This window comes from Streptomyces solitudinis, from assembly GCF_036323765.1.
Classification (GTDB): Bacteria; Actinomycetota; Actinomycetes; order Streptomycetales; family Streptomycetaceae; genus Streptomyces.
Genome location: NZ_JAZDCW010000001.1, coordinates 682,971 through 797,076, shown reverse-complemented (window position 1 = coordinate 797,076; position 114,106 = coordinate 682,971). Strand labels below are relative to the sequence as shown.

The 114,106-nt window shown below is 75.2% G+C and carries 100 protein-coding genes, 1 tRNA gene, 4 pseudogenes and 1 riboswitch (2 of these 106 only partly in view); of the genes and pseudogenes, 64 read left to right on the top strand and 41 right to left on the bottom strand.

Features of this window, described 5'->3' with window-relative positions; translation table 11 throughout:
• Positions 1–203: pseudogene (locus V1J52_RS03345) on the top strand (ABC transporter ATP-binding protein) (its annotated part extends 1,576 nt beyond the left edge of the window); the annotation flags it as partial.
• A 44-nt stretch (positions 204–247) separates the two neighbouring features.
• Here V1J52_RS03345 and V1J52_RS03340 read toward each other — a convergent pair.
• On the bottom strand, positions 248–1,042 hold the full coding sequence (locus V1J52_RS03340; protein ID WP_330137999.1) for a metal-dependent hydrolase: 795 nt from the start codon (positions 1,040–1,042) through the stop codon (positions 248–250).
• 178 nt (positions 1,043–1,220) lie between these two features.
• Between V1J52_RS03340 and V1J52_RS03335 the strand changes: the two genes are divergently transcribed.
• Together V1J52_RS03335 and V1J52_RS03330 are read left to right on the top strand one after the other, a co-directional pair.
• Positions 1,221–3,734 carry a DEAD/DEAH box helicase gene (locus V1J52_RS03335; protein WP_330137998.1) on the top strand — a complete coding sequence of 838 codons (2,514 nt, stop codon included), beginning with the start codon at positions 1,221–1,223 and terminating at the stop codon, positions 3,732–3,734.
• Between the two features lie 69 nt (positions 3,735–3,803).
• The gene (locus tag V1J52_RS03330) at positions 3,804–4,673 is read left to right on the top strand and encodes an acyl-CoA thioesterase (RefSeq protein WP_330137997.1); all 870 of its coding nucleotides are present in this window, start codon (positions 3,804–3,806) and stop codon (positions 4,671–4,673) included.
• On the opposite strand, the gene V1J52_RS03325 is transcribed toward V1J52_RS03330, so the two are convergent.
• Both V1J52_RS03325 and V1J52_RS03320 read right to left on the bottom strand, forming a co-directional pair.
• On the bottom strand, positions 4,560–5,537 hold the full coding sequence (locus V1J52_RS03325) for a DUF6397 family protein (RefSeq protein WP_330137996.1): 978 nt from the start codon (positions 5,535–5,537) through the stop codon (positions 4,560–4,562). The genes V1J52_RS03330 and V1J52_RS03325 overlap by 114 nt on opposite strands.
• A 149-nt stretch (positions 5,538–5,686) precedes the next feature.
• Positions 5,687–6,079, bottom strand: coding sequence for a roadblock/LC7 domain-containing protein (locus tag V1J52_RS03320; protein ID WP_330137995.1), 393 nt, complete (start codon positions 6,077–6,079; stop codon positions 5,687–5,689).
• 102 nt (positions 6,080–6,181) lie between these two features.
• On the opposite strand from V1J52_RS03320, the gene V1J52_RS03315 reads away from it, so the two are divergent.
• Complete coding sequence (locus tag V1J52_RS03315; protein ID WP_330137994.1) at positions 6,182–6,790, top strand: class I SAM-dependent methyltransferase; 609 nt, start codon at positions 6,182–6,184, stop codon at positions 6,788–6,790.
• A 16-nt stretch (positions 6,791–6,806) separates the two neighbouring features.
• Here V1J52_RS03315 and V1J52_RS03310 read toward each other — a convergent pair whose 3' ends face one another.
• The 3 genes from V1J52_RS03310 to V1J52_RS03300 all read right to left on the bottom strand — a co-directional run bounded on the left by V1J52_RS03310 (position 6,807) and on the right by V1J52_RS03300 (position 8,892).
• Entirely contained in the window at positions 6,807–7,700 is an 894-nt protein-coding gene (locus V1J52_RS03310; protein WP_330138112.1) for an oxygenase MpaB family protein, read from the bottom strand.
• Positions 7,701–7,785: 85 nt separating this feature from the next.
• Positions 7,786–7,968 (bottom strand): tail-anchor membrane protein, encoded by a 183-nt coding sequence (locus tag V1J52_RS03305; protein ID WP_330137993.1) that lies wholly within the window; start codon positions 7,966–7,968, stop codon positions 7,786–7,788.
• A gap of 123 nt (positions 7,969–8,091) precedes the next feature.
• A complete protein-coding gene (locus V1J52_RS03300; protein ID WP_330137992.1) occupies positions 8,092–8,892 on the bottom strand; it encodes an SGNH/GDSL hydrolase family protein in 801 nt (266 codons plus the stop codon).
• Positions 8,893–9,290: 398 nt separating this feature from the next.
• Between V1J52_RS03300 and V1J52_RS03295 the strand changes: the two genes are divergently transcribed.
• Positions 9,291–11,603 carry a glycoside hydrolase family 95 protein gene (locus V1J52_RS03295; RefSeq protein WP_330137991.1) on the top strand — a complete coding sequence of 771 codons (2,313 nt, stop codon included), beginning with the start codon at positions 9,291–9,293 and terminating at the stop codon, positions 11,601–11,603.
• 93 nt (positions 11,604–11,696) lie between these two features.
• A complete protein-coding gene (locus V1J52_RS03290) occupies positions 11,697–11,954 on the top strand; it encodes an SGM_3592 family protein (protein WP_330137990.1) in 258 nt (85 codons plus the stop codon).
• A 69-nt stretch (positions 11,955–12,023) separates the two neighbouring features.
• Here the strand turns inward: V1J52_RS03290 and xylA are convergent, their stop codons facing one another.
• Positions 12,024–13,202: a xylose isomerase gene (xylA, locus tag V1J52_RS03285; protein WP_330137989.1), complete on the bottom strand. Its 1,179-nt coding sequence runs from the start codon at positions 13,200–13,202 to the stop codon at positions 12,024–12,026.
• A gap of 100 nt (positions 13,203–13,302) precedes the next feature.
• On the opposite strand from xylA, the gene xylB reads away from it, so the two are divergent.
• The 6 genes from xylB to V1J52_RS03255 all read left to right on the top strand — a co-directional run bounded on the left by xylB (position 13,303) and on the right by V1J52_RS03255 (position 20,593).
• Positions 13,303–14,739, top strand: coding sequence for a xylulokinase (gene xylB, locus V1J52_RS03280; RefSeq protein ID WP_330137988.1), 1,437 nt, complete (start codon positions 13,303–13,305; stop codon positions 14,737–14,739).
• A 37-nt stretch (positions 14,740–14,776) separates the two neighbouring features.
• Complete coding sequence (locus V1J52_RS03275; protein WP_330137987.1) at positions 14,777–15,994, top strand: ROK family protein; 1,218 nt, start codon at positions 14,777–14,779, stop codon at positions 15,992–15,994.
• Positions 15,995–16,155: 161 nt separating this feature from the next.
• A complete protein-coding gene (locus V1J52_RS03270; RefSeq protein ID WP_330137986.1) occupies positions 16,156–16,791 on the top strand; it encodes a hypothetical protein in 636 nt (211 codons plus the stop codon).
• A gap of 77 nt (positions 16,792–16,868) precedes the next feature.
• A complete protein-coding gene (locus V1J52_RS03265; RefSeq protein ID WP_330137985.1) occupies positions 16,869–17,648 on the top strand; it encodes a bestrophin-like domain in 780 nt (259 codons plus the stop codon).
• A 105-nt stretch (positions 17,649–17,753) separates the two neighbouring features.
• On the top strand, positions 17,754–19,202 hold the full coding sequence (locus tag V1J52_RS03260; RefSeq protein ID WP_330137984.1) for an acyl-CoA synthetase: 1,449 nt from the start codon (positions 17,754–17,756) through the stop codon (positions 19,200–19,202).
• A complete protein-coding gene (locus V1J52_RS03255) occupies positions 19,199–20,593 on the top strand; it encodes a carboxyl transferase domain-containing protein (protein WP_330137983.1) in 1,395 nt (464 codons plus the stop codon). The genes V1J52_RS03260 and V1J52_RS03255 overlap by 4 nt, the downstream gene beginning before the upstream one ends.
• On the opposite strand, the gene V1J52_RS03250 is transcribed toward V1J52_RS03255, so the two are convergent.
• From V1J52_RS03250 to V1J52_RS03225, 6 genes are all read right to left on the bottom strand, one after another.
• Complete coding sequence (locus V1J52_RS03250) at positions 20,506–21,552, bottom strand: MsnO8 family LLM class oxidoreductase (protein WP_330137982.1); 1,047 nt, start codon at positions 21,550–21,552, stop codon at positions 20,506–20,508. The genes V1J52_RS03255 and V1J52_RS03250 overlap by 88 nt on opposite strands.
• Positions 21,553–21,588: 36 nt before the next feature.
• The gene (locus tag V1J52_RS03245) at positions 21,589–22,299 is read right to left on the bottom strand and encodes an ABC transporter ATP-binding protein (protein WP_330137981.1); all 711 of its coding nucleotides are present in this window, start codon (positions 22,297–22,299) and stop codon (positions 21,589–21,591) included.
• Positions 22,292–23,191: an ABC transporter ATP-binding protein gene (locus V1J52_RS03240; protein WP_443075710.1), complete on the bottom strand. Its 900-nt coding sequence runs from the start codon at positions 23,189–23,191 to the stop codon at positions 22,292–22,294. The genes V1J52_RS03245 and V1J52_RS03240 overlap by 8 nt, the downstream gene beginning before the upstream one ends.
• A gap of 44 nt (positions 23,192–23,235) precedes the next feature.
• A complete protein-coding gene (locus V1J52_RS03235) occupies positions 23,236–24,189 on the bottom strand; it encodes an ABC transporter permease (RefSeq protein WP_330137979.1) in 954 nt (317 codons plus the stop codon).
• Positions 24,189–25,157 (bottom strand): ABC transporter permease, encoded by a 969-nt coding sequence (locus tag V1J52_RS03230; RefSeq protein ID WP_330137978.1) that lies wholly within the window; start codon positions 25,155–25,157, stop codon positions 24,189–24,191. The genes V1J52_RS03235 and V1J52_RS03230 overlap by 1 nt, the downstream gene beginning before the upstream one ends.
• Before the next feature lie 80 nt (positions 25,158–25,237).
• Positions 25,238–26,833, bottom strand: a complete 1,596-nt coding sequence (locus V1J52_RS03225) for an ABC transporter substrate-binding protein (RefSeq protein WP_330137977.1) — start codon at positions 26,831–26,833, stop codon at positions 25,238–25,240.
• Between the two features lie 224 nt (positions 26,834–27,057).
• Between V1J52_RS03225 and V1J52_RS03220 the strand changes: the two genes are divergently transcribed.
• Positions 27,058–28,329 (top strand): extracellular solute-binding protein, encoded by a 1,272-nt coding sequence (locus tag V1J52_RS03220; RefSeq protein WP_443075698.1) that lies wholly within the window; start codon positions 27,058–27,060, stop codon positions 28,327–28,329.
• 19 nt (positions 28,330–28,348) lie between these two features.
• Here the strand turns inward: V1J52_RS03220 and V1J52_RS03215 are convergent, their stop codons facing one another.
• Complete coding sequence (locus V1J52_RS03215) at positions 28,349–29,323, bottom strand: acetylxylan esterase (RefSeq protein ID WP_330137976.1); 975 nt, start codon at positions 29,321–29,323, stop codon at positions 28,349–28,351.
• A gap of 98 nt (positions 29,324–29,421) precedes the next feature.
• On the opposite strand from V1J52_RS03215, the gene V1J52_RS03210 reads away from it, so the two are divergent.
• Positions 29,422–30,738, top strand: coding sequence for a hypothetical protein (locus V1J52_RS03210; protein WP_330137975.1), 1,317 nt, complete (start codon positions 29,422–29,424; stop codon positions 30,736–30,738).
• A 41-nt stretch (positions 30,739–30,779) separates the two neighbouring features.
• Here the strand turns inward: V1J52_RS03210 and V1J52_RS03205 are convergent, their stop codons facing one another.
• The 5 genes from V1J52_RS03205 to V1J52_RS03185 all read right to left on the bottom strand — a co-directional run bounded on the left by V1J52_RS03205 (position 30,780) and on the right by V1J52_RS03185 (position 34,703).
• Complete coding sequence (locus tag V1J52_RS03205) at positions 30,780–31,361, bottom strand: hemerythrin domain-containing protein (RefSeq protein WP_330137974.1); 582 nt, start codon at positions 31,359–31,361, stop codon at positions 30,780–30,782.
• Between the two features lie 145 nt (positions 31,362–31,506).
• Positions 31,507–32,184 (bottom strand): methyltransferase domain-containing protein, encoded by a 678-nt coding sequence (locus V1J52_RS03200; RefSeq protein ID WP_330137973.1) that lies wholly within the window; start codon positions 32,182–32,184, stop codon positions 31,507–31,509.
• On the bottom strand, positions 32,181–32,867 hold the full coding sequence (locus tag V1J52_RS03195) for a TIGR04282 family arsenosugar biosynthesis glycosyltransferase (RefSeq protein WP_330137972.1): 687 nt from the start codon (positions 32,865–32,867) through the stop codon (positions 32,181–32,183). The genes V1J52_RS03200 and V1J52_RS03195 overlap by 4 nt, the downstream gene beginning before the upstream one ends.
• A complete protein-coding gene (locus V1J52_RS03190; RefSeq protein ID WP_330137971.1) occupies positions 32,864–33,529 on the bottom strand; it encodes a glycosyltransferase family 2 protein in 666 nt (221 codons plus the stop codon). The genes V1J52_RS03195 and V1J52_RS03190 overlap by 4 nt, the downstream gene beginning before the upstream one ends.
• Before the next feature lie 148 nt (positions 33,530–33,677).
• Complete coding sequence (locus V1J52_RS03185; RefSeq protein ID WP_330137970.1) at positions 33,678–34,703, bottom strand: NAD-dependent epimerase/dehydratase family protein; 1,026 nt, start codon at positions 34,701–34,703, stop codon at positions 33,678–33,680.
• Between the two features lie 166 nt (positions 34,704–34,869).
• Here V1J52_RS03185 and V1J52_RS03180 point away from each other — a divergent pair, with 166 nt between their 5' ends.
• Complete coding sequence (locus tag V1J52_RS03180; protein ID WP_330137969.1) at positions 34,870–36,066, top strand: thiolase family protein; 1,197 nt, start codon at positions 34,870–34,872, stop codon at positions 36,064–36,066.
• A 76-nt stretch (positions 36,067–36,142) separates the two neighbouring features.
• Here the strand turns inward: V1J52_RS03180 and V1J52_RS03175 are convergent, their stop codons facing one another.
• A complete protein-coding gene (locus V1J52_RS03175; protein ID WP_330137968.1) occupies positions 36,143–37,441 on the bottom strand; it encodes an NAD(P)/FAD-dependent oxidoreductase in 1,299 nt (432 codons plus the stop codon).
• 165 nt (positions 37,442–37,606) lie between these two features.
• Between V1J52_RS03175 and V1J52_RS03170 the strand changes: the two genes are divergently transcribed.
• Positions 37,607–37,680 (top strand) — tRNA-Pro (locus V1J52_RS03170).
• Between the two features lie 336 nt (positions 37,681–38,016).
• Here V1J52_RS03170 and V1J52_RS03165 read toward each other — a convergent pair.
• Positions 38,017–38,610: a TetR/AcrR family transcriptional regulator gene (locus V1J52_RS03165; protein ID WP_330137967.1), complete on the bottom strand. Its 594-nt coding sequence runs from the start codon at positions 38,608–38,610 to the stop codon at positions 38,017–38,019.
• A gap of 125 nt (positions 38,611–38,735) precedes the next feature.
• On the opposite strand from V1J52_RS03165, the gene V1J52_RS03160 reads away from it, so the two are divergent.
• Both V1J52_RS03160 and V1J52_RS03155 read left to right on the top strand, forming a co-directional pair.
• Complete coding sequence (locus tag V1J52_RS03160; RefSeq protein ID WP_330138110.1) at positions 38,736–40,166, top strand: amidase; 1,431 nt, start codon at positions 38,736–38,738, stop codon at positions 40,164–40,166.
• Positions 40,167–40,518: 352 nt separating this feature from the next.
• The gene (locus V1J52_RS03155; RefSeq protein ID WP_330137966.1) at positions 40,519–42,018 is read left to right on the top strand and encodes a SulP family inorganic anion transporter; all 1,500 of its coding nucleotides are present in this window, start codon (positions 40,519–40,521) and stop codon (positions 42,016–42,018) included.
• Positions 42,019–42,087: 69 nt separating this feature from the next.
• On the opposite strand, the gene V1J52_RS03150 is transcribed toward V1J52_RS03155, so the two are convergent.
• The gene (locus V1J52_RS03150; RefSeq protein WP_330137965.1) at positions 42,088–43,773 is read right to left on the bottom strand and encodes a ribonuclease J; all 1,686 of its coding nucleotides are present in this window, start codon (positions 43,771–43,773) and stop codon (positions 42,088–42,090) included.
• A 239-nt stretch (positions 43,774–44,012) separates the two neighbouring features.
• A riboswitch (cobalamin riboswitch) is annotated at positions 44,013–44,193 on the top strand.
• A 30-nt stretch (positions 44,194–44,223) separates the two neighbouring features.
• Here V1J52_RS03150 and V1J52_RS03145 point away from each other — a divergent pair.
• The 6 genes from V1J52_RS03145 to V1J52_RS03120 all read left to right on the top strand — a co-directional run bounded on the left by V1J52_RS03145 (position 44,224) and on the right by V1J52_RS03120 (position 49,311).
• Positions 44,224–45,276 carry an ABC transporter substrate-binding protein gene (locus tag V1J52_RS03145; protein WP_443075697.1) on the top strand — a complete coding sequence of 351 codons (1,053 nt, stop codon included), beginning with the start codon at positions 44,224–44,226 and terminating at the stop codon, positions 45,274–45,276.
• Entirely contained in the window at positions 45,273–46,388 is a 1,116-nt protein-coding gene (locus tag V1J52_RS03140) for a FecCD family ABC transporter permease (RefSeq protein ID WP_330137964.1), read from the top strand. Before V1J52_RS03145 ends, V1J52_RS03140 begins: the two co-directional genes overlap by 4 nt.
• Positions 46,385–47,173: an ABC transporter ATP-binding protein gene (locus V1J52_RS03135; protein WP_330137963.1), complete on the top strand. Its 789-nt coding sequence runs from the start codon at positions 46,385–46,387 to the stop codon at positions 47,171–47,173. Before V1J52_RS03140 ends, V1J52_RS03135 begins: the two co-directional genes overlap by 4 nt.
• 100 nt (positions 47,174–47,273) lie before the next feature.
• On the top strand, positions 47,274–47,681 hold the full coding sequence (locus V1J52_RS03130) for a BlaI/MecI/CopY family transcriptional regulator (RefSeq protein ID WP_330137962.1): 408 nt from the start codon (positions 47,274–47,276) through the stop codon (positions 47,679–47,681).
• A gap of 6 nt (positions 47,682–47,687) precedes the next feature.
• Positions 47,688–48,620: a M56 family metallopeptidase gene (locus V1J52_RS03125; protein WP_330137961.1), complete on the top strand. Its 933-nt coding sequence runs from the start codon at positions 47,688–47,690 to the stop codon at positions 48,618–48,620.
• A gap of 262 nt (positions 48,621–48,882) precedes the next feature.
• Positions 48,883–49,311 (top strand): hypothetical protein, encoded by a 429-nt coding sequence (locus V1J52_RS03120; RefSeq protein ID WP_330138122.1) that lies wholly within the window; start codon positions 48,883–48,885, stop codon positions 49,309–49,311.
• Between the two features lie 318 nt (positions 49,312–49,629).
• Here the strand turns inward: V1J52_RS03120 and V1J52_RS03110 are convergent, their stop codons facing one another.
• From V1J52_RS03110 to rpmB, 3 genes and pseudogenes are all read right to left on the bottom strand, one after another.
• Positions 49,630–49,848: a hypothetical protein gene (locus V1J52_RS03110; RefSeq protein WP_330137960.1), complete on the bottom strand. Its 219-nt coding sequence runs from the start codon at positions 49,846–49,848 to the stop codon at positions 49,630–49,632.
• Positions 49,849–50,155: 307 nt separating this feature from the next.
• A pseudogene (locus V1J52_RS03105) lies at positions 50,156–50,380 on the bottom strand (uS14 family ribosomal protein); the annotation flags it as partial.
• On the bottom strand, positions 50,380–50,616 hold the full coding sequence (rpmB, locus tag V1J52_RS03100) for a 50S ribosomal protein L28 (protein WP_330137959.1): 237 nt from the start codon (positions 50,614–50,616) through the stop codon (positions 50,380–50,382). The gene rpmB and the pseudogene V1J52_RS03105, both read right to left, overlap by 1 nt.
• Positions 50,617–50,656: 40 nt before the next feature.
• Here rpmB and V1J52_RS03095 point away from each other — a divergent pair.
• From V1J52_RS03095 to V1J52_RS03085, 3 genes and pseudogenes are all read left to right on the top strand, one after another.
• A pseudogene (locus V1J52_RS03095) lies at positions 50,657–51,880 on the top strand (MFS transporter); the annotation flags it as partial.
• Positions 51,881–51,946: 66 nt separating this feature from the next.
• Complete coding sequence (locus tag V1J52_RS03090) at positions 51,947–52,537, top strand: helix-turn-helix domain-containing protein (RefSeq protein ID WP_443075695.1); 591 nt, start codon at positions 51,947–51,949, stop codon at positions 52,535–52,537.
• A 121-nt stretch (positions 52,538–52,658) separates the two neighbouring features.
• A complete protein-coding gene (locus tag V1J52_RS03085; protein WP_443075694.1) occupies positions 52,659–53,552 on the top strand; it encodes a class I SAM-dependent methyltransferase in 894 nt (297 codons plus the stop codon).
• Between the two features lie 31 nt (positions 53,553–53,583).
• Here V1J52_RS03085 and V1J52_RS03080 read toward each other — a convergent pair whose 3' ends face one another.
• The 4 genes from V1J52_RS03080 to V1J52_RS03065 all read right to left on the bottom strand — a co-directional run bounded on the left by V1J52_RS03080 (position 53,584) and on the right by V1J52_RS03065 (position 58,029).
• Complete coding sequence (locus tag V1J52_RS03080) at positions 53,584–55,338, bottom strand: asparagine synthetase B family protein (RefSeq protein WP_330137957.1); 1,755 nt, start codon at positions 55,336–55,338, stop codon at positions 53,584–53,586.
• Positions 55,339–55,421: 83 nt separating this feature from the next.
• Entirely contained in the window at positions 55,422–55,928 is a 507-nt protein-coding gene (locus V1J52_RS03075; RefSeq protein WP_330137956.1) for a hypothetical protein, read from the bottom strand.
• Positions 55,929–55,942: 14 nt separating this feature from the next.
• Positions 55,943–56,857 (bottom strand): hypothetical protein, encoded by a 915-nt coding sequence (locus V1J52_RS03070; protein ID WP_330137955.1) that lies wholly within the window; start codon positions 56,855–56,857, stop codon positions 55,943–55,945.
• Positions 56,854–58,029 carry a hypothetical protein gene (locus V1J52_RS03065; protein WP_330137954.1) on the bottom strand — a complete coding sequence of 392 codons (1,176 nt, stop codon included), beginning with the start codon at positions 58,027–58,029 and terminating at the stop codon, positions 56,854–56,856. Before V1J52_RS03065 ends, V1J52_RS03070 begins: the two co-directional genes overlap by 4 nt.
• Positions 58,030–58,274: 245 nt before the next feature.
• Here V1J52_RS03065 and V1J52_RS03060 point away from each other — a divergent pair, with 245 nt between their 5' ends.
• Complete coding sequence (locus V1J52_RS03060; protein ID WP_330137953.1) at positions 58,275–59,051, top strand: hypothetical protein; 777 nt, start codon at positions 58,275–58,277, stop codon at positions 59,049–59,051.
• A gap of 49 nt (positions 59,052–59,100) precedes the next feature.
• Complete coding sequence (locus tag V1J52_RS03055; RefSeq protein WP_330137952.1) at positions 59,101–59,862, top strand: class I SAM-dependent methyltransferase; 762 nt, start codon at positions 59,101–59,103, stop codon at positions 59,860–59,862.
• Between the two features lie 417 nt (positions 59,863–60,279).
• On the opposite strand, the gene V1J52_RS03050 is transcribed toward V1J52_RS03055, so the two are convergent.
• Entirely contained in the window at positions 60,280–61,044 is a 765-nt protein-coding gene (locus V1J52_RS03050; protein ID WP_330137951.1) for an SAM-dependent methyltransferase, read from the bottom strand.
• A gap of 276 nt (positions 61,045–61,320) precedes the next feature.
• Positions 61,321–62,919, bottom strand: a complete 1,599-nt coding sequence (locus V1J52_RS03045) for a carboxylesterase/lipase family protein (protein ID WP_330137950.1) — start codon at positions 62,917–62,919, stop codon at positions 61,321–61,323.
• Between the two features lie 658 nt (positions 62,920–63,577).
• Here V1J52_RS03045 and V1J52_RS03040 point away from each other — a divergent pair.
• Together V1J52_RS03040 and V1J52_RS03035 are read left to right on the top strand one after the other, a co-directional pair.
• Positions 63,578–64,324, top strand: coding sequence for a MerR family transcriptional regulator (locus V1J52_RS03040; protein WP_330137949.1), 747 nt, complete (start codon positions 63,578–63,580; stop codon positions 64,322–64,324).
• A gap of 143 nt (positions 64,325–64,467) precedes the next feature.
• Positions 64,468–66,450 (top strand): protein kinase domain-containing protein, encoded by a 1,983-nt coding sequence (locus tag V1J52_RS03035; RefSeq protein ID WP_330137948.1) that lies wholly within the window; start codon positions 64,468–64,470, stop codon positions 66,448–66,450.
• A gap of 63 nt (positions 66,451–66,513) precedes the next feature.
• On the opposite strand, the gene aztA is transcribed toward V1J52_RS03035, so the two are convergent.
• Complete coding sequence (aztA, locus tag V1J52_RS03030) at positions 66,514–67,224, bottom strand: zinc ABC transporter ATP-binding protein AztA (RefSeq protein ID WP_330137947.1); 711 nt, start codon at positions 67,222–67,224, stop codon at positions 66,514–66,516.
• Between the two features lie 58 nt (positions 67,225–67,282).
• Here aztA and aztB point away from each other — a divergent pair, with 58 nt between their 5' ends.
• The 13 genes from aztB (at position 67,283) to V1J52_RS02965 (ending at position 81,150) form a co-directional block, all read left to right on the top strand.
• Positions 67,283–68,206 carry a zinc ABC transporter permease AztB gene (gene aztB, locus V1J52_RS03025; RefSeq protein WP_330137946.1) on the top strand — a complete coding sequence of 308 codons (924 nt, stop codon included), beginning with the start codon at positions 67,283–67,285 and terminating at the stop codon, positions 68,204–68,206.
• Entirely contained in the window at positions 68,203–69,435 is a 1,233-nt protein-coding gene (locus V1J52_RS03020; RefSeq protein ID WP_330137945.1) for a hypothetical protein, read from the top strand. The genes aztB and V1J52_RS03020 overlap by 4 nt, the downstream gene beginning before the upstream one ends.
• Positions 69,432–70,376 (top strand): zinc ABC transporter substrate-binding protein AztC, encoded by a 945-nt coding sequence (gene aztC / locus V1J52_RS03015; protein WP_330137944.1) that lies wholly within the window; start codon positions 69,432–69,434, stop codon positions 70,374–70,376. The genes V1J52_RS03020 and aztC overlap by 4 nt, the downstream gene beginning before the upstream one ends.
• 56 nt (positions 70,377–70,432) lie before the next feature.
• The gene (gene aztD / locus V1J52_RS03010; protein ID WP_330137943.1) at positions 70,433–71,629 is read left to right on the top strand and encodes a zinc metallochaperone AztD; all 1,197 of its coding nucleotides are present in this window, start codon (positions 70,433–70,435) and stop codon (positions 71,627–71,629) included.
• 110 nt (positions 71,630–71,739) lie between these two features.
• The gene (locus V1J52_RS03005; RefSeq protein WP_330137942.1) at positions 71,740–72,492 is read left to right on the top strand and encodes a (Fe-S)-binding protein; all 753 of its coding nucleotides are present in this window, start codon (positions 71,740–71,742) and stop codon (positions 72,490–72,492) included.
• Positions 72,492–73,967, top strand: a complete 1,476-nt coding sequence (locus V1J52_RS03000) for a lactate utilization protein B (RefSeq protein WP_330137941.1) — start codon at positions 72,492–72,494, stop codon at positions 73,965–73,967. The genes V1J52_RS03005 and V1J52_RS03000 overlap by 1 nt, the downstream gene beginning before the upstream one ends.
• Positions 73,964–74,653 (top strand): LutC/YkgG family protein, encoded by a 690-nt coding sequence (locus V1J52_RS02995; RefSeq protein WP_330137940.1) that lies wholly within the window; start codon positions 73,964–73,966, stop codon positions 74,651–74,653. Before V1J52_RS03000 ends, V1J52_RS02995 begins: the two co-directional genes overlap by 4 nt.
• A gap of 116 nt (positions 74,654–74,769) precedes the next feature.
• Entirely contained in the window at positions 74,770–75,267 is a 498-nt protein-coding gene (locus tag V1J52_RS02990; protein ID WP_330137939.1) for a DUF2975 domain-containing protein, read from the top strand.
• Positions 75,267–75,524 carry a helix-turn-helix domain-containing protein gene (locus V1J52_RS02985; RefSeq protein WP_330137938.1) on the top strand — a complete coding sequence of 86 codons (258 nt, stop codon included), beginning with the start codon at positions 75,267–75,269 and terminating at the stop codon, positions 75,522–75,524. Before V1J52_RS02990 ends, V1J52_RS02985 begins: the two co-directional genes overlap by 1 nt.
• Positions 75,525–75,698: 174 nt before the next feature.
• Positions 75,699–76,709, top strand: coding sequence for an alpha/beta fold hydrolase (locus tag V1J52_RS02980; RefSeq protein ID WP_330137937.1), 1,011 nt, complete (start codon positions 75,699–75,701; stop codon positions 76,707–76,709).
• A 134-nt stretch (positions 76,710–76,843) separates the two neighbouring features.
• A complete protein-coding gene (locus V1J52_RS02975; RefSeq protein ID WP_330137936.1) occupies positions 76,844–78,130 on the top strand; it encodes a cation:proton antiporter in 1,287 nt (428 codons plus the stop codon).
• A 121-nt stretch (positions 78,131–78,251) separates the two neighbouring features.
• Complete coding sequence (locus tag V1J52_RS02970) at positions 78,252–78,851, top strand: TetR/AcrR family transcriptional regulator (protein WP_330137935.1); 600 nt, start codon at positions 78,252–78,254, stop codon at positions 78,849–78,851.
• Positions 78,852–78,942: 91 nt separating this feature from the next.
• Complete coding sequence (locus tag V1J52_RS02965) at positions 78,943–81,150, top strand: MMPL family transporter (protein WP_330137934.1); 2,208 nt, start codon at positions 78,943–78,945, stop codon at positions 81,148–81,150.
• A 180-nt stretch (positions 81,151–81,330) separates the two neighbouring features.
• Here the strand turns inward: V1J52_RS02965 and V1J52_RS02960 are convergent, their stop codons facing one another.
• Together V1J52_RS02960 and V1J52_RS02955 are read right to left on the bottom strand one after the other, a co-directional pair.
• Positions 81,331–82,431, bottom strand: coding sequence for an LLM class flavin-dependent oxidoreductase (locus tag V1J52_RS02960; RefSeq protein ID WP_330137933.1), 1,101 nt, complete (start codon positions 82,429–82,431; stop codon positions 81,331–81,333).
• A gap of 136 nt (positions 82,432–82,567) precedes the next feature.
• Positions 82,568–83,686 (bottom strand): DUF5954 family protein, encoded by a 1,119-nt coding sequence (locus V1J52_RS02955; protein WP_330137932.1) that lies wholly within the window; start codon positions 83,684–83,686, stop codon positions 82,568–82,570.
• A 249-nt stretch (positions 83,687–83,935) separates the two neighbouring features.
• Between V1J52_RS02955 and V1J52_RS02950 the strand changes: the two genes are divergently transcribed.
• Entirely contained in the window at positions 83,936–84,574 is a 639-nt protein-coding gene (locus V1J52_RS02950; RefSeq protein WP_330137931.1) for a maleylpyruvate isomerase N-terminal domain-containing protein, read from the top strand.
• A gap of 88 nt (positions 84,575–84,662) precedes the next feature.
• On the opposite strand, the gene V1J52_RS02945 is transcribed toward V1J52_RS02950, so the two are convergent.
• Positions 84,663–86,288: an FAD-dependent oxidoreductase gene (locus V1J52_RS02945; protein ID WP_330137930.1), complete on the bottom strand. Its 1,626-nt coding sequence runs from the start codon at positions 86,286–86,288 to the stop codon at positions 84,663–84,665.
• An 83-nt stretch (positions 86,289–86,371) separates the two neighbouring features.
• Between V1J52_RS02945 and V1J52_RS02940 the strand changes: the two genes are divergently transcribed.
• The 11 genes from V1J52_RS02940 (at position 86,372) to V1J52_RS02890 (ending at position 100,493) form a co-directional block, all read left to right on the top strand.
• On the top strand, positions 86,372–86,962 hold the full coding sequence (locus tag V1J52_RS02940) for a helix-turn-helix domain-containing protein (protein WP_330137929.1): 591 nt from the start codon (positions 86,372–86,374) through the stop codon (positions 86,960–86,962).
• A gap of 628 nt (positions 86,963–87,590) precedes the next feature.
• A complete protein-coding gene (locus tag V1J52_RS02935) occupies positions 87,591–87,758 on the top strand; it encodes a hypothetical protein (protein WP_330137928.1) in 168 nt (55 codons plus the stop codon).
• A 139-nt stretch (positions 87,759–87,897) separates the two neighbouring features.
• On the top strand, positions 87,898–89,460 hold the full coding sequence (locus V1J52_RS02930; protein ID WP_330137927.1) for a radical SAM/SPASM domain-containing protein: 1,563 nt from the start codon (positions 87,898–87,900) through the stop codon (positions 89,458–89,460).
• 35 nt (positions 89,461–89,495) lie between these two features.
• Positions 89,496–91,346 carry a carbamoyltransferase C-terminal domain-containing protein gene (locus tag V1J52_RS02925; protein ID WP_330137926.1) on the top strand — a complete coding sequence of 617 codons (1,851 nt, stop codon included), beginning with the start codon at positions 89,496–89,498 and terminating at the stop codon, positions 91,344–91,346.
• An 88-nt stretch (positions 91,347–91,434) separates the two neighbouring features.
• Positions 91,435–92,322 (top strand): phytanoyl-CoA dioxygenase family protein, encoded by an 888-nt coding sequence (locus tag V1J52_RS02920; protein WP_330137925.1) that lies wholly within the window; start codon positions 91,435–91,437, stop codon positions 92,320–92,322.
• Between the two features lie 47 nt (positions 92,323–92,369).
• On the top strand, positions 92,370–93,692 hold the full coding sequence (locus V1J52_RS02915; protein WP_330137924.1) for an MFS transporter: 1,323 nt from the start codon (positions 92,370–92,372) through the stop codon (positions 93,690–93,692).
• 3 nt (positions 93,693–93,695) lie between these two features.
• Complete coding sequence (locus V1J52_RS02910) at positions 93,696–94,616, top strand: NAD(P)/FAD-dependent oxidoreductase (RefSeq protein WP_330137923.1); 921 nt, start codon at positions 93,696–93,698, stop codon at positions 94,614–94,616.
• 80 nt (positions 94,617–94,696) lie between these two features.
• Positions 94,697–95,614, top strand: coding sequence for an SGNH/GDSL hydrolase family protein (locus V1J52_RS02905; protein WP_330137922.1), 918 nt, complete (start codon positions 94,697–94,699; stop codon positions 95,612–95,614).
• 175 nt (positions 95,615–95,789) lie between these two features.
• A complete protein-coding gene (locus V1J52_RS02900; protein ID WP_330137921.1) occupies positions 95,790–97,631 on the top strand; it encodes a carbamoyltransferase family protein in 1,842 nt (613 codons plus the stop codon).
• Positions 97,609–97,764 (top strand): hypothetical protein, encoded by a 156-nt coding sequence (locus tag V1J52_RS02895; RefSeq protein WP_330137920.1) that lies wholly within the window; start codon positions 97,609–97,611, stop codon positions 97,762–97,764. Before V1J52_RS02900 ends, V1J52_RS02895 begins: the two co-directional genes overlap by 23 nt.
• A 176-nt stretch (positions 97,765–97,940) precedes the next feature.
• A complete protein-coding gene (locus V1J52_RS02890) occupies positions 97,941–100,493 on the top strand; it encodes an ATP-dependent Clp protease ATP-binding subunit (RefSeq protein WP_330137919.1) in 2,553 nt (850 codons plus the stop codon).
• Between the two features lie 67 nt (positions 100,494–100,560).
• Here the strand turns inward: V1J52_RS02890 and V1J52_RS02885 are convergent, their stop codons facing one another.
• Positions 100,561–100,743, bottom strand: a complete 183-nt coding sequence (locus V1J52_RS02885; protein WP_330137918.1) for a hypothetical protein — start codon at positions 100,741–100,743, stop codon at positions 100,561–100,563.
• Between the two features lie 78 nt (positions 100,744–100,821).
• Entirely contained in the window at positions 100,822–101,043 is a 222-nt protein-coding gene (locus V1J52_RS02880) for a DUF5133 domain-containing protein (RefSeq protein ID WP_330137917.1), read from the bottom strand.
• Between the two features lie 196 nt (positions 101,044–101,239).
• Between V1J52_RS02880 and V1J52_RS02875 the strand changes: the two genes are divergently transcribed.
• The gene (locus V1J52_RS02875; protein ID WP_330137916.1) at positions 101,240–102,247 is read left to right on the top strand and encodes a Ppx/GppA family phosphatase; all 1,008 of its coding nucleotides are present in this window, start codon (positions 101,240–101,242) and stop codon (positions 102,245–102,247) included.
• A gap of 10 nt (positions 102,248–102,257) precedes the next feature.
• Here the strand turns inward: V1J52_RS02875 and V1J52_RS02870 are convergent, their stop codons facing one another.
• Positions 102,258–103,364 carry a SagB/ThcOx family dehydrogenase gene (locus V1J52_RS02870; protein WP_330137915.1) on the bottom strand — a complete coding sequence of 369 codons (1,107 nt, stop codon included), beginning with the start codon at positions 103,362–103,364 and terminating at the stop codon, positions 102,258–102,260.
• A gap of 415 nt (positions 103,365–103,779) precedes the next feature.
• Positions 103,780–104,724 carry a MerR family transcriptional regulator gene (locus V1J52_RS02865; protein WP_330137914.1) on the bottom strand — a complete coding sequence of 315 codons (945 nt, stop codon included), beginning with the start codon at positions 104,722–104,724 and terminating at the stop codon, positions 103,780–103,782.
• 158 nt (positions 104,725–104,882) lie between these two features.
• On the opposite strand from V1J52_RS02865, the gene V1J52_RS02860 reads away from it, so the two are divergent.
• The 5 genes from V1J52_RS02860 (at position 104,883) to V1J52_RS02840 (ending at position 110,119) form a co-directional block, all read left to right on the top strand.
• Entirely contained in the window at positions 104,883–105,119 is a 237-nt protein-coding gene (locus V1J52_RS02860; RefSeq protein WP_330137913.1) for a hypothetical protein, read from the top strand.
• Between the two features lie 188 nt (positions 105,120–105,307).
• Positions 105,308–106,609: a polyprenyl synthetase family protein gene (locus tag V1J52_RS02855; protein WP_330137912.1), complete on the top strand. Its 1,302-nt coding sequence runs from the start codon at positions 105,308–105,310 to the stop codon at positions 106,607–106,609.
• On the top strand, positions 106,606–108,144 hold the full coding sequence (gene crtI, locus V1J52_RS02850; protein WP_330137911.1) for a phytoene desaturase family protein: 1,539 nt from the start codon (positions 106,606–106,608) through the stop codon (positions 108,142–108,144). The genes V1J52_RS02855 and crtI overlap by 4 nt, the downstream gene beginning before the upstream one ends.
• Positions 108,141–109,124: a phytoene/squalene synthase family protein gene (locus V1J52_RS02845; protein WP_330137910.1), complete on the top strand. Its 984-nt coding sequence runs from the start codon at positions 108,141–108,143 to the stop codon at positions 109,122–109,124. The genes crtI and V1J52_RS02845 overlap by 4 nt, the downstream gene beginning before the upstream one ends.
• 35 nt (positions 109,125–109,159) lie before the next feature.
• A complete protein-coding gene (locus V1J52_RS02840) occupies positions 109,160–110,119 on the top strand; it encodes a DUF5914 domain-containing protein (RefSeq protein WP_330138107.1) in 960 nt (319 codons plus the stop codon).
• Between the two features lie 14 nt (positions 110,120–110,133).
• Here the strand turns inward: V1J52_RS02840 and V1J52_RS02835 are convergent.
• Positions 110,134–110,559, bottom strand: a pseudogene (locus V1J52_RS02835) (class I SAM-dependent methyltransferase); the annotation flags it as partial.
• 173 nt (positions 110,560–110,732) lie between these two features.
• Between V1J52_RS02835 and V1J52_RS02830 the strand changes: the two are divergent.
• Complete coding sequence (locus tag V1J52_RS02830; protein WP_330137909.1) at positions 110,733–111,923, top strand: lycopene cyclase family protein; 1,191 nt, start codon at positions 110,733–110,735, stop codon at positions 111,921–111,923.
• A gap of 38 nt (positions 111,924–111,961) precedes the next feature.
• Positions 111,962–113,548, top strand: a complete 1,587-nt coding sequence (locus V1J52_RS02825) for an FAD-dependent oxidoreductase (RefSeq protein ID WP_330137908.1) — start codon at positions 111,962–111,964, stop codon at positions 113,546–113,548.
• Between the two features lie 19 nt (positions 113,549–113,567).
• On the opposite strand, the gene V1J52_RS02820 is transcribed toward V1J52_RS02825, so the two are convergent.
• Positions 113,568–114,106, bottom strand: the 3' portion of a protein-coding gene (locus tag V1J52_RS02820; protein WP_330137907.1) for a Dps family protein. 40 nt of this gene lie beyond the right edge of the window; 539 of the gene's 579 nt are visible here — the last part of the coding sequence; its start codon lies off the right edge, out of view; its stop codon occupies positions 113,568–113,570.

Below are 114,106 nucleotides of genomic sequence, written 5' to 3'. Positions count from 1 at the left end.
GCGCCGCACGGCACCTGGAGCGTTCGCTGGCCGGAGTGCTGGACGGCCGGACGGTCATCGCGATCGCCCACCGGCTGCACACGGCCCACGACGCGGACGTGATCGCCGTCGTGGAGGACGGCCGGATCAGTGAACTGGGCAGCCACGCGGAGCTGGTCGCCGCGGGCGGCACCTACGCCGCCCTGTGGGACTCCTGGCACGGCCAGACCCCGTCCGGCGGGCCGCCGGGGCACAGCGCCCCGGCGGCTCAGCCGAAGAACCCCAGCGCGTAGCAGCCGCCGGCGGTCCCCGCCAGTCCGAAGGCGGGCATCAGCACCTTGTGCTCCACCCAGTGCCCGGCCCGGAACCGCATGAACCGGGGGGTGCCCACCGGGTACCACCGCTTGTTGCCGATGGGCACCGGCCACAGCACGGGGCACCCGGAGATCGTGAGGGCGTCGCCGATGGTGTGGACCACGGAGCCGACCACGATCGGCAGGCCGAGCCACAGGTACTCCTGGCCCTCCCCGGCGAACAGCCAGTTCGCGCCGTAGCCCGGCTGGTCCATGATGCCGGCCAGTATCCACGCGCCGGCGGCACCGAGCAGCCAGACGAGCACGTCGCTGGAGACCCGGGCGGCCCGCCACAGCAGCCCCTCGACCGCGAGCACCATGTGCACGAAGAGGATGGCCAGCACGGCCCAGCGTCCGCCGGCCGAGGCCGCGGCCGAGAAGCCCGCGCCGACGAGCACCGCCCAGACCCACGTGTGCGTCAGCGTGCGGTGGCCGCCGCTGCGTTTGCGCTCCCCCGCGCCCCGGGTCGCGTTGAAGACGACCGTGGCCAGCTTGTCGATGAGTATGGCCAGGGACCGCGACAGCGGCCCGAAGGCCCGCGATATCGTGGCCGACTTCTGGTCCAGGTCGGGAGCGAGGGCGGCGCCCGCGCAGATCAGCGTGCCCGCCAGCAGCACCGGCCACGGCATCGGCTCGCCCAGTGCGTAGAAGGCGGCTCCCACGCCGAGCCACGCCGTTGCACCCGACAGTGAGTGCGCCGGTCCCATCATGTCTGTCCCACCCCATCGCTGTGCCGTGCGCGGCCGCCGTGCGGCGCGCCGCCGCCGTGCCGACCCCTGTGCCGTCCGGCGTGCCGGGGCGGTGGTGGCGCGGGACAGCGTAGTGCCCGGTGATCTTGACCCCGCCGCCGGTTCCGTGGATCGGGGTGCGGACAGGCAGTATGGGGGCGTGACCCTTATCGATCAGCTGCCGCAGGACGCCGACCCCGATGCCCTCTTCGACGCCTTCTCCTCGTGGAGCGAGGAGCGGGGCATCACCCTCTACCCCGCCCAGGAGGAGGCGCTGATCGAGGTGGTCTCGGGTGCCAACGTGATCCTGTCCACCCCGACCGGGTCCGGGAAGTCCCTGGTGGCGGCCGGCGCGCACTTCGCCGCGCTGGCGCGGGACGAGGTCACCTTCTACACCGCGCCGATCAAGGCGCTGGTGTCGGAGAAGTTCTTCGACCTGTGCAAGCTGCTCGGCACGGAGAACGTCGGCATGCTCACCGGGGACGCCTCGGTCAACGCGGACGCCCCGGTCATCTGCTGCACCGCGGAGGTGCTGGCCTCGATCGCGCTGCGGGACGGCAGGAACGCGGACGTCGGCCAGGTGGTGATGGACGAGTTCCACTTCTACGCCGAGCCGGACCGGGGCTGGGCGTGGCAGATCCCGCTGCTGGAGCTGCCGCAGGCGCAGTTCGTGCTGATGTCGGCGACGCTCGGCGACGTCTCCCGGTTCGAGGAGGACCTGACCCGCAGGACGGGAAGGGCGACCGCGGTCGTCCGCTCCGCCACGCGCCCGGTGCCGCTCAGCTACGAGTACCGCACCACCGGCCTGACCGAGACGCTGACGGAGCTGCTGGAGACCCGGCAGGCGCCGGTGTACATCGTGCACTTCACCCAGGCGCAGGCCGTCGAGCGGGCCCAGGCCCTGATGAGCATCAACATGTGCACCCGGGCGGAGAAGGACGAGATCGCCGCCGTCATCGGCAACTTCCGCTTCACCACCCGGTTCGGCCGCAACCTCTCGCGCTACGTCCGGCACGGCATCGGCGTGCACCACGCGGGCATGCTGCCCAAGTACCGGCGGCTGGTGGAGCGGCTGGCCCAGGCCGGGCTGCTGAAGGTGATCTGTGGTACCGACACCCTCGGGGTCGGGGTGAACGTGCCCATCCGCACGGTGCTGTTCACCGCGCTGGCCAAGTACGACGGGAACCGGGTCCGCGTGCTGCGGGCCCGCGAGTTCCACCAGATCGCGGGACGCGCGGGCCGGGCGGGCTTCGACACCTCCGGCTTCGTGGTGGCCCAGGCGCCGGAGCACGTCGTCGAGAACGAGAAGGCGCTGGCCAAAGCGGGCGACGATCCCAAGAAGCGGCGCAAGGTGGTGCGCAAGAAGGCTCCGGAGGGTTTCGTGAGCTGGAACCAGAACACCTTCGAGAAGCTCATCGCCTCCGATCCGGAGCCGCTGACCTCCCGTTTCCGGGTGACGCACGCCATGCTGCTGTCGGTGATCGCCCGCCCGGGCGACGCCTTCGCCGCCATGCGGCACCTGCTGGAGGACAACCACGAGGACCGGCGGGCCCAGTTGCGGCACATCCGGCGCACCATCGCCATCTACCGCTCGCTGCTGGACGCCGGCGTGGTGGAGCAGCTCGACGAGCCGGACGCCCAGGGCCGTACCATCCGGCTGACGGTCGACCTGCAGGAGAACTTCGCCCTCAACCAGCCGCTGTCCACCTTCGCCCTGGCCGCGTTCGACCTGCTGGAGCCGGACTCCCCCTCCTACGCGCTGGACATGGTCTCGGTCGTGGAGTCCACGCTGGACGACCCCCGGCAGATCCTCGCGGCGCAGCAGAACAAGGCCAAGGGCGAGGCCGTCGCCGCGATGAAGGCCGAGGGGGTGGAGTACGAGGACCGCATGGAACGGCTGATGGACATCAGCCACCCCAAGCCGCTGGAGGAGCTGCTGCTGCACGCCTACGGGCTCTACCGCTCCTCGCACCCGTGGGTCGGTGACCACCCGGTCTCCCCCAAGTCGGTGATCCGGGACATGTACGAGCGGGCCATGACGTTCGCCGAGTTCACGTCCTTCTACGAGCTGGCCCGCACCGAGGGCATCGTGCTGCGCTACCTGGCCGGCGCCTACAAGGCGCTCCAGCACACCGTGCCGGACGACCTGAAGTCCGAGGACTTCCAGGACATCGTCGAGTGGCTGGGCGAGATGGTGCGGCAGGTGGACTCCAGCCTGCTCGACGAGTGGGAGCAGTTGGCGAACCCGGCCGAGGAGAGCGCCGGGCAGGCGCAGGAACGCGCCGACCACGTCAGGCCCGTCACCGCCAACGCCCGCGCCTTCCGCGTCCTGGTGCGCAACGCGCTGTTCCGCCGGGTGGAACTCGCCGCGCTGGACAAGGTGGAGGAACTGGGCGAGCTGGACGGCGACGAGGGCTGGGACGCGGACGCGTGGGCCGCGGCGCTGGACGCCTACTTCGAGGAGTACGACGAGCTGGGCACCGGCCCGGATGCCCGCGGGCCGAAGCTGCTGCGGATCGAGGAGGTGCCCGAGGACGGCCTGTGGCGCGTCCGGCAGACCTTCGCCGACCCGCGGGGCGACCACGACTGGGGCATCTCGGCGGAGATCGACCTGACCGCGTCCGACGCGGAGGGACGCGCGGTGGTCAAGGTCACCGGCGTGGGCCCGCTGTGACCCGCGCCCCCGCGGGCCGTGCGTCCGTGACAGGCTTCCGGGCGCGACCGTGACGAGGAAGGACCGTTCATGACCCACAGCCCGGCCGAGCGGCTGATCGACCTGCTGGACCTGGAACAGATCGAGGTGAACATCTTCCGCGGTGACAGCCCGCAGGAACACCTGCAACGGGTCTTCGGCGGGCAGGTCGCCGGGCAGGCGCTGGTGGCGGCGGGCCGTACCACCGACGGGACCCGCCCGGTGCACTCGCTGCACGCCTACTTCCTGCGGCCCGGCACGCCCGGGGTGCCGATCGTGTACCAGGTGGAGCGGGTGCGGGACGGGCGGTCGTTCACCACGCGGCGAGTGGTGGCGGTGCAGCGGGGACGGACGATCTTCCATCTGACGGCTTCCTTCCATGCGGCCGAGCCGGGCTTCGAGCACCAGCTCCCGATGCGGGACGTCCCCGGCCCCGAGGCACTGCCGGGACTGGCGGACGAGATCAGGGACCACCTGGGCGGTCTGCCCGAGGCGCTGGAGCGGATGGCCCGCAGGCAGCCCTTCGACATCCGGTACGTGGACCGGCTGCGCTGGACGCCCGCGGACGTCCAGGGAGCGGAGCCGCGCAGCGCGGTGTGGATGCGCGCGGTGGGCCCACTGGGCGACGACCCGCTGGTGCACACCTGCGCGCTCGCCTACGCGAGCGACATGATGCTGCTGGACGCCGTCCGGGTGCCGGTGGAGCCCCTGTGGGGGCCGCGCGGCTACGACATGGCCTCGCTGGACCACGCCATGTGGTTCCACCGTCCCTTCCGCACGGACGAGTGGTTCCTCTACGACCAGGAGTCACCCATCGCGACCGGTGGCCGGGGGCTCGCCCGCGGCCGGATCTACGACCGCGAGGGACGGTTGCTCGTCTCCGTCGTCCAGGAGGGCCTGTTCCGGCCCCGGGAGGACTGACCGCCGCCGGACGGCGGTACTCCGCAGCCCGTCGGCGCCACAGGCGCCCGGCGGGTGCGCGTGCAGCCGGGCCTCGGCCAGGGCGAGCAGCAGGCTGAGCCGGTGCCAGCGCACCTCCTCGGCGCCGCGGGCGGTGAGCACATCCCCGGCCGCCGCCCGCACCGTGGGCGACTCGGACCGGCCGGGGGCCACCTCCGGCCGCAGCGCGGTGAGGACCAGTCGCTCGTGCGGATCGGGCACGGCCGCCTCGAACGCTTCGGGCGGCAGCACGGCCGCGTGGACGGCTGCGGCCGACCACGGGCCGTCCACGTGCCGCAGCAGCTGGATGACGCGGCGGCCCCGCCACAGCCGGGCACGGCAGTCGGCGTCGTCGGCGAGCAGGTCCCGCACGGGACGGGGCAGCGCCCCGTGCAGCAGACCGGGCTGCCGCCGGGCGAGTTCCTCCAGCTCCGCGGCGAGGTACAGCCACACGACACGCCGGTAGCGGTTGACGGAGAAGCGCACCGGGCTGACGCAGCCGGCTCTGGCCAGCTTCGTGAAGCGCGCCCGGCCGACGCCCAGCAGGGCGGCCGCCTCCGTCGCGGTGACCGTCCGCAGCCGGGCCCGGAGCGCGTCGCCGCCGTCCGTGCCGTCGTGCAGCCTCGCCAGTTCGGTGACCGGAACCCGGCGCCGCCCGCCGGCGCGGACCGGCGGCACCGTGCGCACCTCCCCCAGCTCCACGGCCAGCCCGAACTCCCGGGGGGTCAGTCCGAGCCCGCGCCGGGCCCGCTCCTGGGCGACGCTAGACGCCGCCTCCGTACGGCACGGCTGGGCGGCTCCTGCCGCGCCCGTCCGCCGTTCCATCCGCCTGGTGGTCACAGCCATGACACCCTCCCGCTCCGGTCGATCACGTTCGGTGACGACCGTAGAGGTTTCGGGCACCCCCGGCGAAAGCTGTGGAAAATCCAGCACCAGCGCAGGTCAGCTTGGTACCGCACCGGGCGGGCCAGGTCCGGCCCGCCGGAGCGGCCCCCTTACCTGCCGGTACGCGCCGCCACCCCGAGGTGCTCCCCGACACGGCTGACGAGCAGCGTCATCTCGTAGGCGATCTGCCCGATGTCCGCCTGCCCGGTGGCCAGGACGCACAGGCAGCTTCCGTGCCCCGCCGCGGTCACGAAGAGCACCCCCTCGTCGAACTCGATCATCGTCTGGCGCACCGGCCCGGACGCGAAGTGGTGCCCGGCCCCCTTGGCGAGGCTGTGCAGCCCCGAGGCGACGGCGGCGAGCCGGTCGGCGTCCTGCCCGCTGATGTCCGGACTGGCCCCCGTCACCAGCCCGTCGGTGGACAGCACGAGTGCGTGCCGCACGGTGGGCACCCGCTTCGTCAGGTCCCCGAGCAGCCAGTCCAGTTGCGTGTTCAGAGCCATCCCCGTACCCCCTTGGTCCCGGCGTCGACGTGGCAAGCCCTACCCACTCCCGCGCTCCGGCAACACCGCGGGCCCGCCCGGGACATGCGCGATCATGGTGGTATGACACGACACGATCCCGCAGACGTGCGGGCCTTCTTCACCGAGCGGGCCGCGGACTGGGACAGCCGCTTCCCCGACGACGGCCCCGCGTACGCGGCCGCGGTCACCGGCCTGGGGCTGCGGGCGGGCGACCGGGTGCTCGACGCGGGCTGCGGCACGGGCCGCGCCCTGCCCGCTCTGCGCGCGGCCGTCGGGCCGGACGGCGTGGTGCTGGGTGCCGACCTGACACCCGCCATGCTGGAAGAGGCCGTCCGCGCCGGCCGGCACCGCGGCGCCGCGCTGGCCCGCACCGACGTCACCCGCCTCCCCGTGGCGGAGGGCGCCCTGGACGCGGTGTTCGCCGCCGGGCTCGTCTCCCATCTGGCCGACGTGCGCGAGGGGCTGGCGGAACTGGCCAGGGCCACCCGGCCCGGCGGACTGCTGGCCCTGTTCCACCCCATCGGCAGGGCCGCGCTCGCCGCCCGCCAGGGCCGCCAGATCACCGCGGACGACGTGCGGGCCGAGCCGCGCCTGCGCGCGGTGCTGGCCGCGTCGGGGTGGCGGATGACGTCCTACGTCGACGAGGACGCCCGCTACCTGGTGCGGGCCGAGCGCGTCCGCGGGGGCTAGGGGCCCGGCAGGGGTGTCAGGAGTCGGCGGCCGGGGCGTCGTGCGGGACGGGGCAGGTGCGCGGGAAGGTGCCGAGCCCGTCCAGCGCGTAGCCGTCCGGGTAGCCGGGGTAGCTCCTGATCCGGGGGTTGTGCCGGGCGAAGCGCGGGGTGCGGCGCGGCGGCGTGAGGCGTACCGCCCTGGCCCGCAGCCGCAGCGCGCCCCGGACGAGCCGCTGGGTGCCCGCGCCCGCCGCCGGGTAGCGGAACGCGCGCAGCAGCCGGTCGTCCATCAGCGCGATGCTGCCGCGCCGCACCAGGGGGGCGAGCGGGCGCGGGTACCAGGTGGCCATGAGGGCCAGCGTGGCGTCCGCCACGGCACGGCCGCCCGCGTCGTAGCCGTAGTGCTCCGCCTCGTAGGCGTCCATGCAGTGCTCGAACTCCGCGTAGCTCTCCGGAAGGTCGCGGATGCCCATGCGTGCGCCGAGCGTGCGGTAGTAGGCCGTGACGGCGCGGCGTTCGTGGTTGGTGAGCGCGCGCCAGCCGTAGGCGTCCAGCCACCGCGTCGGGGTGACGACGAAGGTGCACAGCACGTAGCGCATCTCGTCGTCGGGGATGGTGTACGCGCGGTGCATCTGGTTGATGCGCCGGACGGCGGTGCGTCCCTGCGCGGAGTCGAAGCCGTGCTCCACGACGGCGTCGAGCAGCAGCGAGGTGTCGTCGTAGCGCTTCTGGGAGCGCTCGGTCAGCTCCGCGGTGCGGGCGAGGAGCGCGCCGATGCCGGGCACGGCGTACGTCCGGAAGAGGGCGAACTCCAGCGCCCGGGTGACGTCCCAGGGGAACTCGTAGGTGACGATCCACCGGTAGATGGTGTGGCAGTCCTTCTCCGGGTCCAGCCGCAGGATGTCCTTCAGCCGGTCGTAGCGCCGCATGACCGCCGCCCTCCGCTCCGCCGTCTCGTCGGCCGCCCACTGCACGGGTCCCGCGGGCGGCCCGTGCGCGCCGGGTGACCGGCCGTCAGCGGCCCAGCTCCTTGCGCGTCACCCGGCGCATCCGGCGCCGCTGGGAGGGGTCCAGCGTCAGGTACGCGGCGACGGGGACGCCGAACACCACCAGCAGCACGGCCCACCACGGCAGCCAGATCAGCAGGAGCAGCCCGGCGGCGGCTCCGCCGACGGCGATCTTCGTTCGCGTGTTCATCGCTCTCTCCTCCTCGGCGTGACGGCCGTGCGTGCGGGGCCGTCCCTGCACCCTAGGACGCAGGGACGGCTCCGCGCGTTGTCCCGCTCGTCACGGCAGGCCGTGCCGTTCGGGCCGGGCCGGTCAGGCCAGGCGTTCCAGCACGGGGTAGTAGCCGCCGGACTGCCCGGCCGCCGTCGGGTGGTAGGAGTCGGTGATGGGCCAGGTGAGGCTGTGCAGCCAGGAGGAGCTGGAGCAGATCTCGTGGCCGGCGAAGGTACCGCGGACGTCGCCGTAGGCGAAGCCGTGGTCGGCGGCGCGCTTGGAGGTGACGGTGTGGAGGTCGTCCGAGGCGGCGTTGATGGCGGCCCGGGAGCGCTCGCTGATGCCGAGGAAGCAGCTTCCGTTGAGCTGGTACATCCGCGGGTAGCCGAGGACGACGACACGGGCGTTGGGGGCCTTGGCGCGGATGGCGTCGTAGGCGGCGTCCAGCCGGGCGGGCAGGGTGTTGTTGATGTAGGTACGGGCCTGGCTGACGCGGGAGACGCAGGCGCTCTCGCCCTGGAGCACGCAGGTGGTCATGGTGTCGGCGAAGCCCGCGTCGTTGCCGCCGATGGAGATGCTGACCAAGGTGGTGCCGGCGTTGAGCGGGCCGAGCTGACCGTTGATCACGTCCTGGGTCCGGGCGCCGGAGCACGCGGTGAAGGCGAAGGAGTCGGGGGAGTTGGCGTTGGCCCACAGCTTGGCGTGGGCCCGGGTGCTGCGCTTGCAGCTGCCGCTGCCGCTGTCGTAGGCGCCGGCGCCGACGCCGGAGGCGTAGGAGTCACCGAGGGCGACGTAGTTCACCGGGGCCTGCTGGGCCTGCGCGGTGGCGCCGCCGAGGCCGGTCAGGGCGATGAGCGCCGCGAGAGTGGCGGAGACGGACGTAAGTCTGGACATTTTCACAGGGCCTCCCGTGGGGGACATGGAGGAACAGCCGTGGCAACTGTCGTAGCAGCGCACACCCCGTCCGAGAAGTGTCCATGCCAAAAATTTCGTCGACTTCCACCTGCGTGAACGACAGAATCCGCTCCGAGTACCTGCGCGGGCAACAGCGATGACGACACATCAGCCTTTAGAGGGACACCCTGTGCGTACCCCTCCTCCGCACCGGTCACGTGCCGGGCGCCGGGCCTCCCCCGGGCCTGCGCGCTTCCCCTCCCCCGGCCTCCGCGCGGACGCTCCGGCGTCCCGGGGCACGGCCGCGGGCGGGCCAACCTTTCGGCGGCGGGCGGCGACTACAGGGATGCGCGCTTCCCCCGGGGGGAACGCGCCCGCACCGCCGACACCCGATGGAGGTTCCCGTGCCGTCCGCACCCCTGGTCCTGTGGTATCCGCGTCCCGCCCGGCAGTGGCTGGAGGCACTGCCCGTCGGCAACGGCAGGCTCGGCGCGATGGTGTTCGGCGGGACGGAGCGCGAACGGCTCCAGCTCAACGAGGACACGCTCTGGGCCGGCGGCCCGCACGACTACGACAACCCGGCGGCGCGGGAGGCGCTGCCCGAGGTGCGGCGGCTGGTCTTCGCCGGTGATCACGAAGGGGCCGAACGGCTCGCGGACGCGGCCCTCATGGGCGTGCCGGTGCGCCAGATGCCGTACCAGACCATCGGCAGCCTCCTGCTGGACCTGCACCAGGAGGGCGAGGTGAGCGACTACCGCAGGGAACTTGACCTGGAGCAGGCCCGCGCCACCGTCTCCTACCGCCGCTCGGGCGTGCTGCACCGGCGTGAGGTGTTCGCCTCCGTGCCGGACCAGGTGATCGCGGTGCGCCTGAGCGCGGAGGCCCCGGGCGCCGTCTCCCTCACCGCCTCCTTCACCTCGCCGCTGGCCCGCACCGCGGCCTCCTCGCCGGACGGCCGTACCCTCGCGCTGGACGGCACGGGGGACACCGTCGACGGCGTCGAGGGCGCGGTGCGCTTCCGCACGCTGGTGCGCGCGGTGGCCGAGGGCGGCACGGTGGAGAGCGCGGAGGGGGTGCTGCGGATCACCGGGGCCGACGCGGTGACGCTGCTGGTCACCGCCCGCACCAGCTACAACGGGTGGCGGGACGCCGACGGGGACGAGCGCGGCCGCGCCGCACGGGACCTGGCCGCGGCCGGGGAACGGCCGGTCTCGTCGCTGCGCGAGCGCCACGTCACCGACTACCGCGCGCTGTTCGACCGCACGAGCCTGGAGCTGCCCGCCACCCCGGCCGCCGGCCGCCCCACCGACGAGCGGGTGGCGCGCTTCGGCGAGGGCGGTGATCCGCACCTGGTCGCCCTCTACTTCCAGTACGGGCGCTACCTGCTCCTGTCCTGCTCCCGCCCCGGCACCCAGCCCGCGAACCTGCAGGGGCTGTGGAACGACCTCACCGACCCGCCGTGGGGCTGCAAGTTCACCATCAACATCAACACGCAGATGAACTACTGGCCGGCCGCGCCCGCGAACCTCCTGGAGTGCTGGGAACCGCTGTTCGCGCTGCTGGAGGAGCTGGCCGAGGCGGGGGCCCGCACGGCGGCCGCCCACTACGGTGCGGGCGGCTGGGTGGCCCACCACAACACCGACGCCTGGCGCGGGACCGCACCCGCGGACGGCGCGTTCTGGGGGCTGTGGCCCACCGGCGGCGCCTGGCTGGCCCTGGCCGTCCACGAGCACCACCGGTTCACCGGGGACACGGCGGCGCTGCGCGAGCGGTTCTGGGTCCTGGCCGGTGCGGCGCGGTTCTTCCTCGACTACCTCGTCACCGATCCGCACACCGGCGCGCTCGTGACCTGCCCCTCGCTGTCGCCGGAGAACGCCCACCACGCGGGACCGGGCGGATCGCTGTGCGCCGGACCCGCGATGGACAGCCAGATCCTGCACGAGCTGTTCACGGCCGTCGCCGAGGCCGCCGCACTGCTCGGCACCGAGCCCGCTCTGCGCCGGGAGGTGCTGGCCGCCAGGGACCGGCTGGCGCCGCCGCGCGTCGGCGCCGGGGGCCGGCTCCAGGAGTGGCAGGCCGACTGGGACGCGCAGGCCCCCGAGCAGGACCACCGGCACGTCTCGCACCTGTACGCGCTGCATCCGGGGCACGGCATCACGGCGGAGGCGACGCCCGGCCTCTTCGCCGCCGCGCGGAAGTCGCTGGAAGCGCGCGGCGACGCGGGGACGGGCTGGTCGCTGGCCTGGAAGATCAACCTGTGGGCGCGGCTGCTGGACGGGGACCGGTCCTGGAAGCTGCTCGCGGGACAGCTCACCCCCGAGCGCACCGCGCCCAACCTCTTCGACCTGCATCCGCCGTTCCAGATCGACGGCAACTTCGGGGCGGTGGCCGGGGTGGCCGAATGGCTCGTGCAGAGCCACGCGGATGAGGTCGCGCTGCTCCCCGCGCTGCCCGGTGCGCTGCCGGAGGGCAGTGTGCGGGGGCTGCTGGCCAGGGGCGGGTTCGCGGTGGACGTGAGCTGGCGGGACGGGACGCTGCGCCGGGCCCGGATCACCTCCCGCGCCGGACGTCCGCTGCGGTTGCGCACGGCGGTGCCGGTGCGCGTGACCTGCGGGGGCCGGCCGGTCACGGCGCGCCGGGAGGCACCGGGCGTGACCGCCTTCGGCACGGAGGGCGGCGCGGTGTACGAAGTGACCCCGGTCCCCCGCGAGGGGTGATCCGGGAGGGAGATGTGCCCGGGACGGGAACGATCCGGGCGATTCGCGCGTTGAACGGGGAATGCAGCCGTAACCGCTGGACGGGAGGCCGCCGTGGAGCCCGAACCGCAGGACCGGGGCGAGGACCGCCGGAGCGAGTGGGAAGAGTGGGATGGGCAGGTGCTCGACGAGCAGTTCATCCGCAGCGCGGAGGTGAGCGAGCCCGCCGCGCGGACGCGGATGCTGCGGGAGCGCTGGCGCGGCAGGCCACCGGAACCGCAGCCGTGGCGGGCTGACGCGCCGCCCGCCGGCTGGTTCTGGAGCCGCAGCCGCCGCCAGTCCCGCAAGCGCCGCCGCCGCAAGGAGGAGTGAACCGCCCGCGAGGAAGGGGGGCCGGACGCGCACGCGTCCGGCCCCCCGCCGTGCGCCGGGCAGCCGGTGTCAGCCGCGGACGCCGAGCAGGTGGTCCATGGCGAGCTGGTCCAGCTGTTCGAAGGCCATGCCGCGGGCGGCGGCCGCGTCCACGTCGAAGTCCTCGAAGGCGCCGCGGTCCGCCAGCAGCGCGGCGGCCCCCTCCCCTTCGGCCAGCGTCGGAGCGGACAGCTGGTCCAGGCGGGAGGCGGCGAGGGCGGCCCGCACCTCCGGGTCGGCGCGGAAGGCCGCCGCCCGCTCCTTGAGGATCAGGTAGTTGCGCATGCAGCCGGCCGCCGAGGCCCACACGCCGTCGGTGTCCTCGGTGCGCGGCGGCTTGAAGTCGAAGTGGCGAGGCCCGCTGTAGCCGGCCGACTCCAGCAGGTCCACCAGCCAGAACGCCGCCCGCAGGTCGCCGGCGCCGAAGCGCAGGTCCTGGTCGTACTTGATGCCCGTCTGGCCGTTCAGGTCGATGTGGAACAGCTTGCCCGCCCACAGGGCCTGGGCGATGCCGTGCGGGAAGTTCAGGCCCGCCATCTGCTCGTGCCCCGTCTCGGGGTTGACGCCGAACAGTTCGGGGCGCTCCAGCCGTTCGATGAAGGCGAGCGCGTGCCCGACGGTGGGCAGCAGGATGTCACCGCGCGGCTCGTTCGGCTTGGGCTCGATGGCGAACCGCAGGTCGTAGCCCTGCCCGGTGACGTAGTCGGCGAGGAGGTCGAACGCCTCCTTCATGCGGTCCAGGGCCGCCCGCACGTCCTTGGCCCCGCCGGACTCGGCGCCCTCGCGCCCGCCCCAGGCCACGTAGACCTTGGCGCCCAGTTCGGCGGCCAGGTCGATGTTGCGCAGCGTCTTGCGCAGGGCGTAGCGGCGCACGTCCCGGTCGTTCGCGGTGAAGGCGCCGTCCTTGAAGACGGGGTGGGTGAAGAGGTTCGTCGTGGCCATCGGCACGATCAGCCCGGTGGCGTCCAGAGCCTGCCGGAAACGCTTGACGGCCGAGTCCCGCTCGGCCTCGCCCGCGCCGAAGGGGATCAGGTCGTCGTCGTGGAAGGTCACGCCGTAGGCGCCGAGGTCGGCCAGCTTCCGGACGCTGTCGGCGGGGTCGAGCGGCGCCCGGGTGGCGTCGCCGAAGGGGTCGCGGCCCTGCCAGCCCACGGTCCACAGGCCGAAGCTGAACTTGTCCGCGGGGGTCGGGCTGTATGCGCGGCTCACGTCGCGTCCTCCTTATTTCGTCATGGCGCTTTACAAATTAGTATGCACGCGCAGCCGGGCCAAGCCCAGGGCCCCGCAGGAAGAGAGCGAGGAGGACGCCATGGCCGTATCCGAAGGACCGCTCGTCGTCGGCGTGGACAGCTCGACCCAGTCCACGAAGGTGCTCGTGGTGGACGCGGCGAACGGCCGGACCGTCGCCCACGGGCAGGCACCGCACACCGTCAGCGCCGACCACGAGAGCGACCCCGAGCAGTGGTGGGACGCCCTGCGCCAGGCGCTCGGCCAGTGTGGTCCCGCCGTGCGCCAGGCCGCCGCCGTCTCGGTCGCCGGGCAGCAGCACGGCCTGGTCACGCTGGACGGCCAGGGACGCCCGGTGCGGCCCGCGTTGCTGTGGAACGACGTGCGCTGCGCACCGCAGCGCGACCGGCTGGTGGAGGCGCTCGGCGGACCGGCCGCCTGGGCGGAGCGGACGGGAAGCGTGCCCGCGCCGTCCTTCACCGCTCCCAAGTGGCGGTGGCTGTCCGAGACGGAACCCGGGGCCGCCGCCGCCACCGCCCGGGTCCGGCTGCCGCACGACTTCCTCACCGAACGGCTGACCGGGCAGGGCACCACCGACCGGGGCGACGCCTCGGGCACCGGCTGGTGGACGCCGGACGACTCCGGCGCGGGTGGCTACGACGCGGAGGTGCTCGGCCACATCGGCCTCGATCCGGCGCTGCTGCCCCGGGTGCTCGGCGCGGGCGAGGCGGCCGGAACCGTACGGGCGCTGCCGGACCTGCCGCTGCCCGCGGGGGCCCTGGTGGCCTCCGGCACCGGGGACAACATGGCCGCCGCGCTGGGGCTCGGGCTGCGGCCGGGCCAGCCGGTGCTGAGCCTGGGCACCTCGGGCACCGTCTACGCCGTATCCCCCCGCCGCCCGGCCGACCCGAGCGGCACCGTCGCCGGTTTCGCCGACGCGCGCGGCGGCTGGCTGCCGCTCGCCTGCACGCTCAACTGCACCCTCGCGGTGGACCGCGTCGCGGCGCTTCTGGGCCGGGACCGGGAGGCGGTCGAGGCCGGCGGTGAGGCCGTCCTCCTGCCGTTCCTGGACGGAGAGCGCACCCCCCATCTGCCGCACGCCTCCGGACTCGTGTACGGGCTGCGGCACGCCACCAGCGGCGGCCAGGTGCTCCAGGCCGCCTACGACGGTGCGGTCTTCGCCCTGCTGCGGGCCCTGGACCGCGTCCTGGAAGGCGCCGACGCGCCCGACGCCCCGGTATTGCTGATCGGCGGCGGAGCCCAGGGCACCGCGTGGCGGGAGACGGTGCTGCGGCTGTCCGGCCGTCCGGTGCGGGTGCCGCGGGCCCGGGAACTGGTGGCGCTCGGCGCGGCGGCGCAGGCCGCCGGGCTGCTGCTGGGCGAGGACCCCGCGCACGTCGCCCGGCGCTGGGACACCGCGCAGGGGCCCGCGTACCCGGCCGTGGCCCGGGACGACGCCGCGCTGGACCGCATCGCCGCCGTGCTGGACGATGCGGATACCCTGCTGCGTCGGCGCTGATCAGCACATGTTCATACCGGTGGACAGGGAGGCGGGCATGACCACCGCACCACGGCCGCACACGCAGGCGGACCTGCGGCGCCGCAACCTCGCCGCCGTGCTGCACGCCGTGGCCGGGGGCGGTCCCGCCTCCCGGGCCGCCGTCGCCGGACGGATCGGGCTGACCCGGGCCGCCGTCTCCACGCTCGTGGACGAACTCCTGGGCGCCGGGCTGCTGGTCGAGCAGGGCCCGGGGCGCTCGGGCGCGGTCGGCAGGCCGGGCACGGTGCTCGCGCTGAGCGACAGCGGACCGTGCGGGCTCGGCGCGGAGATCGGCGTGGACCACCTCGCGGTGTGCGCCGTGGACCTGCGCGGCCGGGTCCGCGCCCGGGTCGCCGTGGACTCGGCCAACCGCGACAGCGAACCCGGCCCCGTCCTCGCCCGGCTGGCGGAGCTGGTCCGCCTGGTGACGGGGCGGGTCGGCGCGGCCGGACTGCGGCCCGCCGGGCTCTGCGTCGCGGTACCCGGGCTCGTCGCCAGGGACGCGCCCACGGTGGTGCGCTCTCCCAACCTCGGCTGGGGCCTCACCCGCCTGGACTCCCTCGCCGGGCGGCTCGGCACGGCCGACGGCACACTGCCCGTCGGCGCCGACAACGAGGCGAACCTCGGGGCCCTGGCGGAGCTGTGGCTCGGCGGACACGAGCCGGCGCCGCTGGACGTCCTGCACGTCTCCGCCGAGATCGGCATCGGCGCCGCGGTGCTGGTCGGCGGACGGCTCCTGCGGGGCGAACGGGGTTTCGCCGGGGAGCTGGGCCACGTGCCGGTGCGCCCCCGCGGGCGGGCCTGCGGCTGCGGAGGGCGCGGCTGCCTGGAGCAGTACGCGGGTGAGGAGGCGGTGCTGCGCGCGGCGGGGCTCGACCCGGCACGGGTGGCGGCCGAGCGCCCCGGGCCCGGAGCGCGGGTCGGACTGCTGGCCGAGCGGGCCGCGGCCGGCGACCGCACGGTGCTGCGCGTGCTGCGGTCGGCGGGGGCGGATCTGGGCGTGGCGCTGACCGGTGCGGTCAGCCTGCTCGACCCGCAGGCCGTGGTGCTGGGCGGTGCGCTGGCCCGGCTCGCCCCGTGGCTGCTGCCCGCGGCGGAACAGGAGCTGGACCGCAGGATGACGGGCCGGCCCGGCGTACTCGTCTCCCGGCTCGGGCCGGACGGCCCGCTGCTCGGCGCGGCGCACTCGGTGATCCGGGCGGTGCTGGACGACCCGCCCACCGGACGGCGGTGACGTTCCCGGCCGTCGCCGCGGGCCGTGGTGGCCGCCGGGCGACGGCTCCCGCAGGCACCACCGCCGAACGGTCAACCCCACCCACCCTGATATTCATCAGATCCGGCGAATTACTCCGTTCAGCCCACCGGCCCGGCCGGGAATGCCGGACGATCGCCGCCATGAGGACACGTCACAGCCGGACGGGTGCGCTCGCCGTCACCGCGGGCCTGCTCATGGCCGCCGGGGCCGCTCCGGCACTGGGCGTGCCCCGCGACGCCTGCGCCGTCGCCGGGGGTGACCTGCCGCCGCTGGCGGAACTGTGGGACCGGGCCCACGCGGGCGAACCGGTGGACGACCTGTGCCGCCCCCCGGAGCCACCGGCCCCGCCGCCGGCCCCACCGCCACCGGCCCCGGAACCACCGGCTCCGCCGCCCGCACCGGAACCGCCGGACCCGCCCGCGCCCGCGCCGCCGCGCCCGCCCGTACCGGAGCCGCCCGCGCCGCCGCGCCCGCCCGTACCGGAGCCACCCGCACCGGAGCCGGGAGCGCCGCCCGAGACGCCGACGCCCTCGCCGCGGCCGTCGTCGAGCCGCGCGGCCGTGCCGCCGCCGGCCCCCGGGCAGCCCGCTCCCCCGGCGCCCGGCCCCACGCTGTCCTCCCGGACCGCGCCCCCGCACCTGTCCGCCGGTGGCACGGTGACGGCCGGCGGGATGTCCACCACGAGCCGGATGCTGCTGGTCGTCGCCCCCGCCGTGCTGGCCGCCGCAGCTCTGCGCCCGCGCAGGGGCGGCTCACCGTCCGCACGCCCGCGGTGACCCCGCGCCCCGCCGTCCCCGCCCCCGGCCGTCCGTTCCCGCGCCCTGCCCCGCCCGCCCCGTGACCGGAGGTCCCCTTGCCCATCTGGCTCGTCCTCGCCCTGGCCATGACCGTCTCCTGCGGCACCGTCATCACCCTCGCGTCGCTGCGCCGACGCCGCCGCGGCGAGTCGGAGACGGACGAGGAGGACACGTCGGAGACCCCGGACGTCGTCGAGTACATGATCATGATGATCGGAGTGGTCTACGCCATCGTGCTCGGACTGGCCATCGCGGGCGTGTGGGAGGAGCGCAACTCCGCCGCCGAATGGGTGCGGCTGGAGGCCCAGGCGCTGCACGAGGTGCACGAACGGGTGGCGGCCTACCCCGAGGAGGTGCGCGAGCAGGTCCGCGGCGACGTGGACGCCTACGTCGCCCACACCGTCGGCACCGAGTGGCCCCGCATGACCGAGCACGGGGAGCTCTCCCCGCGCGGGGACGCCCTGCTGGACCGCGTCCGGGAGCAGGTCGCCGGGTTCGAACCGGCGGGCACGCTGGAGTCGCACGCCTACCAGGGCCTGGTGGACCAGGTGGCCGCCGCCCACGAGGCCCGCACGGCACGCAGTCAGAGCGCCGGCACCACGATGCCCGGCCTGGTGTGGTTCGGGCTGCTCAGCGGCGCCGTGGTGGTCGTCGGCATGATCTTCGCCCTGCAGATCCGCCGCAACGGGCGGGAGCTGCTGCTGGCGGGCCTGTTCACCGCGCTGATCGCCTTCCTCCTCTTCCTCATCTGGGCGTTCGACGCTCCCTACGCCCGGGGCCTGTCGGAGTCCACCGAACCCTTCCTCGCCCTCTTCCCGCAGGCCGCCCCCGGCTGAGCGCGCACGGCCCGCACCGGACGGCGGGACCCCGGGCCGCCTTGCCCCGCGCACCGGGTCGCTGATGTGATCGTGATCGACAGATCCACCAGCGAAGGAGCCCGGGTGTCAGCACTCATTCCCGCCCTGGACAAGCAACCGGCCAAGCCCGCGCTGTGCTTCGGCGACACGGCGCTCGGCTACCCGCGGCTGGCCGCGTCCGCACGGGCGCTGGCCGGACGGCTCGCCGGGCACGGCCGGGTCGCGGTGTGGGCGACGCCCACCGCCGAGACGGCCGTGGGCGTGGTGGGCGCCCTCCTCGCCGGGGTCCCCGTCGTGCCGCTGAACCCGCGCAGCGGCGACCGTGAGCTTGCCCACATCCTGGCGGACAGCGCCCCTTCGGCCCTCCTCACCGGTCCGGACGACGAACTGCCCGAGACGGCGGCCGGGCTGCCCCGGATCACCGTCGGCACCGAGGAACCCGCCGACGCGGCCGTGCCGGAGCACATGGAGCCCGGGCAGGACTCGGTGCCCGCGCTCATCGTCTACACCTCGGGCACCACGGGGCCGCCCAAGGGGGTGGTGCTCTCCCGGCGCGCCCTCGCGGCCAGTCTGGACGACGTGGCGGACGCCTGGCAGTGGTCGGCCGACGACGTCCTGGTGCACGCGCTGCCCCTGTTCCACGTGCACGGGCTGGTCCTCGGCGTCCTCGGTCCGCTCCGCCGGGGCGGCACCGTGCGCCACCTGGGCCGGTTCACCGTCGAGGACGTCACCCGGGCGCTGGGCGAACAGGGCGGCACGATGCTCTTCGGGGTGCCGACCATGTACCACCGGCTGGCCGAGGCGGCCGGGACGGACCCGGCGCTCGCGCAGGCGCTGGGCGGTGCGCGGCTGCTGGTCTCCGGTTCGGCGGCCCTGCCGCTGCGCGACCACGAACGGATCACCTCGGCCACCGGGGCCCGGGTGATCGAGCGGTACGGCATGACCGAGACGCTGATGAACACCAGTGTCCGCGTGGACGGTCCGCACCGTCCCGGCACCGTCGGCGTGCCGCTGCGCGGGGTCGACGTGCGGCTGGTGGACGACGACGGCAGCCGCGTCGAGGCGAGCGACGGCGAGACGGTGGGCGAGATCCAGGTGCGCGGCCCCAACCTGTTCACCGAGTACCTGAACCGGCCCGGCGCGACGGCCGACGCGTTCGCCGGCGGCTGGTTCCGCACCGGCGACATGGCCACCCGCGACGCGGAGGGCTGCTACCGCATCGTCGGCCGCCGTTCGACGGACCTGATCAAGAGCGGCGGTTACAAGATCGGGGCCGGGGAGATCGAGAACTGCCTCCTGGAGTACCCCGGGGTGCGGGAGGCGGCGGTGACCGGGGTGAGCGACCCGGACCTCGGTGAGCGGATCGTGGCGTGGATCGTGCCCGCCGACGACGCGGACCGTCCGGACGCCGCCGCGCTCGCTGAGCACGTCGCCGGGCGGCTCGCCCCGCACAAGCGGCCCCGCGAGGTGCGGTTCACCACCGCGCTGCCGCGCAACGACATGGGCAAGGTCATGAAACGGGAGCTGGGGTGACGCCGCGCGGCGGGCCCCCCTCGGCCCGTGCGGCGATCGCGGCGGTCGCGGACGGCTTCACGGAGCTGCCCGGCGCGGAGGCCGCCCAGCCCGCCGACGGCCCGCTGGGCTGGTCCGGCTACGACGCGGGACGCGAGCGCGCGGCCGAGCGCACCGGCGAGAGCGAGTCGGTGGTGTGCGGGGTGGCGACGCTGGGCGGCACCAGGGCGCTCCTGGTCGCCTTCGAGTTCGGCTTCCTCGGCGGCTCGCTCGGTTCCCGCACCGGGGACCGTCTGGAGGCGGCGCACGCGCGGGCGCGCGAGCTGTCCCTGCCGGTGGTCTCGCTCATCGCCACCGGCGGCAGCCGGATGCAGGAGGGCATGCGCGCGCTGACGCAGTTGCAGCGGGTGGCCCGGCAGGCGGCGCTGACCCGGGGGGCGGGGCTGCCGCAGATCGCCGTGCTGCGTGATCCGGCGACCGGCGGCGGCTGGGCGACGCTGGGAGCCGGGGCGGACGTGACGCTGGCGCTGCCCGGGGCGCAGATCGGCTTCGCGGGGTCCCGGGTGCGCCCGGCGGACGCCGACCCGCGCGCCTACACGGCCGAGGAGCAGCTCGCCACCGGCCACGTCGACGCGGTCGTGCCCGAGGGCGAGCTGCGCGGCACGCTCGGGCGCTGGCTGGAGCTGCTGGGCACCCGTCCGGCCCGGGACGGCCGTGCGGTGCCGCCGGCTGATCCGCCGGCGGCGCTGGGCACGGACGCCCTGCCGGCCAGCGGGTGGGCGGCGGTGCGCCAGGCCCGCGCGGCGGGACGGCCGCGGGCGGACGCCTACCTCACGGCCCACTTCACCGCGCGGGCGGAGCTGAGCGGGGACCGCTGCGGCGGCGTGGACACCGGTGTGCGCTGCGGCTTCGGACGGTACGCGGGCCGCACGGTGGCCTACGCCGCGCAGCTGGGCACGGCGACGCGTCCGGCCGGGTTCCGTACCGCCGCGCGGCTGATCCGGCTGGCCGGGCGCCTGGGCCTGCCCGTCCTCACCCTGGTCGACACCCCGGGCGCGGCGAACGACGCCGCCGCCGAACGGGCGGGCGCCGGGGCGGCGATCGCGGAGTGCTTCGCCGCGGTGGCCGAGTCCCCGGTGCCGGTGACGACGCTGGTGGTCGGCGAGGGCGGCTCCGGCGGCGCGCTGGCGCTGGCGTCCCCGGGGCGGACGTGGATGACGCCGGACAGCTACTTCTCGGTCATCGCGCCCGAGCTGGCGGCGGCGATACTCAAGCGCGGCCCGCAGGACGTCCGGGCGACGGCGGACCAGCTCCGTATCCGCCCTCAGGACGTGGTGGCGCTGGGCGCCGCCGAGGGCATCGTGAGTTCCGCAAGCCGTCCGGCGGAGTCGAGCCGCTCGGCCGGGTCGTAGGTGCTGAGGGTGGAGAGGACCTCGTCCGCGCCGGTGCGCCGGATCAGGGCGGCGAGTGTGGCGGCCACCTCCGCGGTGGTGCCGTGCACCTGCCCGGCGCGGGCCTCCGCCAGGTAGCGCCGTTCGCGGGCGTCCGGTTCCGCCGGTATCCGCCCGGCGGGGACGAGCGGCGCGAACACGCCCGTGACGCGGGACCTGGCGACCGACCACGCCTCCGGGAGCTGCCGCCGCGCCGCCTCCCGCGCGGTGGCGGCGACGGCGACGCCCAGGGCGAGGACGACGTAGGGCGTGGTGGCGCGCGCGGAGGGCCGGAAGCCGTCGCGGTAGCGCCGCACGGTCGCCGCGAGGCGCTGCCCGTCCCGTCCGGCGGCGACGACGAGCGGCAGGCCGTGCGCGGCGGCCACGTCCGCTCCGGCGTCCCCGGCCAGCACGAAGGCGGGGATCCGGCGGGCGACCGCGGGCAGGGCGGGCACGGGGCCCGCGCCGTCGAGGTAGTCCAGCAGTTCGCCCAGCCGTTCCGCGAAGCCCTCGGCGGCCTCCTTGCCCGTGCCCAGCGCGCGGCGGACGGCGCCGGTGAAGCCGAGGGACCGGCCGAGGCCGAGGTCGACGCGGCCCGGGTAGAGGGCCTCCAGCACACCGAACTGCTCGGCGACGACCAGCGGCCGGTGGTTGGGCAGCATCACGCCACCGGTGCCGACGCGGATGCGGGAGGTGGCGGCGGCGACGGCGGAGGCGAGCACGGTCGGCGCCGAGCCCGCGACGCCGGGGACGCCGTGGTGCTCGGCGACCCAGAAGCGGTGGAACCCGAGCCGTTCGGCGGCCTGCGCGAAGCGCACCGTCTCGCGCAGGGACTCCTCGGGCGGCCGTCCCTCGCGCACCAGGGAGCGGTCGAGCAGGGAGAAGCGGGTGGCCCGCAGCAGCTCCAGGTCGCCGCCGGCCGTCTCGTCCGTGTCAGTCACCTCTACGACAACACCGCGGGGGCGCTGGGATTCCCGTCAGCGCGCGGCCGCCGGGGCGGGTGCGGGCGCCCCGGCCGGCGCCCGGCCTCGGGGCGGACCGGGCAGCGGGTACTCCTCGACCCGGTCGCACCAGCGTTCCAGCAGGACGCGGTCGTGGCCGATCGCCAGCAGCGCGGCCCCGCGGTCCGCGCGGTAGTCCTCGACGACGCCCACCAGCGCGGCGGTGGTGGAGGCGTCCAGCATCGCCGTCATCTCGTCGCATACCAGCAGCCGCGGACGCAGGACCAGGGCGCGTGCCAGGCAGGCGCGCTGGAGCTGTCCGTCGCTGACCTCGTGCGGGCGGCGGGCCAGCAGGTCACCGCCGAGTCCGACGGTCCGCGCCAGCTCGGCGGTCCGCCCGGGCACCTGGGCGGAACGGCCGGTGGCGCGCAGGGGTTCGGCGATCAGGTCGGCGAGGGTCAGCCGCGGGTCGGCGGCCAGCCGGGGCTGCTGGAAGACGACGCCGACGGCCGTGCGGTCCGCGCGCGCCGCGCGGTGCCGGAACCGGGTGACCGGCGCTCCCGCGAGGCGGACCTCGCCGGCGTCGGGGCGGTGCAGCAGGGCGGCGACCCGGGCGAGGGTGGACTTGCCGCAGCCGCTCGGGCCGAGCAGGCCGACGGCCTCCCCGTCGCCCACGGTCAGGGACACCCCGCGCACGACGGGGGCGCGCCGGTCGTACCCGGCGGTGATGTCGCGCAGCTCAAGCATGGACGCCCTCCAGGGCGTGGTGGCAGGCGGTGGTGCCGGTGAGGGCGGGGCGCACCCGGCAGGCGTCGGTGGCCCGGTCGCAGCGGGGGGCGAAGGCGCAGCCCCCGGGGAGCGCGTCCAGCTCGGGCGGCATGCCGGGGATGGGCGTGAAGTCCCGTTCGGGCAGGGCGGCCAGCAGTCCGGCGGCGTACGGGTGCCGGGGTCCGGGCTTGCCGAAGAACGCGCTCGCGCTGGTGAGTTCGACGATCCGCCCGGCGTACATGACGGCCACCCGGTCGGCGATGCGTTCGGCGGCGGCGAGATCGTGGGTGATGACGAGCAGGCCGCGCCCGTCGTCGGCGTGGCGGCGCAGCTCGCCGACGGTGCGGTCCACCAGGTCGCGGTCGAGGCCGGTGGTGGGTTCGTCCGCGATGAGGAGCGGCGCGTCGCCCACGAGCGCGAGGGCGGTGGCGGCCCGCTGGGCGAGCCCGCCGGAGAGTTCGTGCGGGTAGCGGTCGAGGTGGTCGGCGGGGAACGCGGCGCGTTCGGCGGCCCCGGCGACGGCGTCGTCCAGCTGGGCCCGGCGCGTGCCGGTCAGCTCCCGGACCGTCTCACGCAGCTGGGAGCGCACGGTGCGCACGGGGGTGAGGTGCGCCGCGGGGCTCTGCGGGACGAGGCCGATGCGGCGGCCCCGGACGGTGCGGGCGAGGGTGGCCTCGTCCGCGGTGAGCAGTTCGCGGCCCTCGTGGCGGACCTCACCGCGCACCTCGGCGTTCCCGGGGAGCAGGCCGAGCAGCGCGGAGGCCAGCACGGACTTGCCGCAGCCGCTCTCGCCCACGAGCGCCAGGCACTGTCCGGGCGCCAGGTCGAAGGAGACGTCGGAGACGGCGGCGACGAGGCGTCCGCCGCGCATGCGGAAGCGCACGGACAGGTCCGTGACCGACAGCAGGGGGGCGCTCACAGCATCAGCTCCGATCGGCGGCGCGGGTTGATCCGCTCCCGCCAGGCACCGGCGAGTCCGGCGATGGCGAGGGTCGGGACGATGATGAACAGGCCGGGGAAGAGGGTCGGCCACCAGTCGCCGGCGAGCAGCGAGCCGCGTGCCGCCTGTGTCATCGTGCCCAGGCTCGCCTGGTGCGGGGGGATGCCCAGGCCCAGGAAGGACAGCGCGGACTCGTGCCAGATCGCGTGCGGCACCATCAGCACCGCGGCGAGCGCCGCCTGCGGCCACACCCCGGGGATCAGGTGGCGGGCGGCGACGCGCCACCGCGAGGCGCCGCCCGAGATCGCCGCGTCGACGTAGGGGCGGGCCCGCAGGGAGTGGATCTCGGCGCGGACGATGCGGGCGGTGGACACCCAGTGCGTGAGGCCGACGGAGAGCACCACGGGCCACACCCCGGGCCGGAACATCGCCACGATGAAGATGCCGAGGAGCAGGTGCGGCACCGCGGAGAAGACGTCGACGAGCCGCATGACGAGCCGGTCGACGGGCCCGCCGAACGCGGCGGCGAGCGCGCCGACCGCCACGCCGATCACGGAGGCGACCAGGGCGGCGACCAGTCCGACCAGCAGCGACACCCGCAGCCCGTACACGCACCGCAGCAGTACGTCGCGGCCGACGTCGTCGGTGCCGAAGGGGTGGTCGGGGGAGGGCGGCAGGAGCTTGGCGGTCAGGTCGACCGCCTGCTGGTCCAGGGGGAAGAGCAGCGGTACCAGTACGACGGCCAGCGCGACCGCGCCGGTGAGGACGGCGGCGGTGCGCACCCGCAGGGTGCGGTAGGAGCGCCGCCCGGCGCCGGGTCCGCGTACGGTCCAGCCGCCGCCGGGGCCCCCGCCGTCGGGGGCGCCGGGGGCGCCGCGGGCCTCTTCGGAGCCGTCGGCGGTGCCGGTGGTGCCGGTGGTGGTGGCCATCACATCTCCTCCAGCGCGACGCGGGGGTCGGCCAGTCCGTAGAGCAGGTCGGCGAGGAGGTTGCCGAGCAGGACGGCGAGGGTGGCCAGGACGGTGAGGGCGGCCAGCAGCGGGAAGTCCGCGGCGGTGGCGGCCCGCACCGTCGCCGAGGCGATGCCGGGCCAGGAGAAGACCGTCTCGACCAGCAGGGCGCCGGTGATCAGTTCGGGCACCCGGGTGCCGACGAGGGTGAGCACGGGCAGCAGTCCCGAGCGCAGGGCGTGACCGAACAGCACGGTGCGCTCGCTCAGCCCCCTCGCCCTGGCGCCGCGCACGGCGTCCTCGCGCAGCGCGTCCGCGACGCCCTGGCGCACGTACAGCACGAACCAGGGCATCTGCGAGACGGCCAGCACGGCGGCGGGCAGGGTCAGGTGCCGGAACAGCGAACCGGCCGTGACGGTGTCGCTGCCGGCGTCGGTGAGGCCGCCGGCCGGGAGCACGCCCAGGTGCAGGGCGAACAGCCAGACCGCCAGCAGGCCGAGCCAGAACGGCGGGGCCGCCTGGAGCGTGTAGGCGGCGGAGGTGACGCAGCGGTCCAGCAGGCCGCCCTGGCGGCGGGCGGCGGCGACGCCGAGCAGGGTGCCGCCGGTCACCGCCGCCACGAAGGCCACCGCGCACAGCAGCACCGACCAGCCGATGCGTTCGGTGACGACCTGCGCGACCGGCTGCCGCAGCGTCGTGGAGACGCCGAGGTCCCCGCCGGCCACCGAGGTGAGCCAGCGCCACCACTGCTCGGCGAACGAGCCGCCGACGCCCAGGTTCTCCCGCAGCCGGTCCAGCGTCTCGGCGGAGGCGCGCAGCGCCGCCTCGCCGGCGTACTGCTTGACCGGGTCGAAGGGCGAGGCGGCGGCGATGGCGAACATGCCGAACGTCACGGCGAGCAGGACGGGGACGGCGGCCAGCAGCCGCCGGGCGACCAGGCGTGCCATGCCCCGCCAGGGCAGCGGGGCACGGGCGCCCTCCCCTTCCGTGGCGGCGGGGACGGCGGGCGGAGGCGCGGGGGTGGCCGTCACTGCTTGCGCTGCCAGTCCTCGATGTTCCACCACGGTCCGCTGCCGAAGCCGTGCTCGTGCGGCTCGACCTGCGTGCTCACGTTCGTCCAGTCGTCGGCCATGACGTAGACGTGGTCGATGTGGGTGAGGAAGACGTACCCGGGGTTCTTCCGCAGCTCCCGCTGCACGGTGTCGTAGGCGGCCGCGCGGGCGTCGGGGTCGGCGCTGCGGCGGCCCTTCTCCAGCTCGCGGTCCACGGCCTCGTTGGCGTAGTGGGCCATGTTGTGGAAGCCGTCGCCGGCCAGTTCGGAGTGCAGGAGGGTGTAGAGGTCGAAGTCGGGGTCGGCGGGGTTGCCGCCGCCGGCCAGGACGGCGTCCCGCTCCATGGCGGGCTCGATGACCTCCCAGGTGCCGGACTCGACGGTGACGTCGATGCCCGCCTTCTTCGCGTCGGAGGCGAACGCGAGCGCGTGCTCCTGGCGCAGCTTGTCACCGGCCGGGTACCACAGCGTGAAGGCCGCCTTGAGGCCGTCCCTGGCGCGGACGCCGCCGGGGCCCGGCTTCCAGCCGGCGTCGTCGAGCAGCTCCTTGGCGGCGGCCAGGTCGTGCTTGCGCTCGGTGCCCTCGGCGAACCACGGGCTGCCGGTGGGGACCGGGCCGTGGGCGGGCTCGCCCGCGCCGTTCAGGATGCCGTCCACCATGGCGTCGCGGTCCACGGCGATGTCCAGGGCGCGGCGGATGGCGCGGTCGCCGGTGACCTCGTTGCCGGTGGGGAGGGTGACGCCGCGGAAGTCCGCGGAGGTGGCGGAGACCGTCACCTTGTCCTCGTCCTCGCTGAACGTCTCGGCGAGGTTGGGCGGCAGCACGGCCGCGTCGAGGTCGCCGGAGCGCAGCCGGGTGGCGCGGATGTCGTCGTCGGCGATGACGGCCATGGTGAGTTCCGCGACCTCGGGCGCGCCGCCCCAGTAGTCGGGGTTGGCGCGGAAGGACAGCTTCTCGCCGCGGCTCCAGCCGGTGAGCGTGTAGGGGCCGGTGCCGACCGGTTCGGTGTTGTACGCGCCGGTGTTGACGTCCTGCGTGCCCGCGACCGCCCGGGAGGCGATGGGCAGGACGGTCCGCTCGGCGAAGGGGGCGTAGGGGTACTTCAGGGTGAAGACGACGGTGTGGTCGCCCTCGGCGGTGACGGCGCGCAGCGCGTCCAGTTCACCGCGGTTCGGGTTGTTCGTCTTCTCGTCGAGGATCGTCTCGTAGGTGAAGACGACGTCGGCTGCCGTGAAGGGCTTGCCGTCACTGAAGGTGACGCCTTCGCGCAGCGTGTAGGTGTAGGTGAGGCCGTCGTCGCTGACCTCGGGCAGGCCGGTGGCCAGCGCGGGCCGCAGCTCCAGGTCGGCGTCGCGCGCGAGCAGGCCGTCGAAGATCTTGGAGTTGCCGTTCCTGCCGTACCCCAGCAGCGGGCTCAGCGTGTCGGGCTCGTTGCCGATGCCGATGACGAACGAGTCGTCGCCCTGCGCGCCGTCCGCGGTGTCGGTGGGCGTGGAGCACCCGGCTGCCGCGGCCAGCACCGCCGCCGCGAGCGCCGCGGCGGTCGCTGTCCGTATCCGTCCGACGGTCATGTGCCACACCTTTGCTGAATCCCGCTGGTTATTGCGAACAGCTCGCAATTAAACCGCAGGGCACCCGCGCCGCGTCCAGAGGGGGCCGTTCCGCGGCCGGGACCGGTTCCCGGCCGGTAACCACTTGACCGGCTGCTTGGTCTATGCCAATTCTGTCCGTCTGCCTCCCCCCACGCAGACATCCCGCGTTCACACGCTGTCCTCCGGGACCCAAGGGGAGAGGTGTGCCCATCGTGCCCAACCGGCTGAGAAGACTCATCGCCACCGCGACGGCCGCCGCGGCCGCGCTCGCACTGAGCGCCTGCGGCGCGGGCCCGGACACCGGCGACGAGGCGGAGCCGCTGCGCGTGTGGCTGATGCAGAACAGTCTCAACGAGGACCTGACCGAGCAGATCGTGCGGGACTTCGAGGACCGCCACCCCGGCCGGAGGGTCGAGGTGACCGTGCAGGAGTGGACGGGCATCGGCGAGAAGGTCACCGACGCGCTGGCCGCGCAGGAGGCGCCGGACGTCATCGAGGTCGGCAACACACAGGTCGCCCAGTACGTGGACGCCGGCGGCGTCGCCAACCTCACCCTCAAGGTGCCCGAACTCGGCGGGGACGACTGGGTCAGCGGCCTGGAGGAGCCCGGCAAGATCGACGGCTACCAGTACGGCATCCCCTACTACGCCGCCAACCGCGTCGTCATCTACCGCAAGGACCTCTTCGCGGCCGCGGGCATCACCGAACCGCCCGCCACCCGGGAGGAGTGGATCGAGGCCACCGAGCAGCTCGACCAGCCCGAGGCCGGCCAGCAGGGCATCTACCTCCCGGGCCAGAACTGGTACGTGCTCGCCGGGTTCGTGTGGGACGAGGGCGGGGACCTCGCCGTGGAGCTGAGCGGCCGCTGGGAGGGCGCGCTGGACACCCCGGAGGCCCTGCGCGGCATGGAGTTCTACGAGCGGCTGCACCGGCTCGGCGGCGGCCCGGCGGACGCCGACGAGGCCACCCAGAGCGAGGTGTTCGCCCAGGAGGAGATCGCCCAGCTCATCGCACCCCCCGGGCACGCGAAGCTGATCACCGAGCTGAACCCGGAACTCCAGGGCAAGCTCGGCTTCTTCCCCGTGCCGGGCAAGCAGGCCGACACGCCCGGCGCCGTCTTCACCGGCGGCTCCGTGCTCATCATCCCGGAGAACGCCCGCGACTTCGAGGGCGGCTACTCGTTCGTCCAGCTCATCACCGGCGACACCTGGCAGCGCGAGATCGCCCGCACCATGAGCTACGTCCCCAACAAGACCACGCTGGCCGACGCACTGGAGGGCGACCCGGGCGCGGAGGCGATGGCGAAGGGCGCCGAGGCCGGGCGGGCCACGCCCAACTCCCCGTCGTGGGCGGCCCTGGAGGCGGACAACCCGATCAAGGAGTACCAGACGGCCGTCCTCACCGGGCAGGACGCCGCACGGGCCGCCAAGGAGGCGTCCGACGCCGTCACCGCGCTGCTGAGCGGCACGCCCTGAGAGTGCGGCCCGCGCGCCGTCAGGGCGTCAGGCCGCGGGCCGCCAGCCAGCGCAGCTGTTCCTCGCCCTGGGACGAGCGCCCCCCGGCGTGGTCGCCGAAGTGCCACACGGTGATGTCCTTGTCGGCGCCGCCGTAGCGGTGGTAGGCGGCGAAGACCGTCGAGGGCGGGCACACCGGGTCCATCAGGCCGACGCTGAACAGCGCCGGTGCGGCCGCCCGCGCGGCGTGGTGGACCCCGTCGAAGTAGTCCAGCACGCCGAACACCTCCTCGGGGTCGGTACGGCGGTGCGTGCCCAGGTAGGTGACCAGTTCCGGGTAGGGGCCCATCGCCGCCGTCTGGGCGCCGCGCCGGAAGTGGCACAGGAACGGGACGTCCACCAGGGCCGCGGCCACCGACTCCGGGGCCAGGCCGGCCACCGCCAGCGCCAGTCCGCCCCCCTGGCTCGCACCGGCGACGACGACCCGGTCGGCGTCGATGGCCGGGTGGTCGCGCGCGGCGTCCACGGCCAGGACGCAGTCCGTCATCAGCCGCCGGTAGTAGTAGTGCTCCGGGCCGGTGATGCCGCGCGTCATGAAGCCCTCGGCGTGCTGCGGCGCCGGCATCGGGTCGGGGTCGGGCGTGTCGTGGCCCTGGCCCCGGGAGTCGACCACCAGGTGCGCGTACCCGGCGGCGCTCCACAGCAGGTGCTCGGTGTGCAGACCGCGGCCGCCGCTGTAGCCGAGGTAGCTCACCACCGCCGGAAGCGGCTGCCGGGCGCCGCGCGGCAGCAGGAGCCAGGCCGCGACCGGCTGGCCGTCCCAGCCGGAGAACCGGACGTCGAAGACCTCCACGGTGCGCAGCGGCGTCTCCACCGGACGGCAGCGGGCGGGCCCGGCCGAAGCGGACCTGGCCGCCTGGAGGGTCTTCGCCCAGAACCCGTCGAAGTCGGCGGGCTCGGGCAGCTCGGGCCGGTACGCGCGCAGGGCGTCGAGCGGCATGTCGGTCAGCGGCATCGGTTCTCCTCCCCCGGACGGGATGCGCCGGACGGCGGGCCCGGCGGCCGGTGGCGCGCCGACGGCGCCGGCGGGCACCACCGCCCTACGGTGATCTCGTGGAACCCTGCCCCTCACGCCGCAAGGATATGTATGCCGCCGGGGCCGCCGCCGTCCTGTTCGCCGTCGCTGTCGCCGTCGGACACCGGGTGCAGGAGCGGGACGGCACCCTGCGGCTGCCGTGGCCGCCGCTGTACGCCCGGTGGGAACCGCACGCCGGACCCGGCACGGTGCCCGCGCTGCTCCTCGCCGTCCTCGTCGCCCTGTACGGCCCGGCCCTGGCCCGGCGGCTGGGGCCGCGGGCGCTGGCGTGGTGCTCCTTCGGCGGTTCGCTGGCCTGGATCACCTCGCTCGCCCTCGTCGACGGCTGGCAGCGGGGCGTGGCACGGCGGCTGACCACCAAGTACGAGTACCTGCGCTCGGTCGGCGAGGTCGACGACATCGGGCACACCCTGGCCGAGTTCACCGGGCGCATCCTCATGGACGCGCCCGACAACTGGCCCGCCCACGTCGCGGGCCACCCGCCCGGCGCGCTGCTGACCTTCGTCTGGCTGGACCGCGCCGGGCTCTCCGGGGGCGGCTGGGCGGGCGTCCTGTGCCTCGTTACGGCCGCGTCCGCCGCGGCGGCGGCCGTCGTCACGGTGCGCGCCCTCGCGGGTCTGGACACCGCGCGCCGGGCGGCGCCGTTCCTCGTGCTCGCCCCGGCGGCGGTGTGGATGGGCACCTCGGCCGACGGGTACTTCACCGGGGTGGGTGCCTGGGCCGTCGCCCTGCTGGCACTCGCCGCGACCCGCGGCGTCCGCAGGCCCTGGCTGGCCGCGCTGGGCTCGGGGCTGCTGTTCGGCTGGACGGTGTACCTCTCCTACGGGCTGACCCTGATGGCGGTCGTCGGCGTCGCCGTCCTGGTGGCCGCCCGTACCGCTTCGCCGCTGCCCTGGGTGCTCCTCGGGGCGGTGCCGCCGGTGCTGGCCTTCACCCTGGCCGGGTTCTGGTGGTGGGAGGGGTACGTGACGCTGACCGAGCGCTACTACCAGGGGGCGGCCGGGGTACGGCCGTACGCCTACTACGTCTGGGGCAACCTCGCCGCGCAGGTCGTCTCGGTGGGGCTGGCGGCCGTCGCCGGGCTGCGCCGCGCCGCCGCCGGGCTGCGGCGGCCCTCGCCGCTCGTCCTGCTGCTCGCCGGGGCGGCGCTGGCCATGCTCGTCGCGGACCTGTCCGGCATGAGCAAGGCGGAGACGGAGCGGATCTGGCTGCCGTTCGCACTGTGGCTGCTCCCGGCCGCCGCGCTGCTGCCGGCGCGCGGACACCGCTGGTGGCTGGGCGCGCAGGCGGCGGTGGCCCTCGCCGTCAACCACCTGCTGCTCACCGGCTGGTGACGGCCTGCCGGGGCGCCCGGGCGCCCCGGCGGTCCTGCGCCTCAGTCCGCCGCGCGGCCCCTGCCGACGGCGTCGGCCAGTTCCGCCTTGTTCATCTGCGACCGGCCGGGGACCTCGGCCTGACGCGCCTCGCGGTACAGCTCGTCCCGGGTGGCGCCGTCCGACGGCGCGCCCGCGTCACCGGCCTTCCGCAGCTCCTCGCCCCGGCGGGCGCTGAACGCCTCGCCGAGCCGCTCCAGCCGGGCGGCGTCCACCGCCTCGCGCAGGGCGGGCAGCACCTCGGACTCCTCGTTCTCGACGTGGTGGCCGACCGCCTCGACCAGCTCGTCCAGCAGCTCGTCGAACTTCTTCGCAGCCGGGTCCGTGCGCGCCAGCCGCCAGGCGAGCCGCTCGGCTTCCGCGTGCTCGTCCTCCGCGTGGTCGACCTCGTCCTTCTCACCGGGCGCGGCCTTGGTGACGGCCGGGTAGACGCGCTCCTCCTCCGAGCGGGAGTGGGCGACGAGAAGCACCGCCACCTCGTGCGCGAGGGCCGCGCGGTCGCCCTGACCCGACTTCAGCCGGTCGAACAGGTGCTCCACGGTGCGGTGGTCGGCGGTGATGAGTTCGATGACGTCCTTGGCCATGCCGGCCTCCCGGTCGTTCAGGGCCGTGCGGCCCGCTGTGCGCTGTTCCGGCGGCTCGTGTACCCAGGGCCGCGCCGCTCACGCCCGCCCGCGTCCCGCCCGGGGCTCCTTCCACGACGCCGCGGGTGCCCCGGCGCGGGGCGGCCTACCACCCCGCGCCGGGACGCAGGCTGAGGAAGCGCCGCTCCCCGGAGGCCCATTCCTCGACGACCTGCCAGCCGGCCGCCTGGGCGCGCACCCGCAGCGCGACCGTCCCGATCCGCGCCCAGGGGAAGGCCGCGCTGCGGCGGCCCCGGCCGTCCTCCAGCCGCACCTCCACCCGTTCCTCGACGTCGGCCGGTGCCGCCTCGGCCAGCAGCAGCCCGCCCGGAGCGAGCAGGCCCCGCACCCGGGCGAGCAGCGCCTCGACGTCGCCGCCGATGCCGATGTTGCCGTCCAGCAGCAGGGCGCTGTTCCAGCGGCCCTCCTCGGGCAGCGGGTCGAAGACCGAGCGGCACACCGCGGTGCCCCCGCACTGCCGGGCCTGCCGGACGGCGGCAGGGGCCGAGTCGACGCCGAGAGCGGGGCGCCCCAGGCGGGCCAGGGCGGCGACGAGCCGCCCGGGGCCGCAGCCGATGTCGATGACGCTGCCGGTGGAGCGGTGCAGCACGGACATGTCGGCCTCGTCCGCGCGGGAGCACCAGCGTTCCACGTCCAGCGGCAGCAGCCAGCCGTCGGAGCGGCGCAGGAACAGCGGCCCGCGTCCAGTCTCCAGCGCGCGGGCGTAGGGGTCCGCGTGCCACGGCAGCCGTTGTCCGTCGGGCAGGGGGCAGGTGGTGGTCACCGGACCTCCGCCCGGGGGGCGGCGGAGCCCGGGGCCCGCAGCAGCGCGGCGTGGGCGGCGGCGAACCGCGGTCCGGCGCCGGCTGCGACCTCGGCCGCGTCCGCCGCGGTGTCCACGTCCCGCAGTGTCACCAGCTCCCGCACGGTCCGTCCTGCGGCCTTGATGCGCGTCCGCTGGGCGGCACCGGTGTGCGGGGTGGACATCGGCACGCCGCGCACCAGCTCCGGGTCCGGTTCGGCCAGCGCCAGCGCCCAGAAACCGCCGTCGGCGGCCGGGCCGAGCCAGGCGTCGCACGCCGACCAGGCGTCCGGCGCGAGGACGGGCGCGAGCAGGGCGGGCGTGAGCTGCGGGGTGTCCATGCCGACCAGCAGCGCGGGTCCACGGCACGCGGCGAACGCCGCCGCGATCCGCTCGTCGAGTCCGCCGTCGGCCTGCGGCAGCACGTCGAACCCGGCGGGCAGCCACGGGCCGGGGCGCCCGGCGAGCACCAGGACGCGCCGCGTGACCGGCAGCGCGGCGACCGCCCGCAGGGTGTCGGCCAGGGCCGCCTCGGCGAGGGCCGCGGCCTCGGCGGGCGTGAACGGCGGAGTCAGCCGCGTCTTGACCCGTCCCGGGACCGGCTCCTTGGCGATCACGAGCGCCGTCAGCGGCGCCAGCGCCGTCCGTGCCGTCCGCGCCGTCATCGGAGCACCGCCCGCATGTCCCGCACCGCGTGGTAGGTGCCGCGCCAGGTGCCGGTCACCTTGGACCGTCCGGTACGGGGCTGGTAGGGCACGGTGGTCTCCTGGATGCGCCAGCCCGCGTCGGCGGCCCGCACCACCATCTCCAGCGGGTAGCCGCTGCGCCGGTCGGTCAGCGTCAGGTCCAGCAGCCGCCGGCGGCGTCCGGCGCGCAGCGGCCCGAGGTCGTGCAGGGGCACACCGGTGCGGCGCCGGACCATCCGTGCCAGCGCGAGGTTGCCCGCTCTGGCGTGCACCGGCCACGCGCCGCTCGCGGTGGGCATGCGGCGGGCCAGGACGAGGTCGGCCTCGTCCGCGCGCACCGGGCCCGCGACGGCCTCCACGGCGGCCGGGTCGAGGGAGCCGTCGCAGTCGCAGAACGCCACGATGTCGCATTCGGCGGCGCGCAGCCCGGCGTGGCAGGCGGCACCGAAGCCCCGCCGTGGCTCGTGGACCACCCGGGCGCCCAGTTCGCGGGCGACTGCGGCCGAGCCGTCGGTGGAGCCGTTGTCCACGACGATGGCCGTCCAGCCCTGCGGCACCCGGCTCAGGACCCACGGCAGTGCGGCCGCCTCGTCCAGGCAGGGCAGCACCAGGTTTCCGCGCTGCGTTGGGGTGTCGTTCATCCCTCTCACCCTAGAAGGACATATGCCCTGAAACAGTCATAGTGCGCCGCGAAACGCGGGCGATTGTCCGCCCCGGCACCGCGCGGGGCGCCGCCGAGGGGCACACCCCGCCCGGCGCCGGGGAGACCGCCGGACCGGCGGCGCGGACTCACCGCACCGCGAGCGGCGCACGGGCGAAGCGGGCCATGCCCTCGGCGAAGCCCACCCGCGGACGCCAGCCCAGCTCCTCGCGCAGCCGCCGCGAACAGGCGGTAACGTGCCGCACGTCGCCGAGCCGGTACTCGCCGGTGACCTGCGGCGCGGGCCCGCCGTAGGCATCCGCGAGCGCCCTCGCCATCTCCCCCACCGTGTGCGCCTCCCCGCTGCCGGTGTTGTAGGCGCGCAGCTCGCCCTCCGGGTGCCACTCAAGGGCCTCCAGCGCCGCCACGTTCGCCGCCGCGACGTCCTCGACGTGCACGAAGTCCCGGCGCTGACCGCCGTCCTCGAAGACGCGCGGCGCCTGCCCCCGCTCCAGGGCGGAACGGAAGAAGGAGGCCACCCCCGCATACGGCGTGTCGCGGGGCATGCCCGGTCCGTACACGTTGTGGTAGCGCAGGCTGACGGCCCGTCCGCACGCCGCGCGCGCCCAGCAGGCGGCCAGGTGCTCCTGGGCGAGCTTGGTCACGGCGTAGACGTTGCGCGGATCGGCCGGGGCGTCCTCCGCCACCAGCCCGGGCCGCAGGTCTGCGCCGCAGCGCGGGCAGGGCGGCTCGAAGCGCCCGGCGGCCAGCGCCGGCGCGGCGCGCGGCGCCGGGCGCACCACACCGTGCGCCGGGCAGACATAGCGGCCCTCCCCGTACACCACCATCGACCCGGCCAGCACCAGGCGCCGCACCCCGGCCCGGACGAGCTGCTCCAGCAGCACGGCCGTCCCCAGGTCGTTGACGCCCACGTACCCGGCGGCGTCGGTGAAGCCCTTGCCCAGGCCGACCATGGCCGCCTGGTGGCTGACGGCGTCCACTCCGGCGAGCGCCGCCGCGATGGCCGCGGCGTCGCGGACGTCGCCGCGCACCTCGTCGCGGCCGCCCGCGCCCGCGGCGGTGTCGAAGACGACGGCCTCGTGACCGGCGGCGCGCAACGCCGCCACGACGTGCGAGCCGATGAAGCCCGCTCCTCCGGTGACCAGGACACGCATCCACCCACGCTACCGTCCGTACGCACACGGTCACGTTCAGCGTGTGCCGGTCGGAGTGTCACCGCACAGCCGCCGCCCGGCCGTGGCTGTGCGGCGGCCCAGCAGCGCGCCCGCTGTGCCGTCCGTCACTGGCCAACGCGCCCCGGCGGCTGCGACGATCGGTGCCATGACCAACGAGCGCCTGCGTGACGTGTACATCGCCGATGCCGTGCGGACACCGGTCGGCAAGTACGGCGGCTCCCTGGCCTCCGTACGCCCCGACGACCTGGCCGCCCACGCCGTGCGGGAACTCGTCGGCCGCTCCCCCGCCCTCGACCCGGCGCAGATCGACGACGTCGTGTTCGGCAACGCCAACGGCGCGGGCGAGGAGAACCGGGACGTCGCCCGCATGGCCGTCCTGCTGGCGGGGCTGCCCGTCTCGGTGCCGGGCACGACCGTCAACCGGCTGTGCGGCTCGGGCCTCGAAGCGGTCGTCCAGGCGGCCCGCGCGGTGGCCACGGGTGACGCGTCCCTGGTGATCGCGGGCGGCGTGGAGTCCATGAGCCGGGCGCCGTGGGTGGTGCCCAAGCCGGAGCGCGCCTTCCCCGCCGGTGCGCCGGAGATGCACTCCACCACGCTGGGCTGGCGCATGGTGAACCCGCGGATGCCCGAGGAGTGGACGGTTTCCCTCGGCGAGGGCGCCGAACGCGTCGCCGACCGCCACGGCATCACCCGCGAGGAGCAGGACGCCTTCGCCCTGGCCAGCCACGAGAAGGCCGCCCGGGCCTGGAAGGACGGCGCCTACGACGCGGAGGTCGTGCCCTACGAGGGAAGCGGCCTCCTGCGCGACGAGACGATCCGCGACGCCACGTCCGTCGAGGCGCTGGCGAAGCTGAAGCCGGTGTTCCGCCCGGACGGCGGCACCGTGACGGCGGGCAACTCCTCGCCGCTCAACGACGGCTCGGCCGCCCTGCTCCTGGCGGACGAGGCGGGGCTGCGGGCACTGGGCCGCGAACCGCTGGCCAGGGTGCGGGCGTCGGCGGTCACCGGCATCGAACCGCACCTGTTCGGACTCGGCCCGGTCGAGGCGGTGCGCCGCGCGCTCGCCCGCGCCGGACGCGGCTTCGGCGAACTGCACACCGTCGAGCTGAACGAGGCGTTCGCGGCACAGGCGCTCGGCTGCCTGGCCGAGTGGCCCGAGCTGGACCCGGCCAGGGTCAACCCGCGCGGCGGCGCCATCGCCATCGGCCACCCGCTGGGCGCCTCCGGTGCCCGCATCGCCGGCGCGGTCGCCCACCAGCTCGCCGCCGCGGGCTCCGGCACGGGACTGGCGGCCCTGTGCATCGGCGTCGGCCAGGGCCAGGCCCTGGTCCTGGAGCGGTAGGGCGCCCCACCGCTGCCGGGGACGCCAGCGCCGGCCGGTCTCCCGGCGCTGACGTCCCCGGCGCGCCCCGTCAGCGCTACTTGGGCGTCTGCACGGTCTCCGGGGAGGAGGTGTCCAGCGGCACCGCCCACTTGCGGACGAGCCCGAGCTGCACCGCCTGCCGCGGCAGAACGGCGTTCAGCGCCCAGTCGGCCGCCACCCGCACCCGGTTGCCCGGCAGCGACGCCAGGTGGTAACCACGGGTGACGAGCCCCGCGGCGGGACCGGACAGCGGCACCTTCAGCGGGTTCGCCGCGGCGTCCAGCCCGCCGAGGTCCACGGCGAACCCCAGGTCGTTGTGCTTGTACGCCTTGCGCTCGCCGCGTCCGTAGGAGGCCAGTACGTTGTTCGCGGCCACCTTCCCCTGCCGCACGGCGTGCTGCGCGGTCATGGGCGTCGTCTCCCCCGGCCGGGTCAGGTCGGGAACGGCCGCCGCGTCGCCGCAGGCGAGCACCTCCGGGTGGCCGGGCACGGCCAGGTACTCGTCCACGCACAGCCGCCCCTGGTCGGTGGGCAGGCCCAGGTCCGCCACCAGCGGGTCGGGACGCACCCCGACGCACCACACCAGCGACCGGGTCCCGACGAAGGACCCGTCGTCCAGCAGCACCCCGTCGGCCGTCGCCTCCTTGACGGACGACCCGGACCGCACGTCCACGCCACGCTCCCGCAGCACGCGGTCGGCCGTCCGCGACAGCCGCTCGTCCAGACCGGGGAGCACGCGCGGGGCGACGTCGAGCAGCATCCAGCGCGGCCGGGGCACCCTCTTGTACTGGCGGGCCAGGGCGTCGGTGTACCGGACGCCCTGCGCGGCCACCTCCGTCCCGGTGTAACCGGCGCCCACCACGACGAAGGTGCAGCGCGCGGCCCGCTCCTGCGGGTCCTCCGTCTCCGCGGCGAGCGCGATCTGCCGGCTGATGTGGTCCCGCAGGAACAGCGCCTCCGGCATGCCCCGGAACCCGTGCGCGTGCTCGGCGACTCCGGGGATCGGCAGCAGCTTGTTCACACTGCCCACGGTCAGCACCAGCCGGTCGTAGTCGAGCGTGCCGGTGCGGCCGTCCGGGTCGGTGTACGTGACGTTGCGGCCCTCCAGGTCCACCCCGTGCACCTCGCCCAGCACCACGCGCACCCGCGGCAGCGTCCCGGCGAGCGACACCGTCACCCGCCTCGGCTCCAGCGTCCCGGCCGCCACCTCGGGCAGCAGGGGCAGATAGAGGAAGTAGTCGTTGGGGTTGATCAGCACCACTTCCGCCGCGCCACGCAGCTTCCGCGACAACCCCCGGGCCGCCTGGTATCCGGCGAACCCGGCTCCGACGATGACGATCCGGGACCGCTTCACTCCGCACTCCCCGCACTCGGGACCAAGGTCAACACCGACCCCGGGTATCCCCTCCCCACCACGGCAAACCTGCAGCCAGAAAGGTGTGCGCGACCACCGACCGGAGTGCGGTACAGTTTCTGTGCGCAACCGGCCAGGGCGGCAGAGCCCAGGCCGCGAGGGCACCGGGACGTGGCGCAGCTTGGTAGCGCACTTGACTGGGGGTCAAGGGGTCGCAGGTTCAAATCCTGTCGTCCCGACGGTGCAGCAGCAGGTGAGGGGCGGTCTCCCGTATGAGGGGGCCGCCTCTCACTCGTATGCGTATCCAGCCGCGTGACTACCGGTCCGGGCCGGGCTTGAGGACGTGGTGCACGGCCACCGCGCCCGGCTGGATGACGGGCTGGATCCGCTTCCAGTCGACGGCCTCCGTCACCGCCGTGCCGGAGTGTCCGGCGGTCCGTGGGACCGAGCGCTCCGGGGAACTCTCCGCGCGCGTGCGCAGCCGTCGGCCCGGGGCGGCGACTCCGGTGGCGGACGGTGGGTCTGAGCAGGCTGGGGCGGTTCGGGAGGCTGGACGGGCGTGCGGAGGCGGGCCGTTACTCCCAGAGGCCGGCCAGGTGCGCGTGGAGGACGTCGTGTGCCTCGTGCGGGGCGAGGTGGCCGATGAGGACGTGCGCGGTGAGGCCGTCCGCGAGGGCGAGGAGTGTGCGGGCCTCGCGTTCCGGATCGAGGGGCACGGCGCGGTCGGCGGCCTCACCGGCTTCCGCGATGAGGCGGGTGAACGCCTCCTGTGTGGCGGCGTAGTTCTCCGTCAGCGTCCTGGCGAGCGCCTTGCTCACAGCTGCCTGGGCGAGGAAGGCGAGCCAGACCCTGGCCTCGGCGCGGTGCTCCTCCCGGAGCAGTGAGATCTCGGTGGCCGCGTGGCCCAGGGCGGTGCCCGCTGACTGGGCCGGGCTCCTGACGAGGCGGGCCTGTACGCGCTGGCTGACGCGCTCGCTGATGTGCCCGAGAGCGAACACGAGCATCTCTTCCTTGGTGCGGAAGCAGCGCTGGACCGCGCCCATCGACACCTGCGCGCGGGCGGCGACGTCACGAAGGGTCACGCCCTCCAGGCCGCGTTCGTCGGCGAGGCGGCACACGGCCTCGGCGATGTGGCGGCGTCGGCTCACGTGATCCACCTGCCTGGGCATGTGCGGTCATCTCCCTGTCTCATGGCGGCCCGTTCCGCGGTGCACTTTATTCGATGCGTGCGTATCGGTTCTGGGATACGGTTCCGATGCAAGCGCATCGCTACGTGGACGAGGAAGGCGAAGCCATGCAGGACGCCCTGTGGAAGATGCCAGCCGCCGCACAGGCGGCGGCTGTGCGCGGCGCGGAAGTCTCAGCTGCTGAACTGATCGACAGTCACCTGGACCGCATCGCCGAGGTCAATCCACGGGTGAACGCGGTCACGCAGCTCCTCGCGGAGCGCGCGCGTGAGGCCGCGGCCCAGGTGGACCGCCGGCGGGCCGCCGGCGAAACACTGGGACCGCTGGCGGGCGTGCCCTTCACGGTGAAGGAGAGCATCGCCGTCGAAGGCGTGCCGACCACGTTCGGCACGGAGCGCTTCCGTGATCTGGTGGCCCCGGCCGACGCGCCCCCGGTGGCACGGCTGCGCGCAGCCGGAGCCGTCCCCGTCGGGCACAGCAACATCCCCACCCTGATCCTGGCGGGGATGCACACGCGCAGCGAGCTGTTCGGCGACACGGTCAACCCGTGGGACGGCAGCCGGACCCCGGGCGGCTCCAGCGGAGGTGACGCGGTGGCCGTCGCCACGGGTATGGCGGCGCTCGGGCTGGGCAACGACGCGGGCGGGTCAGTGCGCGTCCCGGCCCAGTTCTGCGGTGTGGCCGGGCTGAAGCCGTCCACGGGCCGGTTCCCCACCGACCACCGCGTTCTGGGCCCGGACGACCCCGGCCCGGCGTCGCAGATCCTGGTCACCGACGGCCCGCTGGCCCGGACCGTGGGCGACCTGCGGCTGGCCTACGAAGCGCTGGCCGGGACCGATCCGCGAGACCCCCGCGCCGTGCCGGTGCCCGCCTACGGTGAACCGCTTCCCGGACGTGTGAAGGTCGCGGTCGTGGCGGACCCTGGCGGGCACGGTGTCCACCCCACGGTTCGCGGAGCCGTCGCGACCGCGGCTGACGCGCTCCGCGACGCCGGATACGACGTGCGCGAGGAGCAGGACGTACCGCGGCTGGACGAGGCCCTCGCGGCGTACGGCCGGATCACCGTGACCGAGTTCGCCCCCACCTGGCCGGTGGTGCGCGGACTGCTCGGCGACGGCGGGGACCGCTACATCGGGATGGCGATGGAGCAGAGCCCGCCCGCGAGCGTGGAGGAGTTCATGACGCTGATGGGCACCTGGATGAGCATCCGCCGCTCATGGGCGCGGTTCCTCGACCAGTACCCGCTGCTGCTCGGCCCCGTCTTCACCGAGCCACCGGTCGAGCCAGGACTGGAGTCGCGTGACAGGTCAGGGCGGGAGCGTGTCGGGTCGGGCATGCGCCTGTGCACCGTGACCAGCTTCGTGGGCGTGCCCGGCGTGGCCGTACCGACCGGGGTGGCCGACGGGCTCCCCTGCGGAGTCCAGCTCGTCGGGCGCGCGTTCCGGGAGGACCTGTGCCTGGACGCGGCCCAGGCGATCGAGGACCGGCTGGGAGTCCTCACACCGGTCGACCCCCGAGGGGCGGGCCGGGCCGGTTGAGCCTCACGCCATGGACGGCGCACGCCACGATCCCCGCACCCCGGGACCCCACGTGTCACGCATCACAAGCTCCTCGTGTCTGTTCACCTGGGATTCACAGCCGCCGAGGCGCTCTCTGCCCTTACGTCAGGGTAGAGTTTCCTGCGTGGCCGCACCGCCGTGCACCGGCAGCACGGCCACCGACGCCGCGAGGCGGCCCCCGCCCGGGGCTCCGCGGCATCCACGGACTTCCGGGCGACGATGCCCGGCCGGCCCTCAGAGCCGCCCGCACGGCCCTCGCCCAGGGGCCGCTGCCCCGACGCGATGAAACGCGCGCAGCCGTTCCCTGCGCGCCCGACGCAGAAACGGTTGCATGTCCTCGACGCTGCCCGCGGTGCGCAAGCCGCGCTTGTCCCGACCTGACTTCCTCGCCTCCGTGAAGGTGTTCCGCACCGAGGTGCTGGCCGGTCTCGTCGTCGCCCTCGCCCTGATTCCCGAGGCGATCTCCTTCTCGATCATCGCCGGGGTCGACCCGGCCGTCGGCCTGTTCGCGTCGTTCACGATGGCCGTCGTCATCTCGCTCGTCGGCGGCCGCAAGGCGATGATCTCCGCCGCCACGGGCGCGATAGCCCTGGTCATCGCGCCGCTGAACCACGAGTACGGACTCGGCTACCTCATCGGCGCCGTCATCCTCGGCGGCCTCATCCAGGTCGTCCTCGGCGCCCTGGGTGTGGCGAGGCTCATGCGGTTCGTGCCGCGCTCGGTGATGGTCGGCTTCGTCAACGCGCTGGCCATCCTCATCTTCCTGGCCCAGGTTCCCGAGCTGCGGGACGTGCCGTTCGCCGTCTACCCGCTCGTCGTCGGCGGCCTCGCCCTGATGGTGCTCTTCCCCAGGGTCACCAAGGCCGTCCCCGCGCCGCTGGTCTCCATCGTCGTCCTCACCCTCATCACCGTCGCCGCCGCCATCGCCGTCCCCACCGTCGGCGACAAGGGCGAGCTGCCCTCCTCGCTGCCCGTGCCGGGCCTGCCGGACATGCCGCTGACGCTGGAGGCGCTGGGGATCATCGCGCCCTACGCCTTCGCCTTCGCGCTGGTCGGCCTGATGGAGTCCCTGATGACGGCCAAGCTCGTGGACGACATCACCGACACGCACTCGAACAAGACGCGCGAGTCGATCGGCCAGGGCGTCGCCAACATCGTCACCGGCTTCTTCGGCGGCATGGGCGGCTGCGCCATGATCGGCCAGACCATGATCAACGTGAAGGCGTCCGGCGCCCGCACCCGCCTGTCCACCTTCCTCGCCGGCGCCTTCCTCATGGTGCTGTGCATCGCGTTCGGCCCGGTCGTCTCCGACATCCCGATGGCCGCCCTGGTCGCCGTCATGATCCTCGTCTCGGTCGCCACCTTCGACTGGCACTCCGTCCAGCCCAGGACGCTGAAGCGGATGCCGGTCAGCGAGACCGTGGTCATGGCCGTCACCGTCGCCGTCGTCGTGGTCACCCACAACCTGGCCATCGGCGTCATCGTCGGCGTCATCACGGCGATGGTGGCCTTCGCCCGCCGCGTCGCCCACCTCGCCGAGGTCACCGGCGTCACCGACCCGGACGGCACACAGGCCGTCTACGCCGTCACCGGTGAGCTGTTCTTCGCCAGCTCCAACGACCTCGTCTACCAGTTCGACTACGCGGGCGATCCGGACGACGTGGTCATCGACCTCTCCGGGGCGCACATCTGGGACGCCTCCTCCGTCGCCGCACTCGACGCCATCGAGACCAAGTACGCCTCGCGCGGCAAGAAGGTCACCATCACCGGCCTGAACCGGCCCAGCGCCGAGATGCACGACAAGCTCGCAGGCGAACTCTCCGCCCACTGATCCGCCCGTCCCGCCCGCCGGGACGGCGGGGGGCGGGCGGGACGGACTCCCCGGGCCGGGCCGGGGCGGTCAGGCGTCGATGATCACCGGAATGATGAGGGGCTTGCGGCGGTGTGTCCGGAACGCCCAGGAGGCGACGGCGCGGGCGATGAGCTGTTCGAGCTGGTGGGCGTCCCCGACGCCCTCCTCCGCCGCCTTGGCCAGCGTCTTCTCGATCACCGGGACGACCGGCTCGAAGGTGGCGTCGTCGTGCACGAAACCGCGGGCCAGGAAGTCGGGGGCCTCGGCGAGGGCACCGGTGTCGGCGTCGACGATCGCCACCACCGTGACCACGCCCTCCTCCGCGAGGGCGACGCGGTCCTTCAGCGACGCCTCGGTGGCACCGCCGACCGTCATGCCGTCCACGTAGACGTTGCCCGCCGGTACCTTCCCGGTGATCGAGGCACGGCCGTCCACCAGGTCCACCACCACGCCGTCCTCGGCGATGACGACCCGCTCGGGAGCGACCCCGGTCTGGATGGCCAGGTCGGCGTTGGCCCTCAGGTGGCGCCACTCGCCGTGCACGGGCATGACGTTGCGGGGCCTGACGATGTTGTAGCAGTAGACGAGTTCCCCGGCGCTGGCGTGCCCGGAGACGTGCACCTTGGCGTTGCCCTTGTGGACGACGTTGGCGCCCCACCGGGTCAGGCCGTTGATGACCCGGTAGATCGCGTTCTCGTTGCCCGGGATCAGGGAGCTGGCCAGCAGGACGGTGTCGCCCTTGCCGACCCGGATCGTGTGGTCCCGGTTGGCCATGCGGGAGAGCGCGGCCATCGGCTCACCCTGCGAACCGGTGCACACCAGGGTCACCTTGCTGTCCGGCAGCTTCTCCAGTTCCTTGAGGCTCACGACCAGGCCGGACGGCACGCGCAGGTAGCCCAGGTCCCGGGCGATGCCCATGTTGCGGACCATCGACCTGCCCACGAAGGCGACCTTGCGGCCGTGCTGGTGGGCCGCGTCCAGCACCTGCTGGATGCGGTGCACGTGGCTGGCGAAGCTGGAGACGATGACGCGCCGCGGGGCGGTGCGCATCACCTGCTCGATCGCCGGGTTCAGGTCCCGTTCGGAGGTGGTGAAGCCGGGCACCTCGGCGTTGGTGGAGTCGGTCAGGAACAGATCGACGCCCTCCTCGCCGAGGCGGGCGAAGGCGCGCAGGTCGGTGATGCGCTCGTCCAGCGGGAACTGGTCCATCTTGAAGTCACCGGTGTGCAGGACCATCCCGGCCCGGGTGCGGATCGCGACCGCGAGACTGTCCGGAATGGAGTGGTTGACCGCCACGAACTCGCAGTCGAACGGGCCGAAACCGCGGCGGTCGCCCTCCCGCACCCGCGCGGTGCGCGGTTTGATGCCGTGTTCCTTGAGCTTCGCCTCCAGGAAGGCCAGTGTCAGCTTCGAGCCGACGACGGGGATGTCGGGGCGTTCGCGCAGCAGGTAGGGGACGCCGCCGATGTGGTCCTCGTGGCCGTGGGTCAGCACCACGGCGACGACGTCGTCCAGCCGGTCGCGGATCGAGGTGAAGTCCGGCAGGATCACGTCCACGCCGGGCTGGTTCTCCTCGGGGAACAGCACGCCGCAGTCGACGATGAGCAGCTTGCCCGCATGCTCGAAGACGGTCATGTTGCGGCCGATCTCCCCCAGGCCGCCCAGGGCGACCACCCTCAGACCTCCCTCGGGCAGAGGTTTCGCGGGCTTCAGTTCGGGATGCGGATGACTCATACCTTGACGCTACCGGAGGGTTGACCGCCGCGGGCACCCGGCTCGGACCGGGCCCCGCCGTGTCGCCGCGAGGTGCGCGGGGGCGGGCAGGTCTTCGGGCGTGCGGGCGCCCGCACGACGCGTTGCGCGCCCGGCACGCCCCGGGTACCACGCGCGGTGCGTCGCGGTCGGGGACGGGAGGGGCGAGCCCGGGCGCGGGGCGTACGGCCCGGTCGGCACGCCCTATGCCTTCGATGCGAGGAAACGTACTATCACCAGGTCATCACCGCGACGGGAGACAGGAAGCCGGTGCGAGTCCGGCGCGGTCCCGCCACTGTGACCGGGGAGTGGAACCCTTCGCATGCCACTGCGCGCCGCGCGGGAAGGCAGGGGGAACGTCGATCCGGGAGTCAGGACACTGGCTCGTCGCGGGCCCGGTCCGAGGAGCGCGGACTCCCCAGGAGGCTTCACGTGTCCACCGCCCATGCGCGTCTCCGTTTTCTCTCCCCCGCCCGGCGGCGCCGGCGCGCTTTATGCCCCGCGGCAGCGGCCGTCGCCCTGTCGGCCCTCCTGACCGCCGGCTGCGGCACGTCCGACGACGCCGGCGGCCCGGCCCGGAGCGCGGGGCCCGCGGTCTCGTCGTCCGGGGGCTTCCCCGTCACGGTCGACAACTGCGGTGTGACCACGACCTACGAGCAGCCGCCGTCGCGGGTGGTCACCATCCACCAGCACCCGACGGAGCTGCTGCTGGCCCTCGGGCTGAAGGACCGCATGGTCGGCACCGCCTTCCCCGACTCGGCCGTCCTGCCCGAGCTGCGGGAGGACTACGAGGCGATCCCGGAACTGGCCCCCAGGGAACCGTCGTTCGAGACCGTCCTGGAAGCCGGGCCCGACCTTGTCTACGGCGGCTACGGCAGCGCGTTCGCCGAGAACGAGGGCCGCTCCCGCGAGGCGTTCGCCGACGCCGGCATCGACACCCACCTCAACCGCGAGTACTGCGGACAGGAGCAGGTGACGATGGAGGACGTCTACGCAGAAATCCACACCGTCGGCGCGGTCTTCGGCGTCTCCGACCGTGCCGACGAGCTGGTCGCCGAGCTCCGGGGACGGGTCGGTGAGGCCACCGCAGCCGTCGAAGGCAAGGCCGCCGTGCCCGTCTTCGTGTACAACAGCGGCGACAGGGCCGCCTACACCGCGGGCGGCAGGAGCCTGGGCACCGAGCTGATCCGGCTGGCCGGAGGCCGGAACGTCTTCGCCGACCTCGACGAGGTCTTCGGTGACGTCTCCTGGGAGCAGGTCGTCGAACGCGAGCCCGAGGTCATCGCCGTCTACGACTACCCCGGCGCCGGAAGCGTCGAGCAGAAGAAGGAGTTCCTGCTCTCCCAGCCCGCCCTCGCCGAGGTGCCCGCCATCCGGAACCAGCGGTTCGTCGTCCTTCCGCTGACCGCGACGCTGGTCGGCATCCGCTCGGCGTACACGGTCGGGGACCTGGCCCGCGGGCTGCACCCCGAAAGCTTCCGGTGACGGCTCCCGCCACGGACCAGCGGTCCCGGGCCCCCGTCCGCCACCCGTCCCCGGGCCGGCGGCGGACCGGCCGGTGGCCCCTGGCCGTCACGCTGCTCGTCCTCACGGCCCTGCTGGTGTCATCGGCCACCGTCGGCCTGGCCATCGGCTCGGTGCACGTGCCGCCCGGGCAGGTGTGGGGGATCGTCACCCACGCGCTGGGTGCCGACGGGGCGGAGCCCGGCTGGTCCCGGGCGCGGGAGACCATCGTGCTGGACGTGCGGGCCCCGCGCGTGCTGCTCGGTGCCGTCACCGGCGCCGGGCTCGCGGTGGTGGGAACCGCCATGCAGGCCCTGGTCCGCAACCCGCTCGCCGAGCCGTACCTGCTGGGGGTGTCCTCCGGCGCGTCCCTCGGTGCGGTCGTGGTGATCGTGTCCGGTGTGACCCTGTTCGGACCGGTGTCCCTCCCGGCGGCCGCCTTCGCGGGCGCGCTCGGCGCGCTGCTGCTCGTGTACGCCACGGCCCGTACCGGCGGCCGGATCACGTCGGTCCGGCTCATCCTGTCCGGCGTGGCCGTCGCGTCGGTCCTCACCGCGGTGCTGAACCTGCTCCTGCTCACCACCGGCCGGGGCAATGAGGCCCGCGCGGTCCTCGCCTGGACCCTCGGCGGTCTCGGCGGCGTCAGCTGGGGCACCCTGTGGCTGCCCAGCGCGGCCCTGCTGCTGGGCGTCGCCGTCCTCCTGGTGCAGGCGCGCAACCTGAACCTGCTCCTGGCCGGCGAGGAGGCCGCGGCCACGCTGGGGCTGGACGTGGCCCGCTTCCGCGCCCGCATGTTCGTCCTGCTCTCCCTCGTCACCGGCGTGCTGGTCGCGGCGGCCGGGCCCATCGGCTTCGTCGGGCTGATGCTGCCGCACATCGTGCGCCTCTTCGTCGGCGGCGACCACCGCCGGGTGCTGCCGACGGCCGCCCTCGGCGGAGCGGTCTTCCTCATCTGGGCCGACATCGCCGCCCGCACCGTCGCCGCGCCGATGGAGATCCCCGTCGGCGTGCTGACGGCCCTGTGCGGCGGCCCGTTCTTCCTGTGGCTGATGCGCCGGGACGCCCGGCGGCACACCGACCGAGGAGTGGCATGACCGCGGCCGAACTCGTCGTGGACGGCGTCGTCCTCACCGCCGGAGCACGCCGGCTGGTGGAGGACGTCTCCCTGACCGCCCGCCCGGGTGAGGTGATCGGCCTGGTCGGCCCCAACGGCAGCGGCAAGTCCAGCCTGCTGCGCGCCGTCTACCGCGTGCTGCGCCCCGCGGCCGGGCAGGTCCGCGTCGACGGCGCCGACACCTGGTCGCTGCCGGCGCGGCGGCTGGCCCGCACCGTCGCGGCGGTGGTCCAGGAGACGGGCGCCGACATCGACCTCACGGTCCGTGAGGTCGTCGCGATGGGCCGCACTCCGCACAAGCGGCTGCTCTCCGGCGACACCGCCGAGGACGCCGCGGTGATCGCGTCCGCGCTCACCGCGGTGGACGCCGTCGGCCTGGCCGACCGCTCCTTCGGCCTCCTCTCCGGCGGCGAACGCCAGCGCGTGCTCATCGCCCGCGCCCTCGCCCAGCGGCCTGCCCTCCTGGTGCTCGACGAGCCGACCAACCACCTCGACATACGCCACCAGCTGGACGTTCTCGGCGCGCTGCGGCGGCTGACCGCCACCGTCCTGGTGGCGCTGCACGACCTCAACCTGGCCGCGTACTACTGCGACCGGCTCTACGTCCTGTGCGAGGGGCGGGTCACCGCGTCGGGCCCGCCCGCCGAGATCCTCACCCCCCGGCTGCTGGCCGAGGTCTACGGGGTGGCGAGCGAGGTCGTCCTCCATCCGCGCACGGGCGCGCCCCAGGTGACCTTCCTCCCCGGAAGCCGCCCCACGAGCTGACGCGCCCCGCAGACCGCGGCGCTCCGTCCCGCGGCGCGGCGCCCGGGTGTCTATACGATGTCCGCCCGGGCAACGGACGTCTGCGGAAGGGAGACAGGGCATGGTGGACCACCCGCAGCGCCCCCGGCGGCGGAGGCAGGGCGAGCTGGAGGCACTGGTCCTGGCGGCGCTGCGTGAGGCCGACGGCCCGGCGACCGCGGGCTGGGTGCAGGAGCGCCTGGGCGAGGACCTCGCCTACACCACGGTCATCACGATCCTGACCCGCCTGCTGGCCAAGGGCATGGTCACCCGGGAGCGGGCGGGCCGGTCCTTCGCCTGGACACCCGCGTCGGACCAGGCCGGCCTGGCCGCACGGAAGATGCGCAAGGTCCTGGACGCCGAGAGTGACCGGGAAGCGGTGCTGGCACGCTTCGTCACCGGACTCGGCCCGGACGACGAGCGGCTGCTGCGCGGGCTGCTGACCTCACCGCGGAGCGGAAGGGAACCCCGGGCCGGCGGGGAAGGCTGACCTCGCATGGGAGTCTTCGTCTTCCTCCCGCTGGTCCTGCCGCTCACGGCGTGGCCGATCGCGCGCCTGGCGGAGCAGCATCTGCATCCACGCGCCGCGACCAGGCTGCTGACGGTGGTGGCGGCGGTCATGGCCGTGTGCAGCACGGTGTGCCTGGGGCTGGTCATGGTGGTCGGCACCGCCCAGCTGCCCGGCAATCCGCTGCCCGACGGGTGGTCCGACGCGGAGGTGCGGGAGGCGGTCCCGTACGACGAGGTCGCCGGCAGGGCGGCCATCCCCGCGCTCGTCGCGGTGGTCGTCGCCTGCGGACGCCTGCTGTGGCGGCACGGCCGCGTGCGCCACCGCGCCCACCGCGCGCTGACCGGCCTGCCGGGAACGCGGGTGGCCGTCCTGCCCGACGCCCTCCCGTACGCGTACGCGCTCCCCGGGAGCGGCCCGGGCCGCGTGGTGGTGACCACGGCGCTGCTCGGCTGCCTCGAACCCGCCGAGCGTCGTGCGCTGTTCGCCCATGAGCGGGCGCATCTGGCAGCCCGGCACCACCGCTTCCTGCTCACCGTGCGACTGGCCGCGCGTGCCAACCCGTTCCTCTGGCCGCTGCGCACGGCGGTGTCGTACACGACGGAGCGGTGGGCGGACGAGGACGCGGCCCACGCGGTCGGCGACCGCCGGACGGTGGCCCGCGCGATCGGCAAGGCCGCTCTCGTGTCGCATGGCGCCCCGGCGCCCACGTTCGCGGGCTTCGCGGCACCGGGGCCGGTCCCGCGCCGGGTGGCGGCGCTGCTGGGACCGGCACCGGCGGCGCGCCGCTGGCCGTCGGCGTTCACGTCGGTGGGGCTGGCCACGTGGGGTGCGGCGGCGGGCACCGCCGCGTCGGCGATGTCGTCGGCGAACTCCGCGGTCACCATGATCGTCATCCTGCACGCGGCGACGCCCCTCTGAACCGGTGCGGACGGCCCACCGGTCAGCCCGGCGTGGTAGCAAGCGTCGCCGGTGCCCGGCGACCGCGTCCGGCCGGGCCCGGTCACCGCGTTGGACGCCGAGCTGCGCGGACTCCCCGCCTCTGCGGCGCGGCTGAAGCCGTTCGGTACGCTCCCGGCATGCGCGTACCCCGCCCGCACCCGGCCTGTCCCGACGGCACCGCGCCGCAGGGGCCGCCGCGCTCGGCACGGAGCGCGGTCCGCCGGCGGGAAGGCTCCGCCGGATGACCGGCGGTGGCGGCCTGGGCAGGACCGCGCCCTGGCTGGCCGCCTTCACCGCGGAGGGCCGGGGCTTGCAGAGCCTCACTGTCGGCGCCCTGTTCACCGGTGTACCGACCGGGCTGTTCGGGCTCGGCGTGCTGCTGGCCTGGCAGCTCCGCGTGGGCCCCGGCCTGCGCCGCCAGGTCGCGCCCGTCGCTCTGGCCGCCACGGTCCTGATCGCGGTGGCCGCGCCGTTCGTCTGGCGGGTGCCGGACGACGCCCGGGGCCCGATGCCGCCGCTGTACTCCGGGGACCTCGGCGCCGGCCCGGGCGTCTGCCGCTCTGCTTCTTCCTGCCGTCACACGGCCGGGGTCAGGAGCGGGCGGGGTGGCGTCCGGTCGGGTACCGGCAGACGCTGCGCGTCTCTGCCTGCGCCGCCTGCGCGCGTGTGATCCGGTCCCGCCGCGCGCCGGAGGTGCTGATCCTCCGCTACCAGGGCCGTGAGGTGCCGTACTTCCAGGTTCCGGCGGAGCACAGCGTCTGGTCCGCCACCGGTTACGGCTCCTTCGGCGGCGACTCGCTCACCGCCCGCGTCCGGCGCGGCGACTTCTCCCGCGGCCTTCGCCAGGGCAGGGCCCAGGCGTGCTGGCCGGGCAGGCCGGTGGCGCGGCCGGCGGCCGGTCCCGGCAGTGGCGCGCTGCCGGGGCCTCTGGTGAGGTGGTGGCGCCGCCCGCCGCAGCGTGCGACGCCACGGTCGTACCGCGGGCCGGTTACCTGGTCCCGTCGAGGGCGGCGAGTGCCTGCGCCCAGCGGGCGTACTTCAGCTCTGCCAGGTCCGCCACGGTCCTGACTCCGAACGCTTCCTGGAGCAGCTCACCGTCACGGTCTGACACGCCCTTCAGCGCGGCCACGGGGGCAGCCAGGATCTCGGGCAGGCTCTTGTCCGCCCATGCCTTGTCCAGCACCTTGTCCAGGTCGATCGAAGCCATGTGTGGTCCTCCATAGGCGTGGGGCTCGCCTCACGCACGATCCTTCTACAAACGAGTAGAAGCATAGGGGGAGCCGCGACGGGGGGAGGCACGCTCAGCGCGAGCGTGACAGGAAGGGCCGAAACCGGATGGCCGGGCCGCCCGGCTTCGCAGCCCGCTCGTCCGCGTCGTTCTCCGATGTGCGCGAGGTCCCGGCCCACGGGCGGGTGAGGAGCACAGCGGGTACCGGCTTCGCGTCTCCTTTACAGTGGGTGTAGATATAGGTAAGCCTGCTTCCGGCCAATGTCATCACGGTGCCTCGCGCTTTCCGCAGGTGGCCACGCGGGCGGCCGTCCACGGCGTCGCGGCTGCGCACCCGGGTGGCACTCGCGTCGCGCGGCTGGCGCCGCAGCTCGGCCAGGGCAAGGGCACGCTCCGCCTCCGTCGTGGACGGACGGCGGATGGTCTCCTTCAGCTCCGCGCGCCGTACCGCGTACCGCTCGACGATCTCCCTGCGCTTCTCGTTCTTCGCGAGCTTGCTCTTCTTCGCCATCAGGGCCTCCCGCCCCGTGCCCGGATACGGGCCACGGCCGCCTCGACACCGATGACGTCGATGGTCTTGATGCCCTTCGTGCTCAGCGTGAGCCGGACGTGGCGGCCCTCACTCGGCAGCCAGTAGCGCTTGCGCTGGATGTTGGGGTCGAAGTGGCGCGGGGTGCGCCGGTGGGAGTGGGAGATGCTCTTGCCGAAGCCCGGCTTGGCACCGGTGAGCTGGCAGTGGGCGGACACGGGGGTTCCTTCCTCGCTGTGGACGGCTCCCTTTTCGATAACGATCACCGGTGGCGGGCTGCTGATGCTCGGCGGCCGGCTGGGTGACGTGTCCGGCAGGCGCCGCGTCCTCCTGCTCGGCACGGCTCTCTTCGGTGCCGCGTCCCTGCTGGCCGGGCTCGCCCCCTCCTTCGCCGTGCTGGTGGCGGCCCGGCTGCTCCAGGGGGTCGGTGAGGCGATCGCGCTTCCTGCCGCGATGGCGGTGATCGTGCTCCTGTTCCCCGGAGGGCCGCACAGGTCACGGGCGTTGAGCGTGTGGGCGGCAGTCGCGAGCTGTGGCCTCGTCCTCGGGTTCGTGGTCTGCGGGTTCATCGCCGAGCTGCTCGGTTGGCGGTGGGTCTTCCTGGTGTCCGTGCCGTTCATCCTGGTGGTGTGCGTGGCGGCGGTCCTCCTGGGGCCCGGCGACCGGCCTGCCGGACCGGTGTCCCAGGACCTTCCCGGTGCGCTCCTGCTGGTGGCGGCTCCGCTGCTGTTCACCTTCGCTGTCGTCGAGGCGGGCGAGGGGGACGGCACGCTGCCCTGGTGGCCGGCGGTGGCGCTGGCTGGCGCGGCCGTGTCCGGGGCCCTGTTCGTCCGGGTCGAGCGCCGTGCGCGGAATCCGCTCGTGACGCTGCGGTTCTTCCGCGACCGCCCGCGCGTCCTGGCCAGCGCGGCCACCGCCTTGGTGAGCGCGGCGCTGGCCACCTCGTTCCTGCTGTTCACCTACTACCTGCAGAACCGGCTGGGCGCCGGCCCGCTCCAGGCCGGTCTGACGATGCTGCCCCTGGCGGTGTCCTTGATCGTGGCCTCGGTGCTGGTTCCCCGGCTGCTCGGACGGTGGGGTGCCCGCACCTGTGTCCTGGCCGGGATCTGCTGCACCGTGCTGGCGATGGCCGCCATCGCCCTGGTCTCGCACGCCGGGGCCGGTGGCCCGGCGCTGATTCCGGCCATGGTGCTCGTCGCCGCCGGGATGGGGCTCGGGCTCGTCGGACTCCAGTACCTCGCGGTGTCCGGGGTGACCGAGAACGACGCGGGCCTCGCCTCCGGCGTCCAGGGGGCCGCCGACCAGCTGGGCGGTGCCACCGGGATCACGCTCTACGTCGGCATCGGATTCGCTCCCGTCCTGGACGGCGCCGATTCCTTCCTCGTCAGCAGCTTCCTGGCCGTCGCCGGGCTCGCCGCGGCCGGGGCCGTCGCCTGGCGGATCTCCGTACCCGCCGCGGTGGCGGAGGAACCGCTGCGCTGACCACGGCCGGGGCCGCCCGCCCCGCCATCGGGGCGCGTCTTGCCCACACGGCATAGCATGTTGCCCATGACGCAACCCGATGGCGGGCTGGACAGCCTGGTACGCAAACGCATCCGCGCACTGCGCGTGGCGCAGGGCTGGTCCCTGGAGGAGCTGGCATCCCGTGCCCGGCTCAGTCAGTCCACGCTGAGCCGCATCGAGAACGGCCAGCGCCGCCTGGCGCTGGACAGCCTCGTCACCCTCGCCCGCGCCCTGGACACCACCTTGGACCAGTTGGTGGAGACCGCCACCGACGACGTCATCACCAGTCCGGTGATCGACGGCGCCCACGGCCTGATGCGCTGGCCCGTCAGGGCCGAACCCGGCCTGACCGTCGTGCGCCAGCGCATGACCGAGCCGCCGCCCGACAGCCCCGCGCGGATGCGCGCCCACCCCGGCCGCGAATGGCTCGTCGTGCTGTCCGGCACCGCGGTCCTCCTGCTGGGCCACCGCCGCCTGCGCGTCGAGACCAACCAGGCGGCGGAGTTCCCCACCATGCTCCCGCACGCCATCGGCGCCGAAGGCGGCCCCTGCGAGATCCTGGGCATCTTCGACCGCGACGCCCGCCGCGGCCACCAGCGCGGCGACGACGCGCCCGCCCCGGACCGCCGCCCGTGACGGCCCGGACGCCCCGCTCCCCGACCTGGCTTCTTGCGCCTCCGGCCAGGCAGAGGGCCCTCGCCTTGCCGAAGGTGGAAGCGGTACTGCCGCAGCGGCACGGCCGTCCTAACGTGGCAGCATGACCCACGCTCACCCCCGCCCGGCCCACCACGGCCCGGCCCACCACGGCGCCTCTCACCGCCCCCACCAGCACCCCGCCGGCACGGACGGCCAGGCGGACATGCTCGACCTGGAGGCCGAGACCCTCGCCGGGCACATCGCCTCCATCACCGCGTGGCTGCCCCTGGAGACCAGCCCGCGCCACCTCGTGGACCTGGGCTGCGGCACAGGCGCCGGCACCTTCGCCCTCCTCACCCGCTGGCCCGAGGCGCACGTCACCGCTGTCGACTCCTCGGCCGAACACCTCCGGCGCCTGCGCGAGAAGGCGTGCGCCGAGGGCGTGGCGGAGCGGGTGCGTACCGTGCAGGCGGACCTGGACGCCGCGCGGTGGCCCGCCCTCGGCACCCCTGACCTGGTGTGGGCGTCCGCGTCGATGCACCATCTGGCCGACGCCGGGCACGCGCTGCGCAGGGTCCATGACGTTGTCGCCCCCGGCGGCCTGTTCGCCGTCGTCGAGCTGGCCGGCTCCCCCCGTTTCCTGCCCGGGGACGCCCCGCGGGAGCGGCCCGGCCTGGAGGAGCGCTGCCACGCCGCGAGCGACCGCCTCCACGCCGCGCACCTGCCCCACCGCGGCGCCGACTGGGGCCCGATGCTGACCGCCGCCGGGTTCACCGTCGAAGGGGAACGCACCCTCACCGTGCACGTCGAGAAAGCGGGCGACGACGCCGTCGGCCGCTACGCGCTCGGCAGCCTCCAGCGCCTCCGCGACAGCGCAGCCGACGCCCTCGCGGCCGAGGACCTCGCCGCGCTCGACCGGCTGCTCGACACCGGCGGCCCGCACAGCCTCCTGCGCCGCGAGGACCTCGCGGTACGCACCGAACGCACCGTCTGGGCCGCGCGCCGCGCCCGCTGAACCACCCGGGCCGCCTGGGCGCACCCGGGGGTCAGGGACCCACCTCGTAGGCGCGGAGCCAGAGTTCGAGGGTGAGGACGAGCCAGAGCTTCCCGCCGTGGCGGGGCAGCAGCAGACCCTCGCCCCGGGTCCAGGCGCGCAGCGTGTCGGTGCGGAACAGCCCCCGCGCCCGGGCCGAACGGCCGAACAGCAGCTCCTCGGCCAGCTCGCGCAGCGGCCCGCGCAGCCACTGCTGCACCGGCACCCGCATCCCGCTCTTGGGCCGGTCCACCACGGTGGCCGGCAGCAGGTCGCGCACCGCCTCCTTCAGGATCCACTTCTCGCTCGTCCCGGCCAGCTTCCAGCGCGGCGGCACCGCGAACGCGTGGTCCACCACCGCGCGGTCGAACAGCGGGGCCCGTCCCTCCAGTCCGCTGGCCGCGGTGATCCGCTCCACCTTGGCGAGGATGTGGTGGGCGCCCTTCGTGCGCAGGTTGGTGTGCAGGAGCTGGTTGAGCAGGCTGTGCATCGCGCCCTGGCGCAGGTAGGGCGCCAGCGGCGCGGTCAGCGGCGGCGCGTCCGCCGCCCGGGCCTGCGCCTCGGGGGTGAGCAGGACCGGCAGGTCGGCGTGGCACTTGCGGTAGGAGTCCAGGTACGCCCGGGCGCGGGCCTCCTCGTCCGGTTCCCGGCGGTACAGCTCGTGGATGAGCATGGGCAGGTTCTTCGGGCCGCCGAAGACGGGGTCGCCGCCCTCCCCGTTGAGGACCACCCGCATGCCGTCGGCGGCGACCGCCTCCGCGAGGAGCAGGTTGGGCACGGTGAGCGGGTCGCCGACCGGGCAGTCCAGCAGCGCGACGGTCTCCGGCAACCGGGCGGCGACGCTGCGCCCGGACACGGTGAGCACCCGGTGGCCGGTGCCGCAGTGCGCGGCGACCAGCCCGGAGTAGCCGAGTTCGTCGGGGGTCTCGGTGTCGAAGCCGATGGAGTACGTCCGCACCGGGCGGTCGTGCCGGCGGGCGGCCAGCGCGGTGACCAGGCTGCTGTCGATGCCGCCGGAGAGCAGCACCCCCACCGGCTCCCCTGCGGGCAGCCGCCGGGCGGTGGCCTCCTCCAGCAGTTCCCGCAGGCGGGCGGCGTGGGCCTGCGGGCCGCGCGGGTCGTCGGCCTCGGCCGGTTCCCAGTACACCGCCTCCTGGCTGCTGCCGTCGGCGCGCAGCCGCAGCCGACGGCCGGGCAGCGCCTCCTCCACCCCGCGCAGCAGCGTCTGGCGGCCGGGCAGATAGGCGAAGGAGAGGAAGGAACGCACGGCGGCCAGGTCCAGGCCCGTGCGCAGTCCCGGCAGCCGGGCCAGGGCGCGCAGCGCGGTGGCGGCCGCCCACGTGCCGTCGGCGGTGCGGGTGAGGAAGAGCGTCCGGCCGCCCACCGCGTCCCGGATCAGGGTGAGTTCGGCGGGCCCGCCGACCAGCCCCGGGTCCCGCACCACGGCCAGCGCGTACATGCCCTCGGCCTCGGCCAGCCGCGCGGAGCCGAAGCGGGCGTACCAGCGCAGCAGCAGCTCACCGTGCGGGCAGTCGGGCGGCACCCCGGCGGCGCTGCCGCCCAGCCGGGCACGCAGCGCCTCGGGCTCGTACAGGGTCACCTCGCCGACGGCCACGAGCTGACCGGCCCGCCACGGCCCGGCCGCCGCACCCGGCGCGGGCACCAGCCCGAGCGCGTACGTCCCCCCGGCCGCCACCGGCTCGGCCCCCGTCGCCGCCAGCCGCCCGGCCGGATCGTCCGCCGTGAGTACCGCACACCACCGGGCCATCGTGCCTCTCCCCTCCACTCGTCCGCCCGCGCGGCGGGCCGGTCCTGCGACCGTTCGCCGACGCCCCGCCGGCGGTGCCCGGGTCAGCCGAAGTCGCCGTCGTCGAAGCCGACGTCGCCGCCCCAGTCGTCGTACTCCTCCGGGGGCGCCGTGCCGCCGGTGTCCGCGGAGCCGCCCCCGCCGGCCTGGGCGCGGGCCTCCTCGCGCAGCGCCTCCTCCTGCCCCTCGGTCAGCGCCACCGGCGGCGCGACCAGCGCACCGGCCAGCACACCGCCCCCGAGCGCGGCGAGCACCACGCCGGTACGTCCGGCGAAGGAACTGCGGTTGACGGTCAGCACCTCGTTGCTCCACAGCGTGCGCCCGTACCCGGCCTCCCGGCCGTAGAGCGTCCGCCCGTCGGCGTGCACCCGTTTGACCAGGTGGCGGCCGAGTGGTTCGTCGGTGCCCGAGCCGCCGCCGTCGTCGCGCCAGCGGACCACGCCGTCCGCACCGTGCTCGCGCCACTCCCGGCGGCCGTCGGCGTAGGCGCGGTGGACCGTGCCGTCGGCCAGTACCTCGTCCTGGTAGGTGATCTCCCGTCGCGGTCGCACCCGCGCCCCCTCGTTCACTCGGCCGGCCTGCTCAGGAACCCCGTCTCCCGTACGCCGCGCAGCCGCCGGCGGGCCGGGCGCGGAGCACGGATGCCGCGCACCATCCGGTGGACGGTCCGCAGCAGCACCGCCGGAGGCACCGCCTCGACCTCCGCGAACCGTCCGCCACACAGCCAGGCGTGCTCCCGCCTCGTCAGCGCCGGCGCGGCGCCCGGCGGGATGCGGTACGCGCCCGGGCGGTGCTCCGGGCGGCCGTGGGTGAGGTGCAGTGCGGCGGCCTGCCGGGGCCGCAGCCCGAGCGCCACGGTCCGTACGCCGGACGGGAGTGGTGTGGCGGCGGTGAAGCGGGCCGCGAAGGCGAGCCCGGCCGGGGAGGCGTCGTGCAGCAGGTACACGGTGGCCCGCCCGGCGAGGCCGAGCATGCGCAGCACCGCGGGGTCGAGCGGAAGCTCCCCCGCACCGTGGACCGGGCAGGCGGACTCCATCGGGAGGGCGTTGGCGCGCAGCATGTGCGCGACCGCGTCCGACTGGCAGACCAGCAGCCGGGGCAGACCGTAGTCGAACAGGTCCGCCTCCGGGGTGTGGCGGCCCGCCGGGTGCCGTACCACGGGTTCGGGCGCCAGGAGTCCGGGCAGCCGGTCCGCCGGGCCGTGCGGGCCGGGGCCGTACGCGTCCAGGGCGGCGCGGAAGCGGGAGTACGCCACCGGCGGTGCCAGGGTGAACGGCAGGCGGCGCGGCGCCCGGTGCAGCGGGTGCAGCACGCGGCACAGCGCGTAGTACAACTGCCGTTCGGTGAACCGGATACCGCCCGGCTGCCCGGCTCGTACCACCGCGCGGGCCAGGGCCGCGTGCAGCATCCGGTCCCGGCCCCCGGGCGGGCCTTTGCCCGGTGCGGGGACCGGGCCCGTACCTCCGCCCCGGACCGTCATCGCCGCTCCTGGCCCGGCCGGTCCGCGGACGGGCCGGGCCCGTCCGGCGGTCCCGCCGCTCCCCCGCCGGCCGGCCGGGTCAGGAAGCCGACCGCGCGAGCGGCGTGGCGGTCCGGGTCGACCCGCTCGCGTGCCCGCCGCACCCCGGCCTCCACCACCTCCAGCAGCACGGCGGGGCGCACCGCCGCCAGCGGGAACCACCAGCCCGCCGCGAGCCAGGCCACCTCCGCTTCGGTCAGGCGCCGTTCGGCCTCCCGCAGCCGGGCGATCTCCTCGGCCGCCGGCGGAGCCTCACGCAGCCGCAGCCCCCGCCCCGGCCCGGTGTCCTCCTCGGGCGCCGGTCCCCTCCAGGCGGCGGGCCCGCCCGCCTGGTCCGGCGGGCCCGGGGCGGGCAGCACCGTGCGCGGGGCCAGACCGGCCACCACCGCACGCGGACCCAGCACCCGGCGCGCCTCGGCGGCGAACAGCACGCCCGACGGGCTCGCGTCGTGCAGCACCACCGTGGGAAGCCCGTCCGGTATCTGCTCCGGTGCGGTGTGCAGCCGCACCGCGAGCCGCTGCGGCAGGCCGTTGGCGGCCAGGCAGGTCAGCACCGACGGGTCGGGGCAGAGCACCGCCGCGACCGGGGGCCCGGCCCCCCGCCAGGCTCCGGCGGGCAGCTCGCCGGTCACCATCCCCGGCGGCGGCGCCCCGTAGGCCGCCACCCAGTGCTCCGCCAGCTCGGTCTCGAGCGCGGTCAGTTCCATCGGCATCCGGATGGCCGCCAGCCGGCTCGCACGCCGCGAGGAGCGCCACCGCAGGAGGAGGAGCAGCAGGAACAGCGCCAGGGCCGACCCGATCACCGGGGCGATGCGCGTCCCGTGCAGGTCGAACACCGCGCGTGCCCCCGCCACCGCACCGCACAGCACGACGACCAGGACGACGGCGCACCCCACGAACCCCTCGCCCGGTGCCGGCAGCCGGCCCCGCCCGGCCGCGTACCAGAACTGCGCCGGTGTGTAGCGGACCCGGCCGCCGTCTCCGAGCCGCTCGACCAGCCGGTGCGCCCGGTTGTCGTGCAGCCGCAGACCGTTCTCCTTGGGCTCCAGCGCGAAGCGTCTGGCGCACCGCCCGCAGCGGCGGTTGGTGCGCTCACGGTGCAGCAGGCTCGTGTCGCAGTGCGGGCAGATCACCGGGCGCCCCCCGCAGCGTTCCACCAAACCGGTCCGCCCATCCGTCCCACCCCCGCACCCCCGCACGTCCGAGCGCCGGGCCCGCCCCCGGCGGGGCACCCTCGGCACACGACCGGTGGGCCGGCACCGCCGACCCGCCTCCGCCAGGTCCGACGCCTGCCGTCACCCTGGTGGTTCCCGCTCCGCGCAGAATACGTCGGCACCGGCTGCCGTACACCCGCCACCGCTCCAGGAGGACGCCTCCGATGACCGTGACCGGACACTCCGACGCACCCGCCCCGCCCCCGGCCGCCGGGCGGCTCAAGCGCGACGCCGACGCGGTGAACGAGGTCCACGACCTCGCCGCCCACCGCGATCCGGCGCGCAACGTCGTCACGCCCGTCCTCCAGCTCCCGCCGCCGGTCGCCCTGGTGGTCGTGGAGTCCTTCGCCGCGGTGGTCGCCGCCGCCCGCCGCAGCGCCGAGGCCACCGCCCCGGACGCGGACGGCGTCGTCCGCTCCCAGACGTTCGAGGAGGGGGAGGTCTACATGGTCGAGAAGCCCTTCGACGGCTTCGTCGCCGACCGCTACCTGATGGACTTCTACGACGTGGAGGAGCGCGGACTGTGCTCGCGGATGCACCTGCACACCGGGCTGCGGTTCGTGCGGATGATGACCGGCCCCCACACCCGGATACGGGTCGGCAGCCTGTCGCCGTTCACGGTCACGGAGGTGGCCGGGGTGACCCCGTTCCGGCCCCGGACCTTCGAGGACGCGCTGCCGGACGCGCCGGAGGGCGTGGAGCGGGTGCGCTACAACCTGGTGGTGCCGCCGTGTTCCTTCGTCGACATGCAGATACCGCGCGGCGTGAGCCACCAGTTCAACGCGGTCGGCCCGCACGCGGTCATCGACTCCGTCCACCCGGAGGAGTCCATCGAGGCGTTCCGCGAGCGGATGTCCGGCTACCGCATGACCGCCCAGACCGTCTTCCTCGCCGACCACCTCCCGCCGACCGCCTCCTGTGCCCCCGTCCCGGAACCCTGACCGGTTTATCCGGAGGCGAGGCGCCCGCACCGGCTGGGACGATACGGATATGGCACGCACGTTTGAAGAACTGGTCGCGGAGGCGGAGTCGGCCCCGGTCGAGGGCTGGGACTTCTCCTGGCTGCGGGGACGGGCCAGCGAGGAGCGCCCGTCGTGGGGCTACCAGCGCATGATGGGTGAGCGGATGGCACGGGCCTCGGCCGCGCTGGACGTCCAGACCGGCGGCGGGGAGGTCCTCGCAGGGGTACCGGTACTGCCGCCGCTGGTGGCGGCCACGGAGTCCTGGCCGCCCAACGTGGCCAGGGCCACCCGGCTGCTGCGCCCACGGGGAGCGGTGGTCGTCGCCGCCGCGGACGAGCCGCCGCTGCCGTTCGCCGACGGGGCGTTCGACCTGGTGGTCAGCCGCCACCCGGTGACCGTCTGGTGGGAGGAGACCGCCCGGGTGCTCCGGCCGGGAGGCACGTACTTCTCCCAGCAGGTCGGTCCGGCCAGCGTCTTCGAACTGGTCGAGTACTTCCGCGGGCCGCAGCCGCGGGAGGCGCGCCGCCAACGCCACCCCGACGACGCCCGCCTGGCGGCCGAGGCGGCCGGGCTGGAGGTCACCGATGTGCGCCTGGAGACGCTGCGCACGGAGTTCTTCGACGTCGGCGCCGTGGTCTACTTCCTGCGCAAGGTGGTCTGGATGGTGCCGGACTTCACCGTCGGCCAGTACCGCGACCGGCTGCGGCAACTGCACGAGCGCATCCAGGACGACGGCCCGTTCACCGCCCGCACCACCCGGTTCCTCATCGAGGCCCGCAGACCCGCCTGAGCCCGGCTGCCGGGGCAGCGCGCCGCTCCCCCGGCTGCCGTCCTCTCAGGGCGCGCGACGACGCCGCCGCACGCCGGGGCGTCCAGGGACGCCCCTGGCAAGGAGCCCGGAGGCTTCCGGGACGCGGGACGCTCAAGGGGGTGGGGGCGAGCCCGGCTCGGATAGGGACCGCGATGCCGGCCCGACGGGACGTACTCCTGGTCACCGACGCGACGGAGGCGGCAACGCCCGTCTCGGCCGAGCGGGAAGGTGAAGCTCTCCGTCCTGAACGAGCACTTCACGGTGGTGGCCGACGAGCAGGTCCGCGGCCGGCGGGTGACGGTGTACCGGAACCGGGCGGCCCAGCCTGGGCCCGGGTTCCGCACACTCGTGTCCCGGGGACAGTGACGCTGGGCAGGTCCGCGCCATGGCGACTGCTCAGTTCTTGTGCGCGGTGACCAGGGCGAAGGAGAGGAACGCTCCGCCGTCCGCGGTGAGCATCTCGATGACCGGCTGGTTCGCGCTCCGGCCGCCCGGATGGTGCTCCGCGCCCGCCCGGGCCCACAGCAGCCAGTCCTGCCAGGCGTCCTGCTGCAACCGCGCGGAGGTGACCTTCACCAACTCGGTGATCTCCCAGTGGAAGCGCCACCACTCCGCCGTGTGCCAGGCGGCCGCCTCCCAGCCGACCACCTTCCTGATGTGGGGCGGGATCGTCCCCAGCTCTCGTATCTCCCGTGTCATGGCGGGAGTGGCCATGCCCAGCTGCCCGCCGGGGCGGAGATACCGCAGCAGGTAGGGCAGGTAGCTGTCCGCCGTGCCGAAGTACTCGAAGGCGTCCACGCTGACGATGGCGTCGAAGCTCTCCTCCTCGAAGGGCAGGGCGTGCGCCTCCGCGCGCACGGCCTCCACCCGGTCGCTGACACCCGCCTCGGCGAAGACAGCCGCCGCCTCCCCGGGGGCGATCCACAAGTCGGCCGCGACGACCTGGACACCGTACTCACGGGCAAGGAACACCGACGTGGCGCCTTTGCCGGAGCCGAGGTCGAGAATCCGCATCCCCGGGCGCAGATCGAGGTTCTGGGCCAGGTCCTCCAGCAGCCACAGCGGGTTCGGGCCCATGTCGAGGCCGAGCAGCCAGGCGGGGTCGTAGCGGGAGGAGCGCGGGTAGCGGTCGGGACGTACGAGATCGTTCAAGGCAGTCACGAGCAGGGACCCAATCTGATCGTATGCCCAGAGCGCAACCCGTTTCCGCTCCACCACGTCGGCTCCTCACCCACGCCGGCACCCCGGCACGTTCTGCTGGCGGAGCAGCGCCCGGCTGCGGCAGCCGCGCCGAGGTCCCCGGCCCGGACACACCGACGCGGGCCAAAGCCTTACGTCTTCGCGTAGTGCTGACGGTCCCGGCGCCCGTGGACACCGCTCGCCGTGCGTCGGGCGCGCGGCTCTCGGGGGCGCCGGGCCGTCAGGCGTCGGGGGATGTCAGAAGGCGGGCCGGTTCCACAGGTCGCACTTGTGGTCCTGGGGGAAGGTCGATATCCCGGTGATGGCTCCGGGGGCCAGGGACTGGACCGTCGGGAAGGGCTTCCACCGCGGAGCGTCCGCCGCGTACGGGACGCCGGTCTTGGCGAAGTTGGTCCAGTAGCCGAGCATCCTGTCCGACAGGGCGTTCTGGGCCGGGGTGCCGAAGACGCCGCCGAACACGTACCGGATCTCCGAACCGTGCGGGGCGCCGAGCGGGAAGCTGACCGGCAGGTCCAGGTAGTCCATGGCGTGACGGTCGGCGAACTCGTACTGGTAGGACCGGGTGTACGGGGCCATGAGCCTCGCCGTCCGCGACTGGAGGCAGGCGAACTGGGAGTCCGTGAGGACGGCGCCCAGCGCCTCCGCGGGTGTGCCGTAATCCGACAGGGGGTAGCGGGCCAGGATCCCGTCGGTCCGTTCGCCGTAGAGCGCCCGGACGGCGGCCGGGTACTCCGCCGCGGTGAGTTGCCTGCCGGCCAGGTCGTAGGTGGTCGCCACCGTGAGCCGGCCCTCGTCGGCGGTGGTGCCCTGGAGGACGGGGACCCGGTGGAACCGGCCGCGCTCCAGCGCGTCCGTCACCTGGAGCGGCAGGACCTTCCCGTCGACGTTGGGGGTCCAGCGGGCGGTGGGGCTCAGCGAGGCGCTGAGCACCTGGTCGGCGGACCGGGCCCGCAGGCAGGCCACGTCCGCGCAGCCCAGGGAACGCGCCCAGGTCGCGCCCCTGTCCTGCTGTGACTCCTGGGTGGGCAGCGGGAATCCGCAGCCGGACTGGGCGACGGCCCGGTGGAACAGGCCGGTCGCACGGGGCGAGACCAGGTTCTGGCATACGCTGCCGCCGCCCGCCGATTCACCGAAGACGGTCACGTTGCCGGGGTCGCCGCCGAACGCCGCGATGTTGTCCCGCACCCAGCGCAGGGCGGCCTGCTGGTCGAGCAGACCGTAGTTGCCGGACATCCCCTGCCACGATTCCTCGGCCAGGCCGGGGTGGGCCAGGTAACCGAACGCGCCGAGGCGGTAGTTGAAGGTGACGTTGACCACCTCGCCCTGTGCCGCCAGGTTGCTGCCGTCGTAGAACGTCCCGGAGCCGACGGTGAAGCCGCCACCGTGGATCCACACCATCACCGGCCGCTTGTGGAGGGACCGCTGCGCGGGCGTGTGGACGTTCAGGTACAGGCAGTCCTCGCTGGGCGTGCCGGGCCCGGCGAGGTTCCCCCACGGGCTGGACCGGACGGCCTGCATACAGGGGTCACCCGGCGTGGTGGCGTCCCGGACACCGGGCCAGCGCTCAGGCGCGGACGGCGGCCTCCACCGCTGCGAACCGACCGGCGGCGCGGCGTAGGGAATGCCGAGGTAGGAGTTCGCCGTCTGTCCCGCCTGCCCGCGCACCTGCCCGTACCGGGTGGTGACGGTCGGCCCTTCGGCCGCCGTGGCGTGGGTGGGCACGAAGAACGCCGCGACGGCCGACAGCACGAGCGTGCCGCACAGCGCCCCGGTTCTGCGCGTGCCTGGTAAGAGTCTGCGACTTCTGGCCAACAACTTCGAGCGCAGGGCGGACATCGTGCACCTCCGTACGGAAGGGGGGTGTGGGTGGACACTGCCCGGGCAGTGTCGCCGGAGCCCCCGCACCGCGGCATCGTGCGAATCACCGGTCTCCGCCGTGGCGTCGGCGCGCCGTCACACCGGCCACCCGGTGGGCGGCCGCCGCTTCCCGGCACGTCGGTACGGGCCAGTCGCCCACAGCGTCGTCCGGTCCGTCCGCGGCCACCGCTCACCGCAGGTTCACCGAGTGGGCCAGGCCCGGGGTCCGGGCCGACAGGCCCGACTGCCCGACCGGCTGGTGCTCGTCCCCCGTGCGGGCTACGGAGAAGTGTCCACCGCCAGTGACTGGCTGTGGCCCGTCCGGGGCGGCCACTGGGCGGGGAGCGGGCCGGCGTCTTGGGACACACGAGGCTCCTGTGCCGTTGAGAAGGGACTCATCGTCTCGACTCGACAGCGCGGGAGCCTCGTCGGTTCCCTGTTCTGCCGCACTCGGCCTGCCTCATGCGCTGGGCGCCGGCGTCGGACAGCCGCTCCGTGTACCGATCGATACGTGGTGTGCCCTTTGCCCGAGTGGCGCATGAGCCCGGGGCCCTTCTTGATCCGGCGCCTCCGGGACCCCGTCTCCCCCGCGATCCGGGTTGACCTTGACGTAGCGGCAACTTCTAGCGTTCGGGTCATGGAGTGGTCGATCCAGGACATCGCGCGACGCGTCGGCACCACGAGCCGGACGCTGCGGCACTACGACGAGCTGGGGCTGCTGGTGCCGAGCCGGGTGGGCGCCAACGGCTACCGCTACTACGGGCAGGACGAACTGGTGCGTCTCCAGCGCATCCTGCTGCTGCGGCAGCTCGGGCTGTCGCTGTCCGCGATCGCGGAGATCCTCGCGGGGCAGCAGGAGACCGCCGCCGCCCTGCGGACGCACCTGGCGCTGCTGGAGCAGGAGCGCGAGCGCATCGGTCGGCAGATCACCGCGGTGCGGACCACTCTCGACAAGACGACACGAGGAGAACAGCTCATGCCCGAGGAAGTGCTGGACGGATTCGACCACACCCGGTACGAGGAGGAGGTCACCCGGCGGTGGGGCCGGGACGCCTACGTGAACGGCGACCGCTGGTGGCGGTCGCTCACGGACGGGGAGAAGCGCGGTTTCAAGGAGGAGCAGGCCGCGATCGCCGCGGCCTTCGTCGCCGCCTTCCAGGCCGGGCAGGACCCCGCGGGTGACGAGGTGCAGGACATCGCCCGGCGCCACTGCGCGTGGCTGTCCGGCCCGGTCCCCGTCAGCCGCTCGTACGTCATCGGGCTGGCCGGGCTCTACGTCGCCGATCCCCGGTTCGGCGTCCACTACGAGCAGCACGCTCCGGGCGCCGCCGAGTTCGTCCGTGACGCCCTCACCGTCTACGCGGAGCGGCACCTGACCGGCTGAGCGGCGCTCACCGAGGACGGCGGGGCGCTGGCGGGCCCGGCCGGGGCGCTGGCGCAAGTGCGGCGGTGTCGGGCAGGCTGTCCCCGCGTCCTGGGCGATCATGGAGTGCGCACGGGGGCACGGATCACGGGGGAGGACCGCGCATGTGGCCGCTGGACCAGGCAGACCCTGTCCGGATAGGGCCGTACCGGCTGCTGGCGCGGCTGGGCGAGGGCGGCATGGGCACGGTGTTCCTCGCGGAGGGCGACGGGGGCGAACGGGTCGCCCTGAAGTCCATCCGGCACGGCTATGCCGAGGAGCCGGGCTTCAGGGCGCGGTTCGCGCGGGAGATCCAGACCGCGGGCATGGTCCGCGCCGAGGGCGTCGCCCGCGTCGTGAACGCGGAGCCGGGGGACGGCGGGCAGCGGCCGTGGGTGGCCACCGAGTTCGTGCCCGGGGTGTCCCTGCAACGGCTGGTGGCCACGCAGGGCCCGCTGCCCGCCCGCAGTGCGGGGGCTCTCGCGGTGGGGCTCGCCCGTGCCCTCGGGGCGGTCCACGCGGCGGGGCTGGTGCACCGGGACGTCAAGCCGTCGAACATCCTGCTCACCGTCGAGGGGCCGCGTCTGATCGACTTCGGGGTGGCGCGGCTCGTCGACGCCTCGACCGGCGGTGGGCTGACCCGCACGGGGGCGTCCGTGGGCTCGCCGGGGTACATGTCGCCGGAGCAGGTGCTGGGCCGCTCCCTGGCCCCGGCCAGTGACGTGTTCGGGCTGGGTGGCGTGCTGGTGTTCGCCGCTACCGGCGACCTGCCGTTCCCCGTGGAGGACGCCAGCAGCCAGCACGCGTTGATGTTCGCCGTCGTCCAGCAGGACCCGTCCCTCGGCCGGGTCCCGGCCGAACTGCGCGCCACCGTCGCGGAGTGCCTGGCCAAGGAGCCCGCCGGACGTCCGCCCGCGCCCGCGCTGGCCGAACGGCTGTCGGCCTACGCGGCAGTGCTGGACGACGGCGCCAAGGCGCCCGGCGGGGAGCCCTGGCTGCCCGCGCGCGCCCTGGCCGAGGTGGCCCGCATCTCCGGCCGCGCCGTCGCGCAGGGCGAGTGGCGCCCGGCGGGCGGCGGTGCGGGCGGACCGGGCGACGGCGGCGGAGGCGGGGCCGGTGAGCCCGCCGCCCCGGCCCGGCCCGCCGCGCCGCCCCCGCCGCCCGGTGGCCTCCCGTACGTGCCGACGCTCACCGCGCCCGCGGGGTCCGCGCCGCAGGCGCCCCCGCACGCGCCGCCGCCCGCCCCTGCGCCGGAGCCTCCGGCCGTCCGTCCCGGGCCCGCCGGGCAGTCCGCACCCGGGCGGCCCCACTACGTCCGGCCGGAACCCGCCGCCGCCCCGCGGCCCCCGCACGCCCCGGTGCACCGTGCCCCGGTGCCGCCTGCGTCGCCCTGGGCCACGCGGCCGACGGCGCTGCACTCCCCGGAGGGGATGGCGACAGCGCTCTCCTGGGTCTACGGCATCTACCTGGCCTTCAAGTGCGTGGCGGCCGTGCTGCACGTCGGCTTCGCCGGCGAGCTCGGCGACTGGCGGACCGCTGACTTCGCGCTGTGGACCGACATCGACGAACTCGTGCGGAACGCGGCCACGGTGGTCCTGGCGGACTCGCTCCTGGGCCTCGCGGCGGGTGTTCTCACGCTGACGTGGTTCTGGCGGGTGCGGGTCAACGCGGAGGTGTTCGCCCCGGGTGAGCACCGGTACTCCCCCGGCATGGCAGTGGGGAGCTGGTTCATCCCGCTCGCCAACCTGGTCATCCCGGGGAAGATCGCCTTCGACGTCTGGTACGCCTCGCTCCAGGACCGCGACCGGGGCGGCCCGGGCCAGCGGGGCTGGCAGACGAGCCGGTGGTGGCCCGGACGCCGGCTGCTCGCCTGGTGGTGGGCGTGCTTCGTCCTCCTCAGCCTCGCCCTCTGCGTCACCCTCCTCGTGCCCGATCTGCTGGAGGCGTCCGTCGACCGCGGCAACGGGATCATCGACTTCGACCGGATGATCGCGGTCAGCTACTGGGCGGCCTTCCTGCACCTCCTGTGCGTCCCGGGCATCGCGCTGTCCGTCTCCGTCATCCGCCGCCTGACCGAACTCCAGGAGCTGCGCGCCGTCCGCCGCTGACCCGGCCGCGGGCGCCCTCCTCCGGGAGCCCCCCGGCCGCCGTGCCCCGGCTTCGGGGGACGCCTACCAGGCCAGGCCGTACGGCGCGGAGCAGTGGGGCGGGCCGGGTGCGCCGCCTGCGAGCACCGCGCCGGGCGGCCCCTGCTGGACCAGGCGTCCGTCCCGCAGCAGCAGGCAGTGACCGGCCCGGCGGGCCGCCGCCGGGTCGTGGGTGACGTACACGACGGTGACGCCCTCGGCGGCCAGCTCCCGGAGCACGTCGGTGATGCCGTGCTGTGCTGCCAGATCGAGTCCGGTGGTGGGCTCGTCGAGCAGCAGGAGGTCCGCCTCCTGGGCCAGTCCCTGGGCCACCAGGGCGCGCTGCCGCTGGCCGCCGGAGAGTTCGCCGATGCGCCGTGCCGCCAGGGCGCCGATGCCGAGCCGGTCCATGCAGGCGTCGGCCACCGACCGCTCGCGCGAGGACATCCGCCGGAACAGCCCGAGACTCCCCCAGCGTCCCATCGCGACGGTGTCGCGCACCGTGACCGGCAGCGCGTCGGGAACGGTGCTGCGCTGCGGCACGAGGGCGGGGCGGGCGCCGGTGCGGTGACGCACCGTTCCGGTCATGGCGGGCAGGACGCCCGCCAGCACGCCGAGCAGCGTGGACTTGCCCGATCCGTTCGGCCCCACGACGGCGGTGACGGCCGCCGCCGGTATCCGGGCGCTGACCCCGGCCAGGACCGGTCGTCCCGCGTATCCGGCCGACACGTCGTCGAGCGTCACCTGCTGGATCATCCGGGGTTCCCTCCGTGACTTTGCATTGAAAACGATTTTCATAATAGGTTCACGCACCATGGAGTGGTTGACGGGCCCCCTTGAGGTGGCCTTCGTACAGCGCGCCCTGTGGGGCGGCGTCCTGGTGTCGCTGATCTGCGCCCTGGCCGGGACGTGGGTGGTCCTGCGCGGCATGGCCTTCCTCGGGGACGCCATGGCGCACGGCATGCTGCCGGGGGTCGCGGCCGCCTCGCTGCTGGGAGGCAACCTCCTGACGGGCGCCGCGGTGAGCGCCGCCGCCATGGCGCTCGGCGTCACCGCCCTCGGCCGCGCCCCCCGGCTGTCGCACGACACGGGCATCGGCCTGCTCTTCGTGGGGATGCTCTCCCTCGGCGTGATCATCGTCTCGCGCTCCCAGTCGTTCGCCGTCGACCTGACCGGGTTCCTCTTCGGCGACGTGCTCGCGGTGCGCGCGAGCGACCTCAGGAACCTCGCCGTGGCCCTGGGGATCGCCCTGGCCGTCTCGGCCGTGGGTCACCGGCCGTTCGTCGCCCTGACCTTCGACGAGCGCAAGGCCCACACCCTGGGGCTGCGTCCCCGCCTCGCCCACGCCGCGCTGCTGGGCCTGCTGACGCTGGCCATCGTCGCCTCGTTCCACGTGGTGGGGACGCTGCTGGTCTTCGGCCTGCTGATCGCGCCCCCGGCCGCGGCCCTGCCCTGGGCCCGGCGCATCCCGACGATCATGGCCGGGGCGGCCTGCCTGGGCTGCGCCGCGACGTTCCTCGGCCTGCTCGCGTCCTGGCACCTGGGCACCGCCGCCGGGGCGACGATCGCCGCCGTCGCGGTCGCGCAGTTCGCGCTCTCCCACCTCGCCGCCGCCGCGTGGAACCACCGGCCCGGCCAGGCACGGCCGACGCCCCCGGCGGCCACCCCGGCCCCGTCCCCCGCCCCCGTCCCGTGCACACCCGCCCCTCCGCGATCGGAGCAGGAACTCCCCTCATGAGAGCCACGAGAACCCACACGGCGGCCGCCCTCTCGGCCGCCCTGGCCGCGGCCGTGCTGCTGACCGGCTGCCCAAGCGGCTCCGGCGACGAGAAGTCGCCGCAGGCGCAACCGTCGCCGTCCGCCGTGCCCCACGGGTACGTCGAGGGTGCCGAGGAGGCCGCGGAACAGCAGCCGCGGCTGGTGCTGGCCGACACCGCAACCGGCGCGGTGCACGTCCTGGACCTCGTCACGGAGGAGGTGTTCCCCGTGGGCCGCGCCGCGGGGGTGCGCTCCGTCACCGGAGACGGCCGGTTCGCCTACCTGGACACCGGCACCGGCGCCCACGTCGTCGACGGCGGCGCGTGGACGACGGACCACGGCGACCACGTGCACTACTACCGCTCGCAGCCCCGCAGCGCCGGGACGTTCGACGGGGGGCGGCCGCAGCACGTCCACAGCGACTCCGCTCTCACCGCCGTCGTCTTCGAGGACGGCACGGCCCGCCTGTTCGACCGCACCGCGCTGGAGGACGGCACCCCCGGCGGGGGCCGCGCGCTGACCGGCCGCTCCGGGACGGGCCCGGTCATCCCCTACCGCGAGCACCTGCTGCTCGCGGGGACGGGCGCCGCGCACGACACCGTCGAGGTGCGCGACCGCGAGGGCGCACCGGTGGGCTCCGTCGACGAGCGGTGCCCGCAGACGCGTGGCGAGGCCGTGACCCGGCGCGGCGTCGTCTTCGGCTGCTCCGACGGCGCCCTGCTCGTCACCGAGGAGGACGGCACGTTCACCGGCGAGAAGATCCCCTACGGGCAGGCCGTGGCCCCCGGCGACCGGGCCGTCGCCTTCGACCACCGGCCCGGCTCCACCACCCTCACGGCCGGGGCCGGTGACGACGCGGTGTGGGTGCTCGACGTCACCGAACGGACCTGGACGCGGGTGGAGACGGGCCCCGTCGCCGCGGCCGGCACCGCGGGCGAGGGCACCCCGCTCCTGGTCCTCACCGAGGACGGCGCCCTCAGCGCCTACGATCCGGCCACCGGGGAACGCGGCGCGCGGACCGCTCTGCTGGAAGGGGCCTCCCCCCGGCAGATCGCCTCGGCCGTCATCGAGACCGACACCAGCCGCGCCTACGTCAACGACGTCGCGGCACGGAAGATCCACGAGATCGACTACAACGACGGCCTGCGGCGGGCCCGCACCTTCGCCCTGGACCTCAGCCCCGCCCTCATGGTGGAGACCGGGCGATGAGGGCCGGTGTCCCGGTGGCGCGGCGCCGCCTCCCGGCGGTCCTCCTCGCCGCGCTGGCCTGCCTCGTGCCGCTCCTCGGCGGCTGCTCGCCCGGCGGCGGCGACCGTCCCGGCGTGGTCGTCACCACCAACATCCTCGGCGACATCACCCGCAACATCGTCGGTGACGAGGCCGAGGTGACCGTGCTGATGGAGGCCGGCGCCGACCCGCACTCCTTCGGCATCTCCGCACCCCAGGCGGCCCGCCTCGAACAGGCCGACCTGGTGGTCTACAACGGGCTCGGGCTGGAGGAGAAGGTCCTGCGGCACGTGACCGCCGCCCGGGAGGCGGGCACCGCCACCCTCGCCGTCGCCGAGGGCGCGGACCCCCTCCCCTACGCCTCGGACGACAGCGCCGGAGCGCCCGACCCGCACTTCTGGACCGACCCCCACCGCGTCCGCGACGCGGTCGGCCACATCGCCGAACAGGTCGTCGAGCACGTCGGCGGCGTCGACGCCGACGCGGTGCGCGAGAACGCCGAGCGGTACGGGGCCGAGGTCGGAGAACTCGCCACCTGGATGCGGCAGCGCTTCGCCGAGATCCCCGGGGAGCGGCGCAGCCTGGTCACCAACCACCACGTCTTCGGGTACCTGGCGCAGCGGTTCGGGTTCCGCGTGATCGGCGCCGTGATCCCCAGCGGCACCACCCTGGCCTCCCCCAGCGCCTCGGACCTCGACTCGCTGGCCACCGCGGTCCGGGAGGCGGAGGTCGGCGCGATCTTCGCCGACTCCTCCCAGCCCGACCGGCTCGCCCACGTGCTGCGGCGCGAGAGCGGCCTGGACGTCGAGGTCGTCCCGCTGTTCACCGAGTCCCTCACCGAGCAGGGCGGAGGGGCCCCCACCTACCTGGACATGATGCGGGCCAACACCACGGCGATCGCCGGCGGCCTGGGCACCGACTGACCCCACCACCGCCCGTCCCCGCACCCGGGCGACGGAACGAGAGAAAGAGCACCGGCATGACAAGCACAGCACGTCCCGCGAAGGCCACGGGCATCGCCCTCCTCCTGGCCTCCTCCCTCGCGCTCACCGCGTGCGGCGCGCAGGACACGAAGGAGACCCCGGCGGCGGAGACGTCCGGCTCCGACGCCGCATCCCCGGCCGGCGCTGTCGCGGACCCGGTCGTCACCACCTACGACGGCGGCCTCTACGTCCTGGACGGCGAGACCCTGGAGGTCGCCGAGGACATCTCCCTGCCGGGCTTCAACCGGGTCAACCCGGCCGGTGACGACCGCCACGTGATGGTCTCCACCTCCACCGGGTTCCGCGTCCTGGACGCGGCCGGCGGGCGGCTCACGGACATCGAGTTCGCGGGCGACAAGCCCGGTCACGTGGTGCACCACGCCGGCCGCACGGTGCTGTTCACCGACGGCACCGGCGAGGTCACCTCCTTCGACCCCGGGGACCTGGCCGGCGGGAAGCCGGAGAGCACCACCTACGCGTCCCCCTCCGCGCACCACGGCGTCGCCATCGAACTCGCCAACGGGCACCTGGTCACCACGCTGGGCACCGAGGAGGAACGCGTCGGCATCACCGTCCTCGACGAGGAGCGCGAGGAGATCACCCGCAGCGAGGAGTGCCCCGGCATCCACGGCGAGGCCACCGCCAGGGACGAGGCCGTCGTTGTCGGCTGCGAGGACGGCGTCCTGATCTACAAGGACGGCGCCATCACCAAGGTGGACAGCCCCACCGCGTACGGCCGGATCGGCAACCAGGCCGGTTCCGAGGAGTCCCCCATCGTGCTGGGCGACTACAAGAAGGACGCCGACGCCGAACTGGAGCGCCCCGAGCAGGTCTCCCTGATCGACACCCGCACCGGCACGCTGCGGCTGGTCGACCTGGGCACCAGCTACACCTTCCGCTCCCTGGCCCGCGGCCCGCACGGTGAGGCGCTCGTCCTGGGCACCGACGGGAAGATCCACGTCATCGACCCCGAGGAGGGCGAGGTCACCCGGACCATCCCGGTGATCGACCAGTGGCGCGAGCCGCTGGAGTGGCAGCAGCCCCGCCCGGCACTGTTCGTCCGCGACCACACGGTCTACGTCTCCGACCCGGCCACCCGGCAGATGCACGCCGTCGACGTCGAGTCCGGGGAGCGGCTCGCCTCGGTGACCCTGCCGCAGGCGCCCAACGAGGTCAGCGGCGTCACGCGCTGACCGGCGGCGGGGCCCGGCGCGCCGTCGCCGGGCCCTGATCCTCCGGGCGGGCGGGGAGACTGACGACCACGTCCGCCCGGAGCCACCGACCGAACAGCTAAGGAGCCGCGATGCGTGTCGCCCTCTTCCTCACCTGTGTCAACGACACGCTGTACCCGGACACCGGCCGCGCCGTAGTCCGGCTCCTTGCCCGGCTGGGCGTGGACGTCGACTTCCCCGCCGCGCAGACGTGCTGCGGCCAGGCGCACTACAACACCGGCTACCGCCACCAGGCCGAGCCGCTGGCCCGCCGCTTCGCCGAGGTGTTCGACGGGTACGAGGCGGTCGTGACACCGTCCGGTTCGTGCGCCGCCATGGTCAGGGAGATGTACCCGCGCATGGGTGAGCGGGCCCGCGCCGAGGGGCGCGGCGGCTCCCTCGCCCGGGCTGTCGCGCCGGTGGTGGCCGCGACGTACGAACTGACCGAGTTCCTGGTGGACGTGCTGGGCGTCATCGACGTCGGGGCGTACTACCCGCACCGGGTCACCTACCACCCCACCTGCCACGGCCTGCGGTCCCTGGGCCTCGGCGACCGTCCGCGGCGTCTCCTTGAGGCGGTGCGGGGGCTGGAACTGGCCGAACTTCCGGGCGCGGAGGAGTGCTGCGGTTTCGGCGGGACCTTCGCCGTGAAGAACCCGGACGTCTCTGCCTCGATGGGGGCCGACAAGGCCGGCCAGGCCGCCGCCACCGGCGCGGAGGTCCTGTGCGCGGCGGACAACTCCTGCCTGATGCACCTCGCCGGCACGATGACCCGGCAGCGCACACCGGTGCGCGCGGTGCACATCGCCGAGATCCTGGCGCACACGGAAGGCGAGGCCCTGTGATGAGCGGCACCTTCGTCGGCATGCCGGCGTTTCCCGAGGCCGCCCGCGAGGCGATGCGGGACGCGACGCTGCGCGGCAACCTCCGGCACGCCACCCACACCATCCGCGCCAAGCGCGCCGCGGCGGTCGCGGAGCTGTCCGACTGGGCCGAACTGCGCGAGGCGGGGCGCCGCATCAAGGACCACACGCTGGCGCACCTCGACCGCTACCTGCTCCAGCTGGAGGAGGCGGTGACGGCGGCGGGCGGCACCGTGCACTGGGCCGCCGACGCCGCGGAGGCCAACCGCGTCGTCGCGGACCTGGTGAGGGCCACCGGCGAGACGGAGGTCGTCAAGGTCAAGTCGATGGCCACCCAGGAGACCGGCCTGAACGAGGCGCTCGCCGCCGAGGGCGTCCACGCCTACGAGACGGACCTCGCCGAACTCATCGTCCAGCTCGGCGAGGACCGCCCCTCGCACATCCTCGTGCCCGCGATCCACCGCAACCGGGAGGAGATCCGCGACCTCTTCCGCGCCGAGATGGGCCGCTGGGGCCGGCCGGCGCCGAGGGAGCTGTCCGACCGGCCCGCGGACCTCGCCGAGGCGGCCCGGCTGCACCTGCGGGAGAAGTTCCTGAACGCCAAGGTGGGCATCTCGGGGGCGAACTTCATGGTCGCCGAGACCGGCACGCTGGTCGTCGTGGAGTCCGAGGGCAACGGCCGCATGTGCCTGACGCTGCCACAGACCCTGATCTCGGTCGTCGGCATCGAGAAGGTCGTGCCCACCGCACGGGACCTGGAGGTCTTCTTGCAGACGCTCCCCCGCTCGTCCACCGCCGAGCGGATGAACCCCTACACCAGCATGTGGACGGGGACGGCGGACGAGGACGGGCCCCGCGCCTTCCACCTCGTCCTCCTCGACAACGGCCGCACCGACACCCTCGCCGACGAGGTCGGCCGGCAGGCGCTGCGCTGCATCCGCTGCTCGGCCTGCCTGAACGTGTGCCCCGTCTACGAGCGGGCGGGCGGACACGCCTACGGCTCGGTCTACCCCGGCCCCATCGGCGCGATCCTCAGCCCGCAGCTCCGCGGCACGGACAACCCCGTCGACGCCTCGCTGCCCTATGCGTCGAGCCTGTGCGGCGCCTGCTACGAGGTGTGCCCCGTGGCCATCGACATCCCCGAGGTCCTGGTGCACCTGCGCGAACGGACGGTGCAGGGCGGCGCGGCCACCCGGGCCGGCACCAGGGTCGTGCTGAGACCGGCCCGGGGGCACGCGGCCGAACGCGCCGCCATGCGGGCCGCCCGCTGGGTCCTCGCCCGCCCCGGTGCCCTGCGCACCGGCCAGCGTCTGGCCTCCCGGACCCGCCGCCTCCACCCGTCGCGCCTGCCGGGTCCCGGCCGGGCCTGGACCGCGGCCCGGGACCTGCCCGCCGTCCCGGCGGAGCCCTTCCGTGACTGGTGGCTGCGTACGCGCGGCGGGAAGGACGCGCGGTGAGCGGCGGCAGGGACGTCGTCCTGGCCCGGGTACGGCGTGCGCTGTCCGGTGTGCCGGACGCCCCGCCGCCGTACGAACGGGCCGTCCGGCGCGGGTACCTGCGCGAGCACGGCGCCCTAGGGCCGGAGCAGGCCGTCGAGCTGCTCGCCGGGAACCTCGCGGACTACCGGGCCCGGGTGCACCGCTGCACGGACGCCGGTCTCACGGCGACGGTGGCCGGGCTGCTGGAGGAGCGGGGCGCCCGCACGGTGCTCGTGCCGCCCGGCCTGCCCGGCGGCTGGGTCCCGGCCGGGGTGACGCTCCTGCGTGACGAGGCGCACAGCACGCCGCGCGACCTGGAGGAGGCCGACAGCGTCGTCACCGGCTGCGCCGTCGCCATCGCCGAGACCGGCACCCTCGTGCTGGACGGCAGCCCCGACCAGGGCCGCAGGCGCATCACCCTGGTCCCCGACCACCACGTCTGCGTGGTCCGGGTCCCCGGGCAGGTCGTCTCCTCGGTGCCCCGGGCGCTGGAGCGCCTGGTGGTGACGCGGCCCCTCACCTGGATCTCCGGGCCCTCGGCCACCAGCGACATCGAACTGGAACGCGTCGAAGGAGTGCACGGCCCGCGCACGCTGGACGTGGTGCTGCTCGGGGAGCCGGGGGGAGGCGACGACGCCGGGCGGGACGCCGCCGGGCGCCGCTGAGCCCTTCCGCGGGGCGGCGGCCGGGAAGCCCTCCGGGACCGGCAGCGTCCGTCACCCCTTGCTCGCCCTATCGAGTTTCGATAGGTTTCCATCGTCACTCGATCGAAGGAGACCTGATGGGCAAGCTGACGGTGCTCGCACTGCGCGCCGTGCTCGTGGTGCTGGGTGCCGGCTCGGTGTTCGTGCAGACGGTGATGGTGCCGCTGCTGGCGCTCGACCTGGAGGACGCCGCCGAAGCCTTCACACACCAGCGCACCGCGTTCCTCGGGATCACCCTCCTGGGAGTGGTGACGGTCCAGGTCGTGCTGGTCTGCGTGTGGCGCCTGGTGACGATGGTGCGGCACGGCACGGTGTTCTCCCACGCCGCCTTCCGGTACGTGGACATCGTCATCGGCGCGATCGTGGCGGCGGCCGTGCTGCTGTTCGCGCTCGCGGTCGTGCTGGCCCCGGGCGAGGCCGTCGTCCCGGGGGTCGTCCTCCTGGTGTGCGGGGTCGTCGTGGCGGTCCTGGGGGTCGCCCTCATCGTCCTCGTGCTGCGCATGCTCCTCGCCCGGGCCGTCGCACGCGACGTCGAGGCGACGCGGATGCGCGCCGAGCTGGAGGAGGTGATCTGATGCCGATCGTCGTCGACATCGACGTGATGCTGGCCCGGCGCAAGATGTCGGTCGGCCAGCTCGCGGAACGCGTCGGGATCACGCCCGCCAACCTCGCCGTCCTCAAGAACGGCCGCGCCAAGGCGGTGCGCTTCACGACGCTCGCCGCGCTGTGCGAGGTGCTGGAGTGCCAGCCGGGGGACCTGCTGCGCTGGGAAACCGACGGGGCTGACGGGGTCGCCAGGGCCGAGGGGGCTGACGGGACCCCGGAAGGGTGACGTCCGCCGCGGCCGGGAGCGTCCGGTCATGCGGCTGGGGGCGGCGCCGCCCACGGGGCGCCGGGGTCGTCCGGCGGCGCGCCGTGCCCCCGAACGGGTGACGATGCCAGGGCCGACCGGCGTATCGGGATAGGGAAAGCCAGACAGCTTCCGTCACGCACCACAGGAGTGTCCGTGCACCCCCGTCCCGTTGTCCGCACCTCGCCGGTCACCACCGTCCCCCGCCCCTTCCTGCCGGACGAGCCGCCGCCGTGGGAGGAGGTGCGCGAGCTGCGGTACGGCGGTTACCGCTACGACTGCCGGGTGCTGCACCAGCCCCGTGCGCGGACGGAACCGGTCCTGGTGCTCGGCGGCGCCGCGCAGGACAAGTACTCCTGGGCGCGGCAGGAACCGGAGGTGACCCGGCACGCGACGATGATCGCCGTGGACCTGCCCGGGTGGGGCGCCTGGGACGCCCCGCCCGCCCACTACGGCATGGACTTCCTCGCCGACGCGGTCCGGCACGCCATGGACGAGCTGGGCGTCGCCCGGGTGACGCTGGTGGGCGCCTGCTACGGCGGCACCATCGGTCTGCGCCTCGCCCAGCGCAGCCCCGGGCGCATCGCCCGCCTGCTGCTGGTCAGTACGGCGCACGTGCTGCCCGAGGACGTCCGGGCCACCCTGCGGCAGACGGTCACCCTGCTGCGGCGCGGGGACCAGGAGGCGTTCGCCGCGCTGCTGACCGAGGTGCTGGCCTCCGCCGAGGAGACCGGCACCGTGCGGCGGCGCGGAGCCGTCGTCCGCCTCCTGCGCCGCCAGTTCCAGCGGATGGACGCGGCGCAGACGGCGCGGTTCGTGGAGAACACCGAGCGCCTGCTGCTGCACCCCCTGTACCGGCCGGACCCGCTGCCCCCGGTCCCCACGATGTTCCTGTACGGCGTGCTGGACCGGTTCACCTGCCCGGACCGCGGGGCGGAGCTGGCCGCCACCCTGCCCGGCTGCCTCCACACCACCATGCACAGCACCGGCCACATGCTCACGCTGGAGCGGCCGGAACTCTTCACCGAACTGCTGGTGCGCTTCGCCACCGACCGGCCGTTCGACGACCTGCCCTCCTGCACCACGCGCCGCACTCCGGCGACGGCACGGGCCCGGGAGCGCGGCGGCGAGGTGCGCGGGCACGGGAACGGGGACAGGGGCGCGTAGACCGGGCCCGCGGGGTAGGAGCCCCCACGCCGCTCGGACCCGCACGCGGGGCCGGGCGGTACCGCACCGCGCTGACGGCCCCCGTCAGCGCCGGTGGCCCGTACAACCGATCCTCATGCGTGGAGGCCCTCCAAGTGTCGTCCGTACTGCTCGCCTTCGCGGTGGTGCTGCTGGCCGCCGTGCTGGTCTCCAGCCTGGCGCACCGCACGATCCTGTCCACCGCGGCGCTCTTCCTCGTCGCCGGGTTCCTCCTGGGACCCGGCGTCACGGACGTGCTGGAGCTGTCCCCGAACTCGCCGATCGTCTCGACCCTGTCGGAACTGGCCCTGTTCGCGGTGCTGTTCACCGACGGGATGCGCGTCGGCTGGCGGGACCTGCGCTCGGCCTGGCGCCTGCCCGGCCGCGCCCTGGGCTGGGGACTGCCCCTCACCCTGGGCATCACGGCCCTGCTGGCGCACTACGTGATCGGGCTGCCCTGGCCGGAGGCGCTGCTGCTCGGCGCCGTCCTGGCCCCGACCGACCCCGTCTTCGCGGCGGCCCTGGTGGGCAACGAGCGGGTACCGGGACGGCTGCGGCAGCTCCTCAACGTCGAGTCCGGCGTCAACGACGGACTCGTCCTGCCCTTCGTCATCATCTTCCTCGGCGTCTCGCAGGGCTCCGGCGACCTGCACCTGGACGAACTCACCCTGGAGCTGGCGCTGGGCATCGTGATCGGCGTCGCGGTGCCCTGGCTGGCCATCAAGCTGGAGCAGAGCCGGTTCTTCTCGGCCTCGACCGCCTACGAACCGCTCAACGCGCTGGCCATCGGGCTCGTCGTGCTGGGGCTGGCGCAGGCCACGCACGCCAACCTCTTCCTGGCCGCGTTCGCGGCGGGCGTCACCGTGGCGACCTTCGGACCCCGTCAGCGCAAGGCGTTCGAGGAGTTCGGCGAACTGGCGGCGGAGCTGCTCAAACTGGCGGCCCTGCTCGTCTTCGGTGCCCTGATCTCCCCCGGCTTCCTCGGCGACATCTCGTGGCAGGGCTGGCTGTTCGCGGTGCTCGCGCTGGCCGTGGTCCGTCCGGTGGCGCTGGCCCTGGCGTTCGTCCGGTCCCGGCTGTCCGGGCGCGAACAGCTCGCCGCCATGTGGTTCGGCCCCAAGGGCTTCGCCTCCGTGGTCTACGGGCTGCTGGTGCTGAACTCGGGGATCGAGGAGGCCGATCTCATCTTCCACCTGGTGGCCGTCACCATCGTGCTCTCCATCCTGGCGCACTCCTCCACCGACACCGTGATCGCGCGCTCCTTCGACGACGGGCGTGCCACCCCGCAGTGGCAGGAGCACGGCCCGCGGGACGGGCAGGAGCGCGACCCGGGGAACGGGCGGGGGCACAGCCCGGGGAACGGGCAGGAGCGCGCCCCGCGGGACGCGGACCCGGCACCGTGACCGCGGCCGGTGCGGAGCCGCACCGGTCCGAGACGGACACGTATCGATACTTTTGCGTTTCGCTGTCCGGCCCCCTACCCTCTCCGATGTACGAAACGGTCTCGTTCCTCTTGGGGTGGGCATGTCCGAGCAGTCCCCGGCCGCACCGGCGCGCCGTACCCGGTTGACGCCCGAGCGGGAGCAGGAGCTGCTGACCGCCGTGGTGGACCTCGTGCGCGAGCAGGGATACGAGGCGCTGACCATGGACGCGATCGCGGCGCGCACCAAATCCAGCAAGGCGACCCTGTACCGGCAGTGGGAGAGCAAACCGAAGCTGGTGGCCACCGCGCTGCGCCACCTGGGCAGGGTCCCGCTCGAAGGGGTCGACACCGGGTCCCTGGCCGGTGACCTGCGGCAGATGGTCGCCGGGTTCGTCACCCACGCCAGCGAGGACACCGCGCTGCTCAACGGCCTCGCCCACGCGGTCTCCAAGGACTCCGAACTGTGGCAGGCCCTGTACGAGCTGCACATCCGGCCCGGCCTGGAGCTGCTCGACACCGTGCTGGGCCGGGCCGCCGAGCGCGGGGAGCTGGACCCGGACAACCCGGCGAACGAGTTCGTCCCCCACCTCGTCATCGGGGCGCTGGGCACCCGCAAGCTCATCGAGAACCGGGACGCCGACGCCGCCTACATGGAGCGCTACCTGCGGGCGGTGGTCTTCCCCGCGCTCGGCATCGCCTGACGGACCGCACGGCACCCCGCCCCTCCCCGGCACACCCGCAGGCCCCCTCCCCCTCTCCCCCCTCTCTCCCCGACCCTGGAGTCCTTTCCTCATGGCCACGTTCCTGTACCGGCTCGGCCGCTCCGCCTTCCGGCGGCGCGGGCTGGTCGCCCTGCTGTGGGTGGTGGTGCTGGCGGTCGCGGGCGGCGCGGCCGCCACCGCGTCCTCGGCCGCGTCCTCCTCGATCACCATCCCCGGCACGGAGGCGCAGAAGGCGTTCGAACTGCTGGAGACGCGCTTCCCCGGCAGCAGTCCGGACGGCGCCACCGCCCGGGTGGTCTTCCAGGCCCCCGAAGGCGAGAAGATCACCACCGCGGAGCACAAGGCGGCCGTCGGCGAGGTCATCGCCGAGGTCGCGGACGGTGCGCAGGTGCAGCAGGCCACCGACCCCTACCGGGCCAACGCCGTCAGCCCGGACGGCACGATCGCCTACGCCCAGGTCACCTACGAGACGTCCCCCTTCGAGCTGACCGACGCCACCCGGGAGACCCTCAAGGAGGCCGCCGACAGCGGCCGGGACGCCGGGCTGACCGTGGAGGTCGGCGGGGACGCGCTCAGCACGATCCCGCACACCGGCACCACCGAGGTGATCGGTGTGATCATCGCCGCCCTCGTCCTGCTGGTCACCTTCGGCTCGCTGGTCGCCGCCGGGCTGCCGCTGATCACCGCGCTCGTCGGCGTCGGCATCAGCGTCACCACCATCACCGCCCTCACCGGCATGCTGGACTTCGACAGCACCACGCCGATCCTGGCCACGATGATCGGCCTGGCCGTCGGCATCGACTACGCCCTGTTCATCGTCTCCCGCTACCGCGCCGAACTCGCCGAGGGCCGCGAGCCGCTGGACGCCGTGGGACGCGCCACGGGAACCGCGGGCTCCGCCGTCGTCTTCGCCGGGCTCACCGTCGTCATCGCGCTGGCCGGCCTCACGGTCGTCGACATCCCCATCCTGACCAAGATGGGTCTGGCCGCCGCCGGCGCGGTGGTGCTGGCCGTCCTGGTCGCCCTCACCCTGATACCGGCGCTGCTGGGCCTGGCCGGGACGAAGGTCCTGCCCCGCAAGCAGCGCGGCGAGCGGGGTGCCCCGGACCCGGCGGCCAAGCCCGGCGCGGGCGTCCGCTGGGCCCGCCTGGTGCTGCGCCGCCCGGTCGCGGTCCTGCTCACCTCGGTCGTGGGCCTCGGCCTGATCGCCGTGCCCGCCTCCGATCTGCAACTGGGCCTGCCCGACGACGGTTCCCAGCCCACCAGCACCACCCAGCGCCGCGCCTACGACCTCATATCCGAGGGCTTCGGCCCCGGCACCAACGGCCCGCTGATCGTCACCGTCGACGCCCGTGACAGCGACGATCCGCAGGCCGCCGCCACACGCACCGCCCAGACCGTGGGCGCCCTCGACGACGTCGCCGCCGTCACCCCCGCCACCTTCAACGAGGCCGGGGACACGGCGATGATCACCGTCATCCCCGCCTCCGCGCCCAGCAGCACCGCGACCGAGGACCTGGTCCACGCCATCCGCGGGGCAACCGGCGGCCCGTCCGGCCCCGACGGTGCGAACGTCCTGGTCACCGGCCAGACCGCCATGGCCATCGACGTCTCCCAGAAGCTGGACGACGCCCTCGTCCCCTACCTGGCGCTCGTGGTCGGCCTGGCCTTCGTACTGCTGACGGTCGTCTTCCGCTCCCTGCTCGTCCCCCTCAAGGCCGCCCTCGGCTTCCTGCTGTCGGTGATCGCCGCGCTGGGCGCCGTCGTGGCGGTCTTCCAGTGGGGATGGCTGTCCGGCCTCTTCGGCGTGGAGCAGACCGGCCCGGTGATGAGCCTGATGCCGATCTTCCTGGTGGGGCTCGTCTTCGGCCTGGCCATGGACTACGAGGTCTTCCTCGTGACCCGCATGCGCGAGGCGCACGTCCACGGTGAGACCCCTCACCAGGCGATCGTCACCGGCTTCACGCACGGCGCCCGGGTCGTGACCGCCGCCGCGCTGATCATGATCAGCGTCTTCGCCGGGTTCATCGGCTCCTCCGAGTCGATGATCAAGATGATCGGCTTCGGGCTGGCGATCGCGGTCCTCTTCGACGCGTTCGTGGTCCGCATGGCCCTCGTCCCGGCCGTCCTGGCGCTGCTGGGCCGGGCCGCCTGGTGGCTGCCCCGCTGGCTCGGCAGGCTGCTGCCCAACGTCGACGTGGAGGGCGAACGCCTCCAGCGGGAGCTGGACGGCTCCGCAGCGGCCGACCGGCCCGAGACGGCGGCAAGCCGCCCCTGACGCCGCCGGACGCGTGCCGGGGCCGCCGCCGGACAGCGGACGCGGCGGCCCCCGTCGGCCGGGACCGGGTCCCACCGTGGCGGGAACGCCCGCGGGCCCGGCCGGGGCCTCTCCTTGAGGGGCTCCGGCCGGGCCCGCGTCACGTCCGGGGCGCGTCCGCCGGGCGTCCGGTGGCCGCGCTCAGCCGGCGTCCGGCAGGGCGTAGGCGTCCGAGACCAGCTCGTAGGAGCGCAGGCGGGCCGCCGGGGTGTGCGCGGTGGTGGTGAGCATCAGCTCGTCCGCGCCCGTGCGCTTCGCCAGCGCGTCCAGCCCGTCGCGGACCTGGTCCGGCGTGCCGTGCACGACGTCGGCGAGCCAGCTCTCGGTGAACTCCCGCTCGCGGGGCCCGAACGCGTACCCCTCGGCCTCCTCGGGCGTCGGCACCAGCCCGGGACGGCCGGTGCGCAGCCGGAGCATCGACAGGGCACCCGTCATCACCTGCCGCCGGGCCTCCCGCTCGTCGTCCGCCGCGAGGGCGGAGACGCCGATCATCGCGTACGGCGCGTCCAGCACGGCCGAGGGCCGGAAGGAGGAGCGGTAGAGGTCGAGCGCCGGGAGGGTGTTGGCGGCGGAGAAGTGGTGCGCGAAGGAGAACGGCAGCCCCAGCGTCCCCGCGAGCCGGGCGCTGAACCCGCTGGAGCCCAGGAGCCAGACCTGCGGCCGGTCCGGTGACTGCACACCGCCGGGCGCCGTGGCCTGCACGGGACCGGGGACGGCGTGGACGCCGCGGTACCGGTGGCCGTCGGGGAAGTCGTCGTCCAGGAAGCGGGTCAGCTCGGCGAGCTGCTCCGGGAAGTCGTCGGCGTCCTGCCGGAGCCGGTCGGTGCGGCGCAGGGCGGCGGCGGTGGCGCCGTCGGTGCCCGGAGCACGGCCGAGGCCGAGGTCGACGCGGCCCGGGGCGAGCGCCTCCAGCGTGCCGAACTGCTCGGCGATCACCAGCGGCGCGTGGTTGGGCAGCATCACGCCGCCCGAGCCCAGGCGTATGCGCTCGGTGTGCGCGGCCAGGTGGGCGAGGATGACGGCGGGAGAGCTGCTGGCGACGCCGGGCATGGAGTGGTGCTCGGCCACCCAGAAGCGGGTGAAGCCGCGCTGCTCCGCGGTGCGGGCCAGCGCCACGGTGGTGCGCAGCGCGTCCCCCGCCGTGTGCCCGGCGCCGACCGTGGCGAGATCCAGCACGGACAGCGGCACCGGGGCGCTTCCTCGTGCCGCTCCGCGTACCGCATCGCCGTTCGTGCCGGTCATCCCTGGGTCCTCCCACGTTCTGGTCCGCCGGTGCCGTGGTGCCGTCACCGTGCACCAGGCGTCAACGCGGGAGGCCGGCCGCGCATTCCGCCGGGGCCGCGCGACGGGGGTCACAGCCGCGCGGCCCCGGGAGGGCTCAGCACTCCGCCCGGCGGGTCTTGCGGCGCGCTTCCTCCTCCTCGTACAGCGCGGCCAGCCGCTGGGTGTGCTCGTCCAGCTCGATGGGGGTGTCCTCGTCCTCGTCGTCGGTGATGACGCCCTGTTCCCGCAACTGCTGGTGCTGCACCATCACCGGCGGCTGCGGGTCCGGATCGCAGGGGCGTGGCCCCTCGGGGCCGTCCGGGCCGATGCGCACCAGCCGCTCGACCCGCACGATGCGCACCAGACGGCCCGCGAACTCCAGCTCGTTGCACCGCTCCGCGTCCAGCCGGTCCGCCGCGGCCATGAGCGGGGCGCGCGCCGCGGCGTCGAGGCGGCGCTGCCAGGGGATCATGACGCGCAGCTGCATCGCCAGGCCGTCGCGGGCGGCCTGCGGGGTGCTGGAGGAGCACGTCGACTCCGGCCGCCACCGGCCCCGCGGCCCTCGCTCGGCCGTCATGAACGTGGCGGGCAGCAGCACGCCGCCGGGGTGGGTGTGCGCCGCGCGCAGCGCGTCCTCGCGGACCCCGGGGGGCTCGGTGCCCGCCACGGGGACCATGGCGAGCAGTTCCATCTTCAGGATGCCCGCCGACATCCCGGTGGCGGCGGCCGGGTCGATCACGAACCCGGCGGTGAAGTCAGGCGCCCGGTGCCCGTCGCCCGGTCCGGTCGGGTCCGGGTCGGTGGGGCGCGGGGGCTCGGGGCCGTCGGGGCCGGAGCGCACGAAGCACTCGGCGCGGGCGACCCGGAAGCGGGAGCCGAGGACCGTCATCTCGTCCACGGCCTCCCACTCCATCCGCTCCGCCGCGCGCATGCACTCCTCGACCCCGGCGGCGTCCCCGGCCCGCTCGCGCTCCTGGGCGAGCATGCGGAACTGCGCCCCCATGCCGTCCCTGGCGTCCTGCGGAGCGAGGTCGGTGAACGACGAGACCACCTCCCAGCCGCCCGCATCCCGCTCACGCACCACCCCGAAGACCGGACCGGCAGCCGCGAGGACGTCCGGATACGCCTCCCTCGCCTGCCACGCCTCCACGTCCGCCACCGCCGCCACGGGCCCGTCGGGTTCGGACACACGGATGGTCCGGTACGCGGGCACGTTGTCACCCAGCTCAGCCATGGCACCCAGGATGCCCACGCTCCCGCGCCGCGCCAGCGGAACCGCAAAATCCCCCACGAACGGGGGCGGCCGGGCGGGCCGGCCCGGTGCGCCGGGAGCGGAATCCGGGCCCGGACGGGCGAGGTGCTTGTGCGGGGCCGCCGCTTTGGCCATCCTCCCCAGGGGGCCGGCGGGGCCGGCAGGCTCAGGCGGCGGGAACCGCCGGACGCGGGACGCGCGGACGGCGCCGAGCGGGGAGGACGCAGCGGCATGACCGGTATCAGGGAGGACTTCCTGTCCACGGCGCGCTCGGCCGCGGGCCTGGTGCGCGCGCCGGAGGTCGCCGGGGCGTGGGAGAGCCCCAGCGCGTTGCCGGGGTTCAGCGTGGGCGGTCTCGCCGGTCACCTGGCCTACCAGGTCCTCTCCGTACCGGAGGCCCTGGCGGCGCCGGTGCCACGGGAGCCGGTCGTTCCGCTGCTCGGGCACTACGCCCGGGTGGAGTGGATCGACGCCGGCGCGGACGCCGCGATCAACGTCCGCATCCGCGACGGCGGCGAGGAGATCGCCGCCGAGGGGCCGCAGGTGCTGGCGGCACGGCTGGACGCGGCCGTGGCCGAGCTGGGGCCCGCTCTGGCGGCGGCCCCGCGGCGGGCCGTGCGCATCCCGCTGTGGGGAGCGTGGTCCCTGGAGCTGGAGGACCTGCTGGTCACCCGCATGATGGAACTCGCGGTGCACGCGGACGACCTGGCGGTCAGCGTGGGCCTGACCGCCCCGCCGCTCGCGCCCGGCGCCGCCGACACGGTGGTCACGCTGCTGGCGCGCCTGTCCGTGCGCCGCCACGGAGCGACCGGCGTCCTGCGCGCCCTCAGCCGCGCCGAACGCGCCCCGGCGACGATCACCGCCTTCTGAGGCGTCCGGCTCCCGGGCGCCCGTACCGCGCGTCCCCGTCTCCCGTACCGGCGCGGGCGCGGCGCGGGCCGCGCCCGCGCGGGGACGGTCAGCCGGGCAGGCGGCGGAGCTTCAGCGTGTTGTCCCTGCGGGGGGCCTGCGGACCGCCGGGCCCGCCCGGGTGCTCCCGGTCGTGTTCGGCGCTGACCAGCACCTCCCACTGCCCCTCGGGGAGCCGCAGCGACTCCAGCACCTCGTCGGCCGTGGGGAGCCGCACGCGGGCCGCGTGTTCCCACGAGGCGACCCCGGCGTGCCCGACGACCAGCAGCGTCCCGCCGGGGCGCACGGCCCCGGCGGCGGACCGCAGGACCTCCTCGCGCGGCAGGTCGCCGCGCGAGTGCAGGAACGCGGCCAGGACGAGGTCGAAGCCGCCGTCCGGGCCGGCGGGGAAGGACTGGGCCAGGTCGTGGCGCTGCCAGTCGACGCGGTCGGCGACGCCCGCCTCCCGGCCGTGCCGCCCGGCCCGCTCCAGGGCGACGCCGGAGACGTCCACGGCGGTGACGCGCCACCCCTGGCGGGCGAGCCAGACGGCGTCGGCCCCCTCTCCGCACCCCAGGTCCAGCGCGGTGCCCGGGGCGAGCCCGGCGCTCTCCCGCACGAGGGCGGCGTTGGGCTCACCGCTCCAGATCCGCTCGCTCTCCCCGTAGCGCGCGTCCCAGAACTCCTCGGCGGTGCGCTGCTGCTCCCGGTGGACGGCGACGGCACGGCGGGTCTCCTCGGCCAGCAGGTCGAGGTTGACGGCCGCGGCGGCGCGGCGGCCCGCCTCGGCGGCGCCGACGACCTGCTGGGTGAGGTCCGTGACGTTGCCGGCCACCCACACGCCGGGGACCTCCGTCGCCCCGTCCGGGTCAGCGGCGACGCGGCGGCCGATCACGTGTCCGTCCCGCTCCACGTCGGTCGCGGTGAGGCCGAGGCCGGTGAGGAGGCCGGAGCGGGCGGTGAAGCGGGGAGCGACCACGAGGACCGCGCAGGGAGCGGTCCGCCCGTCCGCCAGGGTGACGCCGGTGAGCCGGCCGCCGGTGACGTCCAGGCCGGTGACCTCTCCGGTGACGACGGTGACGCCCCGGGCGGCGAGCTGCTCGGCGTCGTCGTCGCCGAGGCCGGGGACGGTGTGCAGGAAGAGCGTCACGTCCTTGCTCCACTGCCGCCACAGCAGGGCCTGGTGGGCGGCGAGCGGTCCGGTGGCCAGGACGCCGACCGGCTGGTCGCGTACCTCCCAGCCGTGGCAGTAGGGGCAGTGCAGCACGTCGTGCCCGAAGCGGCCGGCGAGGCCGGGCACCGGGGGCAGCTCGTCGGTCAGGCCCGTGGTGACCACGAGCCGGTCGGCGAGGGCGGCGCGGCCGTCGGCCAGGACGACGCGGAATCCGCCGCCGTCCACGCGTGCGGCCTCCGTGACGGTGCCCGTGACGATCGTCCCGCCGTATCCGGTGACCTCGTCGCGGCCCCGGGCCAGCAGCTCCCCCGGCGGCACGCCCTCCTGCCCCAGGTAGCCGTGGACGTGCCCGGCCGGGGCGTTGCGGGGCTGCCCGGCGTCGACGACGAGGACCGAGCGGCGCGCGCGGGCCAGGACGAGTGCCGCGCTGAGTCCGGCGGCGCCGCCGCCGACGACCACCACCTCGTGGTGCCCGAGCTGCTCCGCGGGCGCCGCGGCCGGCTGTTCTGTTCGTGTGTCCATGGGGAATCCCTCCGTTCCCGGCCGATGCTGCGCCCGCACCGCGGCGTTTGACAAAGTTTGTTGCCGGGTCGGCAAATGGAGGGATGGCAGACGACGACCTCTCCCGCTTCCTGACCGCCGTGGGGCCGCGGCTGCGGGCGCTGCGCCAGCGACGCGGCACGACACTGGCCCGGCTCAGCGAGACGACGGGCATCTCGCTCAGCACGCTCTCCCGCCTGGAGTCCGGGCAGCGCAAGCCGACCCTGGAGCTGCTGCTGCCCCTGGCGAAGGCGCACGGGGTGCCGCTGGACGAACTGGTGGGCGCTCCGCCCACCGGCGACCCCCGCGTCCATCCGCGCCCCTTCACCCGGCACGGGGCCACCTACGTGCCGCTCACCCGGCACATGGGCGGCCTGAGCGCCTACAAGCTGATCCTGCCCCCGGGACGCGAGGGGGAGGTCCCGCCCCAGCCGCAGGTCCACGAGGGGTACGAGTGGATCTACGTCCTGTCCGGGCGGCTGCGCCTGGTGCTGGGCGAGCGCGACCTCGCCCTCGCGGCCGGGGAGGTGGCCGAGTTCGACACCCGGCTGCCGCACGCCTTCTACAACGCGGACCCGCAGCCGGTGGAGTTCCTGTCCCTCTTCGGACCTCAGGGCGAGCGGATGCACGTGCGCGCCCGTCCCGCGGCCACCTGAACGCGCCCGCGGCGACGGCACCCGTCCCCGGCGCCGGGGCGGCACACGGCGCGAATGCGCCAGCCGCGCGGCCCCGGGGTGTCCGGTGGCCCGTCGCCCGGACGGGGGACGGCGCCCGGCCCGCGGCCGTCCGGCTCCCGGCGCACGCCGCCCCGCGCCGCGCGGCCCGCGGCCGTCCCCGCGGGCTGGCGGGCGGCCCCGTGCCGTTCCCGCACCGTGGCCGTGCCGCCCGCCGCCGCAGGCGCGCGGACCGCCGCCGGGCGGCCGGGGTCCGGCTCCCCGAAGACGGCCGGCGGCGCCCCGCCGGGGGCCTGACCACGGCAGGGGCTGCGGGCCGGGCCCAGGAGCGCCGCCGCACGCGCGGGGCGGCGCCGCGCCCCCGCGGGCCGGGGCCGGCCGCCGGGGCGCCGCCGGCCGGGTGCCGCTCTTTCCTTGCCGCACGGAAAGGAAACGACTCAGAACGCGCTTACTGCGATCTTTCCCGCATGATCGGAAAGCGCCGGTCCGAAGTCTTTTCCTCTCACGCGATCCGGCCGTTCCGTCGTGACTGAAAGCGCCCTTTGTAGCTGCCTGTCATTCTGCTTCAGTGATCCCTGTTGCGCGCCCGAAACAAAGTTGAGGAGGCCACATGGCCGAAGTGCGGAAAGTGGTCAGGCCCGCGGTCACCGCGTCGTCCCGTCCCTGTGCGTTCGTCTCGCCCGACAAGGGCAACGCCCCGACCATCATCCCGGTCCGGAAGTCCGCGCAGAGCGCTCCTGCGACTGCTGACCAGCCCAAGCAGGACGCGCCCGCCTGAGCGCTGACACACCTTCGGGGCCGGGCGCAGCACCCCGGCCCCCTTCCGCCGCAGGCGGGGCATCCCGTGCGCCTCCTGCGGCGGGCCGATTCTCCGACGCCTCGCCGGATGCCGTGAAACGCAGGGGAAAGGTCCGTCCATGCCCAATTCGATCTACCAGTCCTCCCGTTACACCCGCACGCTGCGCTCCGCCGAAGACCGCGATTTCACGCGTTTCGGAGGACGCCTCGGTTCCTTCGACGGAACCGGACGGACCATGGCCTACCACTCCCTCTACGGAAATGCGCGGCTGATCGACCAGGACACGGTGGAGCTGCTGAGGGAAGCGGCCGACGGCATGACGCTGGACCAGCTCAGGACCCGGATCGACGACGCGTCCCTGCACGACCTCATCGAGGCCCGCTACCTCGTCGAGGCCGGCCACGACGAGGCCGCCGAGATCGACGCGCTGCTCCGAAGCCGCCGCGACGTGCTCGCCACCGGCGTGTTCCACTCCTCCATCCAGCTCGTCCTGACCAACGCCTGCAACTTCTCCTGCCAGGGCTGCTTCGCCTACAACTTCGACGGCGGCGTCGAGGAGCGCAACACCTCGGGCGAGTCCGTGAAGCCGGGCCCCGTCCTGGTGGAGCTGCGCCGCGCGCGCCCGGACTCGGGGCCGACGCTCGCCCAGGGCGACTGGAACCACGGGCAGGACGCGGGCCGCAACCCGTCGATGCACATGACGCGGGAGGTGGCCGAGAAGACCGTCAGGGAGGCCGTCGCCCTGCGCAAGGCCAACGGCGGCGGCCACCTGACCGTCTCCTTCTTCGGCGGCGAGCCGACGCTGGCCCGCGGCACGATCCTGCACGTGCTGCGCACCTTCGGCGACGCCTACGACGGGGTGACGCTCTCCTACGACCTGACGAGCAACGGCTCGCGCATCGACGACGAGCTGCTGGCCGCGCTGGCCCGGCACCGCGTGGACACCACCGTCTCCATCGACTACCTCGTGCCGGAGACGGGCGAGTTCCGCGGCGGGCAGCAGCAGCGGACCCCGTGGGCCGTCGTACGCAAGGCCATCCTCGACATGAAGGCCGCCGGGGTGCCGGTCAGCGTCACCACCGTGCTCTCGCAGTACACCTGGGACAAGTGGGGCACCCCGCTCATCGACTTCGTCGCCGAGGCCGGGCTGGACTCCCTGGACGTGATCGTCTCCTTCCAGGCCCGGGAGTTCTTCGACCGGCACAGTCCGCACGACGTGGCCCAGCGCCTCCTCGCGGCGGTCGACTACGGACGGGGGCGCGGGGTGCAGCTCAGCGGCTACTGGTACCAGACCTTCCAGATGATCATCGACGAGGCCAAGTGGGCCGAGCAGGCCGACTACAAGACCTGCCCCGCCGTCGGACGGCAGCTGTCGATCGAACCGAACGGCAGCGTGTTCGCCTGCAAGGCCACGGCCCGCAAGCTGGGCAGCATCGACGACTGGCGCGGGATCTTCGCCTCGCCCGCCTACCAGGACTACGGCATGCGCGCCTACACCAACGGGCCCGGCTGCCAGGGCTGCGAACTCCAGGGCACCTGCTCGGGCGGCTCCGCCGGGGCGCTGGAGGAGGAGAACGGCTCGATCCAGCTCATGTCCCCCGGCTACTGCGCCTACATGCGCGAGGTGGTCCAGGGGCTGCTGGAGCGCCACCACGCCCAGACCACCGCCGCCTACGCGTGAACCGCGTCCCCGAGCAGGAGGCGAGCTGACGTCCCATGGCAACGATCGGAATGCACTTCGGCCATGACGCGGGCGCGGCCCTCACCCAGGCGTCCGGCTTCCACGTCATCGAGGCCGAACGGCGGCTGGGGCTGCGGCACGTGTGCGGCGGCAACGAGGGCTTCGCCGGTGCCGCGGCAAGCTGGCTGGAGGAGCTGCGGCAGCGCGCCTCCTCGCCGGTGACCCGGATCGCCGTGGCGGACTGGTACACCCCGGTGTGCCGGGTGCTCCCGCCCGCGCTGGTGGATCTGGTGGGCAAGGACGCCTGGTGGGCGCGCCCCGGCGGGGGTCTGGCGGACGCCGTCGTGCGCCCGCTGCGGCCCGCGCGGTGGCCGCTGGCCGAGGCACTGGGCGACGTCCCGCTGACGGCGGTGCGGCACCACTACGCGCACGCGGCGCTCGCCTACCACACCTCCGGCGCCCGCCGGGCCCTGGTCGTCGCGCTGGACGGGACGGGGAACTACGCCGAGTGCGGCATGGTCTGCCTCGGCGAGGGCGACCGGCTCACCCCCGTCATGTCCTTCACCAACCGCACGGGGCCGCGCTTCGGCCTCGTCTACGAGGCCCTGGCCCGGCGCGTCCACGGCAGCCAGTTCGACACCGGCAAGCTGCTCGGGCTGTCCGCGACGGGCGAGGTGGACGAGGCCCTGCTGCCGGTGCTGCGGGCCATGGCCGTCCCGCAGGGGACGCGGAAGCGCTCGCCCGACCTGTACGAGCCGCTGGCCGACGGGCTGCTGGCGGGCACCGCGCTGCGCTACGCCGGCACCTGGTACCCCTACGACGCCGGCAGCGGCGGGTACCTCGACGGCGGCCTCGCCGACGCCTCCGACGACGACGTCACGCACTCTCTGGGATCGGTGTTCCCCGACGAGATCCGCACCGCCGACGGCCGCGTCACCGCCGTCGGGTACAGCCCCGAGGACCGGGTCTGCCGCGATCTGGCCGCCACGCTCCAGGCCGTCGTGGAACGCGATCTGGTGTCCCTGGTCACCGGCGTCAGCAGGCGCTTCCCCGGCTACTCCACGCTCTGCTACGCGGGCGGCTGCGCGCTCAACATCACGGCGAACAGCGCCCTGGTGGAGTCCGGCCAGTTCACCCGGGTCCACGTGCCCACCTGCTGCGACGACTCCGGGATCGCGCTCGGGGCCGCCCTGGCGGCCGCCGACCCGGCCGAGCGGCCCGCCCTGGCGGCGGGAACGCTGTGGCCGGAGCTGGCCTACGCCGGAGGCCCCCTGGAGGGCGGCGGCGACGGGGCGCACCGCGCGGCGCTGCGCGCGGGCCGCACCGTGCGGACCGCGGCCACGGACGCGGAGTTCACCGAGGCGGTGGCCGGGCTGCTCGCCGACCGCCGCTGCGTCGCCTGGCTGGAGGGCGGCCTGGAGACGGGCCCGCGGGCCCTCGGACACCGTTCCCTGCTCGTCTCCGCCCACTGGAAGGGCGCCCGGCACCACGTCTCGCACACGATCAAGGGGCGGGAGTGGTTCCGTCCGGTCGCCCCGCTGTGCCCGGCCGAGGTCGCGGAGCGGTACTTCACCGGACCGCTGGACCACACCGACACCATGCTCTTCGCCGTACGCGTCGACCCGGCGCGGGCCGGTGAGCTGGCGGAGGTACGGCACATCGACGGCACGGCGCGGCTCCAGACCGTCCGCCCGGAGGTCCACCCGGGGCTGCACCGGCTGTGCCACGCGGTGGGCGCCCGCACCGGGCTGCCCGTCCTGGTCAACACCAGCGCCAACGGAGGCGGCATGCCGATCCTCAACTCCCTGGGCGACGCCCTCGGGCTGCTCGCCGACACCGCGCTGGACGCCGTCGTCCTGCCCGAGCGGCGGATGGTGATCGAGTGAGCCGCACCCGCCGCGCCCGCCACGCCCGCCGCCTCCGTCTTCTCCGCACCCGGCCGCGGCCCGGTGCCGCACCCCGGGAGGTGTGCCCGTGGGCACCGTCCAGCTGAGAGACGTGCGCAAGACGCTGCCGCTGCGGGTGCTGTCGCCCCGGGACTGGGAGCAGTGGACGACCCAGGGGTACGTGGTCGTCCGGCAGGCCGTCCCCGGGCGCGACGCCGAACGGCTCGCCGCCGCCCTGCGGGACTTCCTCGACATGCGCCCCGACGACCCGGCGACCTGGTCCTCGCCGCACACCGGCAACGAACGGCTGCCCGGACACAGCGGGCTGGTCGAGCTGTACAACCACCAGGCGCAGTGGGACATCCGCCAGACGCAGCGGGTCTACGACGCCTTCGTCGACGTCTGGGACCGCACCGACCTGTGGGTCACCATCGACTACGCCAACGTCAACCCGCCCAACCGCGGTTCCCGCGCCTTCGAGGGCTTCGTGCACTGGGACGTGGACACCAGCGCCGACCCGCCGCCGGTGCGCTGCCAGGGGGTGCTCTCGCTGTCCGACGGCGACGAGGAGATCGGCGGCTTCCAGTGCGTCCCGGAGATCTTCGCCGACTGGGAGCGCTGGGTGCGGACGCAGCCCGGCGACCGCGACCCCTTCACCCCGGACCTCACCGGATACGGCGTCACCACGCCCCGCGTCCGCCCCGGCGACCTCGTCATCTTCAACAGCCTGCTGCCGCACGGCGTCCACCCCAACGTCTCCCGGGACCGGGTGCGGATGGCCCAGTACCTCACGATGGCCCCCGCGTGGGAGGAGAACACCGGTCTGCGCCAGGCCCGCGTGCGCTTCTGGGAGGACCGCGTCCCGCCGCACCCGCCCGAGGGCGGGGTACGCAAGGAGGAACGCTCCCTGTACGGACGCGCCGCGCTCACGCCGCTGGGCGAACGCCTGCTGGGCCTGCGGAGCTGGCGTGACTGACCACCGGGTCCGGCCGCCGGACGCCCGTGCGTGCGCGGGGGGCGTCCTTGGCTAGCGCCGTCCGCGGCCCGGGCACCCGGCGGCCGGGTCTGGGCCGCCCGTTCCGCTGGCTGTGGGCGTCCACGGCCGCCTCGAACGCCGGCGACGGCGTCACCCGGGCGCTGCTGCCGCTGCTCGTGGTCGGAAGCCACCCGGAACCGGCGGCGGTGGCGGGCCTGACGGCGGTCAACATGCTGCCCTGGCTGCTGTTCGCCCTCCCCGCCGGGGTGCTCGCCGACCGGGTCGACCGCCGCCGGATCGTGCTGTACAGCAACGTGCTGCGCGGCGCGGTCCTGCTGGGCGCGGTGGCGCTGCTGGCCGGGGACCGGCCGCTGCCGCTGCTGTACGCGCTCGCCTTCGTCCTGGGCATCGCCGAGACGCTGGTGGACACCGCGGCACCGGCGATGCTGCCGCGCATCGTCCGGGCGCGGGACCTGGAGCGGGCCAACGGCAGGCTGTCCGCCGCACAGATCGTGCTGGGCGAGATGGCGGCCCCGCCGGTCGCCGGACTGCTGGTCGGGGTCGCCGCCACGGTGGCGCTGGCCACCGGCGGGACGCTGTACGCCCTCGCCGCCGTCCTGCTCGTGGGCCTGGCCGCCGCGCCCCGGCCCACGAACGCCCCGCCAGGCGCCGCGCGGGCCGCGCCCGGCGCCGCCGCGGCCCGCGAACCCGTGCTGCGGGGCATCGCGGAGGGCGTGCGGTTCGTCCTGGCGCACCGGACGCTGCGGCTGACCCTCGCGGCGAGCACGCTGTACGGGCTGGCCTTCTCCGCCACGTTCTCCATGCTGGTACTGCTCAGCCACGGCACGCTCGGCCTCGGCGCCACCGGTTACGGGCTGCTGCTGGCGGCCGGCTCCGTGGGCGCGGTGGCCGGCACCTGGCTGGCCCCGCGCCTGGCGGAGCGGCTGCCCGCCGTGCCGCTGGCCCGCTGGTGCCTGTTCGCCTCGGGGCTGGCCTACGTCGGCCTGGGCCTGGCCCGCACCCCGGTGCAGGCCGCCGCCGCACTGCTGTGCAACGGCGTGTTCATGATGGGCTGGAACATCCCCGTCATGTCGCTGCGGCAGCGGCTCACGCCGGAGGGCTTCCAGGGCCGCGTGATGAGCGTGTCCCGGCTGTGCGCCTGGGGCGCCATGCCGGTCGGCGCGGCCCTCGGCGGGCTCCTGGCCGGCGCGCTGTCCGTACCCACCGTCTTCGTCCTGTCCGGCGGCGTCCTGGCCGCGGGCGCGCTCCTGCTGCTCGCCCCCCTGCGCGGGGACGGCGCCGGGGCCCCGCCGGGCACCGGGGCTCCGGCGGATGTCCGGCGCAACACCGACCTACTCGACAAGGGGTGAACCGTGACCGCGGAGACCTACGACGCCGTCATCGTCGGCGGCGGGCCCGCCGGGCTCAACGCCGCGCTGTACCTGGGCCGTTCCTGCCGCCGCGTGCTGGTGGTGGACTCCGGCGACGCCCGGAACATGGCGGCGGGCGTGATGCACAACGTCACCACCAACGACGGGGTGAGCATCGCCGACTTCCGGGCCCGGGCACGGATGGAACTGGACGCCTACGACGTGACGATCCGCGACGACGAGGTGATCTCGGCCGAACCCGACGGCGACCGCGTGCTCACGACGACCAAGGAGTCCGGCACCTTCCGCAGCCGCGCCCTCATCTACGCGGCCGGGGTCCGCTCCCAGCTCCCGCCCCTGCCGGGCCTGGCCGGCCTGTGGGGCACGGCGGTGTTCGAGTGCCCCTACTGCCACGGCTGGGAGGTGCGCGGCAGCAGGTTCGGGGTGTACGGCGGGGGCGTGCCCAGCGAGTGCCTGGCCGCCACCCTGACCGTCTGGTCCGACTCCGTCACCTACCTCTGCGGCGAACGCGAACTGCCCGGGGACGAGCGCGGGCGGCTGACCGCCGCGGGCGTCCCCGCCGTCGCCGGGAAGGTGGCGCGCGTCGCGGAGCACCGCGACGGGGTGGCCGTCGTCCTGGAGGACGGGCGGACGCTGACCTTCGGCGCGCTGTTCCTGCACCTGGAGACCGAACCGCGCGTCGAGCCGCTGCGCCCGTGGCTGCGGGAGAAGGACCTGGAGTCCGTGCAGACAGACGAGCGCGGCCGGACCTCGCTGCCCCGGCTGTACGTCGCGGGCGACCTCGGCCGGAACATGCAGCAGGCCGCGATGGCCGCCGCCAGCGGAGGGCTGGCGGCCATGGCCGTCAACGCGGACCTCCTGCGGGAGGACCGCCCCGGTTCGCTGCCGGCGCCGCCCCGCTGACCCCGCACGCCGCCCCGGCCCGCACCGCACCGCCGTCCGGCACCGGTGCCGGCCCCCACCGAACGGGAGACCCGACCGTCGTGACCTCGCCCCGCGCCGAACTCGCCCCGCAGATGGAGCACTACACCTTCGTTCTGGAGGACCAGCCCTACATCGGCTTCTTCCAGTACGGCGACGAGACCACCCCCGTCTACCGCACCGACGCCGACGGCTTCCGGGTCACGCGCGGACCGGACGGGGCGGCGGCCGCCGTGGCCGGGGAGCGCCCGCCGGGGCCCGTCCGGCTGCTCGCGGGCAGCTCGGCGGTGTTCGGCGTGGGGGCGACCGGGGACGCGGCCACCGTGCCGTCCCGGCTGTGGAGCCGGTACGCCACCGGCCTGCCCTGGCTCAACTTCTCCGGCCAGAGCCACAACTCGGTGCAGGAGCTGATGCTGTTCACCCTCTTCCGGCACCGGCTGCCCGAGGTGGCGGAGATCGTGCTCCTCTCCGGGGTCAACAACCTCGTGCTGAGCCGGCTGCCCGCCGCCCAGCAGGGCCGCCACGGCGCGTTCTTCGAGTGCGGCCCGGCGCCCGAGACCGTGCCGAGCGCCGCGGAGCGCGTCGCGCACGCCGCCGCGCTGACGGTGCGCCACCTCGGCGGCTGGCAGCTCGTCGCCGCGGCGCTGGGGGCGCGGCTCACCTACGTGCTCCAGCCGCTGGCCCCGTGGGTGCGCGAGGAGCTGGTGCCCCAGGAGCGGGCGCTGTTCGACGAGCTGGACGACGTCTCCAACTTCCGCAGGCTGCACAACGACATCGCCACGCCGGAGGTGGGCCGCGAGTACGCCAAGGCGATCGGCGCGGGCTGCGCCGCCCTCGGCGTGCCCTTCTGGGACCTGAACGCCGCGCTGGCGGAGGCCGCGCCGCCCGGCGCGTGGCTGTTCGTCGACCGCGTCCACTGCACCGACCTGGGCTACGACACCGCCGCCCGGCTGCTGGCCGAACGTCTCGGCCCGATCTGAGGAGTGTGCCCATGTCCGTCATCCGCCGGCTCTGGAACCGGCTGCGGCGCCGTCCGGCCCGCCCGTCGGGGCTGCGGCCCCAGCCCGAGGACGACGCGTCCGTCTACCCGCTGTTCTGACGCCTGTTCTGACGCCTGTTCTGACACCGCGTGGGCCCGGAAGGAGCACACGGCCGATGCCCAGGGAACTCATCCTCGGCCTGTCCGCGTACTACCACGACAGCGCCGCCGCCCTCGTGGCGGACGGGACGCCGCTGGCCGCGGCCCAGGAGGAGCGCTTCACCCGCCGCCGCCACGACCCCGGCTTCCCGCTGCGGGCCGCCGAGTCCTGCCTGTGCACCGCCGGGGTGACGCTGGCCGACGTCGCCGCCGTCGCCTACCACGAGGACCCGGCGCTGAAGTTCCGCCGCGTCCTGGCCACCTGGCTGGCCACCGCTCCCCGCGGTTACCCCGCCTTCCGGGAGGCCGCCCCGCAGTGGCTCGCCTGGAAGCGCGACGCCACCGGGGACGTGCGCCGCCGGCTCGCCGCGCTGGCGGGCGGCGGCGTGGTGCCGCCCGTCCTGGCCGGGCGGCACCACGCCTCGCACGCGGCGTCCGCGTTCCACCCGAGCCCCTTCGCGTCGGCGGCGGTGCTGTGCGTCGACGGGGTCGGCGAGTGGGCGACGACCAGCATGTGGCACGGGCGGGGCACCCGGCTGAGCCCGCTGGGCGAACTGCGCTTCCCGCACTCGCTCGGACTGCTGTACTCGGCGTTCACCTACTTCTGCGGCTTCCGGGTGGACTCCGGCGAGTACAAGCTGATGGGGCTGGCGCCCTACGGCACGCCCCGCTACGCCCCGCTGATCCGCGAGCGGCTCATCGACGTGCGCCCGGACGGCTCCTTCCGGCTGGACCTGCGCCACTTCGCGTTCCAGTACGGCCGGGTGATGACCGGGCGCGGCTTCGAGGAACTGTTCGGCGGGCCGCGCCGCGAACCGGAGGGGCCGCTGACCGAGCGGGAGGCCGATCTGGCCGCCTCCGTGCAGCAGGTCACCGAGGAGGTCGTGCTGCGGCTGGCCGCGACGGTGGTCGCGCGCACCGGGGAGCGGCGGCTGTGCCTGGCGGGCGGGGTCGCGCTCAACTGCGTGGCCAACGGCCGGATCGTCGCGGAGGGCGTGTGCGACGAGCTGTGGGTGCAGCCCGCGGCCGGTGACGCGGGCGGCGCCCTGGGGGCGGCCCTGGCCGAGTCGCACCGGCGCGGCGCGCCGCGTCCGCACCTCTCCCGGGGCACCGACGCGATGGCGGGGGCGCTGCTGGGGCCGGCGTACCCGGCCGCACGGATCGCGGAGTTCCTCCGGCGCCGGGAGCTGCCGTACGTGCGGCTGCCCGAGCGGGAGCTGGCCCGGCGGGTGGCGGCGGAGCTGGCCGCGGGGCGGATCGTCGGGTGGTTCCAGGGGCGCATGGAGTTCGGTCCCCGGGCGCTGGGGGCCCGCTCGATCCTCGCCGACCCGCGCGACCCCGGCACGCAGTCCACGCTGAACCTGAAGACGAAGTTCCGCGAGTCCTTCCGGCCGTTCGCGCCCGCCGTGCTCAGCGAGGAGGCGGCCGACTGGTTCGACCTCGGCCAGGAGAGCCCGTACATGCTGATGACCGCGCCCGTCACCGCCGCGCAGCGCCGCGAGGACCCCGGCGCCGCCGGGCTGCGCGGGCCCGGCCTGCTGCGGGCAGGCCGGTCCACCGTCCCCGCCGTCACCCACGTCGACCACTCCGCGCGGGTGCAGACGGTCGGTCCGCACGCCCACCCGGCGTTCCGGCGGCTGCTGACCGCCTTCCGGGACCTGACCGGCTGCCCGGTGCTGGTGAACACCTCGTTCAACGTCCGGGGCGAACCCATCGTGAACACGCCCGAGGAGGCTTACACGTGCTTCATGCGCACCCGCATCGACCTGCTGGTCCTCGGCGACTTCCTGCTGCGCAAGGAGGCCCAGCCCCCGTGGCCGGAGGAGGACGACTGGCGTGAGGGGATCCCGGTGGACTGACGCCGCCCTGCGGCCCGTCCTGGCCGCCGTCTACTTCCTGGTGCTCACCCCCGCCGGGGTGTGCCTGCGGCTGGTCCGCGATCCGCTGCGGCGCGCCTGGGACCGCTCCGCGGACAGCTACTGGTCGCGCTGACCCGCCCGCCGTCCCCGCCGCCCGCCGGGTGCCGTCCGCCACCCGGTGGCCGCCCGGCGCGGCGGGCGGCCGCCGAAGGTGTAACCCCCGCGCCCCCGGGCACCCGCGCCGGTGCGACACCACGCCCACCAGCGCAGGAGCGTTCCCGCCCGGCGGGGACGCCGGATCGGAGGGTCATGAGCAGCGGGTTCATGGGTCCGGGCGGCTACGGCGGCCAGGACCCGTTCGGAGAGTTCCTCGCACGCTTCCTCGGCGGCGCCCAGGGCGCCGGGCAGCGACGCGGCCCGCGGCAGGTCGACGTCAGCCGGCTGATGAGCGAACCCGCCCGGCAGCTCGTGGCGACGGCGGCCTCCTACGCCGCCGAGCACGGCAGCGGCGACCTGGAGACCGAGCACCTGCTGCGCGCCGCGCTGGCCGTGGAGCCCACCCGGAGCCTGGTGGCGCGGGCCGGGGCCGACCCCGACGCCCTGGGCGAGGAGATCGACCGGCGCGCCGAGGCGCGGCACGGCGCAGACGACGGACCGTCCAGGGGCCCGCTGGCGGTCACGCCCGCCGTCAAGCGGGCACTGCTGGAGGCGCACGAGCACGCCCGCGCCACCGGCGCCTCCTACATCGGTCCCGAGCACGTGCTGCGGGCGCTGGCGGCCAACCCGGACTCGGCCGCCGGGCACATCCTGCACACCGCCCGCTTCGACTCCCCCCAGGTGCCGCACGGCGCCCCCGGCCAGCCCGCCCCCGGCACCGAGCAGCGCCCGGGCCGGGCGCACCACACGCCGACGCTGGACAAGTTCGGCCGCGACCTGACCGACATCGCCCGGCAGGGCCGCGTCGACCCGGTGATCGGCCGTGAGGAGGAGATCGAGCAGACCGTCGAGGTGCTCTCCCGCCGGGGCAAGAACAACCCGGTCCTCATCGGGGACGCCGGGGTCGGCAAGACCGCCGTCGTCGAGGGGCTCGCCCAGCGCATCGCCGACGGTGACGTGCCCGACACGCTGGCCGACCGCCGGGTCGTCGCCCTGGACCTGTCCGGGGTGGTCGCCGGAACGCGCTACCGGGGCGACTTCGAGGAGCGGATGACGGGCATCATCGAGGAGATCCGCGCGCACTCGGAGGAGCTGGTCGTCTTCATCGACGAGCTGCACACCGTCGTCGGCGCCGGCGGCGGCCCGGAGGGCGGGTCGATGGACGCGGGCGACCTGCTCAAGCCCGCCCTGGCCCGCGGTGAGCTGCACGTCATCGGCGCGACGACGCTGGAGGAGTACCGCCGCCACATCGAGAAGGACGCGGCCCTCGCCCGCCGCTTCCAGCCGGTCCTGGTGCCCGAGCCCTCGGCGGCGGACGCGGTGGAGATCCTGCGCGGGCTGCGCGACCGCTACGAGGCGCACCACCAGGTCCGCTACACCGACGGGGCGCTGCTCGCCGCCGTGGAACTGTCCGACCGCTACCTGACCGACCGGTTCCTGCCGGACAAGGCCATCGACCTGATGGACCAGGCCGGGGCCCGGGTGCAGCTGCGGGCCCGGACCAAGGGCACGGACGTGCGCGCCCTGGAGCGCGAGGCCGAGCAGGCGGCGCGGGACAAGGACCAGGCGGTGGCCGCCGAGCAGTACGAGCGGGCCACGCGGCTGCGCGACCGCGTCACCGAGCTGCGGGAGAGGATCGAGGCGGCCGGGCGGGAGCGGCAGGACGGCGACGGGCGGATCGTCGAGGTGACCGCCGAGGACATCGCCGAGGTCGTCTCCCGGCAGACCGGCATTCCGGTCAGCAGCCTCACCCAGGAGGAGAAGGACCGCCTGCTGGGCCTGGAGGAGCACCTGCGGCAGCGCGTCGTCGGGCAGGATGAGGCCGTCACCGCAGTGGCCGACGCCGTGCTGCGGTCCCGGGCGGGACTGGCGAGCCCGGACCGGCCGATCGGCAGTTTCCTCTTCCTCGGCCCGACCGGCGTCGGCAAGACGGAGCTGGCGCGGGCGCTGGCGGAGGCGCTGTTCGGCAGCGAGGAGCGCATGGTGCGCCTGGACATGAGCGAGTACCAGGAGCGGCACACCGTCAGCCGGCTCGTGGGCGCTCCCCCGGGCTACGTCGGCCACGAGGAGGCCGGGCAGCTCACCGAGACGGTGCGGCGGCACCCGTACGCGCTGCTGCTGCTGGACGAGGTGGAGAAGGCCCACCCGGACGTCTTCAACCTCCTGCTGCAGGTGCTGGACGACGGACGGCTCACCGACTCCCAGGGCCGCACGGTCGACTTCACCAACACGGTCATCGTGATGACGAGCAACCTCGGCTCGGAGGCGATCACGGGGCGCGGCGCGACGCTGGGCTTCGGCCCCGGCGGCGTGGAGGCCGACGAGGAGGCCCGGCGGGAACAGGTGCTGCGCCCGCTGCGCCAGCACTTCCGTCCGGAGTTCCTGAACCGCGTCGACGAGGTCGTCATCTTCCGGCGGCTCGCCGACGAGGAGCTGCGGACCATCACCGACCTGCTGCTGGAGGACACCCGGCGCCGGGTGCACGCGCGGGACGTGACGATCGAGTTCGCGCCGGAGGCCGTGGACTGGCTCGCCCGGCGCGGGCACCAGCCCGAGTACGGGGCGCGTCCGCTGCGCCGCACCATCCAGCGGGAGGTGGACAACCGGCTCTCCCGGATGCTGCTCGACGGCGAGCTGTCCGAGGGCGGCCGGGTGCGGGTGGAGGCCGGCGACGGCGGGCTCGAGTTCCACACCACCGCGCGCTAGGCGGGAAGCGGCGCGGGCCGCGGCGGCCGAAGCCGCCGCGGCCCGCGCCGCTTCCCGTGCGTCCCGCTCACTCGGCGGACGGCCGTCTGCCGCGGTCACCGCCGGGGGCGTACAGCGCGCTGAAGTCCATGGCCTCCCGCACGTCCCGCTGGGCCTGCTCGGCCACCCGGCGGGCGGCCGCCGCCACGTCACCGTGCTCCTGCACGAGCGCGTCGTAGATCGGCGCGTCGGATGTGTTCGCGGCGGTCATCGTTGGGTTCCTTCCGGTTTCGGACATGAACAGGACCGCCCGCACCGGGCGGACGGCCGGGACCGGCTCTGACGCCGGTCAGACGCCGAGGACCGGGTCGTCCTCGGAGCGGGCCCCGGGCAGCCGGTGGCGGGCGGCGACGGGGGCGGCGTCCGCGTCGCCGGCACCGGCCGGGACGCACAGCGGGGACGTCGGATCGTCCGTCCGCTGCCGCGCCCGGGCGTTCCCGGCCCGCGGCGCCCGGAGCGCCTCGTACTGCCGCACGGGGTTCCCCGGCACCACGGAGTGCGCCATCAGCACGGTGATCTCCTTCCGCCACGGCGGCCACGTCGGGGCCGGTGAGGTCCGGCCGTCGTCTACCCGGCACCCAACCTCTCATGCTCCCCGATTCTTCCCCCAGGCGTGCCGGTATACGGACGCCCACGTCCCGGCCACCGGGGCCGGCCGGAGGCCGCCTGGCGCATGCGGCGGGGCGTTTCGGGGTACACGGGCAGCCATGCGTCTGGGTGTGGTGGATGTCGGTTCGAACACGGTTCGGCTCGTGGTGGCGGACGGGGACGGTGCCGCCCCGTTGCCCGTGCACACCGCCAAGCGGCGGCTGCGGCTGGCCGAGCAGGTCGACGCGGGCGGCAGGCTCGGCGACGCGGCCGTGGAGCAGGTGGTGGACGCGGTCGCCGCCGCCGTCGCCGAGGCCCGGCGCTGGGGCTGCGGCGAGCCGTTCGCCTTCGCCACCGCGATCGTGCGGGACGCTCCGAACCGGGACGAGGTGCTGGAGACGGTGCGCTCGGCCACCGGCACGGAACTGCACGTCATGTCGGGCCAGAAGGAGGCGGAGCTGACGTTCCTCGCCGTGCGCCGGTGGATGGGCTGGCAGGCGGGACCGATGGTGCTGCTCGACATCGGCGGCGGCTCGCTGGAGGTGGCGGTCGGACGCAGCCGGATGCCCGACTTCGCGGCCTCGCTGCCGCTGGGCGCCGGACGCCTGACCCGCGAGTACCTGGACGGCGACGGGGTCACCGATCCCGACGCGGTCCGGGAGCTGCGCCGCCGGGTGCGGCACGACCTGCGGGACGTCGCCACCCGGGTGCGGTGGGAGGCGCCGCGCACGGCCGCCGCCACCTCCCGGACGTTCCAGCAGCTCGCCCGGCTGTGCGGGGCGGCGCCCGGCCGTGAGGGGCCCTTCGTCGAGCGGAGGCTGGTCCGCGCCGACCTGCGGCACGCGATGGCGGAGCTGGCGGCCCTGCCGCCCGCCGACCGCGCGCGGCTGCCGGGCATCTCCCCGCCCCGCGCCGGGCAGTCGCTGGCCGGTGCCGTGGTCGCCCACACCGCGATGAAGCTCATGGGCATCGACGCCGTCACCGTCTCGCCGTGGGCGCTGCGGGAGGGCGTGCTGCTCCGGCAGCTGGAGGAGCCGTCCGCCTCCCCGGTGGGGGACGCCGGTTCCGGCGGGGAGCGGCCCGCGGCCGCGGCCCCGCTGCGGCTGACCGCCGCACGGGGCGGCTGAGCCGGGCGGTTCAGCCGCTGAGCGGGGTGGCGCGGAAGGTCTCCGCCCGGGCGGACGGCGGTGCCTGGGGCTGGGCGGGGTCCGGATGGCCCGCCGCGAGGACGTACAGCGGGGTGTGGGCCGTGTTGTCCACCCCGCAGCGCGCGGCGACGGGCGAGTCGTGGAACGCGCCGGTCTGGGCGGGGCCGAGGCCCAGCGCGGTCGCGGTGAGCGCGAAGGTCTGGCCCAGGTGCCCGGCGTCGAGCAGGCAGACGCGGTAACTGCGGGGAGTGGCGTACTTCACCCCCATCCGGGGCAGCGCGGCCACCAGGACGACGAGGAACGCGGCGGCGCCCGCCCAGCCCTGGTCGGCGCACAGGTGGGCCGCCTCCCCGGGCGTCAGGCCCTCCGAGCGCAGTTCCAGGCTGTGTTCGAGGACGTTGTAGTGGTACGTGCCGGGGGCCGCGCCCTCGACGTTGAGCACCCCCACGTAGGCGTCGATCTCCTGGCGCGCGCCGCCGGCCGGGCTGGTGCGCCGGTACAGCGCGCCGTTGCCGCAGTCGATGAAGTCCGCCGGACCGAAGACGGTCGCCAGGAGCGTCGCCAGCGTGGCCAGCGCAACGGGTTCGGGGCGGAAGTCGCGGCAGGTGCGCCGCCGGTGGAGCACCTCGCCGTAGGGGGTCCGCAGCCCGGCGGGCGGGCGCGGGAGCAGCAGGCGCTCGGCCTGCGGGTAGGACGTGAACAGCGGGGGCAGTTCCTGCGTGGGCGGCGTCTGTCCGGCCGCCGGGTCGTCGCCGGGGTAGAGCACGTCCTGGGTGGCGTAGTGGTAGAAGGACGCCTCGGGCGCCCAGGGGCCCCACTGCCGGGCGAGGGCGTCGTCGTGTGCGGCCTCGGTGCTGCCCTCCTCCAGCAGGAGTCCGCTGCCGCGCAGCGCGCGGACGGCGTTCCCGACGGTCCGGGGGGTGAGCGTGCCGAGGGTTTGGGCGGCCTCGGCCGGTTCCGTCCACTCCTCGAAGGCGGACAGGATCTCCGCCGCCGCCGGGTGCAGGGCGGTGGGGGCGCCGTGCGGGTAGGCGTGGGCGACGAACGAGCCGGCGTGCCAGTAGCACGCCAGACAGCGGGCACGGCGTAGGCGCATCTCACGGCTCCAGCGGGGGTTCGGCGGCGGGAGGGGGCCGAAGGCGACGGCGGCCGGGACCCCGGACTGCCCCGGCCGCCTGCCGGTCGGTGCGTACACGCGGCACCGGCTCAGTTGTGGTGCCAGTGCCACCGCCAGAAGGCGGCTCGCCGGTCCTCGCGGACGAGGACGGTGGTGTGGAGAGCGATCTCGCGCATGCTGGTCACCTCCTTCCGCTGACGTGGGCGGACGCTGGGGACGTCACCCAGTGAGCCAGGGGCCGCAGCCCAGGACAAGCCGAAGACGGCTAAACCACACGCGCGGTGAGGGTCGAGGCAGGCGACCACGGGCCCGTGCGCGTCGCGGACGCCGCGGCGTGCGCGGCGGACGGCGGCTGTTCCGCGCCCGCTGTCCGCCCCCGCCCCGGCACGGGGCCTCAGCGCGCGGGCGCGGCGGCGACGCGGGGCACCAGCGCGTCCAGCGCCCCCGCGAGGTCGGTCAGGAGCGCGGCGGAACCGGCCGGGAGCGCGGCGGGCGGCCAGCCGGGGCCGGCCGGGTGGACCGGCGCGCCCGTCACCGCGAGCGCGGCGCGCAGCCAGTCCGCGTCGGCCGCCTCTCGGGCACGTGCCCACAGGACCACCGCCCGGGGCCGGGCCCGGGCGAGGGCGTCGGCCAGCGGACGCGCGGGCAGGTCTCCGGCCAGCAGCGCGGGCTGCCCCTCCTCGGCCAGGGCGGCGGCCAGCGCCGCCATCGGCAGGGCGTGGTGCTCGGCGGGCGCGGTGGCCAGCAGGACGGGCGGGCCGGTGGCGTCCGTGCTGCGGTGGGCGTGCCGGCGCAGGGCGGTTTCGACGATGCCGCTGGTCACGTGCTCGACCTCGACGCCGCGACCGGTGCGTTCCCAGTGCTCGCCGATGGCGACCAGGGCCGGGGCGAACACCGCCGTCCACGCCTTCGCGGCGCCGAGCCGGGCGAGGGCGTCGGCGGCCAGGGCGTGCACGGCGTCGGCGTCGAGCGCGTGCATGGCCGCGGTCAGCCGGCCGGCGGTGGCCTGCGGCGCGTCCGCCGGGCGGGGGGCCGCGGGCGGCCCCGGGGCACCCACCGCGTCCGCCGCCTCGGCGGCGGGCACGCCCCGGCGGACCAGCTCGCGCATGTGCTCCAGCCGGGCCAGGTCACGTGGTGAGTAGCGGCGGTGCCCGCCGTTGGTGCGCGCGCTCGGTGCCAGGCCGTAGCGGCGCTCCCAGGCGCGCAGGGTCGCGGTGCTCGTGCCCAGGCGCTCGGCGACCACGCCGACCGGGTACGGCCCGTGCGCCTCCCCCTGCGGCTCCCGCGCCTCCCGCGGCTCAGGCGGCGGGGAGTCGGCGGGACGGCGTGCGGCGGGCATGCGGCCATGTTCCGCCCCCGCGGTGCCGGGCCGCAAGCCGCCGGAGCCGGGGGTTGTACAAGTTGTGTACAGGTTCGTTTGGCTTCGGCGCACGCGGGCACCTGCTGTGCGGCAGCCGGTTGCGGCGGCCTCAGCGACATGGAGAGGACGAGATCCGCGTGATCGTCAAGAAGCTGCACGACGCCGGAGTCCGCAGTGAGCACGCCTACCTCGGGGCCTTCGCTTCGATCGGCGGAGCGTTCCTCGCCTGGGTGACCTCCAACAAGGCGGAACACGCGGGCCTGGACCGGGCGGACCGGTGGGGGATCTTCGTCGGCGAGTGGGCCCCCACGTTCTTCGCGCTGGGCCTGGCCCTGGCCCAGTACGAGCAGCGTGAGGACACCGTGCCGTCCTGACCCCGGCCGCGCGGACGCGGGCCCGGGGCGGCTGCCGGACGGCCACCGCGCGCCCGCGACGCCGCGACGCGCGGTGCCACGGTTCGTCCGCGTACCGCACCTGACCTGGAAAACTCACCCTGCCCGCCGCCCGTGCGCCCCCGGGCGCGCACGCGGGCACCTCGACCCCGCGCCGGGAAGGAGCCGCGATGCGGCACCAGGCCACCGACCTCGCCATCGCCCCGCACACCCCGCCGCCCGGCGCCGCGCCACCGGGGGCCGTCCCCGCCCGGCCGGGGACGGCCCCGGGCCGCGATGGGCCGGAGGAGGACGGCCGGGCGGCACCGCCCGGGGCCGACGCGGACGTCGCCGCCGCCGTCGACGCGGTGCTCGGCGGCCACCTCGCCCGGCGTCTGGAGCAGGCGGAGCAGATCAGCGAACGGTTCGCGGCCGATGTCGCCGACTGCGTCGTCACCCTGGTGCGGCGCGGCGGGAAGCGGCTGCGCCCAGCCTTCCTGTGGTGGGGCTGGCGGGCCGCCGGCGGCGCCCCGGAGGGCGCCGGCGCCGGGGCGGTCCTGCGCGCGGCGGCGGCCCTGGAGCTGATCCAGGCGTGCGCCCTCGTCCATGACGACCTCATGGACGGCTCCCCGCTGCGGCGCGGCGCGCCCGCCGCGCACGTCGCCCTCGCGCACCGGCACCGCGCCGCGCGGCTGCACGGCGACGCCGAGGCGTTCGGGGCCTCCGCCGCCCTCCTCGCCGGTGACCTCGCGCTGGTCTGGGCGGAGGACCTGTGGGACGCGGCCCTGCCCACGGAGGCGGCCCGGCGCCGGACCCGTCCCGTCTGGCGGGCCATGCGCACCGAGATGGTGGCCGGCCAGTACCTCGACCTGCACGGCCAGGCGGCCCGCGCCCGCTCCCGGGACGCGGCGCTGCACGTGGCGCACCTCAAGAGCGGCCTCTACACCGTCGAGCGCCCCCTGCACCTGGGCGCGGCCCTCGCGGACGCCCCCGCGGCGACCACCGCGGCGCTGCGGCGCGCCGGACGGCGCACGGGAGTGGCGTTCCAGCTCCGCGACGACCTGCTGGGGGTCTTCGGCGACCCGGCCCGCACCGGCAAGCCCGCGGGCGAGGACGTCCGGGCGGGCAAGCCCACCTACCTGATGGCCGTCGGCCTGGCCCGCGCCCGCGCCCGGGGCGAGCGGGCCGCCGAGGAGCGGCTCACGGCCGCGCTCGGCGACCGGGCGCTCGGCGCCGCCGGACTGGACCGCGTGCGGGAGCTGCTGACCGGCCTGGGCGCGCGGGAGGCGGTCGAGCGGCACATCGCCGAGCTGACCGGCTCGGCGCTGGCCGCGCTGGACGAGGCGGACCTCGACCCGGGAGCGGCCCGGCGGCTGGCCGCGCTGGTGCGCGGTGTCCTGGCCGGGTCCGAGCCCGCCGGGCGGGGCACGGCACACGCCCCGGGGGTGGCGGGCGCGACGGACACCGCGCGGGCCGCAGCGGGGCCGGTGTGAAGCGGCTGCGCACGACGGGCGACCACGTCGTCGTGGTGGGGGCGGGCCTGTCCGGACTGTCCGCCGCCCTGTACCTGCTGGGGGCCGGGCGCTCGGTGACGCTCGTGGAGCGCGGCGCGGGCCCCGGCGGCCGGGCCGGGCGCGAGGAGCTGGCCGGATACCGCATCGACACCGGCCCGACGGTGCTCACCATGCCGGACCTCGTCGACGACGCGCTGGCCGCGGTCGGTGATCGGCTGGCCGACCGGGTGGAGCTGCTCGCGCTGCGCCCGGCCTACCACGCCCGGTTCGCCGACGGCACGGCCCTCGACGTCCACACCGACCCGGACGCCATGGAGGCCGAGGTGCGCCGCTTCGCCGGCCCCGCCGACGCCGAGGGCTACCGGCGGCTGCGGCACTGGCTGGAACGCGTCTACCGGGTGCAGATGCGCACGTTCATCGACGCCAACTTCGACTCGCCGCTCGGCCTGCTGGGCGCCGACCTGGCCCGGCTGGCCGCGCTCGGCGGCTTCGGCACCTGGCACCGGCGCGTCGCCCGCTTCCTGGACGACGAGCGGCTGCGCCGCGTCTTCTCCTTCCAGTCGCTGTACGCCGGGGTGGCGCCGACCCGCGCGCTGGCCGCGTACGCCGTCATCGCCTACATGGACACCGTCGCCGGGGTGTGGTTCCCGCGCGGCGGCATGCACGCCGTGCCCCGCGCGATGGCCGACGCCGCGGCGCGGGCCGGCGCCGTGTTCCGCTACGGCAGCGAGGTGACGGAGCTGGAGCGCTCCCCCGGCGGCCGGGCGGCGGCCGTCCGCACCGCCGACGGCGCCCGCATCCCCTGCGACGCGGTGGTGCTCACCTGCGACCTGCCCGTGGCCCACCGGCTGCTGGGCGGCCCGCCGCGCCGCCCCGTCCCGCTGCGCTACGCGCCCTCGGCGGTGGTGCTGCACGCGGGCGGGGACCACACGGCGCCGGAGCTGGGCCACCACACGCTGTCCTTCGGCGCCGCGTGGGAGCACACCTTCCGCCAGCTCACCCGGACGGGCGAGCTGATGAGCGACCCGTCGCTGCTCATCACCCGGCCCACCGCGACCGACCCCTCACTGGCCCCGCCGGGACGGCACCTGACGTACGTCCTGGCGCCCTGCCCCAACCTCGACACCGGTCCGCACGACTGGACGCGCCTGGCGCCCCGCTACCGCGACGAGCTGGTCGCCGAGCTGGAGCGGCGCGGCCTGTCCGGCTTCGGCGCGGGGATCGAGGCCGAACGGCTGGTCACCCCGGCGGACTGGGCCCGCCAGGGGCACGCCGCCGGCACGCCCTTCTCGGCCGCGCACACCTTCGCCCAGACCGGGCCGTTCCGGCCGCGGAACCTGCCGCGCGGGTGGGACAACGTCGTCCTCGCCGGGTGCGGGACCACACCGGGCGTCGGAGTGCCGACCGTGGTGATCTCCGGCAAGCTCGCCGCGGCCCGCGTCACCGGCCGCCACGACCGCGTGCCGCGCCGCCGCGGGGGCGTGCCCGCCGCCGTCCCGGAGGCGGCGGCGTGAGCGCCCGGGAACTGGACGCGGCCGGGGTGGCCGGCCCGGCGCTGCGGGCGGCCTACGCCCGGTGCCGGCGGCTCAACGCCCGCAACGGCAAGACCTACTTCCTGGCCACCCGGCTGCTGACGCCCCGCCAGCGGCCCGCCGTGCACGCGCTGTACGGCTTCGCGCGGTTCGCCGACGACATCGTCGACGACCTCGCGGCGCTCCCCGACCCCCGGCTGCGGGCCCGGGCGCTGGCGGAGCTGGACGGGACGCTGCGGGCGGCCCTGCGCACCGGCCGCAGCGGCCACCCCGTCCTCGCGGCACTGGCCGACACGGTGCGGCGCTACCGCATCGACCCGGGCCACTTCACCGACTTCATGCGCTCCATGAGCATGGACCTGCACGTCACCGGCTACGCCACGTTCGCGGACCTGCACACCTACATGCACGGGTCGGCCGCCGTGATCGGCCTCCAGGTGCTGCCCGTGCTGGACACGGTCGTGCCCCGGGCCGAGGCCGCGCCGCACGCGGCGTCCCTCGGCGTCGCCTTCCAGCTCACCAACTTCCTGCGCGACGTCGGCGAGGACCTGGACCGCGACCGCGTCTACCTGCCGCAGGACCGGCTGGCCGCCCACGGCGTCGACCGCGACCTGCTGCTGTGGTGCCGGCGCACCGGGCACACCGACGTCCGGGTGCGGGCCGCGCTCAGGGAGCTGATCGGCACCACGCGCGGCATCTACCGGCACGCCGCCGCGGGCATCCCCATGCTGCACCCCGTCTCCCGTCCGTGCGTGCGGACGGCGTTCATCCTCTACCACGCGATCCTGAGCCGCATCGAGGCCGCCGACTGCGCGGTCATCCACCGGCGCACCGTCGTCCCGCGCCGGCACCGGGCGGGCGTCGCGCTCGGCGGGCTGGCCGGTATCGCCGCCTCCCGGGCGCGCGGCGCCCTCACCGCGGACCAGCCCCGCGCGGGCCGGACGGAAGGAGCCCTGTCGTGAAACGGCCGACCGGCTGGCGCAGCCCGCTGCGGCTGATGCCGGGCACGGGCTGGAGCGAGCAGCAGCCGACCTGGCGCGCGGCGCGTCCGCGGCTGATCGCCGACGCGCTGGCACGGGCCGCGGCCCGGCCCTCCGGCAACTGGTACGTGGCCGCCGCCAGCCGCGACATCCCGCCCGGCGCCCCGTTCGGGCGGACGGTCGCCGGGGTGGAGGTCGTGCTGTGGCGGGACGCGTCCGGACGCCTGGCCGCGGGCCCCGGCGCCTGCCCGCACCTGGGCGCGCCGCTGTGCGACAGCGCCGTCGTGCGCGGCCGGATCGTGTGCCACTGGCACGGCCTGGGCCTGTCCCGGGAGGGCGGGCCCGGCTGGGACCCGGTGCCCGTGCACGACGACGGGGTGCTCGCGTGGGTGCGGCTGGACGGCGCGGGCGGCGAGTCCCCGCTGCCCGCGCCGTGCCTGCCGCCCCGCCCGGAGGCCGCCGCGACGGTGGACGCGGTGACCACCCTGGAGGGCGCCTGCGAACCGCAGGACGTCATCGCCAACCGGCTGGACCCTTGGCACGGCGCGTGGTTCCACCCGTACGCCTTCACCCGGCTGACCGTCGTCGAGGAGCCGGACCCGGACACCGGTGACCGCTTCGTGGTGGACGTCGCCTACCGGGTCGGCTCCCGGGCCGCCGTGCCGGTGCGGGCCTCCTTCACCGCGCCGGAGCCGCGCACGGTGGTCATGCACATCATCGACGGGGAGGGCGCCTCGTCCTCGGTGGAGACCCACGCGACGCCGCTCACCGCGGCCGGGGACGCCCGGCCCCGCACCGCCGTGACCGAGGCCGTGCTCGCCACCTCGAAGCGGCCGGGCTTCACCGTCGCGCGGGCCGCCGCGCCGCTGCTGCGTCCGCTGGTGCGCCGCGCGGCGGCCCGGCTGTGGCGCGACGACCTCGACTACGCCGAACGGCGCTGGCAGCTGCGCAGCCAGGGCCGCTACCCCGGCTCGTGACCGGGGCGGCGGGCCAGGAAGGCGTCGGGTCCGCTCAGGTTGCGCACCAGGCAGGCGGCGAACACGGCGTCGCACAGCCCGGTGTCCGGCCCCTGCCCCGGTGCGGCGAGCGTCTTAGCGGGCCGCTCGGCGGGCGCGTGGACGAACGTGACCTTCTGCGGCCAGCGCTTGGCGGCGGCGCGTTCCAGCATCCCTGCGGAGGCGTCCACCGCGACGATCCGGGCGCGGGGCGCGGCGGTGAGCAGCGCGGCGGCGGACGCGCCCGTCCCGCAGCCCAGGTCGAGCAGGCGCAGCCCGGCGCCCTGTGCCGGCAGGGCCAGCCGGCGGGCCGAGCGGCGCAGTCACCGGTGGTATCCGGGGCCGGCGGCCACCAGGCGGTCGCAGGCGCCGGACGCCTGGTCGAAGGCGGCGCCCAGGGCGCCGTCGTGCAGCAGCGTCATCGCGGCCACGCTCCCGTCCGGACGGCGGGGGCGGCCGGAACGACAGGCGCTCCCGGGGCTGCCGGAGCGGCGGGGACGGCGGGCGGACGCGGAGGTGCGGTCATGCGGCTACGCCTACCCCGGACGGGCGCGGCGCCGCACCACAGACCGGCTGAGGCGGAAGGGACGTGCGGATGAGGGACGCGGACGTCGTCGTGGTGGGCGCGGGCGCGGCCGGCCTGTCGCTGGCCCGGGAGCTGACCGCCGGGAGCGGCCCCGGACCGGCCTGCTCGGTGCTGCTCGTCGAGCCGCCGCCCGGACCGCGGCGCAGCCCGGAGCGCACCTGGTGCTTCTGGGGCGAGCCCGGCGCCGCGCCCGATCCGCTGGCGTCCGCCTCCTGGGAGCGGCTGGCCGTGCGCGGCCGGGACGGCGGGCCGGTCACCGGCAGCTCCGCACGCCGTTACCAGATGATCCGGTCGGCCGACTTCACCCGCGCCCTGGACGCCGAACTCGCCGCCGTCCCCGGCGTGGCCCGGTACACCGGCACCGTCACCGGCGTCGCCGACGACGGCCCGCACGGCGCGGCGGTCAGCGGCCTGGACACGGCGGGACGGCCGTTCCGCCTGCGCGGCCGGTGGGTGTTCGACTCCCGCCCGCCCCGGGTGCTGCCGCCCGCCCGCACGACGCTGCTCCAGCACTTCCGCGGCTGGTTCGTCTCGACCGCCGAGGACCGCTTCGACCCCGGCACGGCCGAACTGATGGACTTCCGCACCCCGCAGCCGCGGCGCGGGCTGTCCTTCGCCTACGTCCTGCCGTTCACCCCGCGCGAGGCTCTGGTGGAGTACACCGAGTTCTCCCCGGCCCCCCTCGGCGACGCGGGGTACGCCGAGGCGCTGCGCCACTACACGGAGCGGGTGCGGCCGCTGGGCACCTTCACGGTCACCCGCGCCGAGCAGGGCGTCATCCCCATGACCGACGCCGTCTTCCCGCGCCGGGCCGGGCGTTCGGTGTTCCGCGTCGGCACCGCGGGCGGCGCCACCCGGCCCGCCACCGGCTACACGTTCGCGGCGGTCCGGCGGCAGAGCGCGGCGATCGCCGCCGCGTACCGGGCCGGTGCCGCACCGGTGCCGCCCAGGCCGCACGCCCGCCGCCACCGGGCCATGGACGCGGCGCTGCTGCGGGCGCTGGCCACCGGACGCGTCGACGGGGCCGCGTTCTTCGAGGACCTCTTCCGCCGCAACCCGCTGGAGCGCGTGCTGCGCTTCCTCGACGGCCGCTCCTCACCGGCCGAGGAGGTGGCGATCGGCCTGCGCTCGCCGGTGCTGCCCATGGCCCGTTCGCTGGCCGAACTGCCCCTGCTCCCCCGCCGCGCGCCGGTCGGCTGACCGGACGTGCGGTGCGCACCACCACGGAAAGGCTCCACGTGAAGCGACCACAGCCCTCCCCGTCCGGCCTCCGGCGCCGTCCCCGGCTGGCCCGCGACCGGCGCGCCGTGTACCGGCCCGCCCCGCCCGGCGCCGCGCGCCTGACCGGACGTGCGGCGCGCACCGCCGTGGTCGGCGGCGGCATCGCGGGGCTGGCCGCCGCGACGGCGCTGGCCGAACGCGGGGTCCGCGTCGACCTGCTGGAGCGGCGGGACCAGCTCGGCGGGCGCGTCGGCGGCTGGCCCACGCAGCTGGCCGACGGCACCACCGTCACGATGACCCGCGGCTTCCACGCCTTCTTCCGCCAGTACTACAACCTGCGGAACCTGTTGCGGCGTGTGGACCCGGAGCTGTCCATGCTGGTGCCGCTCCCGGACTACCCGCTGCGGCACAGCGGGGGCGCGCAGGACGGCTTCGCCCGCGTCCCGCGCACCCCGCCCTGGAGCGTGCTGGGCTTCACCGCCCTCAGCCCGGCGTTCACCCCGGCCGGGCTCGCGGGCATGAACCCGCGCGCCGCCCTGCCGCTGCTGGACGTGCGGGTGCCGCGCGTGCACGAACGCCTGGACGGGGTCAGCGCCGCGGACTTCCTGGACGCCGTGCGGTTCCCCCGCCAGGCGCGCCACCTGGCGTTCGAGGTCTTCTCGCGCAGCTTCTTCGCGGACCCGCGCGACCTGTCGGCCGCCGAACTCGCGCTGATGTTCCACATCTACTTCCTGGGCTCCGCCGAGGGCCTGCTCTTCGACGTCCCCGCCGAGCCGTTCCCCGCGGCGCTCTGGGACCCACTGGCCGGCCACCTGTTGCGGCTGGGCGTGGACGTGCGCACCGGCACCGCCGTGCACGGCGTCCACCCCGAGGGGGACGGCTTCGCGGTCGCCACGGGCGGCGGCCATGGCGGCGGTGAGCGCACCGAGCGCTACGACGCGGTCGTCCTGGCCCTGGACGGCGCCGGGCTGCGGGCCGTGGCGGACGCCTCACCGGCGCTCGGCCGCCCGGACTGGCGCAAGGGGGTGGAGCAGCTGCGCGAGGCCCCGCCCTTCCTGGTCTCGCGGTACTGGCTGGACACGCCCGTGGCCGCGGCCCGCCCCGGCTTCCTGGGCACCGGCGGGTACGGGCCGCTGGACAACGTCAGCGTGCTGGAGCGCTACGAGGGCGAGGCCGCCCGCTGGGCCGCCCGGACCGGCGGCAGCGTGGTGGAGCTGCACGCCTACGCCGTCGGCCCGGGCGCGGACCGCGCCGCCGTGCGGCGGCGCGCCCGGGCGGAGCTGGCCCGCGTCTACCCGGAGACGGCGCGGGCCGGTGTCGTCGACGAGCGGCACGAGTGGCGGCAGGACTGCCCGCTGTTCGCCACCGGGAGCCGCGCGGACCGTCCCGCCGTGCGCACGGACCACCCCCGGCTCGTGCTGGCCGGGGACGTGGTGCGCACCGACCTGCCGGTCGCCCTGATGGAGCGGGCGGCCACCACCGGTTTCGAGGCGGCCAACGCGCTGCTGGGCACCTGGGGCGTGCGGGGCCACCCGCTGCTGACGGTGCCCGGCCGGGGCCGCAGCGCCCCGCTGCGGCTGCTGGCGGCGGCGTTCGGCACCTGACCGGCCGGGCGCCGGGGGCTCAGGGCTCCTGGCGGGCGCGGTCGGCGGCGCGGGCCGCGGCGTCCTGCTCGGTGCCGGCGCCCCCGGTGCTCAGCGAGCCGCCCGCGTTCTCCAGGTGCGCGCGCACGAACCACTGGAACAGCTCCAGGTCCCGCAGGTGCTCGATGAGCATGTCCTGGGTGACGAGGTCGATGTCGTCGGCGGCCTCCATCGCGCGGCGGTGGTCCTCGATGACGCCGGTGTAGACGACGTCCAGCGCGCCGAGGTGCTCGATGGCGCCGGCCCGTCCCACGCCGTAGTCGTCCCACGTGCGCTCGGCCACCAGCACGCCGGGGGTGCCGGGGGGCGAGCCGCCGAGCGTGGCGATGCGCTCGGCGGTGGTGTCGATCATGCCGCGGACGGAGTCGACCTGCGGGTCGAGCATCTCGTGGACGGCGATGAAGTGCGGCCCGACCACGTTCCAGTGCACGTGCTTCAGGGTCAGGGCGAGGTCGTTCAGGGCGTGCAGGCGCCCCCGCAGCAGGCGGATGATGTCGCCGCCCGCCTCCGGGGACAGGC

Coding starts and splice junctions, on each gene's coding strand:
- V1J52_RS03340 (WP_330137999.1), bottom strand. CDS start 1,042: ATGATGGGACCGGCGCACTCACTGTCGGGTGCAACGGCGTGGCTCGGC.
- V1J52_RS03330 (WP_330137997.1), top strand. CDS start 3,804: ATGACCCACAGCCCGGCCGAGCGGCTGATCGACCTGCTGGACCTGGAA.
- V1J52_RS03325 (WP_330137996.1), bottom strand. CDS start 5,537: ATGGCTGTGACCACCAGGCGGATGGAACGGCGGACGGGCGCGGCAGGA.
- V1J52_RS03320 (WP_330137995.1), bottom strand. CDS start 6,079: ATGGCTCTGAACACGCAACTGGACTGGCTGCTCGGGGACCTGACGAAG.
- V1J52_RS03315 (WP_330137994.1), top strand. CDS start 6,182: ATGACACGACACGATCCCGCAGACGTGCGGGCCTTCTTCACCGAGCGG.
- V1J52_RS03310 (WP_330138112.1), bottom strand. CDS start 7,700: ATGCGGCGCTACGACCGGCTGAAGGACATCCTGCGGCTGGACCCGGAG.
- V1J52_RS03305 (WP_330137993.1), bottom strand. CDS start 7,968: ATGAACACGCGAACGAAGATCGCCGTCGGCGGAGCCGCCGCCGGGCTG.
- xylB (WP_330137988.1), top strand. CDS start 13,303: ATGGCCGTATCCGAAGGACCGCTCGTCGTCGGCGTGGACAGCTCGACC.
- V1J52_RS03275 (WP_330137987.1), top strand. CDS start 14,777: ATGACCACCGCACCACGGCCGCACACGCAGGCGGACCTGCGGCGCCGC.
- V1J52_RS03270 (WP_330137986.1), top strand. CDS start 16,156: ATGAGGACACGTCACAGCCGGACGGGTGCGCTCGCCGTCACCGCGGGC.
- V1J52_RS03245 (WP_330137981.1), bottom strand. CDS start 22,299: ATGCTTGAGCTGCGCGACATCACCGCCGGGTACGACCGGCGCGCCCCC.
- V1J52_RS03240 (WP_443075710.1), bottom strand. CDS start 23,191: ATGCGCGGCGGACGCCTCGTCGCCGCCGTCTCCGACGTCTCCTTCGAC.
- V1J52_RS03235 (WP_330137979.1), bottom strand. CDS start 24,189: ATGGCCACCACCACCGGCACCACCGGCACCGCCGACGGCTCCGAAGAG.
- V1J52_RS03230 (WP_330137978.1), bottom strand. CDS start 25,157: ATGGCACGCCTGGTCGCCCGGCGGCTGCTGGCCGCCGTCCCCGTCCTG.
- V1J52_RS03225 (WP_330137977.1), bottom strand. CDS start 26,833: ATGACCGTCGGACGGATACGGACAGCGACCGCCGCGGCGCTCGCGGCG.
- V1J52_RS03215 (WP_330137976.1), bottom strand. CDS start 29,323: ATGCCGCTGACCGACATGCCGCTCGACGCCCTGCGCGCGTACCGGCCC.
- V1J52_RS03205 (WP_330137974.1), bottom strand. CDS start 31,361: ATGGCCAAGGACGTCATCGAACTCATCACCGCCGACCACCGCACCGTG.
- V1J52_RS03195 (WP_330137972.1), bottom strand. CDS start 32,867: ATGACGGCGCGGACGGCACGGACGGCGCTGGCGCCGCTGACGGCGCTC.
- V1J52_RS03190 (WP_330137971.1), bottom strand. CDS start 33,529: ATGAACGACACCCCAACGCAGCGCGGAAACCTGGTGCTGCCCTGCCTG.
- V1J52_RS03185 (WP_330137970.1), bottom strand. CDS start 34,703: ATGCGTGTCCTGGTCACCGGAGGAGCGGGCTTCATCGGCTCGCACGTC.
- V1J52_RS03180 (WP_330137969.1), top strand. CDS start 34,870: ATGACCAACGAGCGCCTGCGTGACGTGTACATCGCCGATGCCGTGCGG.
- V1J52_RS03165 (WP_330137967.1), bottom strand. CDS start 38,610: ATGCCCAGGCAGGTGGATCACGTGAGCCGACGCCGCCACATCGCCGAG.
- V1J52_RS03160 (WP_330138110.1), top strand. CDS start 38,736: ATGCAGGACGCCCTGTGGAAGATGCCAGCCGCCGCACAGGCGGCGGCT.
- V1J52_RS03155 (WP_330137966.1), top strand. CDS start 40,519: ATGTCCTCGACGCTGCCCGCGGTGCGCAAGCCGCGCTTGTCCCGACCT.
- V1J52_RS03150 (WP_330137965.1), bottom strand. CDS start 43,773: ATGAGTCATCCGCATCCCGAACTGAAGCCCGCGAAACCTCTGCCCGAG.
- V1J52_RS03135 (WP_330137963.1), top strand. CDS start 46,385: ATGACCGCGGCCGAACTCGTCGTGGACGGCGTCGTCCTCACCGCCGGA.
- V1J52_RS03130 (WP_330137962.1), top strand. CDS start 47,274: ATGGTGGACCACCCGCAGCGCCCCCGGCGGCGGAGGCAGGGCGAGCTG.
- V1J52_RS03125 (WP_330137961.1), top strand. CDS start 47,688: ATGGGAGTCTTCGTCTTCCTCCCGCTGGTCCTGCCGCTCACGGCGTGG.
- V1J52_RS03120 (WP_330138122.1), top strand. CDS start 48,883: ATGACCGGCGGTGGCGGCCTGGGCAGGACCGCGCCCTGGCTGGCCGCC.
- V1J52_RS03110 (WP_330137960.1), bottom strand. CDS start 49,848: ATGGCTTCGATCGACCTGGACAAGGTGCTGGACAAGGCATGGGCGGAC.
- V1J52_RS03090 (WP_443075695.1), top strand. CDS start 51,947: ATGACGCAACCCGATGGCGGGCTGGACAGCCTGGTACGCAAACGCATC.
- V1J52_RS03085 (WP_443075694.1), top strand. CDS start 52,659: ATGACCCACGCTCACCCCCGCCCGGCCCACCACGGCCCGGCCCACCAC.
- V1J52_RS03080 (WP_330137957.1), bottom strand. CDS start 55,338: ATGGCCCGGTGGTGTGCGGTACTCACGGCGGACGATCCGGCCGGGCGG.
- V1J52_RS03070 (WP_330137955.1), bottom strand. CDS start 56,857: ATGACGGTCCGGGGCGGAGGTACGGGCCCGGTCCCCGCACCGGGCAAA.
- V1J52_RS03060 (WP_330137953.1), top strand. CDS start 58,275: ATGACCGTGACCGGACACTCCGACGCACCCGCCCCGCCCCCGGCCGCC.
- V1J52_RS03055 (WP_330137952.1), top strand. CDS start 59,101: ATGGCACGCACGTTTGAAGAACTGGTCGCGGAGGCGGAGTCGGCCCCG.
- V1J52_RS03045 (WP_330137950.1), bottom strand. CDS start 62,919: ATGTCCGCCCTGCGCTCGAAGTTGTTGGCCAGAAGTCGCAGACTCTTA.
- V1J52_RS03040 (WP_330137949.1), top strand. CDS start 63,578: ATGGAGTGGTCGATCCAGGACATCGCGCGACGCGTCGGCACCACGAGC.
- V1J52_RS03035 (WP_330137948.1), top strand. CDS start 64,468: ATGTGGCCGCTGGACCAGGCAGACCCTGTCCGGATAGGGCCGTACCGG.
- aztA (WP_330137947.1), bottom strand. CDS start 67,224: ATGATCCAGCAGGTGACGCTCGACGACGTGTCGGCCGGATACGCGGGA.
- aztB (WP_330137946.1), top strand. CDS start 67,283: ATGGAGTGGTTGACGGGCCCCCTTGAGGTGGCCTTCGTACAGCGCGCC.
- V1J52_RS03020 (WP_330137945.1), top strand. CDS start 68,203: ATGAGAGCCACGAGAACCCACACGGCGGCCGCCCTCTCGGCCGCCCTG.
- aztC (WP_330137944.1), top strand. CDS start 69,432: ATGAGGGCCGGTGTCCCGGTGGCGCGGCGCCGCCTCCCGGCGGTCCTC.
- aztD (WP_330137943.1), top strand. CDS start 70,433: ATGACAAGCACAGCACGTCCCGCGAAGGCCACGGGCATCGCCCTCCTC.
- V1J52_RS03005 (WP_330137942.1), top strand. CDS start 71,740: ATGCGTGTCGCCCTCTTCCTCACCTGTGTCAACGACACGCTGTACCCG.
- V1J52_RS03000 (WP_330137941.1), top strand. CDS start 72,492: ATGAGCGGCACCTTCGTCGGCATGCCGGCGTTTCCCGAGGCCGCCCGC.
- V1J52_RS02990 (WP_330137939.1), top strand. CDS start 74,770: ATGGGCAAGCTGACGGTGCTCGCACTGCGCGCCGTGCTCGTGGTGCTG.
- V1J52_RS02985 (WP_330137938.1), top strand. CDS start 75,267: ATGCCGATCGTCGTCGACATCGACGTGATGCTGGCCCGGCGCAAGATG.
- V1J52_RS02970 (WP_330137935.1), top strand. CDS start 78,252: ATGTCCGAGCAGTCCCCGGCCGCACCGGCGCGCCGTACCCGGTTGACG.
- V1J52_RS02965 (WP_330137934.1), top strand. CDS start 78,943: ATGGCCACGTTCCTGTACCGGCTCGGCCGCTCCGCCTTCCGGCGGCGC.
- V1J52_RS02960 (WP_330137933.1), bottom strand. CDS start 82,431: ATGACCGGCACGAACGGCGATGCGGTACGCGGAGCGGCACGAGGAAGC.
- V1J52_RS02955 (WP_330137932.1), bottom strand. CDS start 83,686: ATGGCTGAGCTGGGTGACAACGTGCCCGCGTACCGGACCATCCGTGTG.
- V1J52_RS02950 (WP_330137931.1), top strand. CDS start 83,936: ATGACCGGTATCAGGGAGGACTTCCTGTCCACGGCGCGCTCGGCCGCG.
- V1J52_RS02945 (WP_330137930.1), bottom strand. CDS start 86,288: ATGGACACACGAACAGAACAGCCGGCCGCGGCGCCCGCGGAGCAGCTC.
- V1J52_RS02940 (WP_330137929.1), top strand. CDS start 86,372: ATGGCAGACGACGACCTCTCCCGCTTCCTGACCGCCGTGGGGCCGCGG.
- V1J52_RS02935 (WP_330137928.1), top strand. CDS start 87,591: ATGGCCGAAGTGCGGAAAGTGGTCAGGCCCGCGGTCACCGCGTCGTCC.
- V1J52_RS02930 (WP_330137927.1), top strand. CDS start 87,898: ATGCCCAATTCGATCTACCAGTCCTCCCGTTACACCCGCACGCTGCGC.
- V1J52_RS02925 (WP_330137926.1), top strand. CDS start 89,496: ATGGCAACGATCGGAATGCACTTCGGCCATGACGCGGGCGCGGCCCTC.
- V1J52_RS02900 (WP_330137921.1), top strand. CDS start 95,790: ATGCCCAGGGAACTCATCCTCGGCCTGTCCGCGTACTACCACGACAGC.
- V1J52_RS02890 (WP_330137919.1), top strand. CDS start 97,941: ATGAGCAGCGGGTTCATGGGTCCGGGCGGCTACGGCGGCCAGGACCCG.
- V1J52_RS02885 (WP_330137918.1), bottom strand. CDS start 100,743: ATGACCGCCGCGAACACATCCGACGCGCCGATCTACGACGCGCTCGTG.
- V1J52_RS02875 (WP_330137916.1), top strand. CDS start 101,240: ATGCGTCTGGGTGTGGTGGATGTCGGTTCGAACACGGTTCGGCTCGTG.
- V1J52_RS02870 (WP_330137915.1), bottom strand. CDS start 103,364: ATGCGCCTACGCCGTGCCCGCTGTCTGGCGTGCTACTGGCACGCCGGC.
- V1J52_RS02865 (WP_330137914.1), bottom strand. CDS start 104,724: ATGCCCGCCGCACGCCGTCCCGCCGACTCCCCGCCGCCTGAGCCGCGG.
- V1J52_RS02855 (WP_330137912.1), top strand. CDS start 105,308: ATGCGGCACCAGGCCACCGACCTCGCCATCGCCCCGCACACCCCGCCG.
- V1J52_RS02840 (WP_330138107.1), top strand. CDS start 109,160: ATGCCGGGCACGGGCTGGAGCGAGCAGCAGCCGACCTGGCGCGCGGCG.
- V1J52_RS02830 (WP_330137909.1), top strand. CDS start 110,733: ATGAGGGACGCGGACGTCGTCGTGGTGGGCGCGGGCGCGGCCGGCCTG.